Here is a 110,233-nt window from a genome sequence, read left to right on the forward strand (position 1 = left end):
TGCAGGTAGCCGACGATCCGGCGTCCCTCGTCCACCACCGGGAAGCGCGAGAACCCGGACTCGGCGGCCAGCCGTTCCAGCTCCTCCGGCGTGACGCCCACGTGCGCGTAGACGACCCGTTCCAGCGGCAGGACGACGTCCCGCACGGGCCGGCGGCCGAGCTCCAGGGCGTCGTGCAGCCGCTCCTGGGCGCGGTCGTCGAGGAGACCGGCCTCACCGGCGTCCTTGACGATCTGCGCCAGCTCCGCGTCCGAGAAGGTGGCCGAGACCTCGTCCTTGGTCTCGATCCGCAACAGCTTCAGCAGGGCGTTCGCGAAGGCGTTGATGGCGAAGATCACCGGGCGCAGCGCGCGGGCGAGCGCGACCAGCGGCGGGCCGAGCAGCAGCGCGCTGCGCACCGGCTCGGCGAGCGCGATGTTCTTCGGCACCATCTCGCCCAGCAGCATGTGCAGGTACGTCGCCAGGGTCAGCGCGATCACGAAGGAGACCGCGTGGCCCGCGCCCTCGGGCACGCCGATCGCGTGGAACACCGGCTCCAGCAGGTGCGCGATCGCCGGTTCGGCGACCACGCCGAGGACCAGGGTGCACAGCGTGATGCCGAGCTGGGCGGCCGCCATCAGCGCGGACACGTGCTCCAGACCCCACACCACGCTCTTGGCGCGCCGGTCGCCCTGTTCGGCGTACGGCTCGATCTGGGAACGGCGTACGGAGATCAGCGCGAACTCCGCGCCGACGAAGAAGGCGTTGACGACCAGGGTCGCCAGGCCGATCAGCAGCTGGACGGCGGTCACTTGCCGACCTCCTGTTCCGACGGGTCGTCGAGGGGCGCGTGCAGCAGCACGCGGGCGGCCCTGCGGCCGGAGGCGTCCACCACGTCCATGCGCCAGCCGACGGCCTCGACCCTGTCCCCGATGACCGGGATGCGGCCCAGCTCGGTGGCGACCAGGCCGGCGAGGGTCTCGTACGGCCCCTCCGGGACCGTCAGGCCCACGCGCGCGAGCTGGTCGACGCGGGCGGCGCCGTCGGCCGAGTACAGGAGGCGGCCGTCGTCGTCCGTGCCGGCGGGGGCCAGGTCGGGCGTCTCGTGCGGGTCGTGCTCGTCACGGACCTCGCCGACCACCTCCTCGACGATGTCCTCCAGGGTCACCACGCCGGCCGTGCCGCCGTACTCGTCGATGACCACGGCCATGGTCCGCTTCCCGGAGAGCCGGTCCAGGAGACGGTCCACGGTCAGGGACTCGGGCACCAGCAGCGGCTCGCGCATGATCTCGGCGAGGGTCACGCGGGTGCGGCGCTCGGCCGGGATCGCCAGGACGTCCTTGACGTGCGCGGTGCCGACCACCGTGTCCAGGTTGCCGCGGAAGACGGGGAAGCGGGACAGGCCCGTCGCCCGGGTCGCGTTCGCCACGTCCTCGCAGGTCGCCTGCGCCTCCAGGGCGATGACCTGGACGCGCGGGGTCATCACGTTTTCCGCGGTCAGGTCGGCCAGGTTCAGCGTGCGCACGAACAGTTCGGCGGTGTCGGCCTCCAGGGCGCCCTGCCGGGCGGAGTGCCGGGCCAGCGCCGCCAGCTCCTGGGGGCTGCGGGCGGAGGCCAGCTCCTCGGCCGGCTCCAGGCCGAACCGGCGCACGACGTGGTTCGCGGTGTTGTTCAGGTGGGTGATGAAGGGGCGGAAGGCGGCGCTGAACCAGCGCTGGCCGTTGCCCACCCGCTTGGCGACGGCCAGCGGGGAGGAGATCGCCCAGTTCTTCGGGACGAGTTCGCCGACGACCATCAGGAACACGGTCGACAGGGCCGTGCCCAGCACCAGCGCGACCGAGGAGGCGGTGCCGGCCGACAGGCCGGCCGACTCCAGCGGTCCGGAGATCAGCTTGGCGATCGACGGCTCGGCGAGCATGCCGACCACCAGGTTGGTGACGGTGATGCCGAGCTGGGCGCCGGAGAGCTGGAAGGTGAGGTTGCGGACGGCCTTGAGGGCGCCGGACGCGCCGGTCTCGCCGCGCTCCGCGGCCCGCTCCAGTTCGCCGCGCTCCACGGTCGTCAGCGAGAACTCGGCCGCGACGAAGGCGCCGCACGCGAGCGACAGGAGGATCGCCACCAGCAGCAGCAGGACTTCCGTCATCGTGTCACCTCCGTCCCATCCTCGGGCAGGGCGGGGAGGATCGCGCGATGTCGCGCACTGGGAGGCTCGCCCATGGGCGGACGCTCACACACCTTTCGTGGACCGGTGGAGGGACCGCGCTGCGGGCGCGGTCCCCCAATGGTAAAGGATCGGCAAAGCGGTCGTGCGGGGCGGGCCGGCTCAGCCGGTCAGCGGCTTCACCCAGCGCAGCCACTGCTCCTGAGGCGTGTACCCCGCCGCGCGCCAGGCATGATGCGCGGTCTCGTTGCGCGTCAGCACCATCGCGTCCCCGCGCCGCCCGCCCAGCCGCGCGAACCGCTCCTCCGCGGCGGCCAGCAGCGCGGAGCCGATGCCCTGCCGGCGGCGCTCCGGGTGCACGGCGAGCCGGTACAGATGACAGCGCCACCCGTCGAATCCCGCGATCACCGTGCCGACCAGCTCGCCGTCCTTCCCCGCTTCCCGGCCGCGCTCGAGCGGGCGGACCGCCACGGCCAGGATCAGCGCCTCGGGATCGCGGGCCAGCAGCCGCTCCACCCCGTCCCGGTCGTCGCTGATGCTCGTGCCCTCGGCGGCGCTCCTCCAGAAGGCCAGCACGGTGTCGAGGTCGTCGGGCGTCGCGGCCCGCATGCGCAGATCAGACATGGAGGGATCCCAGCACGGGCGCCGCGCCCGGACGCGGAATTCCAGCATCCGGACGACCGGCGCCCGGCCGGGCCGGCCACCGCCCCCACGCCGCCGGCCCCGGCACGCGGGGGCCCGGGCCCGCACGGCGGCTCCCTCACTCGTGCGCGATGGCCGCCAGAACGTTCAGGCGGGACGCACGCGACGCCGGGAGGAGGGCCGCGACGACGCCGACCACCGCCGAGCCGACGACGACCGCGACGACCGTGCCCCACGGGACCGCCAGCGCCTTCATGCCCTGCAGGGCCAGCACCTGCTGCGTGCACACACCCCACACGAGCCCCAGCGCCAGCCCCAGGACCGCGCCGAACACGGCGATCACCACCGACTCCAGCCGGATCATCCGGCGCAGCTGCCGTCGCGCCAGCCCGACGGCCCGCAGCAGTCCGATCTCCCGGGTCCGCTCCACCACCGACAGCGCCAGGGTGTTGACCACGCCGAGCACCGCGATGACGATCGCCAGCCCGAGCAGCGCGTACACCAGGTACAGCAGCACGGCGATCTGGTCGTGGACCAGGTCCTTGTAGTCGGTCTGGTCACGCACCTGCACCCGCGGATACGGCTCCAGCGTCCGTTCCAGCCGGGAACGCAGGTCGCCGGCGTCCGTGCCGGGGGCGGCGTTGACGTACAGCACCGCGTCCTGGCCGCCCGGAACGTACTTCTCGACGGTTCCCATGCCGAGGAACAGCCCGCCCCGCATGCCGAAGCCCTCGACGGCGTCCTGGTCGGTGAGGGCGCCCACCGTCAGCGAGGCGGTCAGGCCGCCGGGGAACTCGGCCGGGAGCACGCTGCCGACGCGCACGCCGTGGTCCTCGGCGAAGTCCACGTCCATGCCGATCGCGCCGTCGGCCAGCGCGGCCGCCGCGTCGCCCCGGGCGTACGTCACGTGCGCGACGTCGTCGACGCGGTCGTCGTACCCGCCGGCCGTCGTCTCGACGCGGTCGCCGTCCGGCAGCCGTACGGCGACCGGCGCGAACCTCTGCCGCACGACGACGCCGACGCCGTCGGTGGCGCGGACCCGGTCGGTGACCTCCTGCGAGAACGGCGTGAAGTCCGCGCTCTGGACGACGAAGTCCGCGCCGAGCGTCCGGTCGATCTGCCGGTCGAAGGACTCCGACATCGAGGTGCTCGCCACGGACAGGCCGCCCACCAGGGCGAGGCCCACCATGAGGGCGGCGGCGGTGGCGCCGGTGCGGCGCGGGTTGCGCAGGGCGTTGCGCAGGCTCATCCGGCCGATCGGGCCGAACAGGGCCGGGAAGGCGGCGCCGAGCACCCGGATCACCGGACGCACCAGCAGCGGACCCGCGATCACGGTGGCGACGAGGGTGAGGAGGACGCCCAGGCCCAGCAGGGACGCCGCGGACGCCGTCTCCGACGAGGCCGCACAGCCCGCGAGGGCGGCGATCCCGAGGGCGCCGGCGACCGCACCGGCCACCGCGCGCGCCTTCAGCGGCCGTCCCGCGCCCGCCACGTCGGTGTCCGCCAGGGCCGCCATGGGCGACACGGCCGCGGCGCGCCGGGCCGGGAGGAAGGCGGCCACGAAGGTGACGCCGACGCCGACGACGTACGCCGACACCGGGGCCGTCCAGCCGACGGCCATCTCGGTGGTCTTCAGGTTCATGCCGATCGTGCCCATCAGCCGGATCAGTCCGGCCGCCAGCCCGACGCCGGCCGCGAGGCCCAGCGTCGAGCCGACCAGGCCCAGCAGCACCGCCTCGGTCTGCACCGAGCGCCGCACCTGGCGGCGGTCCGCGCCCAGGGCGCGCAGCAGCCCCAGCTCGCGGGTGCGCTGGGCGATCAGCATCGAGAAGGTGTTGACGATCAGGAAGACGCCCACCAGGACGGCGACGCCGGCGAAGCCCAGCATCACGTACTTGATCACGTCGAGGAACCCGCCGAGTTCCTCCGCCGCCGACTTCGCCCGCTCGCCGGCCGTCTTCACGTCGTAGGGGCCGGAGCCGACCGCGGCGGTGACGCGGCGCTCGAGCTCGGCGTGGGTCACGCCCGGCGCCGCGTCGACGGAGATGCCGGTCGCCCGGTCCGCCGAGCCCAGGAGCTCCCGGGCGGCGACCGAGGGGTCGAGGAAGACCCGGGCCGCGCCCGGGTTGGTGGTCCTGAAGGTGGCGATGCCCACGACCCCGACCTCGAACGACCCCGGCCGGGCCAGCACCGTCAGGGTGTCGCCGATCTCCACGCCGTTCTTGCGGGCGGTGTCGGCGTCGAGCAGCGCCTCGCCCGCGCCGCGCGGTGCGCGGCCGGAGGTCAGCTCCACCGGGCTGCGTCCGGTGACGTGCCAGTCGGCGGCGATCGTGGGCGCGCCGGCGGCCGGCGCCACGGGCTCGTGGTCGCCGTCGACGACGGTGACGTTCGCCGCGCGCACGTCGGCGTGGGCCGCGGCCACCCCGTCGACGGCGGCCACCCGGTCGACGAGCGCGGCGGGCAGGGTCCGCACCGCGCCGGTGGGGGCGGGGGAGTTCAGGTCGTCCTTCGGCTCGACCGTCACGTCGGCCGACGTCGACGCGAAGAGCCGGTCGAAGGCGCGGGCCACGGTGTCGGAGAAGATCAGGCTGCCCGAGACGAACGCCACCGACAGCACCACCGCCAGGGCGGACAGCAGCAGGCGTCCTTTGTGCGCGAGGAAACTCCGCAGCGTGGCCTTGAGCAACGGCTCACTCCTCCGAGGGAGCAGGGCCGGCCGGGGCGCGGATCACGTCGAACCGCTTCATCCGTTCGAGGACGGCATGCGCCGTCGGCCGCTCCATCTCGTCCACGATCCGCCCGTCCGCGAGGAAGAGCACCAGGTCCGAGTGGGCGGCGGCGCCCGGGTCGTGGGTGACCATGACGACAGTCTGCCCCAACCCGTCCACGGCCTCACGCAGGAAGGAGAGGACCTCCAGGCCGGCCCGGGAGTCCAGGTTGCCGGTCGGCTCGTCCGCGAAGATCAGTTCCGGCCGGGAGGCGAGCGCCCGGGCGCAGGCCACCCGCTGCTGCTGGCCGCCGGAGAGCTGCGACGGCCGGTGCTTCAGGCGGTCGCGCAGTCCGAGCGTGTCGATCACCCGGTCGAGCCACTGCTGATCGGGCTTGCGGCCCGCGATGTCCATCGGCAGGGTGATGTTCTCGGCCGCGTTCAGCGTCGGGATCAGATTGAACGACTGGAACATGAACCCGATCCGGTCGCGCCGCAGCCGGGTCAGCTCCCGCTCCCTCAGCCCCGTGATCTCGGTGTCGCCCAGCCACACCTGCCCGGCGGAGACGGTGTCGAGCCCGGCCAGGCAGTGCATCAGCGTGGACTTCCCGGAACCCGACGGGCCCATGACCGCGGTGAAGCGCCCGCGCACGATGTCGACGTCCACCGCGTCCAGGGCGAGCACGGTGGTCTCGCCGGAGCCGTACGCCTTGGTCAGCCCGCGGGCGCGGGCCGCCAGGTCGTCGGCCGGGGCCAGGCCGGGGGAGTGCTGCGCAGCAGGTGTGGACAAGACTGCCTCCTCGCTCGCGGGGACGTGCCGGCGTGCCTGTCCGGCCGAGCGTAATGTGACCGGGCGCACACCCGGTATCCCTTTCCCGGTACGGGGCCGCCCTTGCCGGCGGCCGGCGGGGTCAGGGTCCCCCCCGGCCGAGCGGAGGACGCCGGAAGACCACCGTGGGGCGCCGGTGCACGGCATCGCGCGGGAGCTGCGCCGGCGGGGCCGGTGAGGCTCAGTCCCCGTCGTCGGCCGGCCGCCAGGCGGTCCCCAGCACGCAGTACGACACCGGCAGCCGCGGTCCCCGCTCCGGGATCACCAGCCGCCGGCAGGGGCCCAGTACGAACCCGGCGTCACGCAGCGCGCCGACCGGGTCACGGGACAGGTGGCAGCCGCCGGCGAGGGCCGGCCACACCGTCCGGTCCAGCGCGCGCTGGGTGAAGGTCATCGCGGGACCGCCGCCCGCGCCGTGCTCCAGGAACCGCACCGCGCCCCCGGGCCGCAGCACCCGCCGCAGCTCGGCCAGCGACCGCGGCACGTCCCGCACGCTGCACAGCACCAGCGAGAGCACGGCCGCGTCGAAGGCCTCGCTCTTGACCGGCAGCGCCTCGGCCGCGCCGGGGACGACGTCGACCGGGACGTCGGCGCGCAGGGCCGCCTCCCGCGCCGACGCGCGCAGCCGGCGTTCCGGTTCGATCGCGACGACCTCGCTGACCGCGCCCGGGTAGTGCGCGAAGTTCAGGCCGTTGCCCGCGCCGATCTCGACGACGCGGCCGGAGAGCCCGGCGAGCAGCCGGCCGCGCAGCCCGGCCAGCCCGGCGCGGGTCTCCGCGGCCACGCTGAGCCGGGCGTAGCAACGGGCGAACAGGGGATGGTGGACGGGATCGCCGGACACCCTGCCGGAGCCGGGCGGGCTGATCCGCGGGACACGACCTCTCGGCATGGCGACCTCCAGGACCGGACGGGCCTGCCGGGATTCTCCCCCGCGCGGGCCCGTCGCACCCCTGCCGGCGCTCACCGGACGAAGACGCGCACCCGCTCGTGGGTTCCGCGGTCGTCGCCGGAGGGCTCGTGCACGCGGCGTTCCCGTCGCGTCGGCTGCCTCCGCCCCCTGCGGCCGGACGCTTCCCCCGCTCGCCCGTGCCACAGCGGGGCGGGAGCGCCCCCGTCGCCCCCGCCCGCCGACGGGGCTCCGCCGCTTTCCCGTGACGTGACGTGACGCGACGCGACGGGCCGGGCCGGACCGGCCCTACGGCGCCGTCCCCGCCCGGAACGCCTCCGCCGACCACGACCCGTCCAACCGCGGGGCCAGCCATCCCGGCGCCCGGACACGGAAGTCGGCGGGCGGCAGCGATCCGGCTCCCTCGGGCAGCGCCCCCAGCAGCGGCGCGCCGGCGACGTCCGGCAGGTCGGTGACGTTGCACCGCATCGCCAGGTCGGGGGAGCCGGGCCAGCTCCCGATGACCACGCCCAGCAACTCCACGCCCCGGGAGCGCAGTTCACGAGCCGTCAGCTCCGTGGTGTTGAGCGTGCCCAGGCCCGGCGAGGCCACCACCAGCACGGGCGCGCGCAGCAGCTCCGTCGCGTCGGCCAGCGTCCCGCCCGTCTCGTCGAGGCGGACGAGCAGCCCGCCCGCACCCTCGACGAGCACCAGGTCGTGCTCGGTGGCCAGCTTGGCGGCCGCCTCGGCGACCTCCCGCGGGCGCACCGGTTCCCGGCCGGCCCGCCGGGCCGCCGTAGCCGGGGCCAACGGGTCCGGATAACGGGCGAGTTCGGCCGTCGTCACGGCGCCCGCCAGCCGCGCGACCTCGTCGGCGTCCCCGCGCTCGTGCGGCCGTACGCCGGTCTGCGCGGCCTTCAGGACCGCGACCGAGCGGCCGACCGCCAGCGCCGACGCGGCGACGGCCGCGGTCGTGACGGTCTTGCCGACCTCCGTGCCCGTCCCCGTGATCACCAGGATCGGCATGCTCATCCCTCCCGCGCCGCCGCGCACACCGCGCGCGCGATCCGTGCCACGTCCGCGTCGTCGGTGACGTACGGCGGCATCGTGTAGACCAGGTCCCGGAACGGCCGCAGCCACACGCCCTCGCGCACGGCGGCGTCCGTGGCGGCCCTCATGTCCACGGCGTGGTCCAGCTGGACGACCCCGATGGCCCCGAGGACCCGTACGTCCCGCACACCCGGCAGCTCACGGGCGGGAGCCAGGCCCTCCCGCAGACCCGCCTCGATCCGCTTGACCTCCGCGAGCCAGTCCTGTCCGAGCAGCAGCTCGATCGAGGCGCACGCGACGGCCGCGGCCAGCGGGTTGCCCATGAAGGTGGGGCCGTGCGCGAGCACCGGCACCTCGCCCCGCGAGATGCCGTCGGCCACCCGCGCCGTGCACAGCGTCGCCGCCATGGTCAGATAGCCGCCGGTCAGCGCCTTGCCCACGCACATCACATCCGGCGTCACCGCCGCGTGCTCCGCCGCGAACAGGGCGCCCGTACGCCCGAACCCGGTCGCGATCTCGTCGAACACCAGCAGCACGTCGTGCGCGTCGCACGCCTCGCGCAGCACCCGCAGATACGCGGGGGAGTGGAACCGCATCCCGCCCGCGCCCTGCACCACCGGTTCGACGATCACCGCGGCCAGCTCGTCGGCGTGCCGCTCGACCGCCGCGCGCAGCTCCTCCGCGTACGACTCCTCGTAGGCGGCGGGCGGCGGCCCGGCGAACACCTGGCGGGGCAGCACGCCCGTCCACAGGTCGTGCATCCCGCCCTCCGGGTCGCACACCGACATCGGCTGCCAGGTGTCGCCGTGGTAGCCGCCGCGCCAGGTCAGCAGCCGCCGCTTGGCGGGACGGCCCAGCGAACGCCAGTACTGGAGGCACATCTTGACCGCGACCTCGACCGACACCGACCCCGAGTCGGCGAGGAAGACGTGCTCCAGCCCGTCGGGCGACATGTCGACAAGGTGCTTCGCCAGCCGTACGGCGGGCTCGTGGGTGAGCCCGCCGAACATCACGTGGCTCATCCGCCCGAGCTGCTCGCGCGCGGCCTCGTTCAGCACCGGGTGGTTGTAGCCGTGGATCGCCGACCACCAGGACGACATGCCGTCGACCAGGTCGCCGGAGCCGTCCGCGAGCCGCAGCCGGACCCCGCTCGCCGACTCCACGACGAGCGGCTCGGCCCGGCCCGGCATCGGACCGTACGGGTGCCACACGTGCCGCCGGTCGAGGTCCAGCAGCTCGCGCACGTCCGGCTCAGGCATTGGGCGCGAGGTCCGTACCGGCGCCCCGGCGGCGCACGGCGACCAGGTCCGTACGCGGCTCGCCCGCCGGTGCGGACGCCGCGGCGGAACCGCAGACCCCGCCGCCCTCGTGCGACCCGCAGCCGCCGCCCTCGTGCGACCCGCACCCCCCGCCGGTGGCGGCCCGGTGCCGCGGCAGGGTCACCTGGTCCGCGCCCTCCACCTCGAAGCCGGCGTCCGCGATCATCTCCAGGTCGGCCCTGCCGGCCTGCCCCTCGCTGGTGAGGTAGTCGCCGAGGAAGATCGAGTTGGCCAGGTGCAGGGCGAGCGGCTGCATCGTGCGCAGGTGGACCTCGCGGCCGCCCGCGATGCGCACCTCGACGTCCGGGCACACGAACCGCACCATCGCCAGGATCCGCAGGCACCGCTGCGGGGTGAGGTTCCACTCCCCGCCCAGCGGAGTGCCCTCGAACGGGATGAGGAAGTTGACCGGAACCGAGTCCGGGTCCAGCTCGCGCAGCGAGAAGACCACGTCCACGAGGTCCTCGTCGCTCTCGCCCATGCCGGCGATCAGGCCGGAGCAGGCCGACAGCCCCGCCGCGTGCGCCTTCCGCACGGTGTCGACGCGGTCGGCGTAGGTGTGGGTGGTCGTGATGTCCGCGTACGTCCCCTCGGACGTGTTGAGGTTGTGGTTGTAGGCGTCGGCGCCCGCCTCGCGCAGCCGCTCGGCCTGGCCGTCGGAGAGCAGGCCGAGGCAGGCGCACACCTCGACGTCCTCGCTCTGGTCCTTGATGGCCCTGATGGTCTCGGAGACCCGGTCCACGTCCCGGTCGGTCGGGCCGCGCCCGCTCGCCACCAGACACACCCGCTTGGCCCCGCCGGCCAGCCCCGCGGCCGCCGCCCGGGACGCCTCGTCGGGCTTGAGCCAGGTGTACTTGAGGATGCCGGCCGTGGAGCCGAGCCGCTGGGAGCAGTAGGAGCAGTCCTCGGGGCACAGCCCCGACTTGAGATTGACGAGATAGTTGAGTTTCACCCGTCGTCCGAACCAGTGCCGGCGCACCTTTCCGGCCGCCGCCACCACGTCGAGCAGGTCGTCGTCGGCCGTCGCGAGGACGGCCAGTGCTTCCTCGCGGGTCGGCAGCTCGCGCCGAAGCCCCTTGTCCACCAGCGTGTTCAGCAGGTCCATGAGAGCCGATCCTGTCCTACCGACCCGCTCCGGGCCAAGGCGTGGACCCCCCGACTCACCCACTTCGACGTGTGGGTATGGCCACACCCTGGGTGGCCGGTCGTCCCGCTAGTGTCTGTCCGCTACCTACAAAAGCCCCGGAGGACCCATGGCGTTCGGCTGGATCGACGAGCAGGCGGAGCTGCGCCGCCGCGCCGGACTCGTACGGACGCTGCGGCCCCGGCCGGCCGACTCGCCGCTCCTCGACCTGGCGAGCAACGACTACCTGGGCCTGGCCCGCCACCCCGAGGTCACCGAGGGCGCGGCCCGGGCCGCGCGGACCTGGGGCGGCGGCGCGACCGGCTCCCGGCTCGTCACCGGCACCACCGAGCTGCACACCGCGCTGGAACGCGAACTGGCCGCGTTCTGCGGCTTCGAAGCGGCCCTGGTCTTCTCCTCCGGCTACGCCGCGAACCTCGCCGCCGTCACCGCGCTGGCCCCGCACGGCACCCTGATCGTCTCCGACGCGGGCAACCACGCCTCGCTCATCGACGGCTGCCGGCTGGCCCGCGGCACCACACAGGTCGTCGCGCACGCCGACCCGGACGCCGTGCGCAAGGCGCTCGGCACGCACGGGGGCCCGGCGGTGGCGGTCTCCGACACGGTCTTCTCGGTCGACGGCGACGCGGCCCCGCTGGCCGCCCTCGCGACGGCGTGCCGGGAGCACGGCGCCGGGCTGGTCGTCGACGACGCCCACGGGCTCGGCGTCCTCGGCGACGGCGGCCGGGGCGCCCCGTACGCGGCGGGGCTGGCGGGCGCCGACGACGTCGTCGTCACGCTCACGCTGTCCAAGTCGCTCGGCAGCCAGGGCGGAGCCGTGCTCGGCCCCGCGCGCGTGATCGACCATCTGGTCAACGCGGCCCGGACCTTCATCTTCGACACCGGCCTCGCCCCGGCGGCGGCGGGCGCGGCCCTGGCCGCCCTGCGGCTGCTGCGCCGCGAGCCGCAGCGGGCGGCACGCGCGCGTGCGGTGGCGAGCGAGCTGCACGCGCGGCTGACGGCCGCGGGCCTGGACGCGGTGCGTCCGGACGCCGCGGTCGTCTCCGTGCGCGCGCCGTCCCCGGAGCGGGCCGTGCGCTGGGCGGCGGACTGCCGGGCGGCGGGCCTGGCCGTGGGCTGCTTCCGTCCTCCTTCCGTGCCCGACGGCGTGTCACGCCTGCGGCTCACCGCCCGCGCGGACCTCTCCGGGGCGCAGATCGAACGCGCTGTCCTGGTGATCGACGGGGCACGACCGTGAGCCGGCGCGACACGGCCGTACGCCGGGACGGCGGAGCGCGGGGGTGAACGGGGCGAACGCGGTGCGGGGGGTCAGCGGAACGCGGCCGTGAAGCCCGTCCAGCTCTCGGGGGAGAAGAGCAGGGCGGGGCCGGCCGGGTCCTTGGAGTCGCGTACGGCGAGCAGACCGGCCCACGGGCCGGCGGCCGGGCGGGCCGTCTCGACGCAGTTGTTGGCTCCCGTGCTGTAGCTGCTGCGCAGCCACCGCAGACCCTGCGGATGGCGACGGTCGTGCAGGTCGGTGCTGGAAGGTACGTTCCGAGGCAGTGCGGTCATGGTGCCTCCTTACGCGCCGTCAGCTGTCGCGGCGAGGTAATCCAGGGTGTCTTCGGGGGAGAGGGCGTGCGCCCGAAGGGCGTCGAAGGCCTCCGTGTAGGCCCGGAGGTCTTCTTTCCGTTCGAGATGGAGGCTACTCGTCAAGTGGTCGAGAACCACCACGTCCAGATCAGAAGTGCTCGAAAATGAGAAGATGACGAAAGGGCCGGTGACGCCGACATGCGCTCCGGCGCTGAACGGCAGTACCTGGAGCCTCACCTGGGGCAGCCGTGCCGCCTCCACGAGCCGTTCCAACTGCCGCGCCATGACGTCGGGCCCGCCCACCTCCCGCCGCAGGACCGCCTCGTCCAGCACCGCGTGGAGCTCCAGCGGAGGCCGGCCGCGCAGCACGTCCTGCCGGGCCAGCCGCACCTCCACCAGGGTGTCCAACCGGCCCTCGTCGGCGCCCTCGACGGCGGCCCGGGTCACCGCCCGCGCGTACGCGGGCGTCTGCAGCAGTCCCGGGACCACGGTCGTCTCCAGCGTCCGCATCGCGGTGGCCTGCGACTCCAGGCTGATGAAGTCCCGGTAGGCGGGCGGCAGTACGCCACGGTAGGCGTGCACCCAGTGATCCCGCCCGCCGCTCTCCACGGAGTCCGCCAACGCCAGTATCAGCTCGCGCAGTTGCTGATCGGTCACGCCGTAGGCGTCGAGCAGTGACCGCACATCGGCCGGTTTCGTACCGCTGGTGCCGGTCTCGATCCGGCTCACCTTCGACTGGTGCCAGCCCACGAGCCGGGCCGCCTCCCCGCTGGTGAGGCCCACGCGGACGCGCAACGCCCGCAGCTCGGCGCCCAGTTTCCGGCGGCGTACCGCGGGACCGTGCTGCATGGGCCTCTCTCCTGCTCCCGAGGAGCCGTCCGCATACGCTCCGCCGTGGCAGAGTTCACCGCATCGGGCGACAGATATATGCGCTTCTCGGTGGATCGCCCCCCGTGACCGGCGCACTGATGGCACTCTGGCGAAACGAACCACCGGTCCGGGACCGTATCGAACCATCCGCGCTGTGTCGGACTCCGGTCCCGTGGGAAAGGGACGACGTCGCCATGGCAGACCATCTGGCAGCATCCGTCACTCTGCCGAGCGATCCCGCTTCGGTGTCCACGGCCCGCGCGTTCGCGCTGAGCACGCTGGGCGAGTGGGGTCTGGCCGCGGAGTCGGAAAGGGCCGACACCATCCGTCTCATCGTCTCCGAACTCGCCACCAACGCCGTGCAGCACACCTTCGGGCAGTCACCCACCTTCACGGTGGACCTCGTGCTCGACCGTGACGAGCGGCTGCGCATCGGGGTGACCGACAGCCACCCGCGCTTCCCCCGACGGCTGCCGGCCGCCGTCCAGCAGGACAACGGCCGGGGCATGGTGATCATCCGCTGGCTGACCGCGGAGTGCGGCGGCGGGCTCCGGGTCCGCCCCACCCGGGAGGGCGGCAAGACCGTCCTGATCGAGCTGCCGTGGACGGCCCCGGTGGAACCGGTGGCGACAGCGGTCCAGCAGGAGCCCTGAGGCTCCCTCCGGCCGCGCGGCGGCCCCATGGGGACCCCGCGGGCCTCCCCGGGCCGCCGCGCGCGGCCCTGGGGGCCTTTCCGGGGGAGCCGGGCCCCGGGGCGGCGGCGGCGCGTCAGGACGCCGTCACCGCCCCAGGAGCTCACTTGACGCGGCCGTACCAGACGCTCTTGGTCCAGATCTTCTGCAGCCGCACCACGTCCCCGGTCTTCGGCGAGTGCCAGATCTTGCCCTTACCGGCGTAGATGCCGACGTGGTAGACGTTCGACCCCGAGTGGAAGAACACGAGGTCACCGGCCTTGCGGTGGCTCGCCGAGATGTGGCGGGTCTTGTTGTACTGCTGGGCCGCCGTACGGGGGAGCTTCTTGCCCGCCTTCTTGTACGAGTACAGGGTGAGGCCGGAGCAGTCGAACCTGCTCGGACCCGTGGCGCCGTACCTGTAAGGGGAACCCTTCTTGGAGGCCGCTACCTGCAGCGCCTTTGTCGCGGCGGTGGCGGCCGCCGCCTCGGAGGCGACACCCGGGACCACGATCGAGCCGCCCACGGCAGCGATGGCGAAGGCCGAGGCCGTACCGGCCCGGGCCATGAGCGACGGGACACGATTGAGCGCAGTCATGCGCAACCCTTCGTCAGCCGCCTGTGAAGGATGACCTGTCGGATTCGGGCTGGCGAAGTTGCCCGGCCGCTGCTGCGGCTTCACCCCAAGGGCTGCTCGGTCCGGCGCCTCCTCGCGGAGCCGACCGTCCCGGCGACCCGTCGTGCTTGGGTCCTCCACTCCTGCCGATGCACTTCTGTCGACCGGTCATCCGGGCGGCGGCAGGACTCGGCGTCCGCCCGGACCGCCCCGCCGCTTGTGGCGGGGGCTTGTCGTCAGACAGGGATCTTGGCGCACCGATGTCCGAAAATCCCAACGCAACCGGGGATTTGTGGGGTTACTCACCACTCACCCGTTCGGGTGGACACCCTGATGGGCGGTCAGGTGTCAAGCCGACGAAATGCCCCCGGACCAGCACAGGAACACTTCGTTCCGGCCGGGGTGCCCTCGATCGCGCAACCGCTGTGGTCTGGAAAAAGCAGCCGCGGGTACGCCGAACAGGGGTACGTCGTTCGGGGCGTTTCGACTCCGGCCCGGACGTCACGCTCTCGGCGAACAACGTCCGGGCCGGACACGTCTGCGTCAACTGTCGGGGAGCGGCGGCAGCGTGACGCGCGCCGTGCGGCGCTCCCCGTCCAGGACGCGCAGCGCCCGCGCGAACGTCGGCGCGTGCAGTTCGCTCTCGCCCCGCTGGTGCATCAGCGTCAGGGCGTCCCGCAGCGCGGTCGCCCGGCCGACCAGGGCCTGGGCGGCACGCAGTCCGCCGTAGGTGTCGCCGTGACGGGCGGGGTTGATCCGGCCGAGCAGGTCGACCACCTCCAGGTAACGGTCGATCACCTCGGCCTCGGCGCGGGTCAGCGCCGGCAGCGGCGGCAGCTCGGGAGGCAGCATCGCCGGCTCACCCCACGCCCGGCGCGGCGCCCGCGGCCCCGCGGTTCGGCACGATCCGGTCCGCCAGCCCGTACGCGACGGCCTGCCGCGCGTCGAGCACGCGGCCCCGTTCCAGGTCGGCGCTCACCTGCTCCGGGCTGCGCCCGGTGTGCCGCACGAGCATCCGCTCCAGGCGGGCACGGGTGCGGGTCAACTCCTCGGCCTGGACCTCGAGGTCACCGGCCCGGCCCTCGACCGGCTCGGGAAGCGCCGGCTGGCGGACGACGACGCGCGCGCCCGGCAGCACGTACCTCTTGCCCGGTGTGCCCGCGGCCAGCAGGACGGCGGCGGCCGGGCCGGCCCGGCCCAGGCAGACGGTCTCCACGTCGCAGGTGACGTACCGGAGCGTGTCGTAGACGGCCGACATCGCGCTGAACGAGCCGCCGGGGGAGTTGAGGTACAGCGAGACGTCCCGGTCCGGGTCCCGGTGCTCCAGGTACATGACCTGCGCCGTCACGTCGTTCGCGGCGGTGTCGTCGACCGGTGTCCCGAGGAGGACGATCCGCTCCTCCAGGAGCTTGGAGTACGGATCCAGGGTCCGGTGCCCGGAGCCCGTGCGTTCGGTGAACTCGGGCAGGGCGTGGCGTGCGGACGGTCGGGTCATGGGAACCCCTCCTTCTGCGTCTGTAAAAAATGTACAGGACGTACGTGACGTTAGAATGGGGGCATGGCCTACGAGATTCCGGTGACGCAAGCCAGGGCTGAACTCGCCGACCTGATCAACCGGGTGGTGTACGGCGGTGAGCGCGTCGTCGTGACGCGGCACGGCAAGCCCCTCGTCGCCCTCGTCTCCGCCTCCGACCTGGAGCGGCTCGACGCGCTCGACGCCCCGGCCGACGAGCAGGTGATCAGCTCGGTCTCCGGGGTGCGCGAGGTCGCGTCCGCTCCCCGGGAACGGCAGCGGTTCGGCATCGCGGCGGAGCACCGGGGACCGAACCCCTCCTGAGACGCGGAGAGGTGGGGGGGGGGGGGGGGCGCGGGGGGGGGGGGGCCCGCCCCCCCCCCCACCTCTCCGCGCGGGCCGGCCGGTGATCAGCCCGCGAGCGCGGGCTCCCGTTCGACGGAGGGCCCGGCGCTCTTCCCGCGTTCCTTCCGCACGTCGCCCAGCAGCACCGCACCGAGACCCAGCGCCGCCCACCAGGTGAGGGTCAGGGCGGGACCGGTCGCGGCGGCGCCGTCGAAGAACGAGACCGAGCGCAGCAGCGTCGTCCCGGCGCCCGGCGGCAGCCACTGGCCGATGACGCCGGCCGGCTCGGGCAGCATCTGCGGGGCCGAGGTCGCGCCCGAGAACGGATTGCCCAGGAACATCACGGTGAAGGCCGCCAGGCCTATCCCCGACGGGCCGATCAGCGCGGCGCACCCGGCCACGGCGGCGCCCACCGCCAGCGTCGACAGGCCGAGGACCGCGGCCTCCGCCCACCAGTCGCCGGTGAGCACCCCCAGCCAGGTGTGCGCGAGCGTCGCCGCGACCACGCCCACCAGGGCGGCGGCGCCGGCCAGCGTCAGCGCCGCGCGGATCCCGCGCAGACCGAGCAGGGTCACCAGCGCGCCCGCGGCGATGCCGGCCAGGGCCAGCGGCAGCACGCTCGCGCCCAGGGCCGCCCCGCGCGGGTCCTCCGCCGGGGCGGCGACGACGTCCACCGTCCGCACCTCGGCGCCCCCGGCGGCGGCCTGACGGGCCACCGTCTGCTGGAGCAGCTGCGCGACGACCGGGCTCGCGGCCGAGGCGGTCAGCAGTTCGGGCCCCTGGGCGGTGACGACCACGGCGCCGTACACGGTCCGGTCCTCGATCGCGGCACGGGCGGTGGCCTCGTCGTCGTAGCGGTGGATCTCGAAGGCGCCCTCGTGCTGCCGGAGCGCCTCCTCCACCTGTGCGGTCGCGGCGGCCGGGCCGGCCACGCCGAGCGGCAGGTCGCGGGGCGCGGTGCGGGCGGCGGGCCAGGCGAAGGCCCACAGGGCGAGGGCCGCGAGCAGCGGCACCAGGACGACGGCCGCGATCGCTCGCCGGGCGGGGCCCTTGCCGGTGAGGGGGTGAGCGGTGGACATGGGGTTCTCCTCCGGGCTCCGGGCCGGCGGGCCGGGGGCCGATAAAAAGAAGGATCGTTCGTTTTTGTTGACTCCACCGTGCGCCGGGAGGCGGTTCCTTGTCAAGAAGGAACGTTCGTTTTAGGTTGAGGTCATGGCACGCGTATCCCAGGCCCACCTCGACGCCCGTCGTCGCCAGATCCTCGACGCCGCCGCGCTCTGCTTCGCCCGCAACGGCTTCCACGCCACGTCCATGCAGGACGTGCTGAAGGAGGCCGACCTCTCGGCCGGGGCGGTGTACCGCTACTTCCGGGGCAAGGACGAGCTGATCGCCGCGATCGTCTCGGAGGTGCTGGACGAGGTCCGCGCGGCCTTCGAGGCGGCGGCCGGGCAGAGCCCGCCCCCGTCGCCCGACGTCCTCGTGGCCGCCGTCCTCGGCCGGACCCTCGCCCTGCGCGAGTCCCTCACCCTCGACGACGGCGTCCCCGCCTTCCCGCGCCTGGTCGTCCAGGTGTGGTCGGAGATCCCGCGCAACGACGAGCTGGGGGCCGTCCTGCGCGAGGGGTACGGCCAGGTCCGGGCCGCGTGGGGGCGGATCGTCGAGGCCTACCAGGACGCCGGGGCGATGCGCCGGGACGTCCCGCCGGACCACGTGGCCCGCACGATGATCGCGGCCGTCCTCGGCTTCATCGCCCAGCAGTCCCTCTTCGGGCCCGCCCCGGTCGACGTCCTCCGGGACGGTCTGCGCGGGTTGATGAGCATGGCGGGCGGCGTGCCCGGGAGCTGAGGGTCACAGCTTGGTTAACGCGCTCGAAACGCGCTCCCACTAGCCTGCCCCTCCACGCCACCAGGGACTTTGCCCCGTGGCCGCGGCGACCGGGCCCCGCACGGTCCGGAGCGAGGATGTGAGGTGGGACGTGCAACTGACCCCGCACGAGCAGGAGAGGCTGCTGATCCACGTGGCGGCCGACGTCGCCGAGAAGCGCCGGGCCCGCGGGCTGAAGCTCAACCACCCCGAGGCCGTCGCGCTCATCACCTCGCACCTCCTCGAGGGCGCGCGTGACGGCCGTACCGTCGCCGAGCTCATGTCCTCCGGGCGCAAGCTGCTCACGCGCGACGACGTGATGGAGGGCGTGCCCGAGATGATCCACGACGTCCAGGTCGAGGCGACCTTCCCGGACGGCACCAAGCTCGTCACCGTCCACGACCCGATCGTCTGACAGGAGCCCCGATGATTCCCGGAGAGATCCTGTTCGCCCCGGGCCCGATCGTCTGCAACGAGGGTCGCGAGGTCACCCGGATCACCGTCCTCAACGCCGCCGACCGGCCCGTCCAGGTCGGCTCCCACTACCACTTCGCCGAGGCCAACCCCGGCCTGGAGTTCGACCGTGCCGCGGCGCGCGGCAAGCGGCTGAACGTCGCCGCCGGCACCGCCGTGCGCTTCGAGCCCGGGATCCCCGTCGGCGTCGAGCTCGTCCCCCTCGCCGGCGCCCGCGTGGTGCCCGGTCTGCGCGGGGAGACCGGAGGTGCCCTCGATGCCTGAGATCTCGCGTGCCGCCTACGTCGACCTGTTCGGGCCGACCACGGGCGACCGCATCCGGCTCGCCGACACCGACCTGGTCGTCGAGATCGAGGAGGATCGTTCCGGCGGCCCCGGACTGGCCGGCGACGAGGCGGTGTTCGGCGGCGGGAAGGTCATCCGCGAGTCCATGGGGCAGTCGCGTGCCACGCGCGCGGAGGGCACGCCCGACACGGTCGTCACCGGCGCCGTGATCATCGACCACTGGGGGATCGTCAAGGCCGACGTCGGCATCCGCGACGGCCGGATCACCGGCATCGGCAAGGCGGGCAACCCGGACACCATGGACGGGGTGGACCCGGACCTGGTGATCGGCCCGGAGACCGAGGTCATCGCCGGCAACGGCCGGATCCTCACCGCCGGCGCCATCGACGCGCACGTCCACTTCATCTGCCCGCAGATCGCCGACGAGGCGCTGTCGGCGGGCGTCACCACGCTGGTCGGCGGCGGCACCGGACCGGCCGAGGGCTCCAAGGCGACGACCGTGACGCCGGGCCCCTGGCACCTCGCCCGCATGCTGGAGGCGATGGAGCAGTACCCGCTCAACATCGGGTTCCTCGGCAAGGGCAACACCGTCTCGCACGAGGCGATGCTCTCCCAGATCCGGGGCGGCGCGCTGGGGCTGAAACTGCACGAGGACTGGGGGTCCACGCCGGCCGTCATCGACGCCTCGCTGACCGTCGCCGACCGGACCGGCATCCAGGTCGCCATCCACACGGACACCCTGAACGAGGCCGGGTTCGTGGGCGACACGCTCGCCGCGATCGCCGGGCGCGGCATCCACGCCTACCACACCGAGGGCGCGGGCGGCGGGCACGCGCCGGACATCATGACCGTCGTCTCCGAGCCGCACGTGCTGCCCAGCTCGACCAACCCGACGCGGCCGTACACGGTGAACACCGCCGAGGAACACCTCGACATGCTCATGGTGTGCCACCACCTCAACCCGGCGGTGCCCGAGGACCTCGCCTTCGCCGAGTCCCGGATCCGTCCCTCGACGATCGGCGCGGAGGACGTCCTGCACGACCTCGGCGCCATCTCGATCATCTCCTCCGACGCGCAGGCCATGGGACGGGTCGGCGAGGTGATCCTGCGGACGTGGCAGACCGCGCACGTGATGAAGCGGCGGCGCGGGCCGCTGCCCGGGGACGGGCGGGCGGACAACCGGCGGGTGCGGCGCTACGTCGCCAAGTACACGATCAACCCGGCGCTCGCGCAGGGCCTGGCCGGACAGGTGGGGTCCGTCGAGACGGGCAAGCTCGCCGACCTCGTGCTGTGGGAGCCGGCGTTCTTCGGCGTCAAACCGCACCTCGTCATCAAGGGCGGGCAGATCGCGTACGCGCAGATGGGCGACGCGAACGCCTCCATCCCCACCCCGCAGCCGATCCTGCCGCGCCCGATGTACGGCGCGATCGGCCGGGCCCCCGCGGCCAACTCGTTCAACTTCGTGGCGCCGCTCGCCCTCGAGGACGGGCTGCCCGAACGGCTCCGGCTGGGCAAGAGGTTCGTCGCCATCGAGTCGACGCGTGGCGTGACCAAGGCGGACATGCGGGAGAACGACGCCCGGCCGCGGGTGGAGGTCGATCCCGACAGCTTCGCCGTGCGGATCGACGGGGAACTCGTCGAGGCGACGCCCGCGGCCGAACTGCCCATGGCACAGCGCTACTTCCTGTTCTGAGGACGCCGACATGACACGGGCAGCACTTCTCGTCCTCGCCGACGGCCGCTTCCCCGCCGGAGGGCACGCGCACTCCGGCGGGGCGGAGGAGGCCGTCAAGGCCGGCCGGATCACCGGTGCGGCGAGCCTGGAGGACTTCTGCCGGGGGCGGCTGCACACGGCGGGGCTGGTGGCGGGGGCGCTGGCCGCCGCGGCCGCGGCCGGAGCCGCTCCGGCGGAGCTCGACGCGGCGGCCGACGCGCGGACGCCGTCCCCCGCGTTGCGCGCTGCCGCGCGGAAACTGGGGCGGCAGCTGACGCGGGCGGCTCGGGCGACCTGGCCGAGCGGCGAACTGGACGCCGTGGCGAGGCGGTTCCCCAAGGGCGCGCATCAGCCGGTGGTGCTGGGGCTGGCGGCCCGCGCGGCCGGGCTCGGGCCGCGGGACGCGGCGTACTGTGCGGCCCACGAGAGCGTGAGCGGGCCGGGGACGGCGGTGGTGCGGCTGTTGGGCCTGGATCCGTTCGAGGCCACGGCGGTGCTGGCGCGGTTGGCGCCGGAGGTGGACCGGGTCGTCGACCGGGCGGTGTCGGCGGGGGTGGCCGTCCTGGCCGACGGCGTCGACGCGCTGCCGGCGGCTTCGGCGCCGTTGCTGGAGGTCGGGGCGGAGGTGCACGCGGGGTGGCCGGTGCGGCTGTTCGCCTCATAGGGAGTGTCGCCCCCGCCGCCCTCACCCTTCCCGCCCCAGGGGCTCCGCCCCTTCGACCCCGCCGGGGGCTCCGCCCCCCGCAGCCCCGATCGGCCCTGAACGGGCCTCGTCCTCGAACTCCCCCGGAGGGGGTGCCCCCAGACGGGCTGGACCGTCCTGGCCGGCGCGTCCTGGCCGGTGGTCGTCAACCGTTGCCGGGCCGGGCGGATCGTCCTGCCGGTGTTCGTCAGTCAGTACCGGGTCTGAAGGAGCCGTACATGCATCTTGACCACTCCCACGACGGAGCCGTCGCCGTCGGTGCCGACGCGCGGCGGCCCGACGGGTCCCGGCGGGCCCTGCGGATCGGGCTCGGCGGACCCGTCGGGTCGGGGAAGACTGCCACCGTGGCGGCGCTCTGCCGGGCGCTGCGGGACGAGGTGTCCCTGGCCGTGGTGACCAACGACATCTACACGCGGGAGGACGCGGAGTTCCTGCTGCGGGAGGCCGTGCTGCCGCCGGAGCGGATCACGGCCGTCGAGACCGGGGCCTGTCCGCACACGGCGATCCGGGACGACATCTCGGCCAACCTCGAAGCGGTGGAGGACCTCGAGGACGAGGCGGGACCGCTCGACCTGATCCTCGTCGAGTCCGGTGGGGACAACCTCACCGCCACCTTCTCCAGGGGACTCGTGGACGCGCAGATCTTCGTGATCGACGTGGCCGGAGGGGACGACATCCCCCGCAAGGGCGGCCCCGGCGTCACCACCGCCGACCTGCTCGTCGTCAACAAGACCGACCTCGCGCCCCACGTGGGCTCCGACCTCGCCCGGATGGCCGCCGACGCCGAGGCGCAGCGCGCCGGACTGCCGGTCGTCTTCCAGTCGCTGCGGGGCGAGAGCGGTGTGACGGACGTCGCCGCCTGGGTGCGGGACCGGCTCGCCGTGTGGGCGGCGTGAGATGAGCGGGGTGCACGCCACCGCGCGGATCCGGGCGCGGGCGGACGGGCGCGGGGGGACCTCGCTGCCCGTGCTCGACAGCGACGGGCCCCTCGCGCTGCGGCGGACCCGCGGCGGCGACGGCGGTGAGGCGCGGGTCGTGCTCGTCGGCGCGATGAGCGGACCCCTCGGCGGCGACCGCTTCGCCGTCGAGGCGGCCGTCGAGAGCGGCGCCCGGCTGCGCCTGACGTCGGCCGCCGCCACCCTCGCCCTGCCCGGACAGCTCAAGGACGAGGCCCGCTACGACGTGCGGATCGACGTCGCCGACGGCGGTGAACTGCACTGGCTGCCCGAACCGTTGATCTCGGCGCAGGGCAGCGACCTGTCCGTCACCACCCGCGTCGGCCTCGGCCCCGGGGCGCGCCTCGTGCTGCGCGAGGAGCAGGTGCTGGGGCGGGCGGGGGAGGAGCCCGGTCGGCTCGGCAGCCGGCTCGTCGTGCGGGTCGGCGAACGCCTGGTGCTGGACCAGGAACTGGCCTGCGGGCCCGGCGCTCCCGGCGGCTGGGACGGGCCCGCCGTCCTCGCGGGACATCGCGCCGTCGGCCAACTGGTGGTCGTACGACCGGAGTTCCGGGACCGTCCGGTGACCCCCCGGGTCCTCGGCGAGACCGCCACGCTCGTGCCGCTCGCCGGGCCCGCCGCCCTGGTGACCGCCCTCGCCCCGGACGGACTGCGGCTGCGACGGCTGTTGGACGAGGCGCTCGCGTCCCTGGCCTGAACCAGCCGCTCATCCGTTCAGCGGTACGGATCTCTCCGGTTATCGGATTGGCAAAGAAGGTCAACGAGCACTGTTCTCAGGGACCTCACAGCAGCAAGGATCCCCGTACCTGTCGTCAACGAGGTACGGGGAGAGCCCACTTGAGGGACATACGACCGAACAGGCGAACGGCGCTCGGCACGGCCGGCGTGCTCGTCACCGCGACGCTGATGGCCGGGGCGGTCGCCGCCCCCACGGCGAGCGCGACCAGCAGCGGACCGGCGCAGGACCGGGAGATGCGGGGCGCCGCGATCGCCGCGGAACGCGCCGCGAAGGCCGGGATCGACTGGCAGGACTGTCCCGCCGACTGGGGCCTGGAGAAGCCGATCCAGTGCGGCTGGGTCACCGTGCCGCTCGACTACGCCAGGCCCGACGGCAAGCAGATCAAGATCGCCGTCGACCGCGTCGGCAACACCGGGACGAAGGGGGAGCGCCAGGGCGCGCTCGTCTACAACCCCGGCGGCCCCGGCGGCTCCGGCCTGCGCTTCCCGCGCCGCGTGACCACCAAGGCCGCCATCTGGGCCGATGTCGCCAAGGCGTACGACTTCGTCGGGTTCGACCCGCGCGGTGTCGGCAAGTCGGCGCCCATCTCCTGCGTCGACCCGCAGGAGTTCGTCAAGGCGCCCAAGGCCGACCCGGTCCCGGGCTCCGAGGCCGACAAGCTGGCGCAGATCAAACTGGCCCGTGAGTACGCCGAGGGCTGCGACGAGCGCAGCGGCGAGATGCTGCCGTACATGACCACGCCGAACACCGTGCGGGACCTGGACGTCATCCGGGCCGCCCTCGGCGAGAAGAAGCTCAACTACCTCGGTGTCTCCTACGGCACCTACATCGGGGCGGTCTACGGCACGCTGTTCCCGGGCCACGTCCGCCGGATGATCGTGGACAGCGTCGTCAACCCGTCCCGCGAGAAGATCTGGTACCAGGCCAACCTCGACCAGGACGTCGCCTTCGAGGGCCGCTGGAAGGACTGGCAGGACTGGGTCGCCGCCAACGACGCCACCTACCACCTCGGCACCACCCGCGACGCCGTCCAGGCCAAGTGGCTGCAGCTGCGCGCCGCCGCCGCGAAGAGCCCCCTCGGCGGGGTCGTCGGCCCGGCCGAGCTGATCTCCTTCTTCCAGAGCGCGCCGTACTACGACTCCGCGTGGGCGTCGACCGCCACCGTCTTCAGCAAGTACGTCGCCGGTGACACCCAGGCGCTGATCGACGCGGCCGCCCCCGACCTGACGGACACCGTCGGCAACGCCGCCTCCGAGAACAGCAACGCCGTCTACACGGCCGTCGAGTGCGCCGACGCCAAGTGGCCCACCAGCTGGCGGACCTGGAACCGGGACAACACCCGGCTGCACCAGGACCACCCGTTCATGACCTGGGCCAACGCCTGGATGAACCTGCCCTGCGCGTTCTGGCCGGCGAAGCAGCAGACCCCGGTGGACGTCAAGAGCCACAAGAACCTGCCGCCGGTGCTGATCGTGCAGTCCGAGCGGGACGCGGCCACCCCCTACGAGGGCGCCGTCGAACTGCACCGGCGTTTCCAGGGCTCCCGCCTGATCACCGAGAAGGACGCCGGCTCCCACGGTGTGACGAACCTGGTCAACTCCTGCGTCAACACGCGGGTGGACTCCTACCTCCTCACCGGTCGGCTCGACGGCGCGGACGTGACCTGCGCCCCGCACGCCACGCCCAAGCCGTAGGCACCGGTACGACGACGAGGGGCGGCCGGATCGCACCGGCCGCCCCTCGGCGCTGTCCGGGGGAACTCAGCTCAGCGGCAGCCGGGGGAACTTGCGCGCCCCCTCCCTGGCCGCCTCCTCCTCCGCCTTGACCACGGCCGCGTACCGGTCGACGTACTCCTGCTCCGACAGCGCCAGGATCGCGTACATGATCTCGTCGGTGACCGCGCGCAGCACCGTCTTCTCGTCCTCCATGCCGGCGTAGCGGGAGAAGTCCAGGGGTTCGCCGAAGCGGATGACGACGGGACGGATGCGGGGGACCACCTTGCCGGGCGGCTGCGCCTCGAAGGTGCCGATCATCGCGCAGGGCACCACCGGCACACCCGCCTTCAGGGCCATCACGGCGACACCGACCTTGCCCTTGTACAGGCGGCCGTCGTGCGAGCGGGTGCCCTCCGGGTAGATGCCCAGCAACTCGTCCTTGCCCAGGACGCCGAGGCCCTCGCGGATCGCGGCCCGGCCGGCCTCCTTGCCGGACCGGTCGACCGGGATCTGCCCGGCACTGCGGAAGAAGGCCGCGGTCAGCCGGCCCTTGATGCCCGGGCCGCTGAAGTACTCCGCCTTGGCCAGGAAGGTGATCCGCCGCTTGAGGACCGCCGGCATCAGGAAGTGGTCCGAGAACGACAGGTGGTTGCCCGCGATGATCGCCGCACCCGACGCCGGCACGTGCTCGAGTCCCTCTATCCGGGGCCGGAACAGCAGTCTCAACAGCGGTCCCAGCACCACGTATTTCAGGAGGTAGTAGAACAAGGGGTCGCTCCTCAGTCCGGAGGATCGGCGGGGCCGCCGTGTTCCGGCAGGTCAACCGGCATGGTGTGGGGTGACAGTGTAGGCGGGGGCGGGTGCGCCCGGAACCCGTCGTGCTGACGGTGCGTCACCCCGCCGGGCGGGCCCCTCACAGCCGCACGACGACGAGCGCGGTGTCGTCGGTCGCGCCCCCGGGCGGCAGCAGCTCCAGCAGGACGGCGTCGGCGAGGGCCTCGGGGTCGGCGTGCCGGTGCCGGACGAGGGAGTCGGCGAGCCGCTCCAGCCCGGTGTCGATGTCCTCGTACCGCCGCTCCACCAGGCCGTCCGTGTACAGCGTGAGGGTGGCCCCGGCGCCGAAGGCGGTGACCGCCTGCGGCCGGGCCCTCGGATCGGGGCGGGCGTCGAGCGGGGGATCGGTGGCCCGGTCCAGGCACTCCACGCGGCCGTCCGCGTGCACCAGCATCGGCGGGGGATGGCCGGCGCTGCTGTAGGTGACGGTGTGGTGGTCGAAGTCGATGAACGTCGTGACCGCCGTGGCCGACTCGGCTCCGTCCACCACGTGGGCGTACCGGCCGAGGACGTCCAGGGCCTGCCCCGGCCCCGCGGCGACCCGGGAGGCGGCGCTCAGCGCGCTGCGCAGCTGGCCCATCACCCCGGCGGCCGCCAGGCCGTGCCCGACGACGTCGCCGACCGACACGCCGATCCGGTGGCCGCCGACGAGGTCCACCAGGTCGTACCAGTCCCCGCAGACGTTGAGCGCGCCGACCGCCGGCCGGTAGCGCACGGCCGCGCTGCGGTGGCGGACCTGCCGGCGAGGAGGCAGCATCGCCTCCTGGAGGGCGAGGGCCACCTCGCGTTCACGGGCGTGGGCCAGGCGCAGACGCTCGTTGAGCTCCTGGAGTTCCCGCGCGCGGGTGTACAGCTCGGCCTCCAGCACCCGGGGCCGGCCTCCCGGCGGGTCCTCCGGCCGGCCGCCCCCGCGGCCGTGGCGGGCCCGGATCAGCTCGGTGACCTCCTCGACGCGGTGCACCAGCAGCACCACCGAGCCGTCCGGCCCGAGCACCGGCGCGTTGACCGGGCTCCAGTAGCGCTCCTCCCACTGTCCGGGCCGCTCGGACAACTCGACGTCGTAGTGCTGGAGGGCCATGACGTCGCGCTCTCCGGTGGCCAGCACCCGCCGGAGGGAGGCCTCCAGGTTGCGCACGCCGCCGGCGGAGGGGTTGTCCGGGTTGTCGGGGAAGACGTCGAAGAGGTGGCGTCCGATCACCTGCTCGCGGGTGCGGCCGGCCACGTGCAGGAAATCCTCGTTGGCGTCCGCGTAGACCAGGTCGGGGGTCAGGAGGGCGACCATGCCGGGGAGGGTCCGGAACACCGCCGCGTAGTCGATCGCCGTGTCGTTCATGACCCTTGCACCGCCCGACCCTCGCCCCGTCCGACCCGTTCCCGGTGGCCCGGAACGCGGGTGGCCCGGAACCGCGCGGTGTCGGCGCCCCGACGGCACGACGCCCCGGCGCGCCGGCACCGATGTCCCGGCATATCGATAAACCCATGTGTCGATATTGAGGCATTTTCTCATGGAATGTGACCGGGGGAGGGGGCCGTGTCACACTCCGGAGCCCGTGCGCGGCCGCCCGGCCCGGACGATCTCCCCTCCGGCGGGCGGCGGGCGGCGGGCGGCGGGCGCCCCGCCGCGGCCCCGGACGGTGAACCGCGACGCGGACGGGCGGGCGGGCCGCGACAGGGGGCTACGACAGGACGCCCTCCAGGACCCCGAGCGCCGAGCGGAGCTCCTCCGCGGTGATCGTCAGCGGCGGGGCCAGGCGGATCGTCGAGCCGTGGGTGTCCTTGACCAGGACGCCTTCCCGCATGAGGCGCTCGCTCACCTCGCGGCCGGTGCCGAGGGCCGGGTCGACGTCGACGCCGGCCCACAGGCCCCGCGAGCGGAAGCCGACGACGCCCCTGCCGACCAGGGCGGTCAGGCCGTCGCGCAGGACGACGCCCAGCTCGGCCGCCCGCTGCTGGAACTCGCCCGTCTCCAGGAGCTCCACCACCGCCGTGCCGACCGCCGCCGCCAGCGGGTTCCCGCCGAACGTCGACCCGTGCTCCCCGGGCCGCAGCACCGACAGCACCTCCCGCCGGGCGACGACCGCCGACACCGGCACGATGCCGCCGCCCAGCGCCTTCCCCAGCAGCAGCACGTCGGGCACGACCCCCTCGTGCTCCACGGCCAGCGTGCGGCCCGTGCGGCCGAGCCCCGACTGGATCTCGTCCGCGACGAAGAGGCAGCCGGCCCGGCGGGTCAGCTCGCGCACGCCCGCCAGGTAGCCGTCGTCGGGGATGAGGACACCCGCCTCGCCCTGGATCGGCTCGATCAGCACCGCGGCCGTCGTCTCGTCGACCGCCGCCTCGAGCGCCGCGAGGTCGTTGTACGGCACGATCCGGAAGCCCGGCGTGAACGGGCCGAAGCCCTGCCGCGCCGTCTCGTCCGTCGAGAAGCTCACGATCGTCGTCGTACGGCCGTGGAAGTTGTCCGCCGCCACCACGACGGTCGCCCGGTCGGCCGGGACGCCCTTCACCTCGTACGCCCACTTGCGGGCCACCTTGATGCCGCTCTCGACCGCCTCCGCGCCCGTGTTCATCGGCAGCACCATGTCCAGCCCCGTCAACTCCGCGAGCCGCTCGGCGAATCCGGCGAGGCGGTCGTTGTGGAAGGCGCGGGAGGTCAGGGTGAGGCGGTCCAGCTGGGCGTGGGCCGCCTCGATCAGCGCGGGGTGGCGGTGGCCGAAGTTGAGGGCCGAGTAGCCGGCCAGCATGTCGAGGTAGCGACGGCCCTCGACGTCCTCCACCCAGGCGCCCTCGGCGCGGGCGACGACCACGGGCAGCGGGTGGTAGTTGTGCGCGAGCACGGGCTCCTCGGCCCGGATCAGATCGGCGGAGGCACGCGTACGGGCGGGTGCGGTCATGGACGGATCTCCTGGGTGCAGCACTTGATGCCACCGCCGGCCTTCTGGAACTCGGACAGGTCGACGGGGACGGGGACATAGCCGCGCTCGGCCAGACGGGCGGCGAGCGCCTCCGCCCGGGGCGCGATGAAGACGTGACGGCCGTCGGAGACGGAGTTGAGGCCGAACGCCATCGCGTCCTCGCGGGTCGCGACCACCGCGTCCGGGTACAGGCGCGCCAGCACCGCCCGGCTGCCCGGCGAGAAGGCCTCCGGGTAGTAGGCGATGTTCTCGTCGTCCAGGACGAACAGCGCCGTGTCCAGGTGGTAGAAGCGCGAGTCCACCAGCGTCAGGCTGATCACCGGGTGGCCGAAGAACTCCTGCACCTCGCGGTGCGCCTCCCGCGTCGTGCGGAACCCGGTGCCGGCCAGCATGTACCGGCCCGTCCACACCAGGTCGCCCTCGCCCTCGCAGACGGAGTCGGGCCGGTGGACGTCGTAGCCCGCCGTCGTGAACCAGGTGTCGTAGTGCACGGACTCGGGGCGCCGCTCGGGCGCGTGGAAGAGGGAGCCGAAGACGCGGCCGTCCACGACGACCGCGGAGTTCGCGGCGAAGACCATGTCGGGCAGGCCCGGAGCCGGCTCCACGGCGTCCACGGCGTGGCCGTGGGCGCGGTACGCGCGGATCAGCGACTGCCACTGCTCGTGCGCGAGGTCGACGTCGACGGGGGTGTCGGGGTGCATCCAGGGATTGATGGCGTACTGCACGGCGAAGTGTCTGGGTTCACAGACCAGGAAGCGCCGGGAGCGCGGCACACGACTGAAGGACACAGAGGGGTTCCTCCGCTTTTCCTGCGGTGTCGACTTGGGGTTGACACCACGGTAGGAAGCGACGGTACGCCCGACAAGCAATCATCGCTGCGCGTCCACGCAGGATCACTGCGTGATGCACCCGCTCAGCGCACGTCTGCTGCGTCGTCCGGAGCCACCTGGGTGGCGCCGGCCTCCGGGCTCTCCGGCAGCAGGTGCGACAGCACCATCACGCTGATCGTCTTCCGGATGAACGGCTCGACGCGGATCCGCTCCAGCACCTCCTCGAAGTGCTCCACGTCCCGCGCCCGCACGTGCAGCAGCGCGTCCGCGCCCCCCGTCACCGTCATCGCCGCGGTGATTTCCGGATGGTTGCGCACGACCTCCGCGAGCCGCCGCGGCGGCGCCGCGCCCTCGCAGTACACCTCCACGTACGCCTCCGTGCGCCAGCCCAGCGCCGACGGCTTCACCGTGGCCGTGAACCCGGTGATCACCCCGCTGTCCCGCAGCCGGTCCACCCGGCGCTTGACCGCCGTCGCCGACAGCCCGACCGCCGCACCGATCTCGGCGAAGCTCGTGCGGGCGTTCGTCATCAGCGCGGTGAGGATCTTGCGGTCGAGTTCGTCGAACGGCGGCGGTGTGCTGTTCATGGGCGGCACTGTATCCAGCGGATACGTCCACCCCCGGCACGTGCCCAGCCGTCCGGATCGCCCCTACACTCCACGTTCATGCTGCGCGCCCTCGCCGTCGACGACGAACGCCCCTCCCTGGAGGAGCTGCTGTACCTGCTCACCGCGGATCCCCGGATCGGGAGCGTGGAGGGCGCCGGTGACGCGACCGAGGCCCTGCGCCGGATCAACCGCGCCCTGGCGTCCGGCCCCGACGGCCCGGACGCCGTCGACGTCGTCTTCCTCGACATCCAGATGCCCGGCCTCGACGGCCTCGACCTGGCCCGGCTGCTCACCGGCTTCGCCCGCCCGCCGCTGGTCGTCTTCGTCACCGCCCACGAGGACTTCGCCGTCCAGGCCTTCGACCTGAAGGCCGTCGACTACGTCCTCAAACCCGTCCGCAAGGAACGCCTCGCCGAGGCCGTCCGCCGCGCCGCCGAGCTGCGCGGGGCCGCCCCGCGCATCCCCGTGCACGAGCCCGACCCCGACCACATACCCGTCGAACTCGGCGGGGTGACCCGGTTCGTCGCCGTCGACGACATCACCCACGTCGAGGCCCGGGGCGACTACGCCCGGCTGCACACCGACCGCGGCAGCCACCTCGTGCGGATCCCGCTGTCCACCCTGGAGGACCGCTGGCGCGCCCGCGGCTTCGTCCGCATCCACCGCCGCCACCTCGTCGCCCTGCGCCACATAGGCGAACTCCGCCTGGACGCGGGCACGGTCAGCGTGCTGGTCGGCGGCGAGGAGCTCCAGGTCAGCCGCCGCCACGCCCGTGAACTGCGGGACCTGCTGATGAGGAGGCCGTAGCCGTGCCGCAGGATCCCGCCGAGCGGCGCGTGGTCGTCACCGCCCCGCCCCGCCGCACCCTCCCCCACGCCCGGCTCCGCTCGCGCGGGCGGTACCCCCACGCCCCGGACCACCACCGCCCGCGCACCGAGATCGACGAGCAGACCACTCTCGGCCACACCTACGTCCGCTCCCTGATGCGGACCCAGCTGCGCGCCGCGCTCACCGTCTTCGCGGTCCTCGCCCTCCTGATCGGACCGTTGCCCCTGCTGTTCACGGCGCTGCCCGGCGCCCGCCGCCTGGAGTGGGCGGTCCTCGGCTTCGGCCTCTACGTCCCGCTGGTCCTGCTCGCCCGCTGGTACGTCCGCCGCGCCGAACGCAACGAACGCGACCTGGTGCGCCTGGTCGAGGACCGATGAACTCCGCGTACGCCGTCCCCGCCGTCGCCCTCGTGGTCGTGGCGACCGTCCTCGTCGGCGCCTTCGGCCTGCGCATCTCCCGCACGACGTCCGACTTCTACGTCGCCTCCCGCACCGTCGGCCCCCGCCTCAACGCGGCCGCCATCAGCGGCGAGTACCTCTCCGCCGCCTCCTTCCTCGGCATCGCCGGCCTGGTCCTCGTCCAGGGCCCCGACATGCTCTGGTACCCGGTCGGCTACACCGCCGGATACCTGGTGCTGCTGCTGTTCGTCGCCGCCCCGCTGCGCCGCTCCGGCGCCTACACCCTCCCCGACTTCGCCGAGGCCCGCCTCGCCTCCCCGGCGGTGCGGCGGCTCGCGGGCGCCTTCGTCGTCGGCGTCGGCTGGCTCTACCTGCTGCCCCAGCTGCAGGGCGCGGGACTGACGCTGACGGTCCTCACCGGCGCGCCCGAGACCCTCGGCGGACTGATCGTCGCCGTCGTCGTCACCGCGACCGTCGCCGCGGGCGGCATGCGCAGCATCACCTTCGTGCAGGCCTTCCAGTACTGGCTCAAACTCACCGCGCTCCTCGTCCCCGCCCTCTTCCTGGCCCTCGCCTGGCAGGGCGACGGCGCCCCCCGGCAGGCCTTCGAGGAACCGCCCGCCTTCCGCGAGCAGCGCTCCGTACGGGTCGACGACACCCTCGACCTCGGACTGGACCGGCCCCTGACCGTCACCGTGAGCGGCACGGTCGACGGCCGTGCGCACGACGGCGCGCGGCTGCGCCTCACCGCCGGCACCCACCGCATCGCGCAGGGCACCCGGCTGACCTTCCCGCAGGGCACCGCCGTCCCCGTCGCCGAGCGCGGCGGCAACAGCGGCATGTCCACCTCCCTCGCCGCCGGCCGCGAGGAACGCCCGCTGTACGCCACCTACGGGCTGATCCTCGCCACCTTCCTCGGCACCATGGGCCTGCCGCACGTCGTCGTCCGCTTCTACACCAGCCCGCACGGCGTCGCCGCCCGCCGCACCACCGTCGTCGTCCTCGCCCTGATCGGCGGCTTCTACCTGCTCCCGCCCCTCTACGGCGCCCTCGGCCGCCTCTACGCCCCCGAACTCGCCCTCACCGGCGACGCCGACGCCGCCGTCCTGCTCCTGCCCGACCGGATGATCGGCGGCCTCGGCGGAGACCTGCTCGGCGCGCTGGTCGCCGGGGGCGCCTTCGCCGCGTTCCTGTCCACGGCGTCGGGGCTGACGATGGCCGTGGCGGGCGTGCTCACCCAGGACGTGCTGCCCTCCCGGGGCGTACGCCACTTCCGGCTGGGCACCGGCCTGGCCATGACCGTGCCGCTTGCGGCGAGCGTGCTGGTGGGCGGGCTGCCGGTGGCCGACGCCGTCGGCCTCGCCTTCGCCGTCTCCGCGTCGTCGTTCTGCCCGCTGCTCGTCCTCGGCATCTGGTGGCGGCGGCTCACCCCGCCCGGGGCCGCGGCCGGGATGCTCGTGGGCGGCGGCTCGGCGTTCGCCGCGGTCGCCGCGACCATGGCCGGCCTCCCCGTGACGGGCACACCGCACGCCCTGCTCGCCTGGCCCGCCCTGTGGTCGGTGCCGCTGGGCTTCCTCACCATGGTCCTGGTGTCCCTGGCGACCCCGGGCCGGGTCCCGGCCGGGACGGCGGCGATCCTGGCCCGCTTCCACCTCCCCGAGGAGCTGAGGACGGCGGAGGTGAAGGCATGAGCGGCTTCCTGGCGGGCCTGTGCATCGCGATCCTCCCCTTCCTCGCCCTCGGCTTCTGGCTGGGCCGGCGCACCGCCCGCCCCGAGACCCTCGGCGGCCTCGGCACCCCCGTCGAGCACGCCACCTTCCAGACCCTGCACACCGCCACCCTCGCCGCGCCCCCGCTGCGGGCCGGCCTCACCGAGGAGACGGCCCGCAAGTCGGCCCGCCGGCTGCGCACCCTCCTCGGCACCGACGCCCTGTGCCTGACCGACCACCAGCGGGTCCTCGTCTGGGACGGGGTGGGCGCGCACCACCGCACCGAGATCATGGCCCGGCTCTCCGGCCCGCTGGACACCGGCCGCGGCGAGGCCTTCCCGCTCACCTGCGACGCCCCCGACTGCCCCGTCCGCTGGGCCGTGGTCGCGCCGCTCACCGTCGACGACCGGGTGCACGGCGTCCTCGTCGCCTGCGCGCCCCGGGAGTCCGCCGTCCTCGTCCGGGCGGCCGGGGAGGTGGCCCGCTGGGTCAGCGTCCAGCTGGAGCTGGCCGACCTCGACCGGTCCCGCACCCGTCTGATCGAGGCCGAGATCAAGGCCCTGCGCGCCCAGATCTCCCCGCACTTCATCTTCAACTCGCTCGCGGTGATCGCGTCGTTCGTCCGCACCGACCCCGAACGGGCCCGCGAGCTGCTCCTGGAGTTCGCCGACTTCACCCGCTACTCGTTCCGCCGGCACGGCGACTTCACCACCCTCGCCGACGAACTCCACGCCATCGACCACTACCTGGCGCTCGTCCGGGCCCGCTTCGGCGACCGGCTCTCCGTGACCCTCCAGATCGCCCCGGAGGTCCTCCCGGTCACCCTGCCGTTCCTCTGCCTGCAGCCCCTCGTCGAGAACGCCGTCAAGCACGGGCTGGAGGGCAAGGCCGACAAGTGCCACATCCGGATCACCGCCCAGGACACGGGCGCCGAGGCGCTCGTCGTCATCGAGGACGACGGCGCCGGCATGGATCCGGAGCTGCTGCGCCGCATCCTGGCGGGCGAGGTCAGCCCGTCGGGCGGCATCGGCCTGTCCAACGTCGACGACCGGCTCCGCCAGGTGTACGGCGACGACTACGGCCTCGTCATCGAGACCGCCCCGGGCGCGGGCATGAAGATCACCGCCCGGCTGCCGAAGTACCAGCCGGGAGTCCACTCGGGAGCCCTCCTCGCGCCCGAGTAGGCCTCGCGCCCGAGGAGGCCTCGCGCCCGAGGAGGCCTCGCGCCCGAGTAGGCCTCGCGCCCGAGTAGGCCTCGGGCGCGGCGAGCCCTCCGGGCGCGCGGGGCCTCAGGTCGTGCGCATCATGACCATCGCGAGCGTGATCAGCCCGAGCACGACCCAGCCGAACCACAGCCAGCCGTTGCTGCCGAGCGCCACCGTGTAGGCCGTCACCGCCACGAGCCCGCCGAGGGTGAGCACCCCCATGGTCTTCGTGGAACCGTCCGTGGAACCGGGCATCGCGACACCCTCCTCCGGCACACCCTCCTCAGGATGCGTCCCCCACCATGGTGCCCCCATTCCGCCTCCGTACCGCGCGGACGGCGTAACGGGTTGCGGACTTCCGGGCTCCGCCGCCGGTCCGGCGGCGGGACTTTGGCCCGGGCCCCGCCCGGGTCGTCGACGTCGGCGGAGGCGGAGGCGGACCGCGGCAGCCCGCGGGGCGCGGACACGACGCAGACGCCGGGGGAAGGCCCCCGGCGTCTGCGTCAGCCCTGGCGTGCGTTCAGCGAGGCCAGATAGGCGTTGTACGCCTCGAGCTCCTTGTCGCCGTCCCGGTCGGCGGCCCGGTCCTTGCGCCTGGCCTGCCGCTTCTCGGAGCCGTACCACTGGAACAGCAGCGCTATCAGCACCAGCACCGACGGGATCTCACTGAAGGCCCAGGCGATGCCGCCGGCCGCGTTCTGGTCGGAGAGCGCGTCGATGCCCAGGGAGGCGGGCGGGTTCCGGAACGACTCCACCATCGGCGTCGACGCCATCATCAGCGCGATGCCGAAGAACGCGTGGAAGGGCATGCCCGCGAACAGCTCCAGCATCCGCATCAGGTGGCCGGGCCGGTGCGGCCCCGGGTCCACCCCGATGATCGGCCAGAAGAACACCACGCCGACGGCGAGGAAGTGCACCATCATCGCGACGTGCCCCGTCCTGGAGCCCATCAGGAAGTCGAACAGCGGGGTGAAGTACAGCGCGTACAGGCTCGCGATGAACAGCGGGATGGTGAACACGGGGTGGGTGATGACGCGCATGTACCGGCTGTGCAGCAGCATCAGCAGCAGCTCGCGCGGGCCCCTGCGGCCCCTGCCCGCCGTCGGCAGCGCCCGCAGGGCCAGCGTGACCGGGGCGCCGAGCAGGATCAGGATCGGCGACAGCATGCTGATCACCATGTGCTGCACCATGTGCACGCTGAACATGACCATCCCGTAGTCGTTCAGCCTGGTGCACATCATCAGCGCCACGGTCAGCACGCCGGCCGCGTACGACACGGTCCGCGCCACCGGCCAGTCGTCCCCGCGCCGCCGCAGCCGCACGACGGCCCACCCGTACAGGGCCAGCCCCACCAGACAGGCGACGAGGAAGAACGGGTCCGCCGACCACTGAAGACCTCGCCCCAGCGTGAACGGCGGCAGATCCATGGTCGTGCCGTGCCCGCTGTGATCCATTCCGCCCGCTCCTGATTCGTGGGGGGTTGTGCGTTTTACCGCCCCCAGACTAGAGCGGCCCCCGGCGATCTTCGTCACCGGGGGCCGTGGGGGCAGGACCGCTTCGCTACAGGACGGTCTCCGCCTCCGCGTAGCGCTCCTCGGGCACGGTCTTCAGCGTCTCGACGGCCTCGGCCAGGGGCACCGTCACGATGTCCGTGCCCCGCAGGGCCGTCATCCTGCCGAACTCGCCCCGGTGCACGGCCTCCACGGCGTGCCACCCGAAGCGGGTCGCCAGCACCCGGTCGTACGCGGTCGGCGTACCGCCCCGCTGCACGTGCCCGAGGATGACCGGACGGGCTTCCTTCCCGAGCCGCGACTCCAGCTCCAGGGACAGCTGGCGGGCGATGCCGGCGAACCGCTCGTGCCCGTAGACGTCCTTGCCGCCCTCGTCGAAGGCCATGGTGCCGGGCGCCGGCTTGGCACCCTCCGCCGCGACGACGATGGCGAACCGCTTGCCCGCCTCGAACCGCTCACCGACCCGCCGCGCCAGCTCCTCGATGTCGAAGGGCCGCTCGGGGACGACGATGGCGTGGGCGCCGGCCGCCATGCCGGAGTGCAGCGCTATCCAGCCGGTGTGGCGGCCCATGACCTCCACGACGAGGACCCGCTGGTGGGACTCGGCGGTGGTCTTGAGCCGGTCGAGGGCCTCCGTCGCGACACCGACGGCCGTGTCGAAGCCGAAGGTGACGTCCGTGACGGCGATGTCGTTGTCGATGGTCTTCGGCACGCCCACCACGGGCAGGCCGCTGTCCGACATCAGCCGGGCCGCCTTGAGCGTGCCCTCACCGCCGATCGGGATGATCGCGTCGAGGCCGAGTTCCTCGACGTGGCCCTTGGCCCGCTCCACACCGTCCCGCAGGTGCGAGGGCTGGACGCGGGAGGAGCCGAGGATCGTGCCGCCGCGGGCGAGGATGCCGCCCACCGCGTCGAGGTCGAGCTTGAGGTAGTCGCACTCCAGGAGGCCCTTCCAGCCGTCCCGGAAGCCGATGACCTCGTCGCCGTGGTCGACGACGGCACGGTGCACGACGGACCGGATGACGGCGTTCAGGCCGGGGCAGTCGCCGCCGGACGTGAGGACACCAATGCGCATAGCCCGAAACAACCTTCTTGACGTGGGCCGGGTCCGGACCGCGTTGTCCGGCTCGATCCCCGCCACCCTAGCGGCAGGAGGGGGCGGGGCCGAAGCACACGTCCGCCTGCTGGACGTGCCTGCTCACCTGTGCGGACGCACCGTCAGACGGGCCGCTGACGGCACTCCGGCGATCGGGTGAACATCCGGGTCACCCGGCTGCCGCGGTCCGGTGGTCAGGCGGGCTGCTGCGCGGCCGCGATCCGCTCGTTGCGCAGCGCCTCGTACCAGCGGTCGTCGGTCGGCGGGAGAGCGTTCACGTCGAGCGCCAGCTTCAGCAGCAGGTCCGCGATGAGCGGGTTGCGGGCGAGCACCGGGCCGTGCATGTAGGTGCCGAACACGGTGTCGTTGTACGCGCCCTCGGTGCCGTCGCCGGTGCCGTTGCCCTTGCCGATCTGGACGCGGGCGAGGGGGCGGGCGGTCGGGCCGAGCTGGGTGACGCCCTGGTGGTTCTCGAAACCGGTCAGCGGCGGCAGGCCCAGGCGCGGGTCGATGTCGGCGAGGACGTCGCCGACGCACCGCTCGCCCTGGCCGCGCACCGTGGTGACGTCGAGCAGGCCGAGGCCCGGCTCGCGCTGCCCGAGGTCGTTGACGAACTCGTGGCCCAGGATCTGGTAGCCGGCGCACACCGCGAACACGATCGCGCCGTTCTGCACCGCCTGGTACAGGTGCCCGTCGCGGCGCAGCCGCTCGGCCGCGAGGCGCTGCGGCCGGTCCTCGCCGCCGCCGATGAGGTAGATGTCGCCGGAGGTCGGGATCGGCTGGTCGCTGCGCACGTCCAGGCGGGCCACGTCGAGGCCGCGCTGCCGCGCGCGGCGCTCCACGACCAGGACGTTGCCCTGGTCGCCGTAGGTGCTGAGCAGGTCCGGGTAGACCCAGACGACCCGCAGTTGGTTGTCGCTCATCACGTGATGGTTCCTCGGGGTCAGTTGCCGACGCGGCGGCGCAGGTCCTGGAAGGCGGTGTAGTTCGCGATGACCTCGATCCGGCCGGGCGGCGCCATCTGCACGGCCTGGTCGACGTTCTCGCACACCTGGAAGTGCTGGTTGGCGACCTCCAGACGCACCGCGAGGTCCAGCTTGCGGTCGCCGACGACGAAGATCGGGTGACCGGTCAGCCGGGTGTAGTCGACGTCCCACAGCCAGGAGGTGTCGGTGCCGTCGGCGCCGCGCGCGTTCACCGAGAGGATGACCGGGGTGGGCGGCGGGTCGATCAGGCTGAACGTCTCGAGCCAGCCCGCCGGGTTCTTCGCGAGCAGCAGTCGCAGGTCGCGCTGCATGAACTGGACGACGTCGTACCGTCCGGCGACGGCCTGCACCTGGTACATGCGCTCCAGCGCCACCTGCGGCGGCACGCCGAAGACGGCGGCCACGGCGGCGGACGAGGCGGCGTTGGCCTTGTTCGCGCGCCCGGGCAGCTGGAGGTGGATCGGCCAGGCGGAGCCGTGCGGGTCGAGCACGTGGTCGCCGGAGAGCACCCAGCTCGGCGTCGGCCGGCGGAAACCGCACTCGCCGCAGAACCAGTCGTCGCCCGGGCGCTGCATCACACCGCCGCAGGACGGGCAGGACCAGGCGTCGTCCTTCCACATCTGCCCGGCGGCCACCCAGACCACGTTGGGCGAGGAGGACGCGGCCCACACCACCAGCGGGTCGTCGGCGTTGGCGACGACGACGGCCTTGGAACCGGCCAGCCCCTCGCGCCAGTTCTCCGCGAGCATGCGGGTCTCGGCGGCGCGGTCGAGCTGGTCGCGGGAGAGGTTGAGCAGCGCGATGCACTTGGGGGAGGTGTCCCGGGCCACACCCGCGAGGTACTTCTCGTCGACCTCGATCACGCCGTACCTGGCCTCCGAACCGCCCGCCAGCGCCGAGGTGATGCCGGCCGGCATGTTGGCGCCGAGCGCGTTCGACACGACCGGTCCGGCGGCGCGCAGCGCCTCCGCGATCAGCCGGGTGGTCGTGGTCTTGCCGTTGGTCGCCGAGACGAGGACCACGTCCAGGTTCTGGGCGAGCCGGGCGAGGAGGTCGGGGTCGAGTTTCAGCGCCACCCGGCCGCCGATCACCGAACCGCTGCCCCGTCCCGCGGCGCGCGATGCCGCAGCGACCGCCTTGCCCGCGGTCACGGCGAGCTTGGCCCGCGGCGTGAGCGGGTCCGAGTTGCCTGCCATCAGTTCTCGATCCTCCTTGCGTACGCGCCGCGCTGAAGCCTGTCGGCAACGTGGTAGGTGGTCAGCCTATCGAGATCCATTCACACTCCCGAATCGCGGGACCGTTCCACGCCGCGTGCGGCATGCGCGTGTCAGGAAGGACCGTACCCTTGCCGCCATGCGACACGGCTCCATCCCCGGCGCCCGAGGGCGGGTCCGGGCTCTCACCCTGCTCGGCGACCCCGTCCTGCGGGAACCCTGCCGCGAGGTCACCGACTTCGGTCCCGGCCTCGCCCGCCTCGTCGAGGACATGTTCGCCACGATGTACGCGGCCCGGGGCGTGGGCCTCGCCGCCAACCAGGTCGGCGAGCCCCTGCGCGTCTTCGTCTACGACTGTCCCGACGACGAGGAGGTCCGCCACCTGGGCCACGTCGTGAACCCGCGCCTGGTGGAGGCGGACGGGATCGTCCTGCGGGGCCCGGAGGGCTGCCTGTCCCTGCCGGGCCTGGAGGCGGGGACGGAGCGCTACGACCACGCCGTGGTCGAGGGCGTCACGGTGACGGGGGAGCCGGTGCGGGTGCACGGCACGGGTTTCTTCGCGCGGTGCCTGCAGCACGAGTGCGACCACCTGGAGGGCACGGTGTACGCGGACCGGGTGACCGGCCTGCGGCGCCGGCGCCTGATGCGCCGGGTGGCGCGGGCCTCCTGGAGCCGGGCGGGATCGCCGGATTAGGGGCGCGGGGCCGTGCCGGTGCGCGGCCGCGCGGCGCGGGCCCGCCCGACGGCCCGCGGCCGTACCCGGCGCACGGCCGTCAGAACCCCGGACCGCCCGTCCTGTCACCCGCCGCCGCGAGGCGGCCCCACAGCAGGTCGGCGAGACCGCGCACCAGCTCGGCCCGGGAGCACGGCCGCTCCCCGAGCCACCAGTCGCCCGCGGCGTGCATCATCCCGACGATCCCGTGCCCCCACACCCGGGAGAGCTGCTGGCTTCCGGGCCCGAGGTCCAGCCGGTCCTCGACGACCTGGGCCAGCTCCTCACCCATGCGGCGCAGCAGCGGAGCGGAGTGTTTGCCGACGTCGAACCCCTGGTCCCCGCCCTGGCCGCCCTCGGAGGGGTGCATCAGGAACCGGTACACCTGGGGGCGGGCCTCGATGGCGGCGAGGTAGGTGTCCAGCGTGGCCTCGACCCGCTCCCGGCGCTCGGCGGGAGCGTCCAGCGCCGCCCGCAGCGAGTCCAGCAGCGCGTCCGTGTGCCGCTTGGCGAGGGCGGCGTACAGGCCGCCCTTGTCACCGAAGTGGCGGTAGAGGATCGGCTTGGTGATGCCGGCCTCGGCGGCGATGGCGTTCATCGACGCCTGCGGGCCGTCCCGGAGCACCACGCGGTCCGCGGCCTCCAGCAGCTCGCGCCGTCGGCGGTCGGCGGACCGCTGCTGCTCGGTCCGCTGCGTGGTGTCCATGTGCTCTCCCCACCCGTGCTGATTCGGTGACGCCTGCGCAAACTAACACCTGACGGCCGTCCGACATCGAACGGGCTGCCGGGGCCCATCAGGAGTTGACTTTTCCTACCGACCGGTAACAGACTCGCGTTACCGTTAGTAACGTGCGCGTCGCCGCTGGAGGGGACATGGCCGAGTTCACCATGGAGCTCAACGACGAACAGAAGGAGGTCCGCGACTGGCTGCACGGTTTCGCCGCCGACGTCATCCGCCCCGCGGCCGCCGAATGGGACGAGCGTGAGGAGACTCCCTGGCCGGTCATCCAGGAGGCCGCCAAGGTCGGCATCTACTCCCTGGACTTCTACGCCCAGCAGTACTTCGACCCCACCGGCCTCGGCATCCCGATGGCCATGGAGGAGCTGTTCTGGGGCGACGCCGGCATCGCCCTGTCCATCGTCGGCACCGGCCTCGCCGCCGTGGGCGTCCTCGCCAACGGCACCGAGGAGCAGATCGGCACCTGGATCCCCCAGATGTACGGCGACGCCAACGATGTCAAGGTGGCCGCCTTCTGCTCCTCCGAGCCCGACGCCGGCTCGGACGTCGGCTCCATGCGCACGCGTGCCGTGTACGACGAGGCCAAGGACGAGTGGGTGATCAACGGCACGAAGACCTGGGCGACCAACGGCGGCATCGCCAACGTCCACGTGGTCGTCGCGGTCGTCGACCCCGAGCTGGGCTCCAAGGGCCACGCGTCCTTCATCGTCCCGCCCGGCACGCCCGGCCTCGCCCAGGGCCAGAAGTTCAAGAAGCACGGCATCCGCGCCTCGCACACCGCCGAGGTGATCCTCGACGACGTGCGCGTCCCCGGCTCCTGCCTGCTCGGCGGCAAGGAGAAGCTGGACGAGCGGCTGGCGCGGGCCCGCGAGCGGGCCAGGACGGGCGGCGAGCGGGTGAAGAACGCGGCGATGGCCACGTTCGAGGCCTCCCGCCCGGCGGTCGGCGCGATGGCCGTCGGCACGGCCCGCGCCGCGTACGAGGTCGCCCTCGACTACGCGAAGACCCGCGAGCAGTTCGGCCGCCCGATCATCGACAACCAGGGCGTCGCCTTCCAGCTCGCGGACATGCGGACGTCCGTCGACGCGGCGCGGCTGCTGGTGTGGCGGGCGTCCTGGATGGCGATCAACGGCAAGCCGTTCACCGCGGCCGAGGGCTCGATGTCCAAGCTGTTCGCGAGTGAGACGGCCAAGAAGGTCACGGCCCAGGCCGTCCAGATCCTCGGCGGCAACGGCTACACCCGTGAGTACCCGGTGGAGCGGATGCACCGCGACAGCGCGATCTACACCATCTTCGAGGGGACGAGCGAGATCCAGCGGCTCGTCATCGCCCGGACGCTGTCCGGGATGCCGATCCGGTAGCGCCGCGGGGCGACCGTGCGATGCGGCCCGCGGCCCGTCGACGGCTGGTCGCGCAGTTCCCCGCGCCCCTCGGTCGGCTGTCCTGCCGTGCCCCTTTCCGGTGCCGATGACGGCAGCCCCCGAGGGGCGCGGGGCTGTGCCGGTGTGGGGCTCCGTCGCATGGGCGCGACCGGCCACGACGCACCCGCGCCCCCTACGGAGTGCTCCCGCTGCTGTGGGCGATGCACGCCACGTCGATCCGGTCGGCCAGCTTGGCCAGCTCGATGGTCAGGGCCGCCACGGTGTCCTCGTCCAGGTCCTCCGCCCCCGCCTCGACGAGATGCAGCCACCGACCGCCCAGTGTGCGCAGCAGCTTGCTCACGTCGGCCGCGGCCACCTGCAAGTGCCCGCGGTCGTCGACGATCAGAGGCAGAGTCACTTCGCGGTTCACAGACGGGATCGTAGCCGCGGAAGCGTCACGCACCGTGCCAAACCGTGGTGATGTTGCAGAACTCCCGGATTCCGTGCCCGGACAGCTCACGCCCGTAGCCCGACCGCTTGACCCCGCCGAACGGGAGCGCCGGGTGGGAGGCCGTCATGCCGTTGACGTAGACGCCGCCCGCCTCCAGGTCCCGCACGAAGCGGTCGACGTCGGCCTCGTCCCGCGTCCAGACGTTCGAACTCAGGCCGAACGGGGTGTCGTTGGCGATGAGGACCGCCTCGTCCAGGTCGGCGGCCCGGTACAGCGTGGCGACCGGTCCGAAGGCCTCCTCGCGGTGGATGCGCATCTCCCGGGTGACGCCGGCCAGGACGGTCGGCGGGTAGTACCAGCCGGGCCCGTCCGGCCGTTCGCCCCCGCACAGCACCGTCGCCCCGCTGCGCTTGGCGTCGTCCACCAGCTCCTCCAGGTCGTCGCGCCCCCGCTCGCTGGCCAGCGGACCGACCTCGGTGTCCTCCTCCAGCGGGTCGCCGATCCGCAGCGCCCGCATCCCCTCGGTGAAGCGTTCGGCGAACCGGTCGTACACGTCCGTGTGGACGATGAACCGCTTGGCGGCGATGCACGACTGCCCGTTGTTCTGCACGCGCGCGGTCACCGCGACCTCGGCGGCCCGGTCCACGTCCGCCGACGGCATGACCACGTACGGGTCGCTGCCGCCCAGCTCCAGCACCGTCTTCTTGATCATCTGGCTGGCGGTGGAGCCGACCGCCCGCCCGGCGGGCTCGCTGCCGGTGAGGGTGGCCGCCTTGATCCGTTCGTCGCGCAGGATGTCGTCGACCGCGGCGGAACCGATCAGCAGGGTCTGGAAGCAGCCCTCCGGGAAGCCCGCCCGGTGGAACAGGTCCTCCAGGTAGAGGGCCGTCTGCGGGACGTTCGAGGCGTGCTTGAGCAGGCCGACGTTGCCCGCCATCAGCGCGGGCGCGGCGAAGCGCACCACCTGCCACAGCGGGAAGTTCCACGGCATCACCGCGAGCACCGGGCCCATCGGCCGGTAGCGGACCAGGGCGCGCGAGGCGCCGGAGTCCTTCACGTCCGCCTCGGCCGGCTCCTCGTCGGCGAGCAGCGCCTCGGCGCGCTCGGCGTACCAGCGCATCGCCTTGGCGCACTTCGCGGCCTCCGCGCGCGCCTGCTTCACCGGCTTGCCCATCTCGGTGGTCATCACGCGCGCGATCTCGGCCCGGTCCTCGTCGAGGAGGCCGGCGGCCCGGTCGAGCAGCCGGGCGCGCTCGGCGAACGCCGTCGTGCGGTACGTGCGGAACGTGGCCTCGGCGAGCTGGAGCCGGCGTTCGAGCTCCTCCTCGCCCATCGCCTCGTACGCCTTGAGCGTCTCGCCGTTCGCCGGGTTCACCGTCGCGATGGGCATGACCGACCTCCTGGTTACTGGCTGTGCTTCGACCTTCGCGCGCCGCGCCGAGCCCCGCAACGCGTACGCGCCCGCTCGGCCCGAGTGCTCCGCCAGCCGGTCCAGAAACGCGGCCTGGGCCCTCACGACCAGCTCCCGCGCCCGGTCCAGGCCGTACCAGGCGACCCGGTCGAGCTCGGGGAACTCCCGCGTCCGCCCGGACCGCGGCGGCCACTCCATGACGAACGTGCCCGGCTCGATCGCCGCCGGGTCGAGGTCCGCCTCGACCGCCCAGACCGTGACGGTCTTGCCGTTCGCCTGCCGGACCTCCCCGAGCCGGATCGCCTCGCCGTCGGGCGGCGCGATCCCCAGCTCCTCCCGGAACTCGCGGCGGGCGGCCTCCCACGCGGACTCGTCGGGGTCGTGCTCGCCCTTGGGCACGGTCCACGCCCCGGCGTCCTTCTTCGCGAAGAACGGGCCGCCCATGTGCCCCAGCAGCACCTGCGGTCCCTCGTCGGTGCGGCGGAACAGCAGCAGGCCCGCGCTGCGCTTCGCCGTCACGGCCGCACCTGCGGGTGCGCGGCGAGCACGGTCTCCACCGTGTCGGCCTCCTCGGGGCGCTTGTCCTCGCGGTAGCGGACCACCCGGGCGAAGCGGAGGGTGACGCCGGCCGGGTAACGGGTGGAGCGCTGCAGGCCGTCGTAGGCGATCTCGACGACGAGGCGGGGGCGCACGGTCACCACCGAGCCGTCGTCCTCGACGGCCAGCTCCCGCAGGCGCTCGGTCTGCCAGGTGAGCAGCGCGTCGGTCAGACCCTTGAAGGTCTTGCCGAGCATGGCGAAGCCGCCGTCCGCGGTGCGGGCCCCGAGATGGAGGTTGGAGAGCTTGCCGGTGCGCCGCCCGTGGCCCCACTCGGCGCCCAGGACCACCAGGTCGAGGGTGTGCACGGGCTTCACCTTCAGCCAGGACGCGCCGCGCCGGCCCGCGCTGTACGACGCGTCGAGGGCCTTCACCACCACCCCCTCGTGGCCGCGCCGCAGCGTCTCCTCGAGGAAGTCCTCGGCTGCCGGGAGGTTCCCGGGGCCGGACACCACCGTGCGCCGCACCCGCATCGGCTCGGGCACCAGCCGGGCCAGCTCCGCGTGGCGCCCGGCGAACGGCAGGTCGAGCAGATCGCGGTCGTCCACGGACAGCGCGTCGAAGAAGACGGGGGAGACGGGGACGGCCCGGGCGGCCGCCGCCACGTCCACGCGGGAACCGACCCGGCCCGCGATCTCCTGGAAGGAACGGGGCCGGCCCGCGCCGTCGAAGGCGATGACCTCGCCGTCCAGGACGAACCGCTCGCCCGTCAGCCCCAGGGCGGCCGACGTCAGTTCGGGCAGGCGGTCGGTGATGTCGTCGAGGGTGCGCGTGTAGATCCGCACGCTGTCGCCGTCCCGGTGGACCTGGACGCGGATGCCGTCCAGCTTCTCCTCGACCGCGCAGGCGCCCAGCTTGCCGACGGCCTCGGCCACCGAGGACGCGGTGTGCGCCAGCATCGGCAGGACCGGGCGGCCGACGGTGAGCCGGAACCGGTCCAGGGCCGCCGGGCCGTCCGCCAGCAGCGCCCGGGCGACCGACTCGAGCGAGCCGGCCAGCATCACCGCCCGCCGGACGTCCGCCGCGGGCGCCCCGGTCGCCTGCGCCAGCCCCTCCAGCGCGACCGCGTCCAGCGCGCCCTGCCGCACCTCGCCGGTGATCAGACCGAGCAGGAAGCGCTGCTCCTGCTCGGTGGCCGCGCCCATCAACTCGCCCACCACACGGGCCCGTTCGGCCTGCGATCCGGGGCCCGCCACCTTGCCGAGCTCGGTGAGCCGGGCGTCCACCTCGCGTACCGTCAGGGACGGTTCGCCGGCCGGGGCGACCGGGCGGCCCAGCACCTTCCAGCCGACGCCGAGCCGGCCCTGCGGGAGCCGTCCGGCCAGGTAGGGGATGACGAGCGGCACCTCGTCCGCCTCCGCGTCGCGGAAGAGCTCGGCGAGCAGAGCGATCTTGCGGGAGCGCGCCGAAGCGGCGGCGACCTCCCTGGACACGTCGGCGAGCCGGGTCAGCAGCATGCAGTCAGGGTGCACCGGCGACGCCCGCTCTACACCTGCGCCCGAGCGACGGCCGCGTCCAGGTCCGCCATGAGCAGCTCTCCGTTGATCGCGGCCCCGGCCCGGTAGCCGCGGCTCGCCGCGTTGACCACCTGCTCGGCGAAGCCGGAGGCGTTGCCCACCGCCCACAGTCCCGGGACGGTCGTGAGCCCCCTGCCGTCGACGACGGGGTAGACGCCGAACGGCGTCTCCTCCGTCTCGGCGCCCAGCCGGCGCAGCAGGCCGGTCCGCGGCACCGGCCGGGGCGCGACGAAGAGGACCTCGCGGGCATGGAGGGCGCCTCCCCCCGACGGCGTGCCCGCGGCGAGCCGGACGCCCGTGAGCCGGTCCTCCTCGACCACCAGCCCGGCCACCTCGCCCGGCACCACGCGCACGCCGGCCGCCGCCAGCCGGCGCAGGTCCTGCTCGGACAGCTCCTCCTCGGCGACCGTGTGCAGGAAGAACGTCACGTCCTTCGACCACTGGGTGACCATCAGCGCCTGGTGCACGCTCAGCGGGCTCGTCGCGAGCACCCCGAACGCCCGGTCGCGCACCTCCCAGCCGTGGCAGTACGGACAGTGCAGCACGTCCCGGCCGAAGCGCCCGGCGAGGCCCTCGATCCCGGGCAGCTCGTCGCGGAGCCCGGTGGCGACGACGAGCTGCCGGGCACGGACGGTCCGGCCTCCTCCGGAGGGGGCGCCCCCGGCGAGCCGCACGGCGAAGTCCCCGTCCCGCGTGGCGTCCACCACCCGGTCCCGGACCAGCTCCACGCCGTACCGGGCGATCTCCGCACGGCCGGCCGCGAGGAACTCGGCGGGCGGCATCCCGTCCCGCGACAGGTAGCCCTGCAGGTGGGCGGCGGGCGCGTTGCGCGGCTCGCCCGCGTCGACCACCAGGGTGCGGCGCCGGGCCCGGCCCAGGACCAGGGCGGCGGACAGGCCCGCCGCCCCGCCGCCGATCACGATCACTTCGTAGGCCGCGGTGTTCCCCGGGCCGCCGGCGGTGTTCCTGGTGTGCTCGGTGTTCTCGGTCATGAGTGACCACCTCCACGGACACGGTCGCCCCGCCCCTGCCGCATTGACAAACGTGTTTGCCGAAACTGCAATGGGGTCCATGAGTGACGACGACATGGACGAGGTGCTGGCGGAGGTCGGCCCGCGGCTGCGGCGGATCCGCAAGGAGCGGGGTGCGACGCTGGCCGGGCTGTCCGAGGCGACCGGCATCTCGGTGAGCACGCTCTCCCGGCTGGAGTCGGGCCTGCGCAGGCCCAGCCTGGAGCTGCTGCTGCCGATCGCCCGGGCCCACGAGGTGGCACTCGACGAACTGGTGGGCACGCCCTCGGTGCGCGATCCGCGGGTGCGGGCCAAGCCGCTGGTCCGGCACGGGCGCACCTTCTGGCCGCTGACCCGGCAGCCCGGCGGGCTCCAGGCGTTCAAGGTGCTGGTGCCGCAGGCCACGGAGGAGCCGGACCTGCGCACCCACGAGGGCTACGAGTGGCTGTACGTGCTGTCCGGACGGCTGCGGATGGTGCTCGGGGAGCACGACGTGGTGCTGACGGCGGGGGAGGCCGTGGAGTTCGACACGCGCGTGCCGCACTGGTTCGGGTCGACGGGGGAGGGGCCGGTGGAGTTCCTCAGCCTGTTCGGACCGCAGGGGGAGCGCATGCACGTGCGGGCGCGCCCCACGCGGCGGTGAGCTGCGTCACGGGGTTCCCCGACGGGCAAGCGACCGCTTAGTATGCGATCGACCCCGGTCAGACGACCCAGTCCCGTGGAGGCTCCGCATGCAGGCATGGCAGGTGCACGAGAACGGCGAGCCGAGCGAGGTGATGCGGCTGCGGGAAGTGGAGCGGCCCACACCCGGCGACGGCCAGGTCCTGCTGAAGGTGCGCGCCGCGAACATCAACTTCCCGGACGTGCTCATGTGCCGGGGCCACTACCAGGTGCGGCCGCCGCTGCCGTTCACCCCGGGCGTGGAGATCTGCGGCGAGACCGGGGACGGCCGCCGGGTGCTCGCCACCCCGGCACTGCCGTACGGCGGTTTCGCCGAGTACGTCGTCGCGGACGAGGCGGCCCTGCTGCCCGCGCCGGACCCGCTGGACGACGCCGAGGCCGCCGCGCTGCACATCGGCTACCAGACGGGCTGGTTCGGTCTGCACCGCCGGGCCGGGCTGGAGGCCGGCGAGACGCTGCTCGTCCACGCCGCCGCGGGAGGGGTGGGCAGCGCGGCCGTGCAGCTCGGCAAGGCGGCCGGCGCGACCGTCATCGGCGTCGTGGGCGGCGCCGACAAGGCCGCCGTCGCCCGGGAGCTGGGCTGCGACGTGGTCGTCGACCGGCGCACCGAGGACGTCGTCGCCGCCGTGAAGGAGGCCACCGGCGGCCGGGGCGCGGACGTGGTCTACGACCCCGTCGGCGGCGACGCCTACACCTGGTCCACGAAGGTCGTCGCCTTCGAGGGCCGGATCGTGGTCGTCGGCTTCGCGAGCGGGACGATCCCCAGCCCCGGCCTGAACCACGCCCTCGTGAAGAACTACTCGATCCTCGGCCTCCACTGGGGCCTGTACAACACCAGGGACCCGAAGCTGGTCCGGCACTGCCACGAGCAGCTCACCGAGCTCGCCGCCCGCGGCGCGGTCAAGCCGCTGGTGAGCGAGCGCGTGCCGCTGAGCGAGGCGGCGGCAGCGGTCCAGCGGGTCGGCGACGGGACCACGACCGGACGGGTCGCCGTCGTGCCCTCCCTGGAGAACGGAGCCGCCGCATGACCGACGCAGCCGAACTCAAGCGCCGCACCGCCGACCTGCTGGCCGCGCACCCGCCCGCCACCACCGCCCGCCTCGACTTCCTCAAGGCCCGCTTCGACGCGGGACTGGCCTGGGTGCACTACCCGGAGGGTCTCGGCGGCCTCGGCGCGCCGCGGTCCCTGCAGGCCGTCGTGGACGCCGAACTGGAGGCGGCCGGCGCCCCCGACAACGACGCGCGCCGCAACGGCATCGGGCTCGGCATGGCCGCCCCGACGATCCTCAAGTACGGCACCGAGGAGCAGAAGCAGCGCTTCCTGCGGCCGCTGTGGACCGGCGAGGAGGTCTGGTGCCAGCTGTTCAGCGAGCCCGGTGCCGGCTCCGACCTCGCCGCGCTCGGCACCCGGGCCGTCCGCGAGAGCGGGGGAGAGTGGGTGGTCAACGGGCAGAAGGTGTGGACGTCCGGCGCGCACAACGCGCGCTGGGCCATCCTCATCGCCCGCACCGACCCGGACGTGCCCAAGCACGCCGGCATCACCTACTTCCTCTGCGACATGACCGACCCCGGCGTCGACGTCCGTCCGCTGCGGCAGATCACGGGCGAGGCCGAGTTCAACGAGGTCTTCCTCACCGACGTCCGCATCCCCGACTCCCACCGCCTCGGCGCGATCGGCGACGGCTGGCGGGTCGCGCAGACCACGCTCAACAACGAGCGCGTCGCCATCGGCGGCATGCGGCTGCCCCGCGAGGGCGGCATGATCGGCCCGGTCGCGAAGACCTGGCGCGAGCGTCCCGAGCTGCGCACCCACGACCTCCACCAGCGCCTGCTGAAGCTGTGGGTGGAGTCCGAGGTCGCCCGCCTCACCGCCGAGCGGCTGCGCCAGCAGCTCGTCGCCGGGCAGCCCGGCCCGGAGGGCGCCGGCATGAAGCTCGCCTTCGCCCGCCTCAACCAGGAGATCAGCGGCCTGGAGGTCGAACTCCGCGGCGCGGAAGGCCTGCTGTACGACGACTGGACCATGCGCCGCCCGGAGCTGGTGGACTTCACCGGGCGCGACGCCGGATACCGCTACCTGCGCTCCAAGGGCAACAGCATCGAGGGCGGGACCAGCGAGGTCCTGCTGAACATCGTCGCCGAGCGCGTGCTGGGCCTGCCCGCCGAGCCGCGCACCGACAAGGACGTCGCGTGGAAGGACCTGTCCCGATGAAGCCGCAGCCGACGCAGCCCGACCTGCTGTACTCGGAGGAGGAAGAGGCGCTCAGGGCGGCCGTGCGGGACCTGCTGGCCGACCACTGCGACGCCCCGGGCGTGATCGCCCGCACCGAGTCGGACACCCCGTACGACCCGGCGGCCTGGAAGGCGCTCGCCGAGGGCATGGGCCTCGCGGGCCTGCTGATCCCGGAGGCCCACGGCGGTCAGGGGGCCACGCACCGCGAAGTCGCCGTCGTCCTGGAGGAACTGGGCCGCGCGGTCGCGCCCGTGCCCTATCTGACCAGTGCCGTGGTCGCCACGGAGGCGCTGCTCGCCTGCGGTGACGGGGAACTGCTCGGCAGGCTGGCGTCCGGCCGGACCGTGGGCGCGCTGGCGGTCGGGCTGCACACCGCTCCCGGCGCCGCCCCCACGGCCGTGCGCGTCGAAGGGGGCGCTCTGCACGGGGAGGTGACCGGCGTCGCGGACGCGGCGGCCGCCGACGTGCTGCTGGTGCCCGCCGAGGACGGCGGCCTGTACGCGGTCTCCGCGGCGGACACGGACACGGTGACCGTCACCCCGCAGGTCTCCTTCGACCTCACCCGCCCGCTGGCCGCCGTCACCCTCACCGGCGCCCCCGGCCGCCGCCTCGGCGACGCCGGACCCGCCGTGCGCCGGGCCCTGCGCGCCGGCGCCGGACTGCTCGCCTCCGAGCAACTGGGACTCGCCGACTGGCTGTTGACCGAGACCGTGCGCTACCTCAAGGAGCGCAAGCAGTTCAACCGGCCGGTCGGCGGCTTCCAGGCGCTCAAGCACCGGCTCGCCCAGCTGTGGCTGGAGGTCGTCAACCTCCGTGCCGCCGCCCGGGGCGCGGCCGACGCGCTGGCGAGCGGGGAGGACGCCGACCTCGCGGTGGCCGTCGCGCAGGCCTACGCGGCCGGTGTCGCCGTCCACGCCGCCGAGGAGGCGCTGCAACTGCACGCCGGCATCGGCATGACGTGGGAGCACCCGATCCACCTGTACCTCAAGCGGGCCAAGGCCGACTCGATCGCCTACGGCACGGCCGGCGCCCACCGGTCGGCCGTGGCCGAACTGGTCGATCTGCGAGCCCCCTGACGGCCACCGCCGTTCACCGGACGAAGCCCGCCCCACCTGGGGCGGGCTTTCCCGTGCCGCCCGGCGGACCGGGTGAACGGACGACGGCGGTCCGGCCAACTCCTGTCACGTACAGGCACTTTGACTGACGCACGGCCCCATACTCCCTGTGGCTCGCACCCGCCCCGCAGGGAGGATCACCATGGCCCACGTCACCCGCCGCAGAGTGCTCACCGGTCTCGCCGCGACCTCCGCCGCCGTCCTCGCGTCGCCCGCGGGCAGCGCGTTCGCCGACGGACAGCGGCCCGGCCCCCGCCCGCTGTGGCGCGCCCACGCCCACAACGACTACGAGCACCCCCGCCCCCTCCTCGACGCCCTCGACCACCGCTTCGGCAGCGTCGAGGCCGACATCTTCCTCGTCGACGGCGAACTCCTCATCGCCCACTCGGCGGACCAGCTCGACCCCGCCCGCACCCTGGAGTCCCTCTACCTCGCTCCGCTCGCCGCCCGCGTCGAGGCCCACCACGGCAGCGTGTACCGGGGTCACCGGCAGTCGCTGCAACTCCTCGTCGACATCAAGACCGAGGGCTCGTCCACCTACCTCGCCCTGGACGAACTGCTGAAGCGCTACCGGCACCTCTTCACCACGTACGCCCACGGCCGGATCCACCGCGGCCCGGTCACCGCCGTCGTCTCCGGCGACCGCGCGGCCCGCGCCCCCATGGAGGCGCAGACCGCGCGCCGGGCCTTCTACGACGGCCGCCTCACGGATCTCGGCGCCTCGCAGGCCTCCTTCGCCGCGCTGATCAGCGACAACTGGACGCTGAACTTCACCTGGCAGGGCGTCGGGGCCTTCCCCGACGCGGAGCGCGCAAAGCTGCGCGGGATCGTCGGCGCGGCGCACGCGCGCGGCCAGAGGGTACGGTTCTGGGCCACCCCGGACGTGCCGGGCCCCGCCCGGGACGCGCTGTGGGGCGAACTCCTCGCCGCCGGCGTCGACCACCTCAACACCGACGACCTCGCCGGCCTGGAGGCCTTCCTCGACGTCCACCGGCCGGCCTAGACGACCGTGGACACCACTCGTTCGGCGGACAGGTCAGCCGCACGGACGAACCCTCCGCTACGCCACACTTGCGGCCGAATGCCGCGAAAGCGGACGTGGCGGAGGAGGCTGTCGTGGTCGTTTCCCTTTCCGTGGTGGTGCTGCTGCTGATCCTGGCGGTGATCTTCCTGCGCAACGGCGGACTGAAGGTCTCGCACGCCCTGGTCTGTCTGCTGCTCGGGTTCCTCCTGGCCGGCACCAGCATGGCCCCCACCATCCACAGCGGCCTCACGGCGACGGCCGACCTCGTCGGCGGCCTGCGGCCGTGAGGCCGTCCGGGGATCACTGCGTGAAGACGCCGATCCCGTTCGGCACCGGACGTTCCGTGCCGTCGGAGGGGTGGTTGCGGACCGTGACCCCCGACGCGCCCGACGCCCGGGCGACGAGCGTCGACGATCCGCCGCCGTCCAGGCTGAAGCCCTCGGTGGCTCCGAGGCTTTTCAGCGCCTGGGCGACCTCGGCGATCGTCAGGCCCTTGCGGTAGGCGGCCGCGCCGTCCACCGCGAACAGCAGCACGCGCTGTCCCCCGTTCGCGAGGCCCACCGCCGTCCGCACGGCCGAGGTCCGGGTGTCCAGCCCGGTCAGGGCCTTGCCGCCGGAGAGCACCGGGTAGCCGCCGAGGGCGAAGCGGTACGCCCGCCGCGACGCGGCCGTCAGCGTGTGCCGCACGGTCGCCCGCTGCCCCTTGACGAGCCCCCGCAGCCGCTGCGCGCCCGCCTCACGGCCGACGAGCACGGTGGTGCCCGGGGCGATGGCGCCGCTGCCCGGAGTGGCCGAGGCCGACACCACCACCCCCTTCCGCACGGTCACCTCGTAGGTGTTCGTGCTGCACGGCGCGGCCCGCTCGGTGTCCGTGCCGCAGGTGGCCCGCAGCCGGGAGACGCTGCCCCAGTCGGACGTGTACGCGCCGATGGAGTCCTCCGCCAGCGCGTACTGGTTCAGCCCGCCCAGCGGGAAGAGACGGCCGGGGGCGCTGACGGACCCCTCGAGCGTCAGGCTGTCGAGCCGGGCCCGTCCGTCGGTGCTCACGCCGACGACGTCCTTCGTCGTGGCCCCCGGCGGCAGTTCGGGACCGAACCGCTGACCGTCCGGGACGGCGCCCTTGAGCGCCTTCCCGTCGCCGATCGCCGGGCCCACGGCGGCGCCGGTCGCGGTGACGCCCGGGTGCTGGACCTCGGAGATGTTGAAGAAGTCGCCGTTGACGCCGGCGACGGCCTTCTGCGCCGTGGCCATCCGGGAGACGGGCGCCCGGGCGGCGACCTTCCCCGGGTGGAGCAGGCCGAGGCGGACGTGGGTGTTCGTCAGGTCGACGCTCAGCACGTGGACATGGGTGGTGCCGGCCGCGGCCGGCAGGTTGTACTGACGGTAGGCCACGCCCGCCGCGATGGTGGTCCAGGTGGCGGCGCCGGCCGGTGCGGCCCCCACCAGCATGCCGCCGGCCAGGACGCCGAGAGCGGTCGTCACGGTGAGCGTCCTCGTGCGCGCCCCGGACCGTTGTTGATGCCGTGTCACGGACCCCCCTGTGCAGTTCGAGCCGCAACTCTCTCACGACCTGCGAGGAGTGCGGCCGGGGGGCCGGTTCCCGCCACGAGAACGAGTGAGGGAGGGCGTGACGTCGACCGCCCCGCCCACGCGGTGGGGCGATGTGCGCGTGCGTCGGCCACGGGCCGCGCGGGCACGGTCCGTCAAGTCCCCTGGGACGGCGGTCGGTCGACGGGACGGCCGCAGCTCCGGGGCCCGGCCGGGATCATCCGGCCGGGGCGGGGTCCGCGTACGGCGTGAAGTGGGCCGGGGCGTGGTCGACGGGCAGGTCCGGACGCCAGGCGGTGAGGGCCTGGGCGCTGCACACGAACAGGGACGGCGGCAGCCGGTCCAGGGGGTACCAGCGCCAGTCGCCGACGCGTTCGCCGGGCTGGTCGGCCGGCTCGCCCCGCCAGTCGGTGACGACGGCGCCGACCGTGACGCGGACGACTCCGCCGGCGTCGTCGAGGAGCGTGCCCAGCAGCCGGACGTCCGAGGGGCGCGCCCGCAGCCCGGTCTCCTCCCGCAGCTCCCGCACGACCGTCTCCCGGAGCGACTCGCCGGGCTCCACCGTGCCGCCGGGCAGCTCCCAGGTGCCCCGCCGGTGGCGGCCCAGGAGCAGCCCGCGCGGGCCGTGCAGGATGGCGCCGACGCCCAGGGCCGCGTGCGCCACGGGCGGCCGGGCCGTGCGCGGGCGGGAGGAGACCCGCACGGGCCGGCGGGCCCGGAGGACGCGGTAGGAGGCGAGGCCGGCGGGGTCCGGCGACGGTACCTCCACCACCTCCTCGACGCGCAGACCGTGCTCGGCGAGCAGCTCCTGCCACACCTCGGGGGCGAGCACCCACCTGCGGACCGTCGTCCGCCCGCCACCCGCGAACACCAGGGGCTCGGGCCGGGCCACGACCCCGGCCGACGGTCCCTCGCCGTGCCCGTCGGTGTGCGGCACCGAGAAGCACAGCGTCCCGCCGGGCGTCAGCGCCGTCGCCAGCGCGGGCAGCAGACGGCGCGGATCGACGTACGGCACGGCGCCGACCGAGTAGACGACGTCGTACGGCCGCGCGGTGCGCAGGTGGTCCACGGCGTCCGCGTGGACGAGGCGCAGACCGGGGAGCGAGCCGTAGCGGGCCCGGGCCCGCTCGACCTGGCCCCGCGCGGAGTCGACCGCGTCCACCTCGGCGCCGTACGCGCGCACCAGGCGGGCGGCGTGCCGGCCGATGCCGCAGCCGAGGTCCAGGACGCGCCGCCCCCGCAGATCCCCGAGGAAGGAGTCGTCCGGTCCCGCGCCCGGGAACCCCCAGTCGATCCGCTCCGCCTCCGGCACGACCGTGCCGCGCCGCAGGTGGTGTTCCGCGTAGGCCTGCCAGGCCTCGGCGTTGACGGCCTCCGGGCCGTCCGGGACGAAGGGGTGCGGCACGGTCGGCCTCCTGGGTGCTGAGCGGCTGGCCCGGGGATCCTTACCGGCGGCCGGGGCGGACAATCCCCGGTTCCGCCCGCGGCGCGCGAGGCCGGGGGAACGGGGTACTCGCCCGGGGCAAGCGGTTCGGACGGTGGAGGTGACGTCGTGGTGAAACGGCCCGATCGCATCGAGAACCCCTGGGGGGAGCGCACCCCCTACGGTCCCGGCACCCCCTGGCCGGCCCGCACCGACCTCCACCTGGCCGACGGGCTCACCGAGGACGACGTGGAGCGGTGGGTGCCCACCGCCTCGCTGCTGCACTCCAACGGCGACGCCATGGACATCGCCGTACGGGACGGACGGATCGTCGGGGTGCGCGGCAGGGCCGGCGACCGCGTCAACCGGGGCCGGCTGGGACCCAAGGACCTGTACGGCTGGCAGGCCAACCACTCCCCGGACCGGCTCACCCGGCCGCTGGTGCGCGAGGGCGGACGGCTCGTGGAGTGCGACTGGGACACCGCCCTGGACCGGGTCGTGTCCCGCAGCCGGGAGCTGCTGGACGAGCAGGGACCCGGCGCCCTCGGCTTCTACACCACCGGCCAGCTCTTCCTGGAGGAGTACTACACGCTCTCCGTGCTCGCCCACGCCGGCATCGGCACCAGCCACCTGGACGGCAACACCCGCCTGTGCACCGCCACGGCCGGCGAGGCGCTGAAGGAGTCGTTCGGCTGCGACGGGCAGCCCGGCTCCTACGAGGACATCGACCACGCCGACACCATCGCCCTGTTCGGACACAACATGGCCGAGACGCAGACGGTGCTGTGGGCCCGCATCCTGGACCGGCTCGCCGGCCCCGAGCCGCCCACGCTGCTGTGCGTCGACCCGCGCGGCACGCACGTGGCCCGCCACGCCCATCTGCACCTCGCGCCCCGCCCCGGCACCAACGTCGCCCTCCTCAACGCCCTGCTGCACGAGCTGATCCGCACCGACCGGATCGACCGGACCTACATCGAGCGGCACACCGTCGGCTTCGAGGAACTCGTCGCCGCGACCGCGCGGTGCACCCCGAAGTGGGCGGCCGGCATCTGCGACGTCCCGGCCGCCGCCGTCGAACGGGCGGCGGAGATCCTCGGCGGCGCCGAACGGCTGCTGTCGACGGTCCTTCAGGGCGTCTACCAGTCCCACCAGGCCACCGCGGCCGCCGTCCAGGTCAACAACCTGCACCTGATCCGGGGCATGCTGGGCCGCCCCGGCTGCGGCCTGCTCCAGATGAACGGGCAGCCCACCGCGGAGAACACCCGCGAGTGCGGCGCCGACGGCGATCTGCCCGGCTTCCGCAACTGGGAGAACGACGCCCACGTCGCCGACCTGGCCCGGATCTGGAACGTGGAGCCCGAGCGCATCCCGCACCACGGGCCGCCCACTCACGCGATGCAGATCTTCCGCTACGCCGAACAGGGCTCGATCCGCATGCTGTGGATCACGGGCACCAACCCGGCGGTGTCCCTGCCGGAGCTGTCGCGCATCCGCTCGATCCTCGCCCAGGAGCGGCTGTTCGTCGTCGTCCAGGACATCTTCCTCACCGAGACCGCGCAGTTCGCGGACGTCGTCCTGCCCGCCGCGACCTGGGGCGAGAAGACCGGCGCCTTCACCAACGCCGACCGCACCGTCCACCTCTCGGAGAAGGCCGTCGACCCGCCCGGCGAGGCCCGCCCCGACCTCGACATCTTCCTGGCCTACGCCGCCCGCATGGACTTCCGGGACAAGGACGGCGGCCCGCTGATCCCCTGGCACGACCCCGAGTCGGCGTTCCGGGCCTGGCAGCGGTGCAGCGCGGGCCGCCCCTGCGACTACACCGGCCTGACCTACGACCGCCTGCGCGAGGGCGGCGTCCAGTGGCCCTGCACCGCCGAGAGCCCCGACGGCACCCCGCGCCTCTACACCGACGGCGTCGCCTTCGCCCACCCCGACACCTGCGAGAGCTACGGCAAGGACCTCGTCACCGGGGCGGCGGTGGACGCCGTCGAGTACCGCTCCCTCAACCCGGACGGCAAGGCCGTCATCAAGGCCGCGGAGTACCTGCCCCCGCACGAGGACGCGTCGCCCGACTTCCCCCTCCAGCTGATCACGGGACGGACCGTGTACCACTTCCACACCCGCACGAAGACCGGCCGCGCGCCCGAACTCGACGCCGCCGCCCCCGACGTGTGGGCGGAGCTGTCCCCCGCCGAGGCCTCCCGGCAGGGCCTGGCCGACGGCGACCTCGTGCAGATCACCACCCCGCGCGGCCGGGTGCGGGCCCGGTTGCGGACCACCGTCATGCGCGACGGCACGGTCTTCCTGCCGTTCCACTACGGCTACTGGGACACGCCCGAGGGGCACCGCCCGCCCGACGACGGCGCCGGGCGGGCCGCCAACGAGACGACGGTCACCGACTGGGACCCGGTGTCCAAGCAGCCCCTGTTCAAGACCGCGGCGGCCGCCGTCACGCTGGTCGCCCGCCGGGACGCCGGAAACGCCGGCAACGCGGAAGGGGACCGGACATGACGACCGCGGGACTGACCACGACCCTGCGCGTCCTGCACGACGGCGAGCGCGCCCTGGAGCGGGACCTGCTGGCCGCGGCGGAGCGCCACCGCGCCGAGCACGAGGTCCACCACGTCGCGACGGACCTCGCCCGCTGGTCCCGCGAGCACACCGCCCGGCTGGCCGAAGCGGGCCGCGGCCACGGCCTCGACCTGTCCGGGCCGCCGGACGACCCGGCCCCCGGCGCGCTCGCCGCCCTGCGCGAGAAGACCGCCGAAGCGCTCGGCCGGCGGCCGGAGCCGGGCCTGCTCCTCCTGCACGACCTGCGCGACCTCCACCTGGCGGCCGCCCGCAACTCGCTGCACTGGGAGATGCTCGGTCAGGCGGCCCAGGCGATGCGCGACCGGGACCTCCTGGATCTGGTCAGCTCGTGCCATCCGCAGACGCTGCGCCAGATGCGGTGGACGAACACCCTGATCAAGGTGCAGGCGCCCCAGGTGCTGACGGCGGTCTAGCCGTCGCCGGCCGGCCGCTCGGCCAGGCGCGGGCGCACGGGGTGCTTGCTCAGGACGGACACCCGGTTGAAGGCGTTGATGGTGACCGCCACCCAGATCAGCGCCGAGATCTGGTCCTCGGTGAGGACCTCGAGGGCCTCGGCGTACGCGGTCTCCTGCGCGGCGGCGTCGGACGGGACGGTGGTCGCCTCCGCGAGCGCCAGCGCCGCGCGCTCCAGCGGGCTGAACAGGTCGGTGTCCCGCCAGGCCGCGAGCACCCCCAGCCGCCGGGTCGTCTCGCCCTCGCGCAGGGCGGCCCTCGTGTGCACGTCGAGGCAGTACGCGCAGCCGTTGAGCTGCGAGACGCGCAGGTTGACCAGCTCCACGACGGTACGCTCCAGGCCCGCGTCGGCGGCGGTCGCGCGCACGGCCTCGGACGTCTGGACCAGCGCGTGGTAGGCCTTGGGGCTCTGCTTGTCGATGAAGATACGCCGAGTCATAGTTGAATATCTAACATTCTTGGGAGAGGGCAGGGGCCGGGATGGAACCGACGAGAGGTGGCCCGCAGTGAGCAAGGCCGAGGTACTCACCCCGCGGGACGTGCCGCTCGGCGGCCCACGGGCGATGACCGTGCGGCGGACGCTGCCGCAGCGTACCCGCTCCCTGATCGGCGCCTGGTGCTTCGCCGACCACTACGGCCCCGACGACGTCGCCGACACCGGCGGCATGGACGTCGCCCCGCACCCGCACACCGGCCTGCAGACGGTGAGCTGGCTCTTCAGCGGCGAGATCGAGCACCGCGACAGCCTGGGCAGCCACGCCTTCGTCCGCCCCGGCGAGCTCAACCTCATGACCGGCGGACACGGCATCAGCCACTCCGAGGTCTCCACCCCGGGCACCACGGTCCTGCACGGCGTGCAGCTCTGGGTGGCCCTGCCCGACGAACATCGCGCCACCGCACGGGACTTCCAGCACCACGTGCCCGAGCCGGTGCGGCCGGACGGCGCCGAGATCAGGGTCTTCCTCGGCACCCTCGCCGGTGTCACCTCCCCGGTGCGGACGTTCACCCCGCTCCTCGGCGCCGAGATCGTCCTGCGGCCGGGCGCGGAGATCACCCTGCCCGTCGACCCCGCGTTCGAGCACGGGCTGCTCGTCGACACGGGTGAGGTCCGCTTCGCCGAGACCCGCCTGCGCCCGGCGGAACTGGGCTTCCTGGAGGCCGGGGCCGCCCGCCTGACCCTCGCGAACGACTCCGACGGCCCGGCCAGGACCGTCCTGCTCGGCGGGACCCCGTTCGAGGAGGAGATCGTCATGTGGTGGAACTTCATCGGACGCTCGCACGACGACGTCGTCCGCGCCCGGGAGGACTGGATGGCGCGGCTGGGCGGCCCCCGCTTCGGCGAGGTGGAGGGCTACGACGGCGACCCCCTGCCCGCGCCGGAACTGCCGAACACGCCGCTGAAGCCGCGCGGAAGAGGACGCTGACCCGGGGAACGGCCGGACCCGTGCCCGGCGGTGCGGCCGCCGGCCGGTTCCTCCGGGCCGGGCGCCCGGATGACGTGCGCCCGCCTGCCCTGGCGGGCCTCTTCCGCCCGTCCCGGCCGGCGGACCACGGCCGGGGCGCGCACGGCCGCCCCCGGGAACCGGCACGGGTGAGGCGGCACCGCTCGTGACGTGGCGGATCCGCCGCAGCGCGGCCGGGGCGTCGGAACGGTCGTGGCGGCGGAGCGGTCGTGGTGGCGGCCCCGTGGACGACGGCGGCCGCGGGAGCGGGTGCGGCGGCCGCTACCAGGTGCGGGCGGCCCGCCGCAGGGTGTCGCGGACCCGGACCACGTGGGGGTTGGCCTCGGCGCCGGGGCGCTGGACGAGGAACAGGGTGTTCAGCGGCGGCTCCTCCGGGGCGTGGAGGAGGGCGAGGCGGCCGGAGTCGAGGTGCTCCTGGCACAGCGACCGGGGCAGCACGCTGAAGCCGGCGCCGGCGTTGACCGCGGAGAGGACCGCGTACAGGTTGGGCACGGTGACGGCGGCGCGGGCGGTGAGCTGCCTGCCGAAGACGGTCCGCCAGTAGCGCCGCACGATGGGCAGGTCCTCGGCGTAGGTGATCAGGGGGACCGCGCGCAGGGCGGTGCACAGCTCGTCGGCCTCCGCGGGCGTGGCGGTGAGGCGTCCGGCCCAGGAGGGACTCGCGACCAGCAGGTACTCCTCGTCGGCGAGCGGCGCCGACTCCAGGCCGCGGCCACGGGGCCGCCGGGTGGCGATGACCAGGTCGTGGCGGCCGGCCCGCATCTCCTCCAGCAGCGGCTCGGGCAGTCCTTGGGTGACGCGCAGCTGCACGCCGTCGGCGACGAGGGGGACCAGGGCGGGCAGGACGCGCACGCACAGCAGTTCCGACGGGCCGGCGAGGTGCACGGGGGTCGTCTGCCCGGCCAGCGGGCCACCGCCCCCGAGCGCGGCGAGCGCGTCGAGCGGGCCCGCGATGCGGGCGGCGAGTTCGTGGGCGAGCGGGGTGGGTTCCGCTCCGCGCGGCAGCCGGGTGAACAGCTCGCGGCCCGTCTGCTGCTCCAGGGTGCGGATCTGCGCGGTCACGGTGGGCTGGGACAACCCGAGCGCCGGAGCGGCGGCGGTGAAGGTGCCGGCGCGGTACACGGCCAGGAAGGTGCGCAGCAGATTCAGGTCGGCGTGCGCGGGCAGGTGCCTGGCGGCGCCGGCCGCGGTCTCGGAGGCGTCGGGCGTCCGGTTCTTCATGACGGCCAGCGTAACCAGCATCCGCATCGGAGTTCCGATGGCGGGGATCGGCTCTCCTATTGGCCCTCCGATGGAGTGCGGGCCTAGCGTCGTGGAGGTCGCCGCAAGCGCCCGGTGGCGGCCCCCGGCACGCGGGGCGACCCTGCGGCCGACCGCGGCCGGAGGACGCCGGGCCGCCCGCCGGCCGGACCCGCCTCCCGCACCCGAGCACAACCCCCGAAAGGCACCCCCCATGACCACCCAGAACGCCATCGACTGGCCCGAGAAGTACCTGCCCGGCACCGGCGACAACTTCGTCTCCAACGAGGTCGTCGTCCGGGGCGTCACCGCCGCCCGGGTGTGGCGCCACCTGACCGACACCTCCACCTGGGAGTCGTACTACGACAACGTCGCCGACATCTCCTTCCCCCGGGGCGGCGGACCCGAGCTGACGGCGGACGTCGACTTCGCCTTCGGCACGTTCGGCTTCCCGCCCCTGGACGCGCACGTCGTGGAGTTCCAGGCCCCCGCCGAGGGCGTCCCGGGCCGGCTGTCGTGGACGGCGAAGCAGGACGGCGCGCCCGAGGAACGGCTCGACGTGCTGCACGCCTGGCTGGTCGAGGACCTGCCCGGCGGCCGGGTGCGCGTCCTGACGCAGGAGACCCAGATCGGCCGGCCGGCCGCGGAGCTGGCGAAGCAGCTGCCGAACCCGATGCTCAACGGTCACCAGGCCTGGCTGGACGGGCTGGTCCGCGCCGCTTCCGGCAGACTCGGTGACTGACCGCCACCGAGCCGCGGGCGCGGCCGTGCCGACGAGGACACGGCCGCGCCCTTCGCCGGGTCCGACGCCCGTGCCCACGCCCGACCGTCCGAGGAGGATCCCCATGTCCAAGCCGCCGCTGCCGCCCGAGGCCGTCGACCTGCTGCGCCGCCCGAACCCGGCCGTGATGGCCACCCTGCGCTCCGACGGCACACCGGTCTCCACCCCCACCTGGTACCTGTGGGAGGACGGCCGGGTGCTGATCAGCCTGGACGAGGGCCGCGTCCGGCTGAAGCACATCCGGCGCGACCCGCGCGTCACCCTGACCGTCCTGGACGGCGACGACTGGTACACCCACGTCACGCTCGTGGGCCGGGTCGTCGCGACGCGCGAGGACGAGGGCCTCGCCGACATCGACCGCCTCGCCGGCCACTACACCGGCGGGTCCTACCCGGACCGGGTGCGCGCCCGGGTCAGCGCCTGGATCGAGGTCGAGCGGTGGCACGGCTGGGGCGCGATGAAGGACAGCGACCAGGCGTCCACGTGAGCGCCGGCCCGGACGGTCCCGGACGCGTGCCGGGCGCGGCCGGGACGCCGCTCGTCGGCCGCGCCCCCGTAGGAGCCCCCGGACGGCGGGCACGGCGGACCGGCGGGCCCGGTCGCGGAGGGTGGGAAGGCCCCGGCGGCCCTCCGCCGTCACCCGCCCGGCCAGGGCCGGTCCGGCATGATCCGCCGGACCGGCCCTAGTGGCCGCGCCGGGCGTTCCACCAGGGCAGTTGCTCGAAGAGGTCGACGGCCTCCGGGCGCCAGTGGGCACGCCACGACGCGGCCTCGGCGGCGGCGGCCTCGGCATGGCGCTCGATCGTCGCCCGCACCCGGGCGTCCACGCCGTGCCGGAGGGCGATGTCGCGGACGCGGTCGATCGTCTCCGGCGCGCAGTGCGGGTCGCCGAGCGCGGCCCGGACCGCGGCGTGGTCCGGGCCGTCGGTGGCGTCCAGCAGGGCGCGGACCACATAGGTGTGGCGTCCCGCCCGGACGTCGCCGCCGCGGGGCTTGCCGGTGGCCTCCGGGTCCCCGAAGAGGTCGAGGTAGTCGTCGCGCATCTGGCCGCCGAGGCCGGCCTGCGTGGCGTAGCGCCGCAGGCTCGGCTCGTGCGCGGTCAGGTCCTCCCCGGCCGCCAGCAGTCCCAGCCGCAGGGGCGCGAGGAGGGAGTAGCGGGTGGTCTTGTACTCGCAGACGGTGTCGAGCAGCGCCTCGTCGGGCGACGGGGTGACGTCGCGCTCCAGGTCCAGCACCTGACCCAGCACGGTGTCCGTGGTCACGCCGAACTGCACGTCCAGCAGGGCGTGCCTGCGCTCCGCGGGCATGTCGGCCTCGTGCAGGACGCGCAGCGCCAGGAACCCGGCGAGGTCCCCGGCCATCATGGCCAGTCCCAGGGCGGTGCGCGGACGGTCGGGCAGGTCCTGGCGGAAGGCGTAGTACGTCGAGGGCTCACCGCGGCGCACCGGCGCGTCGTCGATGATGTCGTCCAGGACGAGCGCGTGGGTCTGCAGCAGCTCCAGGCTCAGCGCGGCCTCCGTGAGCCCGGGCACCTCGTCCTCGGTGACCAGGCGGGCCGCCTCGTACAGCAGGATCACCCGGACCCGCTTGCCGCCGCGCAGCGACAACCGGGCGAGCAGTTCCAGGCAGCGGGGCCCGAAGCGGCTCAGCGGCGGACCGCCGAGACGGTCCGCCAGTTCGGCGAAGTACTTCTCGAAGGCCGCGTCGAAGCGCTGCCGGTGCCCGGCGGCGCGTTCCAGAGCGGTCGGGACACTGCTGTTCATGGGCTTCCGGGCCGGCCTTCCCTCGGGGTCTCGCAGGCAAGCATGCCAACAGCGGCGCCGGACGCGCTCGTCGTGGGCCCTCGCGGAAGGGCGGTGGGCCACCCGTTCGGAGGAGCGGTGAAACGATCCGTTAGGTGAACCGGGCGGCGAGCGATCCGCCGCGGGGCCAGGACACGGCGATCCTGGGTCCGGCAATCCGAACGATCAGGGGTCCGGGCGTTCCCGGGCCCGATCCCCCCACCGGCAAGGAGTTCCGCTTTGCGTGTTCGTCGTATGGTGACCAGCGCCCTCGGTTCCGCCGCCCTGGTGCTCACCTCGCTGGGCGCCGTCACCGCCGCCGCGGGCCCGGCGGCCGCCGACCCGTGCGGTTTCTACGAGACCGGCTCCGACGCGTACTACCACCACTGCACCTCCGACGGCTCCCGGGTGGTCGTCGAGGTCGAGGTCGCCCTGGCGCCCGACTACGAGCGCTGCGTCGGACCGGGCAGGACCTGGCTGGGCTCCGCCGACCGGATCCAGGGCGCCCACTACGTCGGCCGGACCTGCTGACGACGGGCCCGAGGCGCGGTACGGCCCCGCGCACCGGGGTCCGTACCGCGTCGGCCGCCGTGTCGGCCGCCGCGTCGACCGCCGCGGAGGTCACCCGGCCGGCTCGCCCGGCCCTAGAAACCCCCGCCGAAGCCGCCCCCGAAACCCCCGCCGAACCCGCCGCTGTGACCGCCCCCGAGGTCCCCGCCGCCGAAACCGCCCCCGAGGTCCCCGCCGCTCCCGTAGTCGCTGCCCGGGGGACCGTGCCGGTGCGGTGAGCCCGTGGAACCGGGCGAGCGGGAGGGCCGCGGCCCCGGCGCCGGGATCCGTTCGGACGACTCCCAGCGGCGCCGGGTGACGGCCGCCCACCACTCCTCGAAGGCCGCCGGCTCCTCGGGCGTCGAGTTCTCCGCGACGACGGCCCTGCGGGCGGCCCGGTCCCAGACGACGTCACGAACGCCCTCCGGCTGGAGCCGCAGCAGCGCGTTCTCCAGCCTCCTCGCGGTCAGGGCCGTTCCCGACCGCCGCGGACCCGCCGGCAGCGGCCGGGCGCGCGGCACGTCGTGCCGGTACACGAACACCGAGGTGCCGTGCCCGTGCAGGACCCAGCCCCACACCGCGCGCTCCCCGGCCACCCGGTACCGCTCCCGGCGGGCCTGCCTGAGCCGCTCGCGCTGCTCCTTCTCCCGCCGCTCGGCCTCCCTGCGGCGGGCCCGTTCCTCCCGGGCGCGGCGCTCCTCCTCGGCGTGCGCGGCGAGCCGGCGCTCGATCTCCTCCCGCACCGGCAGGTACGCCTCCTCGGCCGCGGCCAGCTCGGCGCGGAACCGTTCCTTCGCGCGCTGTGCGCGCCGTCGCGCCCCGGGCAGCCTGCGGGCCACCCGGTGGCGCGTCACCGCCCGGTACGCCGTCTCCGCTTCCCGGACCCGGTCGCGGAACCGCTCGGCCGCCGCGTCCCACCGCGCCCGCTCGTCCGCGGTGCCGCGGACCGCCGTCCGGCCCAGCACGCCGCGGTCGCGGCCGACCGGGTGGTAGGAGCACGGCTCACCGTCCAGCGGCTCCGGGTGGAACGTCAGCTTCGCCACGTGGATCACCAGGCGCCGCCCGGACCCGTCCGTCATGCCGGCGCTCACCTCCGGTCGGTCGGCTCACAGGCCCGTTCCCAGCGACTGGGTCGCGTAGGCGCACTCCGTGTAGAGGTAACCGGACCGGAGCGCGGCCGTGTCGGAGGCGGGCGAGGAGAGGCTGTCGTTCTGCGGCTTGTGCAGGAAGTAGGTGGTGCCGGGCGGCAGGCTGATGGTGCGCCGCGGGTAGTTCTTGCTGCTGTCGCTGCACGGGTCGAACCCCGACAGCACGGTGCTGGCCCAGGAGTACGTCGTGCAGCCGCGGCAGGCCTTCAGGGTGAAGCTGCCGGTGACCGGACCCGTGTAGAGGACCGTGATGTCGTCGGGGCTGTCGTTCATCACCGTCACCGAGATGCTGCCCCCGGAACGGGTCGTGGGCAGGCGCTTGCCGGCGGCGGGCACCGTCTGCGCGATCTCCGCCGCGATCGCGATCTTCTGCGCCAGGGTCCGGTTCTTGTGGTTCCTGTTCGCCTTGGCGAACTCGTTCATGGTCGTCCGCGCGGCCTCGAAGTCGCCGTCCTCGTACTGGTCCACACCGCACGTGTACGTGCCCGAGGAGGCGTTGGCGGCGGCCCGCCGGGAGTCCTGGGCGAGGGCGTCGCCGACGCCCGCCTCCTCGCCGGGCAGGCCGTCGATCGCGGAGCCGAGGCTGCGCAGCCGTTCGACCGCCGTGCAGGGCTCGCCGCCGCGCAGGTCCTTCGACGCCCGGGTGACGGCGGCGGCGACGGCCGGTTCGACCTTCGCGGCCTGGTCCGAGTCGGGGAAGGTGGTCAGCAGGTCGCCGAAGCGCTCGGTCCAGCCGGACCCGCCGCCCGCGAGGTCCCGCGAGGCGCACTCGTACAGCGAGGTGGCCAGGCGGTCGTCGGGCCAGTCCTCCAGCTCCCCGAGGTCCGTGGCGGGCATCTTCTCCGGGACCGTGCGCAGATAGGTCAGCGGCTCGATCGCCCCGCAGTGGTCGCCCTCGGCGTAGGCCCCGCCGACCGTCGAGTAGAAGGTCCTCATCCGCTGGGGCACCCGGTCGGCCGCGCGGGAGCCGGGGTGGTCGGCGCTGAGGTCCTCGTAGAGGGAGAGCGCCTCGCCGTAGCCGTCCTTGCCGACGCCGAACGCCTGGGTGCCGGCCTTCTCCACCAGCTCGTCGGCGCGCTCCAGCCGGTCCAGCAGCATCTGCTGGACGGCTTCGTCGCGTGCGTCGTCGTACAGCACGACCCCGCCGGCCGGCACGGCGAGCAGGACCAGCCCCAGTCCGAGCGCGAGCGGCGCCTGTCCGAGCCCGGCCAGGGGGGTGCGCAGGCCCACGCGCGCGCCGTGCGCCGCCACGACGGCGAGGAAGACGGCGTACACGACGAGGGCGAACACCGGGACGCCGTCCGGGTCGGCCGGCAGCGCCACGAACAGCAGGGCGGCGGTGGCGATCCAGCACAGCACCGTCAGGCCCCAGCGCCGCACGAGCGCGTATCCCAGGCCCAGCCCGCTGAGGTTGAGCACCGCCACCGCGACGGCCCGCGCGCCGTCCGCCGGGGCCGGTGGCGGGGCCGGCGGCATCGGTGGGACCGGTGGCATCGAGAACTGGTGATCGTGCATGCCGTAGCCGTCGCCGGACATGGCTGGCCCCCCCGTCAACTGCGCCCGTACGTCAGTGATTTGTCAGTGTACGGGCGCGGAGTGACACGCGAACAGGGCAGTGGCGGGCAGGAGTCGGCCGTTTCGGCCGTGCGGCGGCGGCCGGAGGTGTGACGGGGTCCGCCGGGTGTGGCCGTGGGGGCGACACGGGGCTGGTAAATGAAAATGATTATCGATAGCGTGTGGTGTGCGCGGCCCGGCCCCTCCCGCACGAGGGCGCTCCGGGCTGCCCTGGCAATCCCCACTCATGTCGGAAAAAGGGAAGTCGTGGCTCATCTGTTGATGGTCGAGAGCTGGGTCGGATCGATGAGCGGGCTGCTGCCCCGGGCGATCCGGGAGGGCGGACACACGTTCACGTTCCTCACCCGCGACCTGCACCACTACCTGCGGTCGGCGCCCGAGCGGGGGACGCATCCGCTGCTCGGCGCCCGCCACGTGATCACGGCCGACACCAACGACGCCGAGACCCTGATCGCCGAGGCCGAGCGGCTGCACGCGGCGCTCGGCTTCGACGGCGTCCTCACCTCCTGCGACTACTACCTGCCGACGGCGGCGCGCATCGCCGGCGCCCTCGGCCTGCCGGGACCCGATCCCGAAGCGGTCCACCACGCCTGCCGCAAGGACGCCACCCGCCGGCTCCTCGCCGGCGCCGGACTGCCCGGCCCCCGCTTCGCCGTGCACGAGGAGTGGAGCGACCTGGCGCGCGCCGCGCGGGAGATCGGCTATCCCCTGGTCGTCAAGCCCGTCGACCTGTGCGCGGGCATGTACGTGCGCCGGGTGGACGACGAGGCGCAGCTCGCCGGGGCGGTGAACGCGCTGGCGGGCTTCCCGGTCAACGCCCGGGGACAGCGGCGCGAGCCGGCCGTCCTCCTCGAGGAACTGCTGGACGGCCCCGAGGTCAGCGTCGAGACCGTGTCGCACGCGGGCGCGGTCCACGTGGTCGGCGTGACCGACAAGAGCGTCGGCGGGGCGCCCGCCTTCGTCGAGACCGGCCACATGTTCCCCGCCGCCCTGACACCGGCCGACACCGAGGCCGCCGGGCGGACCGCGCTGGACGCGCTCGAGGCGCTGGGCCTCACCGACGGCGTCGTGGCGCACACGGAGGTCAAGCTGACCTCCGCCGGACCGCGGGTCGTCGAGGTCAACCCCCGGCCCGCCGGCAACCGCATCACCGAACTCGTCCGCCACGTCACCGGCATCGACCTCGCCGCCGCCTTCGTCGACGTCTGTCTGGGCCGCGTCCCCGACCTGCGGCCCACGGACACCGGGCTGCGCAGCGCCGCCATCGGCTTCCTCGTCCCGGACCGCGCGGGCACCCTCGAAGCGTTCGACGGCCGTTCGCCGGCCGAGGAGCCGGGCGTGCTGGAGGTGCGGCTCGCCGGACCCGGCACGGCCGTGACGGCGGCGGGCAGCAACAACGACTACCTGGGCCACGTCATGGCCGGCGACCCGGACGGACCCGGCGCCCGCGACCGCGTCGAGGACCTGCTGGCCGGGCTGCGCGCGGGGCTGGTGATCCGGTGACCGTCACCGACGCACGACCCTGCCGGACGTACGACGACCTGGTCGCCCGCGTCCGCGCGGGCGCCCTCGGCCCCGACCCGCGGACCCGGCGCGTCGCCGCCGCCTTCACCACCCGGCAGGCCGTACGGCACGACGGGCGCGGCACCGGCTACCGCAACGAGGTCCTCAGCCTCCGCCTCGCCGAAGCCGTCGGCTCCTGCGCCGTCGAACCCGGCGAGCTGCCCGACAGCGCGCTCGACGACTGCGTCGGCGCCGACGTGGCCCGGCTCCTCGGCCATCCGCTGCCGGCGGTGCGGGTGGCCGCCCTCGACGCCTACCTGATGCACGTCACCCCGCACACACCGGACCACGGGGCGCGGCCCGTCGCCCTGCCCGCCGGGTCGTCGCTGGAGAAGTCCAGGGCCAGGGCGCGGGCCGTGGTGGAGCTGCTGGACCTGCCGGCCGGGGCGGCCGTGCTGGTGGTCGGCGTCGTCAACTCCCTGCTGGAGGCGCTGCGTTCACGGGAACTGCGCTACCTGCCGTGTGATCTCAAGGGCGGGGTGACGGAGTGGGGCGAGCCGGTCGTCGCCGACGCGCTCGCCGCCGCCGCGGACTGCGACGCGCTGCTGGTGTCCGGGATGACCCTGGGCAACGGCACCTTCGAGCCGCTGCGCGAGCACGCCCTGCGGCACGGCAAGCAGCTGGTGACGTTCGCGCAGACCGGCAGCGCGGTCCTGCCCCGCTTCCTGGGACACGGGGTGAGCGCGGTGTGCGCGGAGCCGTACCCGTTCTTCTGGCTCGACGGCGGCCCCGGGGTCGTCCACCGGTACCGGAGCCGCGGGGGTGGGCGATGACCGTCACCGCCGTACGCCCCACCGCGCGCCGGGAGCTGCTCGCCCTGCTCGGCCGCACCCCCGTCGTCCGTGTCACGACCGGCCTGCCCCACGCCCACCCCGGGTTCTGGGCCAAGCTCGAAGGGCTCGCGGCGGGCGGCATGAAGGCGCGGGCCGCCGTGTCGATGCTGCTGGGCGCGCGGGAGCGCGGCGAGCTCCTCCCCGGCGCGCCGGTGGTGGAGTCCACCTCCGGCACGCTCGGCATCGGGCTCGCCTTCGCCGGGCAGGCGCTCGGCCACCCCGTCGTCCTGGTCGGCGACAGCGAACTGGAACCGTCCATGCGGCAGTTGCTGCACGCGCACGGCGTCCGCCTGGAGCTCGTCGACCGTCCCGCACCGCAGGGCGGCTGGCAGGCCGCCCGACTCGGCCGGCTGCGCGAACTGCTCGCCGAACTGCCCGCCGCCTACTGGCCCGACCAGTACAACAACCCCGACAACACGGCCGGTTACGCCTCCCTGGCCGCCGAACTCGGCGCCCAGCTCGACCACGTGGACATCCTGGTGTGCAGCGTCGGCACCGGAGGCCACAGCGCCGGTGTGATCGGCCCGCTGCGCCGGCGCTGGCCCGCGCTCCGGCTCGTCGGCGTCGACGCCACCGGCTCCACGATCTTCGGCCAGCCCGCCCGGCCCCGCCTGATGCGCGGCCTCGGCAGCAGCATCCACCCGCGCAACGTCGCCTACGACGCCTTCGACGAGGTCCACTGGATCGGCCCCGCCGAAGCCGTGGACGGCTGCCGCAGGCTCGCCCGGGGCAGCTTCGTCAGCGGCGGCTGGAGCACGGGCGCGGTCGCCCGGGTCGCCGCCTGGGCGGCCCGCGTGCACCCGGGCGCCGTCGTCGCCACCGTCTTCCCCGACGGACCGCACCGCTACCTCGGCACCGTCTACGACGACGACTTCCTCGCCGCCCACGGCGTCGACCCCGCCGGCGCCGCCACCCGGCCCGTGGAGATACCGCACCCCCGCGCCGCCGAGGCGAGCGGCTGGGCGCGCTGCACCCGGGTGACCGACCCGCTCTCTCCCGGAGGGACCCGATGAAGGCCCGCCTGCGCACCGTACGTCTCGAACTGGCCGAGCCGCTGCGCATCTCCCGCTCCACCACGACCGCCCGCGACGCCGTGTGGCTGGCCGTCGAGCACGACGGCGTCACCGGTTACGGCGAGGCCGTCAGCAGCGCCTACTACGGGCTGGACGCCGCCACGCTCGTACGGCTGATCTCGGCGTTCGACCCGGCACGGTTCGCCGGCCCCGAGAGCGCCCTGGAGGCCCTGCCCGCCGTCGACGCCCCGCCCGCCGTCGTCGCCGCCGTCGAGTCCGCGCTGCTGGACCTCGTCGGCAAGCGGGACGGCGTGCCCCTGCACCGCCTGCTGGGGACCGGGGCGCCGTCCCGCGTCGCCACCGCACGCACCATCGGCATCACCTCCCTCGCGCACGCGGCCGCCGAGGCCCGGCGCCTCGCCGCGAGCGGATTCGAGGTCGTCAAGGTGAAGGCGGGCTCGTCCGATCCCGAGGACGACGTCGAGCGCGTGCGGGTCGTCCGTGACGCCGCCCCGCGCGTACGGCTGCTGCTGGACCCGAACGGGGCCTGGACCGCGGCCGAGGCCGAACGTCTGCTGCCCCGGTTCGCCGCACTCGGGGTCGAGGCCGTCGAACAGCCCCTGCCGCCCGGTGACCCCGACGCCCTCGCAGCCCTCGCCGAGAGGTCGCCGCTGCCCGTCGTCGCCGACGAGGACGCCGTGTCGCTCGACGACGTACGGCGGCTGGCCGGACGTGTCCACGGCGTCAACGTCAAGCTCGCCAAGTGCGGGGGAGTCCGGGCCGCCCTGCGCATCGCGGAGTCCGTCGAGGGCAGCGGCACGGAGCTGATGCTCGGCTGTCTCACCGCGAGCAGCCTCGGCATCGCGCCCGCCGTCCACCTCGCCGGCCGCGCCCGCTGGACCGACCTCGACGGACACCTGCTGCTCGCCCATGACCCGTGGCGGGGGATCGGCGGCGACGACGGCTTCGTGGGCCCGAGCGCCCGCCCGGGACTGGGCGTCGAGGAGGTGGCGGCCCGTGCGGACGTGGCGTGAGGTGCGCGGCTTCCCGTTCGCCGTGCGGCTCCTGCTCGTCAACCAGTTCGGCGTCAACACCGGCTTCTACCTGCTCGTCCCGTACCTCGCCACCCACCTGGGCGAGAACCTCGGCATGTCGGCGGCGGTCGTCGGCATCGTCCTCGGCGTGCGCAGCCTCAGCCAGCAGGGACTGTTCATCATCGGCGGCTCGGCAGCGGACCGGCTCGGGGCGCGCGGCGTCATCATCGCCGGGTGCGCCCTGCGGACCGTCGGGTTCGCGCTGTTCGCGCTGGGCGACGGGCTGCCGGTGCTGCTCGCGGCGTCCGTGCTCAGCGGGCTCGCCGGGGCGCTGTTCAACCCGGCCGTGCGGGCATATCTCGCGCACGAGGCGGGGGAGCGCAAGGCGGAGGCGTTCGCGCTGTTCAACGTGTTCGCCACGACCGGCGCGCTCGTCGGGCCGCTGCTGGGCGGCGCCCTGCTCCTCGTCGACTTCCGCACCTCCGCGCTGACCGCCGCCGGGATCTTCGCGGTGCTCACGGTGGCGCAGGCCCTCGTCCTGCCCGCACGTGAGGTCGAGCGGAGCGGCGGCGGCGTCCTCGAGGACTGGCGCGAGGTGCTCGGCAACCGGGCGTTCACGGCCTTCTCCCTCGCCACGGTCGGCATGTTCACCCTGGAGAGCCAGCTCTACCTGCTGCTGCCCGACGGGGCCCGCGAGGCCACCGGCTGGGACGGCGCGGCGGGCCTCGTCCTCCTCGTCGGCACGGTCGCCCACCTGGCGCTCCAGCTGAGGATCACGGCGAGCCTCACGTCCCGGGGACCCGGGGAGCGCTGGACAGCGGTCGGGCTCGCGGTGATGGGGCTGGCCTTCCTGCCGGCGGCCCTCACGGCGGGTGCCGTACCCGTTCTCGCGGGCGCGCTGCTGCTCCACGTCGGCCTCATGATCGCCTCGCCGTTCGTGATGGAGCTGATACCCCGCTTCGGGCGCCCCGAGCTGACCGGCACGTACTTCGGCGTCTTCTACGTCGTCTCGGGCGTCGCCGCGGCCCTGGGCAACGCGGTCGTCGGCTGGGCCATGGACGCGGGGGAGGCCGCGGGACGCGCGTGGCTGCCGTGGGCGTGCTGCGCGCTGTTCGGGCTGGCCTCGGCGGGCGGGGTCGCGTGGCTGCGTCGCCGGGGGGCGCTGCCGGCGCCCGGGGAGCCGGTGCGCGAGGGGGCCGGCGCATGACCGGCGGCAACCTCCTCACCGACCACCCCGCCCTCTACGAGGCCCGCTTCCCCGACCCCGAGCGCCTCGCCGGCCGCTGGGCCGAGGACCGCCTGCGCCGCCACGGCGCCGGGCCACGCGTCCTGGACATGGGCTGCGGCACCGGCCGCGACGCCGCCCACCTGCACTCCGCCGGCCGCACGGTCACCGGCGCCGACCGCTCCGAGGCCATGCTGGCCCACGCCCGCGTCCACCACCCGGGCCCGGCGTACGTCCGGGCCGACCTGCACGGCTTCGGCCGGCCCGAGCTGGGCGGGAGCGCCTTCGACGCCGTCCTCTGCCTGGACAGCGCCCTGCTGTACTGCCACACCAACGACCAGCTCGACGGCTTCCTCACCTCCTGCCGCCGGGTCCTCGCGCCGGGCGGGCTGCTGGTCGCGGAGATGCGCAACGGCGCGTACTTCCTGGGCCGCACGGACCTCCTGGACACCCCGACGGTCACCGCCTTCACCTGGCAGGGCACCACCCACCGGTCCACCACCACCCTCACGGTCGACCGCACCGCCCAACTGCTGCGCCGCACCCGCCTCTGGACGGCCGACGACGGGTCGCCGCCCGTCGAGCAGCGCTCCGCCTGGCGGCTGCTGTTCCCGCAGGAACTGCGGTACTTCCTCGCCGCCCATGGCTTCGAGGTGCTCGAACTCCACGACGGCCCCGGGCCGCGCACCGAACCACCCTGGCGGCCCGGCGAGCCGCCCGGGTCCACCGCGGACCGGGACCGGCTGCACGCCGTCGCGCGCCTGCACACCCCCTGACACGAAGGACCAGTCATGCACGACGAACGTTTCCCCGGCCTGCGCCGACGCGGCTTCCTCGCCGCCTCCGGCGCCGCCGCCCTCGCCCTGGCCGGCTGCGCCGGCGGCACGGACGACAAGGCGGCCGGCGGCTCCACCACTCCCAAGCGCGGCGGCCGTCTGCGCGCCGCGTTCGCCGGGGGCGGCGCGAGCGAGACCCTCGACCCGCACCGGGCCAACCTCTTCGCCGACGTCGCCCGCGCCAAGGCCCTCTTCGACAAGCTCGCCGACCACGGCGCCGACCTCTCCGCCCGGCCCCGCCTCGCCGAGCGGTGGGAGCCCGACAAGACGCTGAGCCGCTGGCAGGTGACGCTGCGTCAGGCCACCTTCCACGACGGCAAGCCCGTCACGGCCGAGGACGTCCTCTACAGCTACCGCCGTATCGCCGACCCCGAGCAGGCGTTCCGCGCCAAGGCCTCCCTGGAGCCCATCGACCTCGACGCCAGCCGCGCCACCGGTGAGCGGTCGATCGAGTTCGTCCTCAAGCGGCCCACCGCCGAATTCCCCAACGTCCTCGCCGCGTTCGGGGCGTACATCGTCCCCGAGAACGCCACCGGGTTCGACGAGAGGCCCATCGGCTCCGGTCCCTTCCGGTTCGTCTCCTTCGTCCCCGGCCGCTCCGCCGTCTTCCGCCGCTACGACGACCACTGGGACGGCGCCGCGCTCCTCGACGAGATCGAGTTCGTCGTCGCCGACGAGGAGTCCGCCCGCGCCAACGCCCTCCTCGGCGGCCAGGTCGAGTACGCGCACGAACTCAACCCGACCACCGCCCGCGCCCACGAGGGAAAGGGCCGGATCGAGATCGTGCGGCTGCGCAACAGCGCCATGCAGGCCTTCTGCATGAAGACCGACCGGGCGCCCTTCGACGACAAGCGGGTCCGCGAGGCCTTCTTCCTGATCGCCGACCGGCAGGAACTCGTCGACGGCGCGCTGTCCGGCGCGGGCGAGATCGGCAACGACCTGTTCGGCAAGGGCTACGAGTACTACGCCGCCGACCTGCCCCAGCGCGCGCAGGACCTGGACAGGGCCCGCGCCCTGCTCAAGCAGGCGGGCGCCGAGAAGCTCAAGGTCACCCTGGACACCTCGGCCGTCGCCGCGGGGTTCACCGAGGCCGCCGGCATCTTCCGCGACCAGGCCGCGAAGGCGGGCGTCACCATCGACGTGAAGACGGGCAGCAAGGACTCCTACTGGAGCGACATCCTCGACGGCGGCACCCTGTGCTGCTACCGCTCCGGCGCCATGCCCATCGAAGCCCACTTCTCCCAGCGCCTGCTCACCGACTCCACCACCAACGCCACCAAGTGGCGGCACAAGGACTTCGACGCCCTCTACCGGCAGGCCCAGTCCCTGCGCGACAAGGCCGGACGGGCCGCCGTCTACGAGCGCATGCAGCGTCGCCTGTACGCCGAGGGCGGCTTCCTCGTCTGGGGCTTCGCCGACTGGATCATCGGAACCGCCCGCACGGTGAAGGGGGTCGAGACCCAGGCGCCCGCCAACACCCTCGACTGGGCCCGCTTCGACAAGGTGTGGCTCGCGTGAGCGGACTTCGCTCTTTCGTCGCCCGGCGGCTGCTCCTCGGCGCCCTGCAGGCCATGGCCGTCGTGCTGCTGGTCTTCGCCCTCACCGAGGCGCTCCCGGGCGACGCGGCCGTGGCCCTCGCCGGTGACCAGCCCGACCCCGCGCGCATCGCGGCGATCCGCGAGGCCATGGAGCTGGACCGGCCGGCGCACGAGCGGCTGGCCGGCTGGGCGGCGGGCCTGCTCCACGGCGACCTCGGCACCTCCCTCACCTCCGGCCGGCCCGTCACCCGGTACCTCGCCGACGGCTTCGGCCCGACGCTGCTGCTGGCCGCGCTCACCCTCGCGCTGCTCGTGCCGCTCGGCTTCGGACTCGGCGTGCTCGCCGCCCGCCACGAGGGCCGGCTCGTCGACCGGCTGGTCAGCTCGGTGACGCTGGCCGTCTACGCGGTCCCCGAGTTCGCCCTCGGGGTGCTGCTGGTGACGGTCCTCGCCCTCGAGCTGGCCTGGCTGCCGCCGACGGCCGTCGGCCACGGCACCGGCCTGCTCGCCGATCCGGCGGTGCTGGTGCTGCCGGTGCTGGTCCTGCTGTCCCGCCCGGTGTGCTCCCTGTCCCGCCTGGTGCGGGCCGGCATGGTCGACGCGCTCGCCTCCCCCTACGCCGCCCACGCCCGCCGCTGCGGCGTCCCCGGCGCACGCGTCCGCCGCGCCCACGCCCTGCCGAACGCCCTCGCCCCGGCCGTGCAGCAACTCGCCCGCACCGCCGACTGGTTGCTGTGCGGGGTGATCGTGGTGGAGGCCCTGTTCGTGATCCCGGGCCTGGGCACGGTCCTCCTCGACGCCGTCGCCGAGCGGGACGTGCCGGTGGTGCAGGGGCTGGCCGTGGTGTTCGGGGTGCTGACGGTCGTGCTCAACCTCGGGGCCGACCTGGTGGCCCACCGGTTCACTCCCCGCACGGAGGTGGCCGCGTGAGGACGTACCGCCGCTTCGTGCCGGGCGGCGCGGTCGTCGCCGTCCCCCTCGCGCTCGCCCTCCTCGGACCGCTGTTCGTGGGCGACCCGGGGCCCAGGGCCGTCTCCTTCACGCTCGGCGGCGGCCACTGGCTCGGCACCGACTTCGTCGGCCGTGACGTCCGGGACCAGGTCCTGCTGGGCGGCCGTACGGTCGTGGTCACCGCGCTGGCCGCGACCGCCCTGGCTTACCTCGTCGCCGTCCCGGTCGGCCTGCTCGGCGCGCTGACCCGGGCGCGCCCGCTGGAGGACGCGCTGATGCGGCCGCTGGACGTGCTGCTCGCCGTGCCGTCCCTGCTGCTGATCCTGCTCGTGGCCTCCGTGCTGTCACCGGGGCCGGTGGGGCTCGCGCTGCTCGTGGCGCTGGTCAACGTGCCCGACGCGGCCCGGACCGTGCGGGCCGCCGCCGGGGAGGCGGCCGCCCGCCCCGCCGTCGAGGCGCTGCGCGTGCAGGGCGAGAGCCGGTGGCGGATCGCCGTCGGCTACGTCGGCCGTTCGGCGCTGCGCACCCTCGCCGCCGACGCCGGCATCCGGCTGACGGGTGTGCTGTACCTGGTGTCGACCGCCGCGTTCCTCGGCGTCGGTGTCGCACCGGACGCCGCCGACTGGGCCGTCATGGTCGACCGCAACCGCACCGGCCTGCTGGTGCAGCCCTGGGCCGTGGTGGTGCCCGCGCTGCTGATCGTGGCGCTGACGACGGGCACCAACCTGCTCTTCGACGCGGCGCTGGAGAAGAAGAGGAAGGGGCGACGCCCGTGAGCCGGGAGACGGACGCCGTCGTCGAGGTCCGCGGTCTGCGCGTCGAGATCGACGGCCGGGCGATCGTCGACGGAGTCGATCTGAGGGCGCTGCCGGGAAGGGTGACCGCCCTGGTCGGCGCCTCCGGCAGCGGGAAGACGACGACCGGCCTCGCCCTGCTGGGCGAGCACCCGCCCGGTGCCCGCGTCACGGGCGAGGTGCGGCGGACCGGCGACGGCCCGGTGGGCTACGTGCCTCAGCACCCCGCCGCCGTGCTCAACCCGGTCCGCCGTGTCGGCGCGCTGCTGTACGACATCGCCCGGCTCCAGGTCCGCCGTCTGCCCCGCGCCGAGCGCCGGACGGCGGCCCGCGAGCGGGTCCTGCGAGCGCTGTCCGACGCCCAACTGCCGGATGCCGAGGCGCTCTTGAGGCGCTACCCGCACCAGCTCTCCGGCGGACAGCAGCAGCGCGTCGTCCTCGCCCAGGCCCTGCTGCTCGGCGCCCGCGTCATCGTCGCCGACGAACCCACCACGGGCCAGGACGCGTTGACCAAGAGCCGTGTCGTCGAGCAGCTGGCGGCGGTGGCGGCCCGCGGTGTCGCGCTCGTCCTGCTCAGCCACGACCTGGACGTGGTGCGCGCCCTCGCCGACGAGGTCCTCGTCCTGCGCGCGGGCCGGGTCGTCGAGTCGGGGCCGGTGGAACGGCTGCGCACGGCGCCGCGGCACCCGTGGACGCGCCGGCTGTTCGACGAGCGGCGCGCGGCCCCCGAGGAGCCGGCGGCCGCCGGGCCGGCCGTGCTGGAGGTACGGGGCCTGACCGCCGTGCACGGCCGGCGGACCGTCGTCCTGCGCGCCCCGCACCTCGCCCTCCGCCCCGGCGAGTGCCTGGCCGTGGTCGGCCGCTCCGGCAGCGGCAAGACGACGCTCGCCCGCTGCCTCGCGGGCCTGCACCGCGATCACGACGGGGAGATCCTGCTCGACGGCACACGGCTCGCGCGCAGTCTGCGCGACCGCAGCCGCGCCCAGCTCGCCGCCGTGCAGTACGTCTTCCAGGACGCCCGCGCCGCCTTCGACGAGCACCGGCCCGTCCTGCACCAGGTGGCCCGTACGGCGGTGCGGCTGCGCGGCATCGGCGACCGGGCGGCGGCGGACGAGGCGACGGCCGCCCTGGACCGCCTCGGCCTGCCGGCGGACCTGGCCCGCCGCCGTCCCGGCGCGCTCTCCGGCGGCGAACTGCAGCGCGCGGCCCTCGCCCGCGCCCTGCTCGCCCGGCCGCGGGTCCTGATCTGCGACGAGATCACCTCCGGCCTCGACCCGGTCACCCGGCGCGGCATCCTCCGTCTCCTCGCCGGTCTGCTGCGCGAGCGCGACGGCCTGTCCCTCGTCCTCGTCACCCACGACCTGGACACCGCCCGCCTGGCCGGCCGCATAGCCGTGCTGGACGCGGGCGAACTCGTCGAGCAGGGACCGGCCCACCGCGTGCTGACCGAGCCCCGCCACCCCTTCACGGTCTCGCTCACGCGGACGGGGGCGCGGTCGGGGTCCGTAGGGCACCCGCCGCCGTGAGGAGGGCACGGCGGTGTCCGCCGGCCGGGGGAACCCGCCGTCGTGCCGGGCCGCCCGGGGCCGTGTTCCGGGGTGTACTGCCCGGACGGATCCGGGTCGGAGGTGGTGGGTGGCCAGCCGAGCGTGGACCGCGGCCGCCGCGGTCGTCCTCACCGGCACCGTCGGCGCCTGCGGCACGGTGCAGGAACGACGCGCCGACGTGCGGTCCGCCGCGGCCGCGTTCGAGGAGGCGCTCGACGAGGGCGCGTACGACCGGATGTGCGGGGCCCTCGCGCCGGGGACCCTGGAGGAAGTGGAGCAGTCGGCCGGCGTCCCGTGCGCGCGGGCGCTCCGGGAGGAGTCCCTTCCCGCGGGCGGCGCCGTGCGGGGCACGGACGTCTACGGCAACCAGGCGCGGGCGGTGCTCGTCCGGGACACCCTGTTCCTCTCCCGTTTCGGCGACGGCTGGAAGATCGTCGCGGCAGGCTGCCGGCCGCGGCCGGAACGGCCCTACCAGTGCCTGGTCAAGGGCGGGTGAGCGATGAGGACGATGTTCGTCATGGTCCTGCTGGTCGTCGGATGCGGCCTCGCCTACCTCGCCGCCGTGGGACTGATGCGCCGGTGAACGGGGACGCGACCCGTGACCGGGCGTCCCGGCCCGGGGGCCTGCGGGGCTTCGTCCGGGACAACGCGCTGGGACTGACCTTCATGGCCGCGTTCCTGCTGACGCTGGTGGGGCAGGCGATCGCGGGCCGGGCCGACCTCAACGACCAGCTGGTCGCCGACCGGTTCCGGCCGGTCGGCTTCGGCGAGTACCTCACCTCGTCCGACTTCGCGGTCGACGTGGCGGAGAACTGGCAGTCCGAGTACCTCCAGTTCTCCCTGTACATCGGCGCGACCGTCTGGCTCCTGCAGCGCGGTTCCCCGGAGTCCAAGGAACCGGGCAGGTCCGGCACCGAGTCGGACGAGGACCAGAGGGTCGGCGAGCACGCCCGGGAGAACTCGCCCCGGTGGGCGTCGGCCACCGGATGGCGGCGCACGCTGTACTCCAACTCCCTGCTGCTCGTCATGGGGACGATCTTCCTGCTGTCCTGGCTGGTGCAGTCGATCACCGGCGTCGTCGCCCACGACGAGGAACGGCTGCGGCGGCTCGAGGCCCCGGTCGGCTGGACGCAGTACCTGGGCTCGGCGGACTTCTGGAACCGCACCCTGCAGAACTGGCAGTCCGAACTGCTCGCCGTCGCCTCCATGGCGGTGCTCTCGATCTACCTGCGGCAGCGGGGCTCCCCGGAGTCCAAGCCGGTCGGCTCCGCGCACAGCGCCACCGGCGTCGAGGGCTGACGCCGGGCCCGGCCGGGCTCAGCGCGCGGCGACGGCGCCCGCGGCGCGTCCGTACCCGTTCCACGCCTCGGCGCGCAGACCGGCGTCGTACAGGACGTCCACCGCGGTGCACGCCAGCGCCTTCGTGGCGGCGGACAGGACGCGCCGGGCCCGTTCGGAGACCGCCGCGGCGGCGAACTCGGGCGTGTGGTCGGAGCCGTCCTCGTCCATGATCGCCACGAACGGGTGGATGGCCGGCACCCGGGAACTGACGTTGCCGATGTCCGACGAACCCAGGTACACCCCCGGCGCGGGCGGGGTGAGGGCGATCCCGGAGCGCCCCAGGTGCGCGGCGAAGCGCCGGGAGAGCGCCTCGCTGTCACGGAAGTGCTCGTAGCGGACCCCCACCCGTTCGACGGCGCACCGGGTGCCGGTGGCCTGCGCCACCCCCGCGGCGGCGGACCGCAGCCGCCCGGCGAGGTCGTCGAGGGCGTCCGTGGTGGCCGCGCGCAGGCCGAACAGGCCCTCCGCGTACTCGGGGACGATGTTCGTGGCCTCGCCCCCGTGCGTGATGATGCCCTGGACGTGGGAGGCCTCCGGCAGGCGCCGGCCGAGCGCGGCCAGCACGTTGAACAGTTCGACGAGGGCCGCGAGCGCGTCGATGCCCTCCGTGGGGTTCCCGGTCGGGTGGGCGGCCCGGCCGTGGAAGCCGACCCGGTACTGTTCCTGCGCCGTCAGCGGGGCCCGGGCCCAGTCGTACACGCCCGGATGGAACATGAGCGCGGCGTCGACGTCGTCGAAGACGCCCGCCTCCACCTCCAGGACCTTGCCGCCGCCGCCCTCCTCGGCCGGGCTGCCGACGGCCAGCACCGACCCGGCGCCCGGCTCCAGCACGGCGCGGACGGCGAGCGCCGCCCCCAGCCCGGCGGCGGCGATCAGGTTGTGCCCGCAGGCGTGCCCCAGGCCGGGCAGGGCGTCGTACTCCAGCAGCAGCGCCACCGTGGGCCGCCCCTCGCCGAAGCGGGCGGTGAAGGCGGTCGGCATGCCGGCCACGTCCTGCCGCACGTCGAACCCGGCCCGGCGCAGCTCACCCGTCAGGAGCGCGGCGGCCCGCCGCTCGGCGAAGGCGTACTCGGGGTCGGCGTGCAGCGCCGACGCGACCTGCCACAGCGCGTCGGCCCGCTCCTCGGCCTGCTCGTGGACACGGCGGTACAGGGCTTCGGCGGTCTGGGGCACACGGGTCTCCCGGGTGTCGGCGCGGCTTCCTTCCACGACACCGGGTTCCACCCGGCGCCGCGCCGACACCCCGCGGGCGCGCCGGGGATCAGCCGTCGGCCGGGACCGGGGGCGTGGCCGGCGCCGCCGTCAGGGCGGCCAGCTCCTCCGGGCTGCGCGGGCCGGGCTCCGTCTCGCGCAGCAGCCCCTGCGCCCGCAGGAGCCCGGCGGCGGCGACGCCCCAGGGCAGCCGGAGTCCCGCCTGTCCGAGGAGGTCCGTGCGGGCGAGGGTGGTGGCCGCGGGGCCGGTGTGGGCGCTGGAAGGGGTGAGGAGCGCCGCGTCGTCGGCCCAGCGCAGGGCGAGGTCGACGTCGTGGGTGGCCATCACGACCGTGGTGCCGGACGCGCGCAGGGCGTCGAGGGTGGCGAGGAGGCGCTCCTGCCCGTCGGGGTCGAGCCCGGCGGTCGGTTCGTCGAGGATCAGCACGCGCGGCCGCATCGCGACGGCGCCCGCGATCGCGGTCCGCTTGCGCTGCCCGTAGGAGAGCAGGTGGGTGGGCCGGTCGGCGAGGCCGGTGATGTCCAGGGCGGCGAGCGCTTCGGCCACCCGGGCCCGCACCTCGGCGTCGGGCAGCCCGAGGTTCAGCGGACCGAACGACACGTCCTGCGCGACGGACGCGGCGAACAGCTGGTCGTCCGGGTCCTGCACCACCAGCTGGACGGTGGTCCGCAGCCGCGTCAGCCCCTTGCGGTCGTACGCCACCGGCTCTCCCTCGACCGTCAGCCGGCCCCGGTGCGGGCGCAGTCCGCCGCTGAGCAGCCGCATCAGGGTCGTCTTGCCGGTGCCGTTGCGGCCGAGGAGGGCGAGCGCGCGGCCTTCGCGGACGACGAAGTCGAGGCCGTCGAGCACGGCCGGGCCGTCCTCGTACGCGAAGGAGACGCCCCGCAGGGCGACCAGCTCGCTCATCACAGGGACCTTTCCAGTACGAACGTGAGGGCGGCCAGGGCCGCCAGGAGCCCGGCGCCGGCCGCCGTGAAACGGACGGAGACACGGGCCTCGGGCACCAGGACGCGCAGGGTGCCGTCGTAGCCGCGTCCGGCGAGACCGGCCTGGAGCCGCGCCGCCCGGTCGAAGGCCCGCACGAAGGCGGTGGCGCCGAGCCCGGCCAGGGAACGCCACTCGGCGGCCCGGGAGGTGTGCCCGAGCCGGGCCGCCTGGGCCTCCCGGATCCGGCGCACGGAGTCCAGCAGCAGGAAGCTCATGCGGTACGTCACCAGGGCGACGTCGACGACCGGTGCGGGCACACCGGCCTTCACCAGGCGGGGCAGCAGGTCGGACATGGGGGTGGTGAACGCGAACAGCAGCACGCCGAGGGAGGCGGCCGAGGTGCGCAGCATCAGCTCCCCGGCGCGCACGGCCCCGCCGTCGGCCAGGCTCACGAACCCGCCGGGTCCGCCCACCTGGACGAGCAGGGTGACCGCGCCGGTCGCGCAGAACCCCAGCGGCACCCGGTAGGCGCGCCACAGCCGGCGGGCCGGCACACCCGCCGGGCCGAGCAGCAGGACCAGCGCCGTCACCAGCACCAGGACCGCGCCCGGCCAGGGCGGCAGGGAGATCGCGAGCACGGTGAGGCCGAACCCGAGCACGGCCTTGTCCACGGGGTGGCGGCGGCGCCAGCGGCTGCTGTGCGCCGCCGCGTCGATCGGCAGCACGACCGCTCAGACCCGTCCCGGCGCGGACGCCCCGGCGTCGGATCCGCTCTCCGGCCCCCCGGCGCCCCCGGGGCTTCGCGCAGTCGTGGGCGCGGTGGTCCCCTCCGCGGTGTCCCGGGTCTCCGCCAGCCGTGCGGCGGCCCGCAGTTCGCCCTGGCGCCGCCCCCGGCGCAGGCCGAAGTAGTAGGCGAGGACGCCCGCTCCGAGGGCCGCCTGGAGGGAGAACAGCGCCGACTCGATCTCCCCGGACGGCGGCTCGTACAGGGGCGAGAACCACGGCTCGTAGTCCGGCTCGATCTCGGTGATCGCCGTCTCCGCCTCGCCGTCGGAGCCCGCGAACGGCTCCTCCTTGTGGTCGCCGAGGCCGAGGGCGAGCGGCAGCACGGCGAGCGCGACCACCACGGCCAGCAGCAGGATGTTGATCTTCGTGTTCCGGTTCACCGGGCCACCGCCTCCGTGTCGGCCGGTTCCTGCCGCTTCGTCACCAGTACGCCGAGGCGGGTCAGTTCGCCCTTGCTGGACTGCGCCAGGAGCCGCATGACCAGCACCGTGAGGAGGCCCTCGCTCACCGCCAGCGGGATCTGCGTGACGGCGAAGATGGAGCCGAACTTGCCGAGCGCGCCCAGGAAGCCGCTGCTCGGGTCGGGGAACGCGAGCGCCAGCTGCACGCTGGTGACGCAGTAGGTGGACAGGTCGGCGACGAACGCGCCGGCGAACACGGTGACCATCAGCGGCACGTCGTACCGCCGCAGCAGCCGGTACGTCCCGTAACCGGCCCACGGACCGACGATCGCCATGGAGAACACGTTGGCGCCCAGGGTGGTCAGGCCGCCGTGGGCGAGCAGCAGCGCCTGGAAGAGCAGCGTGATGGTGCCGAGCACCGCCATGATCGGCGGCCGGAACAGGATGGCGCCCAGCCCGGTGCCGGTGGGGTGCGAGCAGCTCCCGGTCACCGACGGCAGTTTGAGAGCGGACAGGACGAAGGTGAAGGCCCCGGAGGCGCCGAGGAGCAGGGTGCTCTCGGGATGCTCGCGCACTTCACGGTTCAGGGCGCGGACTCCGTGGACGACGAACGGCGCCGACGCGACGCCCCAGGCGACCGCGTGCGCCGGAGGAAGGAAACCCTCGGCTATGTGCATGGCTCAGCAGACCCTCTCCAGCACCTCGTGGATGGTTGACGCGCCTTGGCCGGTCTCCTGGCTGACGGGTACCACCGCCCGTGCTCCGCCTTCCCGGGTCCGAGGACCCAGTGGCTGCCCGTGAGGGCCGGAGCCGGACTTCCCGATCACAGTGGCGAGGGCCGCACCGGCATCACACCGGATTTCCCGTTCACCAAGGCGTGGTGACAGTAGTGCCAGGACAGGGGCAGTGACAAGCCGCGACGGGGGCGCGCGGACGGCGGACGAGGGCTCACACCCCGGCGCACGGGTGCGTTCCGCCGACGTGGTACGCGCTTGCTGAACACGGCGGGGATCCGTGCCGTACCTGGTGCCGCGGGCCCCGGGACCCCGGGGCGCAGGCACCGGTGAACCCGACGGCAGGAGCACCCGCCGTGACCGAGCCGGTCTGCACCGTGTCCGCCATGAGCTGCGGCCGCCGCGCGGCCGGCGTCGCCGAGAAGGGGGTGGAGGTGGCCGGCGTCACCGAGGTGGACGTCGACGTGCGGGCGGGGCGGGTGACGGTGCGCGGCGGGAGGGTCGACGGCGACGCCGTGCGGGCGGCGATCGACGAGGCCGGCCACCTGGCCGTCGAAGCCGTGCGCGCCGCGGCCTGAGCCGCCGGCGGCTCCGCGCCGGCGCCCTGCCGGGAACGCGCGTCCGGGTCAGCGGCCGCGCCAGTCCAGGCACAGCACCAGGGCGTCGTCGTCCGGGACGCGCCGGCCGCGGTGACGCGTCAGCTCCCGCAGGACGGCGTGCGGGACCTCGGCCGCGGGCAGCAGGCGGGTGGACAGGACCGCGCGGGCCAGGACGGCCTCGCCGTAGGCCTCCCCGGCGGGCGAGACGGCCGCGTGGACGCCGTCGCTGACGAAGAGGAGCCGGTCGCCGGGCTCGAGGCGGAACTCCTGGGCCGCGTAGTCCGTCTCCTCGAACATGCCCAGCGGCAACTGGGGGTCGAGGCGCACGTGTTCCACGATGCCGTTCCGCAGGCGCAGCATCCGGGGGGAGCCGGCGTCCACCACCCGGGCGTGCCCGGTGGCCAGTTCGACCTCGAGCAGCAGGGCCGGCAGGTGGCGGCGGCCCCGGTGCTGGGCGTGGACGGCCTGGTCGGCCAGGGCCGCCTGGTCGGCGAGGGGAAGGCCGGCCCGCCGCGCGTTGCGCAGCGCGGTGACGGCCAGGCCGGTCAGCAGGGACGCCTCCGTGCCCTCGCCCATGCCGTCGGTGACGTACAGCGTCAGGTGGTCGGCCGTCACCGACCAGTCGTAGGAGTCGCCGAAGACGTCGTAGGCGGGCTCCAGCTGGGCGCCCAGATCGAACTCGGGGCAGCTGCGCGAGCGGCCCGGGAGCAGCTGCCACTGCATCTCCGCGGCCAGGGTGAGCCGGTCTCTGCGTCTCGCCCGGAGGTACAGGTCGGTGTCCCGCTCGGTCAGGACCAGCTCGTGCGCCAGCACCTGCGCGATCCCGGCCACCTCGGCCAGGACGGCCTCCCCCTGCTCGGGCAGGGTCACCGACAGCACGCCGAGCCGGTCGCCGCGCACGGTGACGGGCAGATGGGCGCGCACCCGTCCCTCGCCGGCGGGCTCCACGAACGGTTCCTGCGCGCCGAAGGCCCGGCCCGCCGGGCTGCCGTGGGCCGGTACCGGTTCCGGGGCGTGCGGCGACGTGGACACCGGTTGCAGCACCGTCAGGCCGTAGTCGGCCAGGAACAGCTCGACACGGTCCGCGCCGTACTGTTCGGCCAGCACGCCGCGGACCGTGTCGAGCAACTCGTGGGGCGCCGCCGTCCGCAGGGCGCGCTCGGCGGTCGTCCATCCGTCCACGGTCGTCACTGCACCGGTCCTCTCGTCGAAATGTACGGATCATGTGCTCTTCTGCTTTTCGCGGCCCGCCTCACCGGACGAGCCCTAGTACGCTGGCGGTCGTCCCAGTGCCTGCGAGAGGCTGACCGTGACTGCCTTCCGTCACCGCCCGGAGCCCGACGAGGTCGCCCGGGTGACCGCGACGGCGGCGGAGCTGCTGGAAGTGCTGTGGGGCAGGGCGTCGACCGCGCCCGCGTCCGCGTCGCAGCTGCGCGTGCTGTTGATCCTCGAGCACCACGAGGACATCAACATGCGCACCCTCGCCGACTCCCTCGCCTCCACGCCGCCGTCGACCAGCCGGCTGTGCGACCGGCTCCAGGCCGCCGGCTTCGTCGAGCGCGCGGTGAGCCCGGCCGACCGGCGCGAGGTGCGGCTGCGCCTCAGCGGCCGGGGGCGGGCCTTCCTCGCGGACCTGCGCGCGCGCAGGGAGCGGCAGCTGCGGGCGGTGCTGGACGTGATGCCCACCGCCAAGCGGGTGGCCCTGCTGGAGGGGCTGGAGGCGTTCTGCGACGCGGCGGCGACACGCATCCACGACGACGCCGGGGATTCCGGCAACCGGATCGCCTGACCATGCCCCGCCCTCCTGTCCTCCGGGTGCTCGTTCCCGCGGCGCGGCCGCCCTCGCGGTGCGGTCGCCCCTCGGGACCCTGATACCCCGAACCCGCCCCGACCTGCGCGGGCCGTGACCGAGGTCCGCGAGGGGGCCGCCCGGCGGCGGAGCGCGGGGCGACGCATGAGCCGGGCCGGGAGGGTTACTCCGGTGATATGGCACGGACATCGAAATCCCGGACGCACCCGGGGCCCGACGAGCAGGTGGAGCGGCGCGCTCCGGACGAACCCACCGAGCTGCCGAAACGGTCCTGGGGGGCGGTGCTGAAGGGCACGGTGAAGGAGTTCAAGGACGACGAGCTCACCGACCGCGCCGCGGCGCTGACGTACTACGGCGTGTTGTCGCTGTTCCCCGCCCTGCTCGTCCTGGTGTCCATCCTGGGCATCGCCGGCCGATCCGCCACGGACGAGGTCCTGGACAACCTGCGCAGGCTCGCCCCCGGCTCGGCCCGGGACATCATCAGCGACGCGGTGCAGCAGCTGCAGGGACGCGGCGGGATCGGCTCGCTCATGGCCGTCGTCGGCGTCGTCCTCGCGGTGTGGTCGGCCTCCGGCTACGTCGCCGCCTTCATCCGCAGCGCCAACGCCGTGTACGACATGCCGGAGGGGCGCCCGGTGTGGAAGGTGCTGCCGGTGCGGATCGGCATGACGGTGGCGCTGCTCGTGCTGGCGGTGCTCAGCGCGCTGATCGTGGTGTTCACCGGCGAGCTGGCCCGGCGGGCCGGGACGGCGCTGGGCATCGGGGACACCGCCCTGACGGTGTGGTCGATCGCGAAGTGGCCGGTGCTCGTCGTCCTGGTCACGATCATGATCGCGCTGCTGTTCTGGGCGGCGCCGAACGTGAAGGGGCGCGGCTTCCGCTGGATCACGCCGGGCAGCGTGCTCGCCCTGCTGATCTGGATGATCGCCTCCGCCGGTTTCGCGTTCTACGTGGCGAACTTCGCCTCCTACAACAAGACCTACGGCACGCTGGCCGGCGTGATCGTGTTCCTGGTGTGGCTGTGGATCAGCAACATCGCGATCCTGCTCGGCCTGGAGTTCGACGCGGAGCTGGCCCGCCAGCGCGCCGTCGCGGGCGGACTGCCGGACGACGAGGAACCGTACGTGCCGCCCCGCGACACCCGGGCGTGGAGCGAGGAGGACCAGCGCCGCATGGAGTGAGCGGACGGACCCGGCACCCCGGCCCGGCCCCCGTGAGCACGGCTGCTCACGGGGGCCGGGCCCGTCCCGCGCGGGCCGGCCGCACCGGACGGCGGGACCGCCGCACCGGACGGCCGGTCCCACCGTCCGGTGCGGCCGTGCGGTGCGGCGGTCCGTCCCGGCGCCGCCCCGGGCCGGGCCGACGGCGGCCCCGCTCACCGGCTGCTCCGCGGAGGGGGCCGTCCGCGACGGCGGGCCCGGTGACCGGCGCGCCCGGATTCCCGGCCGGTCGTGCGGCGGCCGCTTCCCGCCGTCCACCGGGGCCGTACCGTCGCGGCACCCGGCCGGCCCGTGCCGGACGGCGAGGGGGGCCGGTCCGGCGCCGCGGCTCTCGCCCCGCGGCCGGCGCGCCGGCGCCTGCGGGTGGACGGACGGCGCGCGGACGGCCCGGCGGGACGGTCCCGGCGCGCGGCCTACGCGGCGAGCGTGCGGTGCGGCGGGCGTCCGTACGCCTCGCGGTACAGGGCGGCGAAGCGGCCCGGGTGGAAGAAGCCCCAGCGGGCCGCGACGTCGGTGACCGTGAGGCCGTCCAGCGGGCTCGCCGCGAGGAGCTCGGCGTGGGCGTGGGACAGGCGCACCTGGCGCAGACGGGCCAGCGGGGTGGTGTCCAGATGCCGTCGGAAGGCGTACTGGAGGGCCCGGACGGTGACATGGGCGGCGGCGGCGATGTCGGCGACGGTGACGGGCTCGTGGGCGTGGTCGTCGATGTAGGCCAGCGCGCGCCGCAGCGTGGCGGGACCGGAGTCGTTGCGGTCGGTCGCGGTGGGGTCGGCGAGCGCCGTGTTGGGGAAGGCGGCCAGCACGCCCGCGGCCAGGTGCTGGGCGGCCGTCGAGGCGACCAGCGGCAGGTCGGCGACGTCGGGGTCGGACAGGACGTGGTCGCGCAGGTAGCCGATCGAGCGGCTGAGGTGCCGCGCCGCGGCGGGGGAGTGGGGGCGGTGACCGGTCAGCCGGACCGGTTCGGTCCTGCGCCCCGGCGCGGCGGCGGCGACCTGGTCGAGCAGGGCGGGATCCAGCATCGTGATGTTGTAGCGGGCGCGGCAGACCCGGCCCGCGTACGGCAGTTCCGGCGGGGCGAAGGACACCACGTCACCGGGGCCGAAGGCGTCCTGGACGCCGTCGAAGACGTGGTCCTCGATGGTGCCGTCGTGGACGAGGCACAGACAGATCCGGCCCAGGGGCGTCACCGAGTAGCTCATCTCGAAGTCCAGGTCGAGCTCGTCCACGCTCACCGACGGCATGGCCGTCCGGGTGATCCGCGCCCGGCTCGCCTGCGGGGTGTCGCTGCCGATGTGCATGCGCGCGTAGGCCCGGCTGAGGAAGTCCTCGGTCAGGTCCAGGTCGTCACTGTCGAAGAACAGCGTGTCCATCACGGCCTCGTCCGGTCTCGGGCGGCCCTGCACGGTGCAGGACGGGACTTCCGGCGGTCGGGCCGCCCCGCCCGCGGCGGGACGCGGACCGCCGGTCGCCCGCCACCTCACCTGCCCCGCATCCCGGACGGCATTCGTTTTCCGGATTGACGGCGGCGATGTTCTTCGTCGTGCGTGCGGCCGTCACCGCCCGCGGCGGGCAGGCTGGGAGGGACCGGACTGTGATCGTCGTGGACATCGGCCACGGGGATCCCGCACGAGGAAAGAGGGACGGCGCGCCATGACCGCGGAGGAGGATCTCAACGAACGCATCGGTGTCCTCCAGGAGGAGATCGAACAGCTGCGGAACGCCGTCGTCTCGCACGCCGTGGTCGACCAGGCCATCGGCGTGGTCATCGCCGCCGGACACCTCCGTCCCGAGCAGGGCTGGGAGGTCCTCAAGGACATCTCCCAGCACACCAACACCAAGCTGCGGGAGGTCGCGGAGTACGTGGTGCAGGGAGCCCACTGCCGCTGGCTGCCCGACGAGATCCACGCGGCGTTCGTGAGCGCCCTCAGGCGCGCGAAGGAGGGCTGAGCCTCCCGGCTCCCCGCGGAGGTGTCGCCGTCAGGCGGCGTGCAGCTGGTACACGTTGAACGCCCGCTTGATCACCGGCTGCGCCACGTTCCGCACCCGGACGCCGCCGGCGGTCATGCCGTGCTCGGTGCCCATGTGGGCGTGCCCGTGGACGGACAGGTCGGCGCCCGCCGTGTCGATGGCCTCGGCCAGCAGATAGCTGCCGAGGAACGGGTAGATCTCCAGCGGCTCACCGGCGAGGGTGTCGGCTACGGGGGAGAAGTGGGTGAGGGCGATCCGCGCGTCGCAGCCCTCCCGGCCCAGCTCCTCCAGCGCGGTGCGCAGACCGTCGGCGCTGCGGCGGGTGGAGCGGACGAACTCCTTCATCAGCGGCTCGCCGAACTCCCCCGCGCTGCGTCCCACGAACCCGCCGCCGAAGCCCTTCGTGCCGGCGACCCCGATCCGTGCCCCCCCGCCGCACTCGACGACGGTGCCCTCGCCCTCCAGGACCGTGACGTCCGCCTCCCGAAGGATGGCGGTGACCTTCTCGGGCTGTTCGTCGTGGTGGTCGTGGTTGCCCAGCACCGCCACCACCGGCACCGGCAGCCCCCGGACCTCCTGCGCCACCACCCGCGCCTCCTCGGGCGTGCCGTGCCGGGTGAGGTCGCCCGCCAGGAGCAGCAGGTCGGCGCACTCGGGCAGGGTCTCGAAGGCGGGCCGCAGCAGTCCCTGGCTGTCCGGCCCCATGTGGATGTCACCCACGGCTGCGACGCGGATCATGGCAGGTCCTCCGCATGGTCGGGGGAGGCGGTCTCCGCCACCACGATGTCGGTGTGCACGGCGAGCCCGGCCAGTTCCTCCCGGACGGTCCGCAGCACCGTCTCCCGGCACCGGGCGGACGGCACCGTGCCGGTCACCACGACCGACCCGGCCCGCACCTCGGCGCGTACGCCCAGCTCACCGAGCTCCTCCGCGGCGAGCCGGTCGTGCAGGTGGGCGACGCGGTATTCGACGTTCTCGGAATTCTCGGGGGCAGGGCCGGTGCCGTCGGCTCCGCCCGCGTGGGGCCTCATCGCTGTGCCTCCTTCGGCCTCGACGGGATGACCTCCAGCCGTTCCAGGAAGTAGAAGAACGCGTCGGGCATCGGCTGGTCCCCGCAGGCGCGGCGCACCGCGTCCCAGTCGACCCTCTCCCGCAGGGTGCGGGCGATCGGCAGCACCGCGCCGAAGTCGCAGTGGTGCTCGGAGAAGGCGGCCACCAGACTGTGCACCAGGTCGGTCGGAGACAGCACCGGCATGAACACCGAGTCGACCGAGAGCTCCTGGGACCGTTCCAGCAGTTCCGTGGTGACCGGCTGGTGCGCCAGCTCGAAGATGAGGTCGACCTGCTGGCCGAGGCAGCTCGCCTTCAGCAGCCAGTCCTCCGGCGGCGCGTACACCGGCAGCCCGGCTTCCCGCAGGGTCCGGGCCACGGCCTCCGCGTCCTCGGGCCGGAAGCAGAAGTCGACGTCGTGCTGGAGGTTCTGGGTGCCGCCGTGGGCGTACACCGCGACACTGCCCGCGAGGGCGAACCTGTGCCCGTTGCGCTTCAGGATCGAGCCGACCTGCTTCGCGGCCTGGAGGATCGCCTGGTTGCGGTCGAGGGGGAGATCCTCCGCGAGCGCGCCGTTCTGCGGGCCGAGGCCCGTGTCACCCGTGGCCAGACGCAGCTCCGCGACACCCGCGTGCTGGTCGAGAGCGTCGTCGTCGGCGTGCCGCGTCATCACTGCCCCCTGTGTCTCTCCTGGTCGGCCCGTCGCCTCTTCCTGGTCGGCCCCGTCGTCCGGCCCGCGTCCGGCGGGCCGTCTCCTGTGGACCGGGACGGCGAGACGTCCGGGTACCCGGACGCGCGGCTTCGACACCGACGGGCCCGGACGAGCCGGGGAAGCGCCCGGACCCCGCCCCTCCCGCCCCGGGCGACTCCCGCTCCGGCCGCGGACACCCCCTGCCGAGGCACCCCGGCGACGGCGGACGCCCCACCGCTCGGCCCGGACGTCTCCCCTCCCGCTTCAGGGGCACTCGGCCCCCATGAACAGCGAGGACAAGCAGCAGCCGGTCCCGTCCGAGGACCGTCCGACCGTCGAGCGGCTCGTCGCGGCCTGGCTGGAGGAGACCGAACGGCACGACAGGGCCGCCGCCCACGAGGCCCGCACCGGATGGGAGCGGGGCGCGCTGCCGCCCGCGTCCGCCCAGGACCTGGCCCACTGGGTGACCGCGCGGGTCACCGACACCGCCTTCAACGAGGACGAGGGCCCGCACGTCGAGGGGGAGGTCCGGATCACGCCCGCCGACAAGGAGACGGTCCACCGATGGCTGGCGGAACAGGGCCACCGGATCTGACCCGCCCCCGCCGACAGGACCCGCCCTCCCGCCAGGGGACGGGCGCGCCGCCTTGTCGGCCGTGCGTCGGTGCGTCGGTGCGCGGACCGTGCGGCGCGACGGCCGCCGTGCGACGCACCGGGCGTGGGCGCCGGCCGGCGCACCGTCCCCAGCCGGTGCCCGCGGGGACCCGCACTCCCCGAGACGGGGCGGCCGGCCCGCGCCGAGGTACGGCCGCTCGGTGCTGAGGCACGGCCGCGCCGTGCTGGGGCATGGCGCCTTGCGCTGAAGCACGACCGCCCGGTGCTGAGGCACGGCCGTCCGGTGGTGAGGCACGGCCGCGCCGTGCTGGGGCATGGCGCCTTGCGCTCAAGCACGACCGCCCGGTGCTGAGGCACGGCCGTCCGGTGCCGAGGCACGGCCGCGCCGTGCTGGGGCACGGTGCCTTGCGCTGAGGCACGGCCTCCCGAGGCGGCAGCGGCCGCCCCGGACGCCGCCCCCGCGGGGGCGAGGGCCGACCGGCCCGGGCCGCGGAGCCGCGGCCCGGCCCGCCGCGCTCGTGCCGCCCGCCGTCTCAGCAGATGCGCGGCAGTTGCTCCCCCAGCGGGAGGTCGACGACCCGGGTCCCGCCGAGGCCGGTCCGGGCCACGACCATCCCGGGGTGCTCGGCCACGCAGCGGCCGATCACGGCCGCGCCCGCGCCCTGCGGATGGGCGTGCATCGCGGCGAGGACGGCCTCGGCGTGCTCGGGCGGCACGAAGGCCACCAGCCGCCCCTCGTTGGCCACGTACAGCGGGTCCAGGCCGAGGAAACCGCAGGCGGCGGCCACGGAGTCCGGCACGGGGACGGCGCTCTCGGTCAGGACGACACCGGTGCCGGAGGCGGCGGCGATCTCGCACAGCGACGTGGCGAGCCCGCCCCGGGTGGGGTCGCGCAGGACGTGCAGGTCGGGGGTGGCCCCCAGCATCGCGGCCACCAGCCCGCCGAGCGGCGCGGTGTCGCTGACCACGTCGGAGCCGAACTCCAGCCCCTCGCGCACGCTCAGCACCGCGACCCCGTGCGCCCCGACCGGTCCGCTGACGATCACGACGTCCCCCGGGGCGGCCCGCCGGGGGCGGATGTCCACGCCCGGCGGGATCAGGCCGATGCCGGAGGTGTTGACGTACACCCCGTCGCCGTGGCCCGCCTCCACCACCTTGGTGTCCCCGGTCGCCACCGTCACCCCGGCGGCGGAGGCGGCCGCGCCCACCGCCTGGGCGACCCGGCCCACCACGTCCAGCGCGACGCCCTCCTCCAGGATGAAGGCCGTCGACAGGTAGGCCGCCCGGGCGCCGCTCATCGCCAGGTCGTTGACCGTGCCGTTCACCGCCAGGTCGCCGATGCTGCCGCCGGGGAAGAACAGCGGCCGCACGACGTACGAGTCGGTGGAGAACGCCAGCCGGGCCCCGCCCAGCTCGACGGCGGCGGAGTCGGTGAGCGCGGCGAGCGTCTCGTTGCCGTAGGCCGCGGCGAACAGGTGCTCCGTCAGCTCGCCGGAGAGCGCGCCGCCGCCACCGTGCCCCATCACGACCACCGGATGGTCGCGCAGGGGAAGGGGGCAGCTCCAGTTCGCGGGGTCCACGACCGCCCCGGCCACGTCCGTGTCAGCCAACGGGGGCCACCTCCAGCCGCCGGTACAGGTAGTACGCCGCGCAGGCGCCCTCGCTGGAGACCATCGTCGCGCCCAGCGGGGTGCGCGGGGTGCAGGCCGTGCCGAACGCGGGGCACTCGTGGGGCTTGATCAGGCCCTGCAGGACCTCGCCGCTGCGGCACTCGGCGGACTCCGCGGTCCGCACGTCACCGACGTCGAAGCGGTGCTCGGCGTCGTACGCGCGGAAGGCGTCGGACAGCCGCCAGCCGCTGTCCGCAATGGTCCCGATGCCCCGCCAGGCGCGGTCGGTGACCTCGAAGACCTCCTCGATCACGCGCAGCGCGACCGGGTTGCCCGCCTCGCGCACCGCGCGCGGGTAGGCGTTCTCCACCCGGTGCTCCCCGCGCTCCAGCTGACCGACCGCGCGGCGGACGCCCTCCAGGATGTCCAGCGGTTCGAAACCGGTCACCACGATCGGCACGCGATGGCGCTCGGCCTGCTCGGGGTACTCGGCCGTGCCCATGACGCTGCACACGTGGCCGGCGGCCAGGAACGCCTGGACCCGGCACCCGGGCGCCCGCATGATCGCGTCGATCGCGGGCGGGACGCGTACGTGCGACACCAGCAGGCTGAAGTTGCCGATGCCCCGGCGGCGGGCCTCGCGCACGGTCATCGCGTTGGCCGGCGCCGTGGTCTCGAAGCCGATGCCGAAGAACACGACCTGCTTGTCCGGCTCCCGGCGGGCGATGTCCAGGGCGTCCAGCGGCGAGTACACCACCCGTACGTCACCGCCCTCGCCCCGCACCCGGAACAGGTCGCGGTCGGTCCCGGGCACGCGCAGCATGTCGCCGAAGGAGCAGAAGACGACGTTCGGGCGGGACGCGATCGCCAGCGCCTTGTCGATCATCTCCAGCGGGGTCACGCACACCGGACAGCCGGGTCCGTGGATCAACTCCACCTCTTCAGGCAGCAGCTGGTCGATGCCGTGGCGGATGATGGAGTGGGTCTGCCCGCCGCAGACCTCCATCAGCGCCCAGGGCCGGGTGACCGTCGCGTGGATCTCGTCCAGCAGCCGGCGGGCCAGCGCCGGGTCGTTGAACTCCTCGATGTACCTCATCGTGTGCCCTCCTGTTCCGTGACCGCCGCCTCGGCCTCGGCCCGCGCCCACGCGTCGCCGAACTCCTCTTCCAGCAGGCCGAGTTGCTCGAACAGGTCCAGCGAGGCGCGGGCCGACTCCTCGTCCAGCCGCTGGAGCGCGAAACCGACGTGGACGATGACGTACTCACCCACCTCGGCATCCGGGACGTAGGCCAGGCACACGTCCTTGACCACACCGCCGAAGTCGACCCGCGCCATGCGGGTGCCGTCCCGGTCCTCGATCCCGACCACCCGGCCGGGTACCGCAAGGCACATCAGCGCCCTCCTTGTCGTTGCGCGCGGCCCCGGTGGGCCGCCACTACCAGCTGGCCGAGCGCGAGCCCGCCGTCGCCCGGCGGCACCCGCCGGTGCCGGAGCACCGTGAAGCCGTCCGCCGCCAGCAGCGCGGCGCACTCGGTGTCGAGCAGCACGTTGGCGAACACCCCGCCCGACAGCGCGGCCACGCCCGCCCCGGTCTCCCGGCGGGCCGACCGGCAGACCTCCAGCACCGCCCGCGCGACCCCGCGGTGGAAGCGGGCGGCGATCACCGGCACGGGCGCCCCGTGCCGCAGGTCGGCCACGATCGCGGCCAGCACCGGCCCCGGGTCCAGACCGCCGGCGAAGGCGTACGCCCCGGTCCGCTCCGGCCACGCGGCCAGGGCCGCCGCCTCCAGCTCGATCGCGGCCTGGGCCTCGTAGCGGGTCCGGTGGCAGACCCCGGTCAGGGACGAGACCGCGTCGAAGAGCCGGCCCATGGACGACGTCGGCACGCACGCCGTCCCGCGCGCCAGCTGCCGTCCCAGCAGCCGCAGTTCCTCGTCCGTGCAGGCGGCGACGCAGGGCAGCCCGGGCTCCCAGGGCAGGCCCGCCGCGGTCAGCCGCGCCAGCGCGCCCCGGCACGGATTGGCCACGCCCGCGTCGCCGCCGGGCAGGTGCGCGTACGGCAGGTGCGCGAAGCGGCGGTAGCCGCCGTAGTCCGCGATCAGCACCTCGCCGCCCCAGATCGCGCCGTCGTCGCCGTACCCGGTGCCGTCGAAGGCGACGCCGACGACGGGGGCGGAGCCGTCCAGCCCGTGCTCGGCCATCAGGGACGCGAGGTGGGCGTGGTGGTGCTGCACCGGACGCAGCTCGAGACCGTCCGACCGCGCGGCCCGCCGCGCCCACCGCGCCGAGTGGTACCCCGGGTGCCGGTCGGCCGCCAGCAGCTCGTGGTCGATGCCGGTCAGCGCGCGCAGCCGCCCGGCGGCCCGCTCGAAGGCCCGTACGGTCGCCAGGTCGCCCATGTCGCCGACGTGCGGCGAGAACCAGGCGCCGTCCTCCGCCCCGAGGCACAGGGCGTTCTTGAGGTCACCGCCCACGGCGAGGGCCGGGGCGACGGGGACGGGCAGCGCGACCGGCTCGGGGACGTGTCCGCGCGACCGGCGCAGGACGACCTCGCCCCCTCCGTCCGGGCGGACGCGGACCACGGAGTCGTCGCAGGGCGCCTCGACGACCCGGTCGTGCCGGAGCCAGGCGTCCGCGATCCCGGCGAGCCGCTCCAGCGCCTCGGCGTCGTCGGTGACGATCGGCTCCCCGGAACGGTTGCCGCTGGTCATCACCAGGACCCGCGGCCCCGGCGGATCGCCCGGCAGACCGAACAGCAGCCGGTGCAGCGGGGTGTACGGCAGCATCACGCCGACGTCCGGGCTGCCCGGGCACACCGACGCGGCGAGCCCCGCCGCGGCCGTGCGGCGCAGCAGCACGATGGGCCGCCGCCGGCCCGTCAGGACCTCCCGCTCCCCGGCGCTCACGTGCGCCAGCCGCTCGGCGTCCGCCAGGTCGGCGCACATGACGGCGAAGGGTTTGCCGCCGCGCTCCTTGCGCCGGCGCAGGGCGGCGACGGCCCGCTCGTCGCCGGCGTCGCAGGCCAGGTGGTAACCGCCGAGCCCCTTGACGGCCAGCACGGCGCCCCGCGCCAGCAGCCGCCGCGCCCCCGCCAGGGCCGCCTCGCCCTCCCGGGGGCGTCCGCCGGGCACGGTGAGCCGCAGCCGGGGCCCGCAGGCGTGGCACGCCACCGGCTGGGCGTGGAAGCGGCGGTCGGCGGGGTCGGCGTACTCGGCGGCGCACTCCGGGCACAGCGGGAAGGCGGCCATCGTGGTCGTCGCCCGGTCGTAGGGCAGGCCGGTGGAGAGGGTGAAGCGCGGGCCGCAGTGCGTGCACGCGATGAAGGGGTGCCGGTGGCGGCGGTCCGCCGGGTCCGCCAGCTCCCGCAGACAGTCCTCGCACGGCGCGGTGTCCGGCGGGATGAGCGTCCGGCGGGCGCCGTCGCCCTCGTCCTCGGAGGCGCGGATGACGAAACCGGGCACGCCGACGGCCGCCACCGTCTCGTACGCCACCTCCCGCACGTCCGCCAGGGGCGGGGGCCGCTCGGCCAGGGCCCGGCAGAACTCCGCCACGGCCTCCGGGACGCCCTCCACCTCGGCGACCACGCCGGCCGCGCCGTTGCGCACGTGGCCCGCGAGGCCCAGCTCCGTCGCGAGGCGGTGCACGAAGGGCCGGAACCCGACGCCCTGCACGGTCCCGCGGACGATCACACGCCGGCGTACCGCGGCCGGACCGGCCGGGCCGCGGGCCGTCGTCGCGGAGGTCACGCGGTGGTGGCCCGGGGCGCGTGCCCGTGGTGGCCGCCGTGGTCGTGGTCCGCGCCCTCGGCGGGGCCGTGGTGGTGGCCGTGGTCGCGCAGGTGGTCCGCCGCGAGCAGCGGGGCGTGCGGCGGCACGCCGTCGGCGACGGTGAGGATCCGGTCGAGCAGGGTGTCGAGGCCCTGCCCGGTACGGGCCGACGTCCGCAGGATCTCCACCCCGGGATTGACGCGCTCCACGGCCGTCGCGAACGCGGCGTCGTCGAAGGCGGCGGCCTCGGCGAGGTCCGCCTTGGTCAGCACCACGAGGTGGGCGGCGCCGAAGGCGGTCGGGTACTTCAGCGGTTTGTCCTCGCCCTCCGTCACCGACATCAGCGTCACGCGCAGGGTCTCGCCCAGGTCGTAGGAGGCGGGACAGACCAGGTTCCCGACGTTCTCCACGAACAGCACGCGGGTCGCGGGCGGGAGCCAGCCGTCGATGAGCCCGCGCACCTGCGCGGACTCCAGATGGCACAGGCCGCCGGTCAGCACCTGCTTCACCGGCGCCCCGGAACGGGCGAGGCGGCGGGCGTCGTTCTCGGTGGCCAGGTCGGCCGTGAGGGCGGCGACCGGCACGTCCCGGCTGAGCGCCCGGCGCAGCACCAGTTCGAGCAGCGCGGTCTTGCCGCTTCCGGGGCTGGAGAGCAGGTTGACGGCCGTCACCCGCCGTTTCGCCAGGTCGGCGCGGAGCTCGGCCGCCAGGCCGTCGTTCTTGGCCAGTACGGCCGTCCGTACGTCGATGCTGCGGCACATCACGGGCTCCCTGCCATTCGTACCTCCGCCAGTTCCAGTTCCCGCCCGGTCAGCAGCTCGGCCGCCGCGGTGTCGCAGTGCGGGCACCACAGCGTGGGCGGCGAGCCGACCGCGAACCGCGCGCCGCAGCCGCCGCAGCGGGCCCGGGCCGGCACCTCTTCGATGACCAGCTCCGCGCCGTCCAGCGCGGTGCCCTCGGCGACCAGCGAGAAGGAGAAGCGCAGTGCGTCCGGGACCACTCCCGCCAGCTCGCCGACGCGCAGGGTCACGCCCGCCACCGCGTCCGCCCCGTGGGCGCGGGCGACGCCCTCGGCGTTCTCCACGACGGCGGCGGCGATCGACAGCTCGTGCATGGTCCGCCACGGTAGGCACGACCACGGCCCGGCCCGGGCACGCGGGAGCGGACGGCGGGTGTTTTCCCCCGGGCGGCGCAAGCGCGGGACGCCGGGGGGCGTGGCTCCGGGGCCCGGCGCGGACGGCCGGGGAACATCGCCGCGTGATGCGGATCCTGCTTCTCGCCGACGCGTTCAACAGCCTCACCCAGCGGGTCTTCGCGGAGCTGCGCGACCTCGGGCACCCCGTCGCCGTCGAACTGGCCCTCCGGGACGACGGGCGGCTGACCGCCGCGGTGCGCCGGCACGCGCCCGACCTGGTGATCTGCCCCATGCTGACGACCGCCGTCCCCGAGGAGGTGTGGTCGGCGCACCCCTGTCTGATCGTCCATCCGGGACCGCCCGGCGACCGGGGCCCGTCCTCGCTGGACCGGGCGGTGCAGGAGGGGCGGGACCGCTGGGGCGTGACCGTCCTGCAGGCGGTCGCCGAGATGGACGCCGGCCCGGTCTGGGCGTCGGCGGACTTCGCCGTCCCCCCGGACGTCGGCAAGAGCGACCTGTACCGCGGCGAACTGGCGGACGCCGCCTCGCGGGCGGTCCTGCTCGCCGTCGAACGCTTCGCCTCCGGCGCGTACGTCCCGGTCGTCCCGCCGGTCCACACCTGGCGGCCGTACCTGCGCCAGGAGGAGCGGCGCATCGACTGGGCGCACGACACCACCGTGACCGTCCTGCGCAAGCTGCGCGCCGCCGACTCGCAGCCCGGAGTGCTGGACACCTTCCTGGGAGCGCAGTGGTACCTGCACGGAGGCCACCCGGAACCCCACCTCACCGGCTTCCCGGGCGAGTTCCTGGCCACCCGCCACGGCGCGGTCTGCCGGGCGACGACGGACGGCGCGGTCTGGATCCCAGAGCTGCGGCCCCGCCGCGAGCCGGGCGGCCCGGCGACCTTCAAGCTGCCGGCGGCCACGGCGCTGGGCCCCTCGCTGCCCGAAGCGGCGGACGGCCGCCCACGGACGGGCGGGAGCCACGCGGACATCACCTACGAGGAGCAGGGGAGCGTCGGTCACCTGCGCTTCCGTTTCCCCGGCGGGGCCATGAGCACCGACCGGTGCCGTCGCCTCCTCGACGCCTACCGCCACGCCCGCACCCGCCCGACCGACGTCATCGTCCTCGGCGGCCACCGGGACTTCTTCTCCAACGGGATCCACCTCAACGTCATCGAGGCCGCCCCCGACCCCGCCGCCGAGTCGCTCGCCAACATCGAGGCCATCGACGACCTGGTCGAGGAGATCCTGACCACCACCGACCGCCTCGTGGTCGCGGCGCCGGCCGGCAACGCGGCCGCCGGCGGCGCCATGCTGGCCCTCGCGGCGGACGAGGTGTGGTGCCGCCGCGGCGCGGTGCTCAACCCGCACTACCGGCTGATGGGCCTGTACGGCTCCGAGTACTGGACCTACACCCTGCCTCGCCGGGTCGGTCCGGCGGCCGCCGCGCGCCTGATGGAGGACGCCCTGCCGTTGACCGCCGACGCGGCCCACGCCCTCGGGCTGGTCGACCGCGTCGTCGCGTGCGCGCCGGGGGAGTTCTCGGCCGAGGTCACCCGGATGGCCGAGCGGCTGGCCCGTTCGGCGGGACTGCGGGCCCGGCTGGGCGGCAAGAAGACCGCACGCGAGCGCGACGAGGCCGTACGTCCGCTCGGCGCCCACCGCGCCGCCGAACTCGAGCGGATGCGTGCCGTCTTCGACGATCCGGCCGCTCCGTACCACGCGCTGCGCTCCGCCTTCGTGCGCAAGCGACGGCCGGACGGGACACCCGGACACCTCCGAACAGAGCGCCCGAATGGTCGCTGATTGTCGGATATGTCAGCCTGCTGCGGGGGACGCCGCCAGGAAGGGAATCCATGAGCACCGACACCGAGGCCCCCGCGGCCGTGGAAGAGGTTCACATCCTGTGGACCTCCGAGGGCATGAGCTGCGACGGCGACACCGTCTCCGTCACGGCCGCGTCGCTGCCCAGTCTGGAGGACGTGGTCCTCGGCGCCATCCCGGGACTGCCCAAGGTGGTCCTGCACAACAAGGTGCTGTCCTACGAGAGCGCCGACGACTTCACCCGCCCCTTCCACGAGGCCGCCGACGGCGTGCTGGGCGCCCCGTACGTCCTGGTCGTGGAGGGCTCGATCCCCAACGAGCGCATCAACGGCGACGGTTACTGGACGTCGATGGGCAACGACCCGCGCACGGGCGAGCCCATCACCTTCAACACCTGGATCGACCGGCTCGCCCCCGGAGCCTTCGCCGTCGTCGCGATCGGCACCTGCGCCACGTACGGCGGAATCCACGCCATGGCGGGCAACCCCACCGGCTGCATGGGCCTCGCCGACTACCTGGGCTGGGACTTCCGCTCGGCCGGGGGGCTGCCCATCGTCAACGTGCCCGGCTGCCCCGTCCAGCCCGACAACTTCATGGAGACCGTGACCTGGCTCCTCTACCAGGCCGCCGGCATGGCGCCGCCGATCCCGCTCGACGACCAGCTGCGCCCCACCTGGCTGTTCGGCAAGACGGTGCACGAGGGCTGCGACCGCGCCGCGTACTACGAGCAGGGTGACTTCGCCAAGGACTACAACTCGCCCAAGTGCCAGGTGAAGATCGGCTGCTGGGGTCCGGTCGTCAACTGCAACGTCCCCAAGCGGGGCTGGATGGACGGCATCGGCGGCTGCCCCAACGTCGGCGGCATCTGCATCGCCTGCACCATGCCGGGGTTCCCCGACAAGTTCATGCCGTTCATGGACGAGCCGCCCGGCGGCAGCATCTCCTCCGGCCTGCTGGCCTCCACCTACGGACCGCTGGTGCGCACCTTGCGCGCCATCACCAACCGCTCGGTCAACAAAGAGCCCAAGTGGCGGCACAACCGCCCCGAGCTCACCTCCGGCTTCGCGCCGCGCTGGCCCGGCAAGTGACCCCCGAACCCCACGCCTGCCCCTTGTCCCGAAAGGAATCCGTCGAGTGACGACGAGCCAGGCCGCCCCCGCGGAGCAGCGCACCCTCACCGACGTCGCGTTCGATCCGATCACCCGGATCGTCGGCAACCTCGGCATCTACACGAAGATCGACTTCAACGCGCGCGAGGTCGTGGAGTGCAAGAGCACCTCCTCGGTCTTCCGCGGCTACAGCGTCTTCATGAAGGGCAAGGACCCCCGCGACGCCCACTTCATCACCAGCCGCATCTGCGGCATCTGCGGGGACAACCACGCCACCTGCTCGGTGTACGCCCAGAACATGGCGTACGGGGTGAAGACGCCGCCGGTCGGCGAGTGGATCATCAACCTCGGCGAGGCCGCCGAGTACATGTTCGACCACACGATCTTCCAGGACAACATGGTCTTCGTCGACTACTGCGAACGCATGGTCAAGGAGACCAACCCGGGCGTGTGGGAGCGGGCCGAGCGCACCCCCGCCCCGCGCGGCGACCAGCACGGCTGCCGCACGATCGGCGACATCATGCGCTCGTACAACCCCTTCGAGGGCGACACCTACAAAGAGGCGCTCGTCATGAGCCGGATCACGCGCGAGATGATCTGCCTCATGGAGGGCCGCCACGTGCACCCCTCCACCCTCTACCCGGGCGGCGTCGGCACGATGGCCACCCCCCAGGTCTTCACCGACTACCTGGTGCGGCTCACCCGCTGCCTGGACTTCATCAAGCGCGCCGTCGCCATGAACGACGACGTCTTCGACTTCTTCTACGAGGCCCTCCCCGGCTACGAGGAGGTCGGCCGGCGCCGCACCCTGCTCGGCTGCTGGGGCGCCTTCCAGGACCCCGAGATCGTCGACTACAGCTACCGGAAGATGAACGAGTGGGGCAACCGCATGTTCGTCACCCCGGGCATCGTGGTCGACAACCAGCTCGTCACCACCGACCTCGTCGACATCAACCTCGGCATGCGCATCCTGCTCGGCAGCTCCTACTACGAGGACTGGACCGGCGAGGAGACCTTCGTCGACAAGGACCCGCTCGGCAATCCGGTCGACAAGCGGCACCCGTGGAACCAGACCACCCTGCCCGCCCCGCAGAAGCGCGACCTGAACGGCGGCAACTACAGCTGGGTGATGAGCCCCCGCTGGTTCGACAAGCGCACCGACGACTTCCTCGCCCTGGACACCGGCGGCGGCCCCATCGCCCGCCTCTGGGCCACCGCCCTCGCCGGGAAGGTCAGCACCCCGTACGTGCGCTCCACCGGCCACAGCGTGCAGATCGACCTGCCCAAGACCCCGTCGTCGCCCGAGCGGCGGCTGGAGTGGACGCCGCCCCCGTTCCCCAACACCATCGAGCGCAACCGCGCCCGCATGTACTTCGTCGCCTACGCGGCGGGCATGGCGCTGCACTTCGTCGACCAGGCACTGAAGGAGGTCCGCTCCGGCGTCACCAAGACGTTCCAGGACTTCAAGGTGCCCAAGGAGGCCATCGGCGTCGGCTTCCACGAGGCCGTGCGCGGAGTGCTCAGCCACCACCTGGTCATCCGCGACGGCAAGATCGCCAACTACCACCCGTACCCGCCGACCCCGTGGAACGCCAGCCCGCGCGACTTCTACGGCACCCCCGGCCCCTACGAGGACGCCGTGCAGGGCTGTCCGATCTTCGAGGAGAACGGGCCGGAGAACTTCAAGGGCATCGACATCATGCGCACCGTCCGCAGCTTCGACCCCTGCCTGCCGTGCGGCGTCCACATGTACCTCGGCGGCGGCCGCACCCTCACCCAGTCCCACTCGCCGACCTTCGGCGCCCTGGCCGGTTAGGCGGACCGCCCATGCCCTTCGAACCCTGGGACGACGCCTACGCCCGCACCCAGGTCGCGCTGGCCGAGGAGCGGCTGTCCGGCCTGGACGCCCTGCCCGACGGCCTCGCCGCCGCCCGGGCCGGGCAGACCGTCGAGACGCTCGTCGGGCTGTACGGACAGTGCCTGGGCCGGATCGTCGCCCAGCTCGCCGACCAGCCCGGACTGCTCGGCCGGCTGGCCGCCGACGAGCTGGTCGGGCATCTGCTGCTGGTCCACGACCTGCACCCGGACCCGGTCGAGACCCGGGTGCGCCAGGCCCTCGCGGACCTGCCCGGCCCCCCGGAGCTGGCCGAGCTGTCCGGCGGCACCGCGCGGATCACGGTCCGGGGCGGCGGCTGCGGGACGGCCGGGACCGAGCGGGCCGTGCGGGAGGCGGTGGCCGCGCGGGCCCCGGAGGTCGAGGACGTACGGGTCGAGACCGGCCCGGCGGAGGAGACGCTGATCCCCGTCGACGCGCTGTTCCGCGCCCCCGCCTCCGTCCCCGCACCGGCCGGCGGAGGTTCCTGCGGATGAACGGGCTGCGACGCGTGGCCCGGCGGGCCGCCCGGGCCGACGGCCGGCACGACCGGCCGCAGAGCTGCGACCTGTGCGCCGAACCGCTGCCGCCCGGGCCCGCGCACCGCCATGTGCTCCAGCTCGCCACCGGCGGCGTCTCCTGCGCCTGCCGCGCCTGCGCCGTGCTCTTCGACCACGGCGCCGCCTCGGCGGGCGGCTACCGGCTGCTGCCGCGGGAGCGGCGACGGCTCGACGGCTGCCGCATCGACGACGCCGTGTGGGCGGGCCTCGGCGTCCCCGTCTCCCTCGCCTTCTTCACCCGTTCGGAGGAGACCGGCGAGGTCACCGCCGCGTACCCGAGCCCGCTCGGCGCGCTGCGGGCCACCGTCCCCGCGGACAGCTGGCAGGAGGTCGAGCGGTGCCACCCCGACCTGCCGGATTCCGTCACCGACGTCCGGGCGCTGCTGGTGCGCCGCGCCCGCGGGGCGGGCGAGCACTGGCTCGTCCCGCTCGACGACTGCTTCCGCCTCGTCGCCGTCGTCCGCGCACACTGGAAGGGACTGGACGGCGGCCCCGAGGTGCGGCAGCGGGTCGAGGACTTCTTCGGCGCTCTCGCCGAACCGACCGAACCCACCCCCTTCACCACCGAGGAGGCGTCATGGGCATCACCGTAGGAAAACCCGACGTCGAGCCCGACAGGCCGGCGCACGTCGCCGGCGTACGGCGCGGCAACCACCGGGGCCTGATCAAGCACCAGCCGGGACACCGCCGCGACGACCGCACGACGGCCCGCAGCTACACCGGCATCAACGCCAGGCTCCGCAACCCGGTCGACCGGGACATGCCGAACCTGCCCACTCCATGACGGCGCCGCCCAAGCCCTCCGCCGCGGTGGCGCCGGACCTCGCGTTCGCCGTCACCGCGGCGCAGGAGGAGCGCTTCGCCGCACTGCCCACCCTCCGCTTCCGGCTGGAGATCGTCCGCAACGGCGGCAGCCCCGTCGGCTCGATCGCCCTGAACACCGTCGTCCGCATCGACGTCGCCCGCCGCCGCTACGGGCCGCGGGCCCGGGCGGCGCTGACCGAGCTGTTCGGGGCGCCGGAGCAGTGGGCGAACGGCATGCGGCCGCTCACCTGGGCGCGGAGCACCGTCCACGTGCCGGCCTTCGACGACCGCACGACGGTGGAGATCCCCGTCGAGTGCCCGTACGACACCGAGCTGGCCGTCGTGAAGTACCTGCGCGCGGTGGGCGGCGACGGCGACGTGCCGCTGGACTTCCTGTTCAGCGGCACCGTCTTCCACCGGCTCCCGGGCACCCCGGGCCTCGCCGCCTCCCGCATCCCCTGGTCCGACGGCGACGTCCGCTTCGGCATGCCCGCCGCCCTCTGGCACTCCCTGACCGACCGCTACCACGCGGGCAGCCCCTGGCTGCGGCTGTCCCGCGAGACCTACGACCGGCTCGACGCCTACCGCGCCCGGCACGTCTTCGGCACTCCCGACGACGCCGTGCGCGCCCTGCTCGACGGCGTCGCCCACCACCACTCGGGGACCCCATGACCCTCACCGACCTCTCGGACGTCGAGAAGATCACCCGGACCTGCCTGTACGAGGGCTACCTGCTGTGGCCCTACCGCCGGTCCGCGCTGAAGAACGCCAAACGCTGGACCTTCGGCGGCGTCTTCCCCGCCGCCTGCGCCGACGCGCTGGGCGAGCCGGCCACCATGACCACCCGGGTGCTCCACGAGGGACCCGCCGACGACCTCACCGTGCGGGTGCGCTTCCTCCAGGTGGTGGACCGCACGGCGACGCGGGACGGCCGGCCCGTCGACGAGCTCACCGTGGCGGGGGAGCGCCACGTCAGCTGGCAGGAGGTGACCGAGCGCGAGGTCGTGCTGACCGGCGCTCCCGCCGCCGCCGCGGTCGACGTCCCCGGGGGCACCGCGACCGAGGAGCTCGAGCCGGGCGGGAGCGCCTGCCTGGTCCGTGACTGGCGCCGGCTCACCGGGACCGTCGAGGTGACGGCCGAGCCGGTCGCGGACGGCGTGCGCCGGCTGACCGTGCGGATCGCCAACGACACCGCGTGCCCGGTGCCGCGGCCCGGCGCCCGGCACGCCCGGGAGGAGGCCGCTCGGTACGCCTTCGTCTCCACGCACACCGTCCTGCACAGCGGCAGCGGCCGGTTCGTGTCCCTCCTCGACCCGCCCGCCGCGCTGCGCGACCAGGCCGCCGCCTGCCGCAACCAGGGCACCTGGCCGGTCCTGGTCGGCACCGACGAGGGCGACGGCCGGGCGCGCACGGTGCTGTCCTCGCCGGTCACCCTGTACGACTTCCCGCGGGTCGCGCCCGAGAGCCCGGGCGACCTGTTCGACGGGACCGAGATCGACCAACTGCTCGTGCTGAGCGTGCTGAGCCTGACCGAGGAGGAGCGCGCCGAGGCGCGGGCGAGCGACCCGCGGGCGCGCGAGATCCTCGACCGCTGCGCCGGACTCGGCACCGAGGACCTGATGAACCTGCACGGCACCGTCCGCGAGTTCCGCACGGCCGCCGGGGAGGCACGGTGACCGCGGTCTCCCCGCGCCCCGGCACCCGGGTGCGGCTGCGGCCCTCACGGCGGGCGGACATCATGGACCTCGCCCTGACGGGGCGGATCGCCGAGGTCGCCGCCGTCGAGGAGGACTACGAGGGGCAGGTGCACGTCGCCGTCGTCCTGGAGGGCGATCCGGGCCGCGACCTCGGAGCGGCGAGCCAGATCGGCCACCGCTTCTTCTTCGCGCCCGACGAACTCGAACCGCTCGCCGGGCCCGGCGGCGGCCCGCCCGCCCACCGGGTGCTCGTCGCCGGCGTCGGCAACATCTTCATGGCGGACGACGGCTTCGGTCCCGAGGCCGCCGCCGCCCTCGCCAGCCGCCCGCAGCCCGACGGCGTCCACGTCGCCGACTTCGGCATCCGCGGCATGGACCTCGCCTACCGCATGCTGGACGGCTACGACACGGTCGTCCTGCTGGACGCCACCCCGCACGGACAGCCGCCCGGCACGCTGAGCGTCATCGAGCCCGATCTCGCCGCGCTGCCCGCGGGCGGTGCCCCCGAGGCCCACGCCATGGACCCGGTGAGGGTCCTCGCCCTCGCCCGTTCACTGGGCGACGGCGACCTGCCCCGCGTCCTCGTCGTCGGCTGCGAGCCCGAGGTCCGGATGAACGGCGACGAGGTGGACGTCGTCGTCGGCCTCAGCGCACCGGTCCGCGAGGCCGTCGAGCGGTCCGTGCCGTTCGTCGAGTCCCTGCTGGCCGACCTGTCGGCCGATGCCCCCGAGAGGAGGTGACCTGTCATGAGGAACGGCATCTTCGTCCCCGCCCACGTCGTGAGGGCCGTCGTCGGCGCCGTCGGCGCCGCCGCGGTCGTCATCGCCCTGGCCGAACTCCCGGGGATGCGACGGTACGTGAAGCTGAGGAGCATGTGACCGCACCGGGCGCCCGGCGGGCATCCGCCCGGCCGGGCGCCCTCCGCCCGCTCAGGGCCAGACACCGGAGAAGTCGAGGGTCTCGGCCCACTCCGGGTGGTCTATCAGCGGATTGCGGTTCCCCTGTATCTCGGCGACGGCGGCGTTGCGGTGGAGTTCGTGCTCGTCGACGGGCTCGTTCCGGTGCCAGTTCAGCAGGACGGGCAGCCGTTCCTCGGGGAACTCCCTCGCCTCGTCGCCGACGGTCCCGGGATAGCGCAGCAGGAAGTACAGGGTGGCCCGGGCGACGGCACCCCTGCTGTGCCCCGGCTCGAACCCGGTCCGCTCGCGCATCCCGCAGTCGTCCCGTACGACCTCGTCGAAGTCGGGGAAGTCCATGTACGGGATGTTGCCGCGGAAGCTGTTGCACCCCGTCTCGCACGCGAACAGATGGTGCAGGTCACCGCGCATGGGCTCGCGCTTGGCGAACCAGGACTGCGGGACGACGTGCTCGCAGTTGAAGGGCAGCGACGCCTCCAGGGCGTCCAGCTCCGCGGCGAGTTCGGCCGGGCCAGCGGCGCTCTCCCGCAGCAGGAACTCCTGCATGCCCTTGAGCCGGGCCGCCTCGGCGGCGACGTCGGCGCGGACGAACTCCTCCGCGGTGAAGGTCCTGCCGGAGTAGACGCTGCGCAGCAGCCGGTCGGGGTGCAGGTCGACCCACGGGTAGAGCAGCCGCGAGGGCTGGTAGGAGGGGCGGCGCTCGTGGGTCTTCTCCAGCAGGGCGGTGAGCGCCCGGCGCAGCGCGTCGCCGTCCGCGCCGTCGATGCCGGCGTAGTAGGCGTCCCGGGCCTCCCGGTCGGCCTCCCGGTCGTAGTAGACGCGCTCCCTGCCCAGTTCGAGGTTGCGCAGGGCCGCGTGCAGATCCCGTTCGGCGGCCTCGTCGGCGGCGCCGGCCCGGCCGTCCAGCCGTGCCGCCGAAGGGAGCGGCGGGGCGGGGGCGGCGGCCGTCCCGGACGGGGGCGCGGCGGTGGAGCGGCCGGGGTCGGCCTGCCGGAGGGCCGGCGGACCGACGTCGACGCTGAGCCGCAGCGGCACGGTGAGGCCCGCGGTGCCGGCCGGCGCCGACTGCGCCGAACCGTCCGGCGGCAGCCCGTCGGCCGCCGGCTCCGCCGTGACGCCCGCCGTCGTCCGCGGTGCGGCCTCGCCCGGCAGCGACGTGCCCGCCGGCTTGAACAGCTCGTCGCGCAGCCGGGCCGCGGTCCCGGTCAGCGTGAGCCGGCTCAGCGCCTGGAGGACGCGGCTGACGCGCACCCCTTCGTTGGCCTTCCAGGCCAGCCGGTGCTCGCCCATGCCCGGCTGCCACACCGTTCCGTCGACGGCCAGCGGGCGGCCCTCGCTGTCGGTCTTCGGCACCGCCGAGTGGTGCAGGGCGACGACCTCCCACTGGTCGTTGAAGACCGGGGAGCCCGAGGAGCCGGGCGCCGTGTCGGTCACGTAGTGCACGAAGTCGTCCAGCAGATCGACGATCTGGTTCTCGCGGAGCGCGAGTTGTTTGGGTTCGCCGTTGGGGTGCTGGATGATGTTGACGAATTCACCGAGGATGGCCTTTCCCTGCGCCCCGTCCAGGGGCAGCCAGTGGAAATCGGCGAGTTGCGCGCCCCGCTCGCCGCGCTCGGCCACGGCGACCACGCTGAAGTCCAGGTCCCGGTCGGTCGCGAAGAACCTCTGGGGTTCCAGCGCGAAGACCACCGGGACGAGCGGGAGCCCGTCGAGTCCGGTCTGGAAGTCGAACGCGATGACGCCGCGGCCCGCCTCCTCGGAACTGCGCAGCACGTGGTTGTTGGTCATCAGGAGGGAGGGGGAGATCATGAACCCCGTGCCGTGGTGCCCGCCCACCGGCGATCTGACGGTGATCCGTCCGATCGGCCGCGAGGCCAGGTGTCCTCCCTCCAGGAACGCCACGCCGGTGAGGTCGTTGCGCCCCATCAGGCGTTCCAGGCCGAGCACATCGGCGCCGAAGGCCTCCGGCGCCAGCGGCAGCGTGCTCCCCGTCGCCGCCGGGGGCTCCGTCGGCATCCGCTCGATCGACCGGGCCAGCGACCAGTCGGCGTTCAGCCGCGCCAGCCGCTTGTTGACCCGGTCGGGCTCGTCGGCGTAGAGCACGCCGCGGCGCTCGATGGTCCGGCGGGTCTCCTCGCGCCGTGCGGTACGGCTCTCGAACCGCCGACCGGCCCGCTCGAGTTGGGCCAGGTAGTCGGTCTCCGCCTCGGAAACGTGTTCTGCGGTGATCATGAACGCCTCCGTGGTTCTCGGGCTCCCCCCTCATTCCATTGTGAGCACCGTCCTCCATGATTTTCCTTCGGGGATTCCGCCGGGCGGCGTCCGTCCCTCTCGGCGTTCCCGGCATGGTGGTCGCCGATTCAAATGTCACCTGGTCAATGAATTCGTCCCCCCTGTGCGGCAGTTCCTTCGCGCAGCCGAAGGGTCGGGGCGGAAGGGGTTCAGTGCTCGCAGAGGGAGAATTCCCGTTCGTAGAGCTGCTCGTTGTGTTCGTCGACGAAGAACTTGCGTTCCCGCATGAGTTGTTCGCGGTAGTCCTTGGCCTGTTCGAGGGTCATGGTCGAGGTGTCGGACCAGGGTTGCTGCGGTGGCACGTCGGATGTCGAGACGATCTTCTCCGACGGGTCGACCAGGAAGAACGCGAGGATTTTCCGGTGTCCCGGGCGGGTGGGATCCACGAGGCCGAACGATCCGACGCGGTGTTGCAGGATGTTCGGGAACGCCAGGCAGCGGCCCGCCGGGGTCGACGCCGATCCCAGCACCTGGTTCAGTGGGCCCTCGTCCTCCAGGCCGTAGACCTCGCGCAGGCCGTCGTCGTCGTCCTGTTCGTAGTGCGGGTCGTCGAGTGCCGCCCGGAAACTCAGCCGGCTCTCGGTGATGTTCTCGCTGTCCCAGTAGTAGATGCCGGTCGAGACGATCCGCTCGTTCATCATCCCCTCGACATGCCAGGAACCGCCGGGGTACTCGGGCTTGTCCGGGGTGAGATGAATGGTGGCGAGCTTGACGATGACCTGGAGGCGGCGGCCGCGCAGGTCGACCCGGGCGGATGCGTCGGGCGACTCGGGCGGGGTGAAGGCCGGGGCGTCCGGGACGACCGGGCGGCGGTTCTCCCACCAGTCGTCCTGGGCCTCCTCCCACGCACGGAGGGCTTCTGCGTAGGCCTCGTCGTCACCGTAAGAGGATCTGTCCGGGTACTCCGGCTCCGAGTCGTACCAACCGTAAGGATCGGCCTCGATCCGCGGGGGCCGCGGATGGCGCAGATCGGTGAGCACGTTCTCCAGCAGCGGGCGGAAGCGCGCGAACACGTCCGGCAGGACGCGGGCCAGGTCGCGGTGGGTCTCGGGGTGGACGTTGTTGACGTACGAACGGAAGGCGACATCGCCGTCGTCGCTGACGTCGACGTCCGTGGGCAGCCACTGGAACTTCTCCGAGAACTCGTACCGCGAGTAGCGGTCCGTCGGGTTCCGCCAAGCCCGCTCGGGCGCACCGCTCACCCCTCTCACCAGGCAGAACAGTGAGGGATGAACCAGATCCAGTACCTGGCCGTCGGATCCGGGATGCCAGTCCCGCTCCGCTTCGGGGACCTGTTCCACCACCCTGACCGCCTCGCGCAGCCGGGATCCGAGCTCGTCGTCGATCAGCGTGTCCGACTGCCACACCCCGTCGACGGCGGACACCTCGACGCCGGTCCGTCCGTCCCGCAGCGCGGCGTAATGGCGGAGTTCGGCCAGCACGTAACGAACCTGCGCTTCGGTGAGGCCCTGGGCGACCGCTTCTCGCGTCCACCTGGCGACGACGTCGGCATCGTTCATCTTGTCGAACCACCCCGGCTTCGCCCGGATGTGCGAGCTGCACTGCATCATCTGCAGTTCTCGCAGCGTTCGGGGCGCCGCGATCGCCAGGGAGCGGGAGGCGTGGAAGGGCAGCGGAAAAGCGGGCAGGTCGGTCAATTCCCTTGG

General features: G+C 74.2%; 111 protein-coding genes, 1 pseudogene and 2 riboswitches (1 of these 114 only partly in view). Of the genes and pseudogenes, 56 read left to right on the forward strand and 56 right to left on the reverse strand.

Features of this window, described 5'->3' with window-relative positions; translation table 11 throughout:
• From ACH4F6_RS27300 to bioB, 9 genes are all read right to left on the reverse strand, one after another.
• Positions 1–791, reverse strand: partial view of a hemolysin family protein gene (locus ACH4F6_RS27300; protein ID WP_397962982.1) — the 5' portion only. It extends 223 nt beyond the left edge of the window; the window shows 791 of its 1,014 coding nt (coding positions 1–791); its start codon is at positions 789–791; the stop codon falls past the left edge of the window.
• Positions 788–2,122: a hemolysin family protein gene (locus ACH4F6_RS27305; RefSeq protein ID WP_397962983.1), complete on the reverse strand. Its 1,335-nt coding sequence runs from the start codon at positions 2,120–2,122 to the stop codon at positions 788–790. The genes ACH4F6_RS27300 and ACH4F6_RS27305 overlap by 4 nt, the downstream gene beginning before the upstream one ends.
• Before the next feature lie 180 nt (positions 2,123–2,302).
• Complete coding sequence (locus ACH4F6_RS27310; RefSeq protein ID WP_397962984.1) at positions 2,303–2,764, reverse strand: GNAT family N-acetyltransferase; 462 nt, start codon at positions 2,762–2,764, stop codon at positions 2,303–2,305.
• A gap of 136 nt (positions 2,765–2,900) precedes the next feature.
• Complete coding sequence (locus tag ACH4F6_RS27315) at positions 2,901–5,468, reverse strand: ABC transporter permease (protein ID WP_397962985.1); 2,568 nt, start codon at positions 5,466–5,468, stop codon at positions 2,901–2,903.
• A 4-nt stretch (positions 5,469–5,472) separates the two neighbouring features.
• Positions 5,473–6,279, reverse strand: a complete 807-nt coding sequence (locus ACH4F6_RS27320) for an ABC transporter ATP-binding protein (protein ID WP_397962986.1) — start codon at positions 6,277–6,279, stop codon at positions 5,473–5,475.
• A 220-nt stretch (positions 6,280–6,499) separates the two neighbouring features.
• Complete coding sequence (locus tag ACH4F6_RS27325; protein WP_397962987.1) at positions 6,500–7,207, reverse strand: class I SAM-dependent methyltransferase; 708 nt, start codon at positions 7,205–7,207, stop codon at positions 6,500–6,502.
• A 306-nt stretch (positions 7,208–7,513) separates the two neighbouring features.
• Positions 7,514–8,230, reverse strand: coding sequence for a dethiobiotin synthase (gene bioD / locus ACH4F6_RS27330; protein ID WP_397963124.1), 717 nt, complete (start codon positions 8,228–8,230; stop codon positions 7,514–7,516).
• 2 nt (positions 8,231–8,232) lie between these two features.
• Positions 8,233–9,513, reverse strand: a complete 1,281-nt coding sequence (locus ACH4F6_RS27335) for an adenosylmethionine--8-amino-7-oxononanoate transaminase (RefSeq protein ID WP_397962988.1) — start codon at positions 9,511–9,513, stop codon at positions 8,233–8,235.
• Positions 9,506–10,678, reverse strand: a complete 1,173-nt coding sequence (gene bioB, locus ACH4F6_RS27340) for a biotin synthase BioB (protein WP_397962989.1) — start codon at positions 10,676–10,678, stop codon at positions 9,506–9,508. The genes ACH4F6_RS27335 and bioB overlap by 8 nt, the downstream gene beginning before the upstream one ends.
• 148 nt (positions 10,679–10,826) lie before the next feature.
• On the opposite strand from bioB, the gene ACH4F6_RS27345 reads away from it, so the two are divergent.
• On the forward strand, positions 10,827–11,954 hold the full coding sequence (locus ACH4F6_RS27345) for an 8-amino-7-oxononanoate synthase (protein ID WP_397962990.1): 1,128 nt from the start codon (positions 10,827–10,829) through the stop codon (positions 11,952–11,954).
• A 71-nt stretch (positions 11,955–12,025) separates the two neighbouring features.
• Here the strand turns inward: ACH4F6_RS27345 and ACH4F6_RS27350 are convergent, their stop codons facing one another.
• A complete protein-coding gene (locus ACH4F6_RS27350) occupies positions 12,026–12,268 on the reverse strand; it encodes a DUF397 domain-containing protein (protein ID WP_397962991.1) in 243 nt (80 codons plus the stop codon).
• A 9-nt stretch (positions 12,269–12,277) separates the two neighbouring features.
• Positions 12,278–13,138 carry a helix-turn-helix domain-containing protein gene (locus tag ACH4F6_RS27355; protein ID WP_397962992.1) on the reverse strand — a complete coding sequence of 287 codons (861 nt, stop codon included), beginning with the start codon at positions 13,136–13,138 and terminating at the stop codon, positions 12,278–12,280.
• Positions 13,139–13,353: 215 nt separating this feature from the next.
• On the opposite strand from ACH4F6_RS27355, the gene ACH4F6_RS27360 reads away from it, so the two are divergent.
• The gene (locus tag ACH4F6_RS27360; RefSeq protein ID WP_397962993.1) at positions 13,354–13,812 is read left to right on the forward strand and encodes an ATP-binding protein; all 459 of its coding nucleotides are present in this window, start codon (positions 13,354–13,356) and stop codon (positions 13,810–13,812) included.
• Between the two features lie 142 nt (positions 13,813–13,954).
• Here ACH4F6_RS27360 and ACH4F6_RS27365 read toward each other — a convergent pair whose 3' ends face one another.
• The 3 genes from ACH4F6_RS27365 to ACH4F6_RS27375 all read right to left on the reverse strand — a co-directional run bounded on the left by ACH4F6_RS27365 (position 13,955) and on the right by ACH4F6_RS27375 (position 15,941).
• The gene (locus ACH4F6_RS27365; RefSeq protein WP_397962994.1) at positions 13,955–14,428 is read right to left on the reverse strand and encodes a C40 family peptidase; all 474 of its coding nucleotides are present in this window, start codon (positions 14,426–14,428) and stop codon (positions 13,955–13,957) included.
• Between the two features lie 3 nt (positions 14,429–14,431).
• Positions 14,432–14,610, reverse strand: a riboswitch (cyclic di-AMP (ydaO/yuaA leader).
• Positions 14,611–14,989: 379 nt separating this feature from the next.
• Positions 14,990–15,298, reverse strand: coding sequence for a hypothetical protein (locus tag ACH4F6_RS27370; protein WP_397962995.1), 309 nt, complete (start codon positions 15,296–15,298; stop codon positions 14,990–14,992).
• Positions 15,299–15,305: 7 nt separating this feature from the next.
• Complete coding sequence (locus ACH4F6_RS27375) at positions 15,306–15,941, reverse strand: ATP-dependent Clp protease proteolytic subunit (RefSeq protein ID WP_397962996.1); 636 nt, start codon at positions 15,939–15,941, stop codon at positions 15,306–15,308.
• A gap of 63 nt (positions 15,942–16,004) precedes the next feature.
• Between ACH4F6_RS27375 and ACH4F6_RS27380 the strand changes: the two genes are divergently transcribed.
• On the forward strand, positions 16,005–16,283 hold the full coding sequence (locus tag ACH4F6_RS27380) for a type II toxin-antitoxin system Phd/YefM family antitoxin (RefSeq protein WP_397962997.1): 279 nt from the start codon (positions 16,005–16,007) through the stop codon (positions 16,281–16,283).
• Positions 16,284–16,369: 86 nt separating this feature from the next.
• Here ACH4F6_RS27380 and ACH4F6_RS27385 read toward each other — a convergent pair whose 3' ends face one another.
• Positions 16,370–17,383, reverse strand: a complete 1,014-nt coding sequence (locus tag ACH4F6_RS27385; protein WP_397962998.1) for an ABC transporter permease — start codon at positions 17,381–17,383, stop codon at positions 16,370–16,372.
• Positions 17,384–17,516: 133 nt separating this feature from the next.
• Here ACH4F6_RS27385 and ACH4F6_RS27390 point away from each other — a divergent pair, with 133 nt between their 5' ends.
• The 8 genes from ACH4F6_RS27390 to ACH4F6_RS27425 all read left to right on the forward strand — a co-directional run bounded on the left by ACH4F6_RS27390 (position 17,517) and on the right by ACH4F6_RS27425 (position 24,732).
• On the forward strand, positions 17,517–18,149 hold the full coding sequence (locus tag ACH4F6_RS27390; RefSeq protein WP_397962999.1) for a TetR/AcrR family transcriptional regulator: 633 nt from the start codon (positions 17,517–17,519) through the stop codon (positions 18,147–18,149).
• A gap of 130 nt (positions 18,150–18,279) precedes the next feature.
• Complete coding sequence (locus ACH4F6_RS27395) at positions 18,280–18,582, forward strand: urease subunit gamma (protein ID WP_397963000.1); 303 nt, start codon at positions 18,280–18,282, stop codon at positions 18,580–18,582.
• Between the two features lie 11 nt (positions 18,583–18,593).
• Entirely contained in the window at positions 18,594–18,905 is a 312-nt protein-coding gene (locus ACH4F6_RS27400; RefSeq protein ID WP_397963001.1) for an urease subunit beta, read from the forward strand.
• Positions 18,898–20,619 carry an urease subunit alpha gene (locus tag ACH4F6_RS27405; RefSeq protein ID WP_397963002.1) on the forward strand — a complete coding sequence of 574 codons (1,722 nt, stop codon included), beginning with the start codon at positions 18,898–18,900 and terminating at the stop codon, positions 20,617–20,619. Before ACH4F6_RS27400 ends, ACH4F6_RS27405 begins: the two co-directional genes overlap by 8 nt.
• A gap of 10 nt (positions 20,620–20,629) precedes the next feature.
• Complete coding sequence (locus ACH4F6_RS27410; RefSeq protein ID WP_397963003.1) at positions 20,630–21,304, forward strand: urease accessory protein UreF; 675 nt, start codon at positions 20,630–20,632, stop codon at positions 21,302–21,304.
• A 257-nt stretch (positions 21,305–21,561) separates the two neighbouring features.
• On the forward strand, positions 21,562–22,239 hold the full coding sequence (gene ureG, locus ACH4F6_RS27415) for an urease accessory protein UreG (protein ID WP_397963004.1): 678 nt from the start codon (positions 21,562–21,564) through the stop codon (positions 22,237–22,239).
• 1 nt (position 22,240) lies between these two features.
• Complete coding sequence (locus ACH4F6_RS27420) at positions 22,241–22,996, forward strand: urease accessory protein UreD (RefSeq protein ID WP_397963005.1); 756 nt, start codon at positions 22,241–22,243, stop codon at positions 22,994–22,996.
• Between the two features lie 209 nt (positions 22,997–23,205).
• A complete protein-coding gene (locus ACH4F6_RS27425) occupies positions 23,206–24,732 on the forward strand; it encodes an alpha/beta hydrolase (protein WP_397963125.1) in 1,527 nt (508 codons plus the stop codon).
• 66 nt (positions 24,733–24,798) lie between these two features.
• Here ACH4F6_RS27425 and ACH4F6_RS27430 read toward each other — a convergent pair whose 3' ends face one another.
• From ACH4F6_RS27430 to ACH4F6_RS27450, 5 genes are all read right to left on the reverse strand, one after another.
• Positions 24,799–25,521, reverse strand: coding sequence for a lysophospholipid acyltransferase family protein (locus ACH4F6_RS27430; RefSeq protein ID WP_397963006.1), 723 nt, complete (start codon positions 25,519–25,521; stop codon positions 24,799–24,801).
• A 145-nt stretch (positions 25,522–25,666) separates the two neighbouring features.
• Positions 25,667–26,920, reverse strand: a complete 1,254-nt coding sequence (locus ACH4F6_RS27435; RefSeq protein ID WP_397963007.1) for a PP2C family protein-serine/threonine phosphatase — start codon at positions 26,918–26,920, stop codon at positions 25,667–25,669.
• Between the two features lie 343 nt (positions 26,921–27,263).
• On the reverse strand, positions 27,264–28,481 hold the full coding sequence (gene rocD / locus ACH4F6_RS27440; protein ID WP_397963008.1) for an ornithine--oxo-acid transaminase: 1,218 nt from the start codon (positions 28,479–28,481) through the stop codon (positions 27,264–27,266).
• Complete coding sequence (gene ddaH / locus ACH4F6_RS27445) at positions 28,478–29,290, reverse strand: dimethylargininase (protein WP_397963009.1); 813 nt, start codon at positions 29,288–29,290, stop codon at positions 28,478–28,480. The genes rocD and ddaH overlap by 4 nt, the downstream gene beginning before the upstream one ends.
• Positions 29,291–29,415: 125 nt before the next feature.
• Complete coding sequence (locus ACH4F6_RS27450; protein WP_397963010.1) at positions 29,416–29,919, reverse strand: Lrp/AsnC family transcriptional regulator; 504 nt, start codon at positions 29,917–29,919, stop codon at positions 29,416–29,418.
• Positions 29,920–29,997: 78 nt separating this feature from the next.
• Here ACH4F6_RS27450 and ACH4F6_RS27455 point away from each other — a divergent pair, with 78 nt between their 5' ends.
• The 4 genes from ACH4F6_RS27455 to ACH4F6_RS27470 are packed head-to-tail and all read left to right on the forward strand — an operon-like array spanning position 29,998 to position 34,059.
• Positions 29,998–30,747 carry a LytR/AlgR family response regulator transcription factor gene (locus ACH4F6_RS27455; protein WP_397963011.1) on the forward strand — a complete coding sequence of 250 codons (750 nt, stop codon included), beginning with the start codon at positions 29,998–30,000 and terminating at the stop codon, positions 30,745–30,747.
• 2 nt (positions 30,748–30,749) lie between these two features.
• Positions 30,750–31,145, forward strand: coding sequence for a hypothetical protein (locus ACH4F6_RS27460; RefSeq protein ID WP_397963012.1), 396 nt, complete (start codon positions 30,750–30,752; stop codon positions 31,143–31,145).
• Positions 31,142–32,857 carry a cation acetate symporter gene (locus ACH4F6_RS27465; RefSeq protein WP_397963013.1) on the forward strand — a complete coding sequence of 572 codons (1,716 nt, stop codon included), beginning with the start codon at positions 31,142–31,144 and terminating at the stop codon, positions 32,855–32,857. Before ACH4F6_RS27460 ends, ACH4F6_RS27465 begins: the two co-directional genes overlap by 4 nt.
• Entirely contained in the window at positions 32,854–34,059 is a 1,206-nt protein-coding gene (locus ACH4F6_RS27470; RefSeq protein WP_397963014.1) for a sensor histidine kinase, read from the forward strand. Before ACH4F6_RS27465 ends, ACH4F6_RS27470 begins: the two co-directional genes overlap by 4 nt.
• A 105-nt stretch (positions 34,060–34,164) precedes the next feature.
• Here ACH4F6_RS27470 and ACH4F6_RS27475 read toward each other — a convergent pair whose 3' ends face one another.
• The 5 genes from ACH4F6_RS27475 to ACH4F6_RS27495 form a co-directional block, all read right to left on the reverse strand.
• On the reverse strand, positions 34,165–34,335 hold the full coding sequence (locus tag ACH4F6_RS27475) for a hypothetical protein (RefSeq protein WP_397963015.1): 171 nt from the start codon (positions 34,333–34,335) through the stop codon (positions 34,165–34,167).
• Positions 34,336–34,583: 248 nt separating this feature from the next.
• A complete protein-coding gene (locus ACH4F6_RS27480; protein WP_397963016.1) occupies positions 34,584–35,534 on the reverse strand; it encodes a cytochrome c oxidase assembly protein in 951 nt (316 codons plus the stop codon).
• Positions 35,535–35,640: 106 nt separating this feature from the next.
• The gene (locus tag ACH4F6_RS27485) at positions 35,641–36,666 is read right to left on the reverse strand and encodes a 6-phosphofructokinase (RefSeq protein WP_397963017.1); all 1,026 of its coding nucleotides are present in this window, start codon (positions 36,664–36,666) and stop codon (positions 35,641–35,643) included.
• Positions 36,667–36,881: 215 nt separating this feature from the next.
• Positions 36,882–37,610, reverse strand: coding sequence for a type 1 glutamine amidotransferase (locus tag ACH4F6_RS27490; RefSeq protein ID WP_397963018.1), 729 nt, complete (start codon positions 37,608–37,610; stop codon positions 36,882–36,884).
• A 20-nt stretch (positions 37,611–37,630) separates the two neighbouring features.
• A complete protein-coding gene (locus tag ACH4F6_RS27495) occupies positions 37,631–38,869 on the reverse strand; it encodes a MurT ligase domain-containing protein (RefSeq protein WP_397963019.1) in 1,239 nt (412 codons plus the stop codon).
• Between the two features lie 157 nt (positions 38,870–39,026).
• Here ACH4F6_RS27495 and def point away from each other — a divergent pair, with 157 nt between their 5' ends.
• Positions 39,027–39,581, forward strand: a complete 555-nt coding sequence (gene def / locus ACH4F6_RS27500; RefSeq protein ID WP_397963020.1) for a peptide deformylase — start codon at positions 39,027–39,029, stop codon at positions 39,579–39,581.
• 79 nt (positions 39,582–39,660) lie between these two features.
• Here the strand turns inward: def and ACH4F6_RS27505 are convergent, their stop codons facing one another.
• Positions 39,661–40,305 (reverse strand): TetR family transcriptional regulator, encoded by a 645-nt coding sequence (locus ACH4F6_RS27505; RefSeq protein WP_397963021.1) that lies wholly within the window; start codon positions 40,303–40,305, stop codon positions 39,661–39,663.
• 167 nt (positions 40,306–40,472) lie between these two features.
• Between ACH4F6_RS27505 and ACH4F6_RS27510 the strand changes: the two genes are divergently transcribed.
• A complete protein-coding gene (locus tag ACH4F6_RS27510; RefSeq protein WP_397963126.1) occupies positions 40,473–41,699 on the forward strand; it encodes an acyl-CoA dehydrogenase family protein in 1,227 nt (408 codons plus the stop codon).
• Between the two features lie 193 nt (positions 41,700–41,892).
• Here the strand turns inward: ACH4F6_RS27510 and ACH4F6_RS27515 are convergent, their stop codons facing one another.
• The 5 genes and pseudogenes from ACH4F6_RS27515 to ACH4F6_RS27535 form a co-directional block, all read right to left on the reverse strand.
• A complete protein-coding gene (locus tag ACH4F6_RS27515) occupies positions 41,893–42,129 on the reverse strand; it encodes a DUF6213 family protein (protein WP_397963022.1) in 237 nt (78 codons plus the stop codon).
• A gap of 25 nt (positions 42,130–42,154) precedes the next feature.
• Positions 42,155–43,540: an NADP-dependent succinic semialdehyde dehydrogenase gene (locus ACH4F6_RS27520; protein WP_397963127.1), complete on the reverse strand. Its 1,386-nt coding sequence runs from the start codon at positions 43,538–43,540 to the stop codon at positions 42,155–42,157.
• A gap of 114 nt (positions 43,541–43,654) precedes the next feature.
• Positions 43,655–44,080: pseudogene (locus ACH4F6_RS27525) on the reverse strand (NUDIX domain-containing protein); the annotation flags it as partial.
• Positions 44,077–45,615, reverse strand: a complete 1,539-nt coding sequence (locus tag ACH4F6_RS27530) for an ATP-dependent DNA ligase (protein ID WP_397963023.1) — start codon at positions 45,613–45,615, stop codon at positions 44,077–44,079. The gene ACH4F6_RS27530 and the pseudogene ACH4F6_RS27525, both read right to left, overlap by 4 nt.
• A gap of 29 nt (positions 45,616–45,644) precedes the next feature.
• Positions 45,645–46,667 carry an NAD(P)/FAD-dependent oxidoreductase gene (locus tag ACH4F6_RS27535; RefSeq protein WP_397963024.1) on the reverse strand — a complete coding sequence of 341 codons (1,023 nt, stop codon included), beginning with the start codon at positions 46,665–46,667 and terminating at the stop codon, positions 45,645–45,647.
• Between the two features lie 79 nt (positions 46,668–46,746).
• On the opposite strand from ACH4F6_RS27535, the gene ACH4F6_RS27540 reads away from it, so the two are divergent.
• The 6 genes from ACH4F6_RS27540 (at position 46,747) to ACH4F6_RS27565 (ending at position 52,022) form a co-directional block, all read left to right on the forward strand.
• A complete protein-coding gene (locus ACH4F6_RS27540; RefSeq protein ID WP_397963025.1) occupies positions 46,747–47,328 on the forward strand; it encodes a helix-turn-helix domain-containing protein in 582 nt (193 codons plus the stop codon).
• A gap of 88 nt (positions 47,329–47,416) precedes the next feature.
• Complete coding sequence (locus ACH4F6_RS27545) at positions 47,417–48,394, forward strand: NADPH:quinone oxidoreductase family protein (RefSeq protein WP_397963026.1); 978 nt, start codon at positions 47,417–47,419, stop codon at positions 48,392–48,394.
• Complete coding sequence (locus ACH4F6_RS27550; protein WP_397963027.1) at positions 48,391–49,575, forward strand: acyl-CoA dehydrogenase family protein; 1,185 nt, start codon at positions 48,391–48,393, stop codon at positions 49,573–49,575. Before ACH4F6_RS27545 ends, ACH4F6_RS27550 begins: the two co-directional genes overlap by 4 nt.
• The gene (locus ACH4F6_RS27555; protein WP_397963028.1) at positions 49,572–50,672 is read left to right on the forward strand and encodes an acyl-CoA dehydrogenase family protein; all 1,101 of its coding nucleotides are present in this window, start codon (positions 49,572–49,574) and stop codon (positions 50,670–50,672) included. Before ACH4F6_RS27550 ends, ACH4F6_RS27555 begins: the two co-directional genes overlap by 4 nt.
• Positions 50,673–50,853: 181 nt before the next feature.
• On the forward strand, positions 50,854–51,714 hold the full coding sequence (locus ACH4F6_RS27560) for a phosphatidylinositol-specific phospholipase C/glycerophosphodiester phosphodiesterase family protein (RefSeq protein ID WP_397963029.1): 861 nt from the start codon (positions 50,854–50,856) through the stop codon (positions 51,712–51,714).
• A 113-nt stretch (positions 51,715–51,827) separates the two neighbouring features.
• On the forward strand, positions 51,828–52,022 hold the full coding sequence (locus ACH4F6_RS27565) for a hypothetical protein (protein ID WP_397963030.1): 195 nt from the start codon (positions 51,828–51,830) through the stop codon (positions 52,020–52,022).
• A 13-nt stretch (positions 52,023–52,035) separates the two neighbouring features.
• Here ACH4F6_RS27565 and ACH4F6_RS27570 read toward each other — a convergent pair whose 3' ends face one another.
• Positions 52,036–53,265 carry a phosphodiester glycosidase family protein gene (locus tag ACH4F6_RS27570; RefSeq protein ID WP_397963031.1) on the reverse strand — a complete coding sequence of 410 codons (1,230 nt, stop codon included), beginning with the start codon at positions 53,263–53,265 and terminating at the stop codon, positions 52,036–52,038.
• A 235-nt stretch (positions 53,266–53,500) separates the two neighbouring features.
• Positions 53,501–54,688 carry a bifunctional class I SAM-dependent methyltransferase/NUDIX hydrolase gene (locus ACH4F6_RS27575; protein ID WP_397963032.1) on the reverse strand — a complete coding sequence of 396 codons (1,188 nt, stop codon included), beginning with the start codon at positions 54,686–54,688 and terminating at the stop codon, positions 53,501–53,503.
• Between the two features lie 147 nt (positions 54,689–54,835).
• Here ACH4F6_RS27575 and ACH4F6_RS27580 point away from each other — a divergent pair, with 147 nt between their 5' ends.
• Complete coding sequence (locus tag ACH4F6_RS27580) at positions 54,836–57,217, forward strand: molybdopterin oxidoreductase family protein (RefSeq protein ID WP_397963033.1); 2,382 nt, start codon at positions 54,836–54,838, stop codon at positions 57,215–57,217.
• Positions 57,214–57,711, forward strand: a complete 498-nt coding sequence (locus ACH4F6_RS27585) for a hypothetical protein (protein WP_397963034.1) — start codon at positions 57,214–57,216, stop codon at positions 57,709–57,711. The genes ACH4F6_RS27580 and ACH4F6_RS27585 overlap by 4 nt, the downstream gene beginning before the upstream one ends.
• On the opposite strand, the gene ACH4F6_RS27590 is transcribed toward ACH4F6_RS27585, so the two are convergent.
• Positions 57,708–58,190 (reverse strand): carboxymuconolactone decarboxylase family protein, encoded by a 483-nt coding sequence (locus ACH4F6_RS27590; RefSeq protein ID WP_397963035.1) that lies wholly within the window; start codon positions 58,188–58,190, stop codon positions 57,708–57,710. The two genes, ACH4F6_RS27585 and ACH4F6_RS27590, sit on opposite strands and share 4 nt — an antisense overlap.
• A 124-nt stretch (positions 58,191–58,314) precedes the next feature.
• Here ACH4F6_RS27590 and ACH4F6_RS27595 point away from each other — a divergent pair, with 124 nt between their 5' ends.
• Positions 58,315–59,175 (forward strand): pirin family protein, encoded by an 861-nt coding sequence (locus ACH4F6_RS27595; protein WP_397963128.1) that lies wholly within the window; start codon positions 58,315–58,317, stop codon positions 59,173–59,175.
• A gap of 300 nt (positions 59,176–59,475) precedes the next feature.
• On the opposite strand, the gene ACH4F6_RS27600 is transcribed toward ACH4F6_RS27595, so the two are convergent.
• Positions 59,476–60,435, reverse strand: coding sequence for a LysR family transcriptional regulator (locus tag ACH4F6_RS27600; protein WP_397963036.1), 960 nt, complete (start codon positions 60,433–60,435; stop codon positions 59,476–59,478).
• 232 nt (positions 60,436–60,667) lie between these two features.
• Here ACH4F6_RS27600 and ACH4F6_RS27605 point away from each other — a divergent pair, with 232 nt between their 5' ends.
• Positions 60,668–61,195 (forward strand): SRPBCC family protein, encoded by a 528-nt coding sequence (locus tag ACH4F6_RS27605; RefSeq protein ID WP_397963037.1) that lies wholly within the window; start codon positions 60,668–60,670, stop codon positions 61,193–61,195.
• Positions 61,196–61,298: 103 nt separating this feature from the next.
• On the forward strand, positions 61,299–61,721 hold the full coding sequence (locus tag ACH4F6_RS27610) for a PPOX class F420-dependent oxidoreductase (RefSeq protein WP_397963038.1): 423 nt from the start codon (positions 61,299–61,301) through the stop codon (positions 61,719–61,721).
• A 196-nt stretch (positions 61,722–61,917) separates the two neighbouring features.
• On the opposite strand, the gene ACH4F6_RS27615 is transcribed toward ACH4F6_RS27610, so the two are convergent.
• Positions 61,918–62,997 carry a polyprenyl synthetase family protein gene (locus tag ACH4F6_RS27615; RefSeq protein ID WP_397963039.1) on the reverse strand — a complete coding sequence of 360 codons (1,080 nt, stop codon included), beginning with the start codon at positions 62,995–62,997 and terminating at the stop codon, positions 61,918–61,920.
• Between the two features lie 276 nt (positions 62,998–63,273).
• Here ACH4F6_RS27615 and ACH4F6_RS27620 point away from each other — a divergent pair, with 276 nt between their 5' ends.
• On the forward strand, positions 63,274–63,546 hold the full coding sequence (locus tag ACH4F6_RS27620; protein ID WP_397963129.1) for a DUF6355 family natural product biosynthesis protein: 273 nt from the start codon (positions 63,274–63,276) through the stop codon (positions 63,544–63,546).
• 113 nt (positions 63,547–63,659) lie between these two features.
• Here ACH4F6_RS27620 and ACH4F6_RS27625 read toward each other — a convergent pair whose 3' ends face one another.
• Positions 63,660–64,643 (reverse strand): hypothetical protein, encoded by a 984-nt coding sequence (locus ACH4F6_RS27625; RefSeq protein WP_397963040.1) that lies wholly within the window; start codon positions 64,641–64,643, stop codon positions 63,660–63,662.
• A gap of 27 nt (positions 64,644–64,670) precedes the next feature.
• Positions 64,671–66,248 carry a hypothetical protein gene (locus ACH4F6_RS27630; RefSeq protein WP_397963041.1) on the reverse strand — a complete coding sequence of 526 codons (1,578 nt, stop codon included), beginning with the start codon at positions 66,246–66,248 and terminating at the stop codon, positions 64,671–64,673.
• Positions 66,249–66,533: 285 nt separating this feature from the next.
• Between ACH4F6_RS27630 and ACH4F6_RS27635 the strand changes: the two genes are divergently transcribed.
• From ACH4F6_RS27635 to ACH4F6_RS27690, 12 genes are all read left to right on the forward strand, one after another.
• Positions 66,534–67,790 (forward strand): ATP-grasp domain-containing protein, encoded by a 1,257-nt coding sequence (locus ACH4F6_RS27635; RefSeq protein ID WP_397963042.1) that lies wholly within the window; start codon positions 66,534–66,536, stop codon positions 67,788–67,790.
• Entirely contained in the window at positions 67,787–68,623 is an 837-nt protein-coding gene (locus tag ACH4F6_RS27640; protein ID WP_397963043.1) for a hypothetical protein, read from the forward strand. Before ACH4F6_RS27635 ends, ACH4F6_RS27640 begins: the two co-directional genes overlap by 4 nt.
• Positions 68,620–69,696 (forward strand): PLP-dependent cysteine synthase family protein, encoded by a 1,077-nt coding sequence (locus ACH4F6_RS27645; protein WP_397963044.1) that lies wholly within the window; start codon positions 68,620–68,622, stop codon positions 69,694–69,696. The genes ACH4F6_RS27640 and ACH4F6_RS27645 overlap by 4 nt, the downstream gene beginning before the upstream one ends.
• Positions 69,693–70,730 carry a dipeptide epimerase gene (locus tag ACH4F6_RS27650; RefSeq protein ID WP_397963045.1) on the forward strand — a complete coding sequence of 346 codons (1,038 nt, stop codon included), beginning with the start codon at positions 69,693–69,695 and terminating at the stop codon, positions 70,728–70,730. Before ACH4F6_RS27645 ends, ACH4F6_RS27650 begins: the two co-directional genes overlap by 4 nt.
• Complete coding sequence (locus ACH4F6_RS27655) at positions 70,714–71,937, forward strand: MFS transporter (protein WP_397963046.1); 1,224 nt, start codon at positions 70,714–70,716, stop codon at positions 71,935–71,937. The genes ACH4F6_RS27650 and ACH4F6_RS27655 overlap by 17 nt, the downstream gene beginning before the upstream one ends.
• Positions 71,934–72,731 (forward strand): class I SAM-dependent methyltransferase, encoded by a 798-nt coding sequence (locus ACH4F6_RS27660; protein ID WP_397963047.1) that lies wholly within the window; start codon positions 71,934–71,936, stop codon positions 72,729–72,731. Before ACH4F6_RS27655 ends, ACH4F6_RS27660 begins: the two co-directional genes overlap by 4 nt.
• 15 nt (positions 72,732–72,746) lie before the next feature.
• Positions 72,747–74,309: an ABC transporter substrate-binding protein gene (locus ACH4F6_RS27665; RefSeq protein WP_397963048.1), complete on the forward strand. Its 1,563-nt coding sequence runs from the start codon at positions 72,747–72,749 to the stop codon at positions 74,307–74,309.
• A complete protein-coding gene (locus ACH4F6_RS27670; protein WP_397963049.1) occupies positions 74,306–75,259 on the forward strand; it encodes an ABC transporter permease in 954 nt (317 codons plus the stop codon). The genes ACH4F6_RS27665 and ACH4F6_RS27670 overlap by 4 nt, the downstream gene beginning before the upstream one ends.
• Positions 75,256–76,056, forward strand: coding sequence for an ABC transporter permease (locus tag ACH4F6_RS27675; RefSeq protein ID WP_397963050.1), 801 nt, complete (start codon positions 75,256–75,258; stop codon positions 76,054–76,056). The genes ACH4F6_RS27670 and ACH4F6_RS27675 overlap by 4 nt, the downstream gene beginning before the upstream one ends.
• Positions 76,053–77,600, forward strand: a complete 1,548-nt coding sequence (locus tag ACH4F6_RS27680) for an ABC transporter ATP-binding protein (RefSeq protein WP_397963051.1) — start codon at positions 76,053–76,055, stop codon at positions 77,598–77,600. Before ACH4F6_RS27675 ends, ACH4F6_RS27680 begins: the two co-directional genes overlap by 4 nt.
• Positions 77,601–77,709: 109 nt before the next feature.
• Positions 77,710–78,117 (forward strand): hypothetical protein, encoded by a 408-nt coding sequence (locus tag ACH4F6_RS27685; RefSeq protein WP_397963052.1) that lies wholly within the window; start codon positions 77,710–77,712, stop codon positions 78,115–78,117.
• Positions 78,118–78,200: 83 nt separating this feature from the next.
• A complete protein-coding gene (locus tag ACH4F6_RS27690) occupies positions 78,201–78,920 on the forward strand; it encodes a DUF6766 family protein (RefSeq protein ID WP_397963053.1) in 720 nt (239 codons plus the stop codon).
• A gap of 18 nt (positions 78,921–78,938) precedes the next feature.
• Here the strand turns inward: ACH4F6_RS27690 and ACH4F6_RS27695 are convergent, their stop codons facing one another.
• The 5 genes from ACH4F6_RS27695 to ACH4F6_RS27715 form a co-directional block, all read right to left on the reverse strand.
• Positions 78,939–80,135 (reverse strand): amidohydrolase, encoded by a 1,197-nt coding sequence (locus ACH4F6_RS27695; protein ID WP_397963054.1) that lies wholly within the window; start codon positions 80,133–80,135, stop codon positions 78,939–78,941.
• An 88-nt stretch (positions 80,136–80,223) separates the two neighbouring features.
• The gene (locus ACH4F6_RS27700) at positions 80,224–81,081 is read right to left on the reverse strand and encodes an ATP-binding cassette domain-containing protein (RefSeq protein ID WP_397963055.1); all 858 of its coding nucleotides are present in this window, start codon (positions 81,079–81,081) and stop codon (positions 80,224–80,226) included.
• Complete coding sequence (cbiQ, locus tag ACH4F6_RS27705; protein ID WP_397963056.1) at positions 81,081–81,827, reverse strand: cobalt ECF transporter T component CbiQ; 747 nt, start codon at positions 81,825–81,827, stop codon at positions 81,081–81,083. Before cbiQ ends, ACH4F6_RS27700 begins: the two co-directional genes overlap by 1 nt.
• 6 nt (positions 81,828–81,833) lie before the next feature.
• Positions 81,834–82,268: an energy-coupling factor ABC transporter substrate-binding protein gene (locus tag ACH4F6_RS27710; RefSeq protein WP_397963057.1), complete on the reverse strand. Its 435-nt coding sequence runs from the start codon at positions 82,266–82,268 to the stop codon at positions 81,834–81,836.
• Positions 82,265–82,966 (reverse strand): energy-coupling factor ABC transporter permease, encoded by a 702-nt coding sequence (locus ACH4F6_RS27715; protein ID WP_397963058.1) that lies wholly within the window; start codon positions 82,964–82,966, stop codon positions 82,265–82,267. The genes ACH4F6_RS27710 and ACH4F6_RS27715 overlap by 4 nt, the downstream gene beginning before the upstream one ends.
• 29 nt (positions 82,967–82,995) lie before the next feature.
• Positions 82,996–83,201: riboswitch (cobalamin riboswitch) on the reverse strand.
• A 178-nt stretch (positions 83,202–83,379) separates the two neighbouring features.
• Between ACH4F6_RS27715 and ACH4F6_RS27720 the strand changes: the two genes are divergently transcribed.
• Positions 83,380–83,601: a heavy-metal-associated domain-containing protein gene (locus tag ACH4F6_RS27720; RefSeq protein WP_397963059.1), complete on the forward strand. Its 222-nt coding sequence runs from the start codon at positions 83,380–83,382 to the stop codon at positions 83,599–83,601.
• A gap of 48 nt (positions 83,602–83,649) precedes the next feature.
• Here the strand turns inward: ACH4F6_RS27720 and ACH4F6_RS27725 are convergent, their stop codons facing one another.
• Positions 83,650–84,813, reverse strand: coding sequence for a PP2C family protein-serine/threonine phosphatase (locus ACH4F6_RS27725; protein WP_397963060.1), 1,164 nt, complete (start codon positions 84,811–84,813; stop codon positions 83,650–83,652).
• Positions 84,814–84,925: 112 nt separating this feature from the next.
• Here ACH4F6_RS27725 and ACH4F6_RS27730 point away from each other — a divergent pair, with 112 nt between their 5' ends.
• Positions 84,926–85,411 (forward strand): MarR family transcriptional regulator, encoded by a 486-nt coding sequence (locus ACH4F6_RS27730; RefSeq protein WP_397963130.1) that lies wholly within the window; start codon positions 84,926–84,928, stop codon positions 85,409–85,411.
• A 197-nt stretch (positions 85,412–85,608) separates the two neighbouring features.
• On the forward strand, positions 85,609–86,613 hold the full coding sequence (locus ACH4F6_RS27735; protein ID WP_397963061.1) for a YihY/virulence factor BrkB family protein: 1,005 nt from the start codon (positions 85,609–85,611) through the stop codon (positions 86,611–86,613).
• 452 nt (positions 86,614–87,065) lie between these two features.
• On the opposite strand, the gene ACH4F6_RS27740 is transcribed toward ACH4F6_RS27735, so the two are convergent.
• Positions 87,066–88,022 (reverse strand): helix-turn-helix transcriptional regulator, encoded by a 957-nt coding sequence (locus ACH4F6_RS27740; protein ID WP_397963062.1) that lies wholly within the window; start codon positions 88,020–88,022, stop codon positions 87,066–87,068.
• Between the two features lie 280 nt (positions 88,023–88,302).
• Between ACH4F6_RS27740 and ACH4F6_RS27745 the strand changes: the two genes are divergently transcribed.
• On the forward strand, positions 88,303–88,599 hold the full coding sequence (locus ACH4F6_RS27745) for an ANTAR domain-containing protein (RefSeq protein WP_397963063.1): 297 nt from the start codon (positions 88,303–88,305) through the stop codon (positions 88,597–88,599).
• Positions 88,600–88,629: 30 nt separating this feature from the next.
• Here the strand turns inward: ACH4F6_RS27745 and ACH4F6_RS27750 are convergent, their stop codons facing one another.
• Genes ACH4F6_RS27750 through ACH4F6_RS27760 form a run of 3 tightly spaced genes read right to left on the reverse strand, consistent with a single transcriptional unit; the run spans position 88,630 to position 90,340 of the window.
• A complete protein-coding gene (locus tag ACH4F6_RS27750) occupies positions 88,630–89,358 on the reverse strand; it encodes a metallophosphoesterase (RefSeq protein ID WP_397963064.1) in 729 nt (242 codons plus the stop codon).
• Positions 89,355–89,651, reverse strand: coding sequence for a BON domain-containing protein (locus ACH4F6_RS27755; RefSeq protein ID WP_397963065.1), 297 nt, complete (start codon positions 89,649–89,651; stop codon positions 89,355–89,357). The genes ACH4F6_RS27750 and ACH4F6_RS27755 overlap by 4 nt, the downstream gene beginning before the upstream one ends.
• A complete protein-coding gene (locus ACH4F6_RS27760) occupies positions 89,648–90,340 on the reverse strand; it encodes a nucleotidyltransferase domain-containing protein (protein ID WP_397963066.1) in 693 nt (230 codons plus the stop codon). Before ACH4F6_RS27760 ends, ACH4F6_RS27755 begins: the two co-directional genes overlap by 4 nt.
• Positions 90,341–90,644: 304 nt before the next feature.
• Between ACH4F6_RS27760 and ACH4F6_RS27765 the strand changes: the two genes are divergently transcribed.
• A complete protein-coding gene (locus ACH4F6_RS27765) occupies positions 90,645–90,956 on the forward strand; it encodes a hypothetical protein (RefSeq protein WP_397963067.1) in 312 nt (103 codons plus the stop codon).
• A gap of 553 nt (positions 90,957–91,509) precedes the next feature.
• On the opposite strand, the gene hypE is transcribed toward ACH4F6_RS27765, so the two are convergent.
• From hypE to hypA, 6 genes are all read right to left on the reverse strand, one after another.
• Positions 91,510–92,499 (reverse strand): hydrogenase expression/formation protein HypE, encoded by a 990-nt coding sequence (hypE, locus tag ACH4F6_RS27770; RefSeq protein WP_397963131.1) that lies wholly within the window; start codon positions 92,497–92,499, stop codon positions 91,510–91,512.
• A 79-nt stretch (positions 92,500–92,578) separates the two neighbouring features.
• A complete protein-coding gene (hypD, locus tag ACH4F6_RS27775; RefSeq protein ID WP_397963068.1) occupies positions 92,579–93,682 on the reverse strand; it encodes a hydrogenase formation protein HypD in 1,104 nt (367 codons plus the stop codon).
• Positions 93,679–93,978: a HypC/HybG/HupF family hydrogenase formation chaperone gene (locus ACH4F6_RS27780; RefSeq protein ID WP_397963069.1), complete on the reverse strand. Its 300-nt coding sequence runs from the start codon at positions 93,976–93,978 to the stop codon at positions 93,679–93,681. Before ACH4F6_RS27780 ends, hypD begins: the two co-directional genes overlap by 4 nt.
• A complete protein-coding gene (gene hypF / locus ACH4F6_RS27785) occupies positions 93,978–96,275 on the reverse strand; it encodes a carbamoyltransferase HypF (protein ID WP_397963070.1) in 2,298 nt (765 codons plus the stop codon). The genes ACH4F6_RS27780 and hypF overlap by 1 nt, the downstream gene beginning before the upstream one ends.
• A 53-nt stretch (positions 96,276–96,328) precedes the next feature.
• Positions 96,329–97,114, reverse strand: a complete 786-nt coding sequence (gene hypB, locus ACH4F6_RS27790) for a hydrogenase nickel incorporation protein HypB (protein WP_397963071.1) — start codon at positions 97,112–97,114, stop codon at positions 96,329–96,331.
• A complete protein-coding gene (gene hypA, locus ACH4F6_RS27795; RefSeq protein ID WP_397963072.1) occupies positions 97,114–97,467 on the reverse strand; it encodes a hydrogenase maturation nickel metallochaperone HypA in 354 nt (117 codons plus the stop codon). The genes hypB and hypA overlap by 1 nt, the downstream gene beginning before the upstream one ends.
• 146 nt (positions 97,468–97,613) lie before the next feature.
• Between hypA and ACH4F6_RS27800 the strand changes: the two genes are divergently transcribed.
• The 10 genes from ACH4F6_RS27800 to ACH4F6_RS27845 are packed head-to-tail and all read left to right on the forward strand — an operon-like array spanning position 97,614 to position 106,235.
• Positions 97,614–99,296, forward strand: coding sequence for an enoyl-CoA hydratase-related protein (locus ACH4F6_RS27800; RefSeq protein WP_397963073.1), 1,683 nt, complete (start codon positions 97,614–97,616; stop codon positions 99,294–99,296).
• A 50-nt stretch (positions 99,297–99,346) separates the two neighbouring features.
• On the forward strand, positions 99,347–100,402 hold the full coding sequence (locus ACH4F6_RS27805) for a hydrogenase expression protein HypE (protein ID WP_397963074.1): 1,056 nt from the start codon (positions 99,347–99,349) through the stop codon (positions 100,400–100,402).
• 46 nt (positions 100,403–100,448) lie between these two features.
• Positions 100,449–102,239 (forward strand): nickel-dependent hydrogenase large subunit, encoded by a 1,791-nt coding sequence (locus tag ACH4F6_RS27810; RefSeq protein ID WP_397963075.1) that lies wholly within the window; start codon positions 100,449–100,451, stop codon positions 102,237–102,239.
• Between the two features lie 11 nt (positions 102,240–102,250).
• A complete protein-coding gene (locus tag ACH4F6_RS27815) occupies positions 102,251–102,793 on the forward strand; it encodes a NifU family protein (protein WP_397963076.1) in 543 nt (180 codons plus the stop codon).
• The gene (locus ACH4F6_RS27820; RefSeq protein WP_397963077.1) at positions 102,790–103,449 is read left to right on the forward strand and encodes a DUF5947 family protein; all 660 of its coding nucleotides are present in this window, start codon (positions 102,790–102,792) and stop codon (positions 103,447–103,449) included. Before ACH4F6_RS27815 ends, ACH4F6_RS27820 begins: the two co-directional genes overlap by 4 nt.
• Positions 103,434–103,640: a hypothetical protein gene (locus ACH4F6_RS27825; RefSeq protein WP_397963078.1), complete on the forward strand. Its 207-nt coding sequence runs from the start codon at positions 103,434–103,436 to the stop codon at positions 103,638–103,640. The genes ACH4F6_RS27820 and ACH4F6_RS27825 overlap by 16 nt, the downstream gene beginning before the upstream one ends.
• Complete coding sequence (locus tag ACH4F6_RS27830) at positions 103,637–104,332, forward strand: DUF6084 family protein (RefSeq protein WP_397963079.1); 696 nt, start codon at positions 103,637–103,639, stop codon at positions 104,330–104,332. The genes ACH4F6_RS27825 and ACH4F6_RS27830 overlap by 4 nt, the downstream gene beginning before the upstream one ends.
• On the forward strand, positions 104,329–105,336 hold the full coding sequence (locus tag ACH4F6_RS27835; protein ID WP_397963080.1) for a hypothetical protein: 1,008 nt from the start codon (positions 104,329–104,331) through the stop codon (positions 105,334–105,336). The genes ACH4F6_RS27830 and ACH4F6_RS27835 overlap by 4 nt, the downstream gene beginning before the upstream one ends.
• Entirely contained in the window at positions 105,333–106,097 is a 765-nt protein-coding gene (locus ACH4F6_RS27840; protein ID WP_397963081.1) for a hydrogenase maturation protease, read from the forward strand. The genes ACH4F6_RS27835 and ACH4F6_RS27840 overlap by 4 nt, the downstream gene beginning before the upstream one ends.
• 6 nt (positions 106,098–106,103) lie before the next feature.
• Positions 106,104–106,235, forward strand: a complete 132-nt coding sequence (locus tag ACH4F6_RS27845; RefSeq protein ID WP_397963082.1) for a DUF6893 family small protein — start codon at positions 106,104–106,106, stop codon at positions 106,233–106,235.
• Between the two features lie 51 nt (positions 106,236–106,286).
• Here ACH4F6_RS27845 and ACH4F6_RS27850 read toward each other — a convergent pair whose 3' ends face one another.
• Positions 106,287–108,506 carry an endonuclease gene (locus ACH4F6_RS27850; protein ID WP_397963083.1) on the reverse strand — a complete coding sequence of 740 codons (2,220 nt, stop codon included), beginning with the start codon at positions 108,504–108,506 and terminating at the stop codon, positions 106,287–106,289.
• Between the two features lie 209 nt (positions 108,507–108,715).
• The gene (locus ACH4F6_RS27855) at positions 108,716–110,224 is read right to left on the reverse strand and encodes a DUF4246 domain-containing protein (protein WP_397963084.1); all 1,509 of its coding nucleotides are present in this window, start codon (positions 110,222–110,224) and stop codon (positions 108,716–108,718) included.
• Positions 110,225–110,233: the final 9 nt, after the last annotated feature.

This window comes from Streptomyces sp. NPDC017936, assembly GCF_044328485.1.
Lineage (GTDB): Bacteria > Actinomycetota > Actinomycetes > Streptomycetales > Streptomycetaceae > Streptomyces.

Excerpts from the sequence above, each read along its gene's own strand:
- ACH4F6_RS27305 (WP_397962983.1), bottom strand. The coding sequence starts at position 2,122 with ATGACGGAAGTCCTGCTGCTGCTGGTGGCGATCCTCCTGTCGCTCGCG.
- ACH4F6_RS27310 (WP_397962984.1), bottom strand. The coding sequence starts at position 2,764 with ATGTCTGATCTGCGCATGCGGGCCGCGACGCCCGACGACCTCGACACC.
- ACH4F6_RS27325 (WP_397962987.1), bottom strand. The coding sequence starts at position 7,207 with ATGCCGAGAGGTCGTGTCCCGCGGATCAGCCCGCCCGGCTCCGGCAGG.
- bioD (WP_397963124.1), bottom strand. The coding sequence starts at position 8,230 with ATGCCGATCCTGGTGATCACGGGGACGGGCACGGAGGTCGGCAAGACC.
- ACH4F6_RS27335 (WP_397962988.1), bottom strand. The coding sequence starts at position 9,513 with ATGCCTGAGCCGGACGTGCGCGAGCTGCTGGACCTCGACCGGCGGCAC.
- bioB (WP_397962989.1), bottom strand. The coding sequence starts at position 10,678 with ATGGACCTGCTGAACACGCTGGTGGACAAGGGGCTTCGGCGCGAGCTG.
- ACH4F6_RS27345 (WP_397962990.1), top strand. The coding sequence starts at position 10,827 with ATGGCGTTCGGCTGGATCGACGAGCAGGCGGAGCTGCGCCGCCGCGCC.
- ACH4F6_RS27350 (WP_397962991.1), bottom strand. The coding sequence starts at position 12,268 with ATGACCGCACTGCCTCGGAACGTACCTTCCAGCACCGACCTGCACGAC.
- ACH4F6_RS27355 (WP_397962992.1), bottom strand. The coding sequence starts at position 13,138 with ATGCAGCACGGTCCCGCGGTACGCCGCCGGAAACTGGGCGCCGAGCTG.
- ACH4F6_RS27360 (WP_397962993.1), top strand. The coding sequence starts at position 13,354 with ATGGCAGACCATCTGGCAGCATCCGTCACTCTGCCGAGCGATCCCGCT.
- ACH4F6_RS27365 (WP_397962994.1), bottom strand. The coding sequence starts at position 14,428 with ATGACTGCGCTCAATCGTGTCCCGTCGCTCATGGCCCGGGCCGGTACG.
- ACH4F6_RS27370 (WP_397962995.1), bottom strand. The coding sequence starts at position 15,298 with ATGCTGCCTCCCGAGCTGCCGCCGCTGCCGGCGCTGACCCGCGCCGAG.
- ACH4F6_RS27375 (WP_397962996.1), bottom strand. The coding sequence starts at position 15,941 with ATGACCCGACCGTCCGCACGCCACGCCCTGCCCGAGTTCACCGAACGC.
- ACH4F6_RS27380 (WP_397962997.1), top strand. The coding sequence starts at position 16,005 with ATGGCCTACGAGATTCCGGTGACGCAAGCCAGGGCTGAACTCGCCGAC.
- ACH4F6_RS27385 (WP_397962998.1), bottom strand. The coding sequence starts at position 17,383 with ATGTCCACCGCTCACCCCCTCACCGGCAAGGGCCCCGCCCGGCGAGCG.
- ACH4F6_RS27390 (WP_397962999.1), top strand. The coding sequence starts at position 17,517 with ATGGCACGCGTATCCCAGGCCCACCTCGACGCCCGTCGTCGCCAGATC.
- ACH4F6_RS27400 (WP_397963001.1), top strand. The coding sequence starts at position 18,594 with ATGATTCCCGGAGAGATCCTGTTCGCCCCGGGCCCGATCGTCTGCAAC.
- ACH4F6_RS27405 (WP_397963002.1), top strand. The coding sequence starts at position 18,898 with ATGCCTGAGATCTCGCGTGCCGCCTACGTCGACCTGTTCGGGCCGACC.
- ACH4F6_RS27410 (WP_397963003.1), top strand. The coding sequence starts at position 20,630 with ATGACACGGGCAGCACTTCTCGTCCTCGCCGACGGCCGCTTCCCCGCC.
- ureG (WP_397963004.1), top strand. The coding sequence starts at position 21,562 with ATGCATCTTGACCACTCCCACGACGGAGCCGTCGCCGTCGGTGCCGAC.
- ACH4F6_RS27420 (WP_397963005.1), top strand. The coding sequence starts at position 22,241 with ATGAGCGGGGTGCACGCCACCGCGCGGATCCGGGCGCGGGCGGACGGG.
- ACH4F6_RS27425 (WP_397963125.1), top strand. The coding sequence starts at position 23,206 with ATGGCCGGGGCGGTCGCCGCCCCCACGGCGAGCGCGACCAGCAGCGGA.
- ACH4F6_RS27435 (WP_397963007.1), bottom strand. The coding sequence starts at position 26,920 with ATGAACGACACGGCGATCGACTACGCGGCGGTGTTCCGGACCCTCCCC.
- rocD (WP_397963008.1), bottom strand. The coding sequence starts at position 28,481 with ATGACCGCACCCGCCCGTACGCGTGCCTCCGCCGATCTGATCCGGGCC.
- ACH4F6_RS27450 (WP_397963010.1), bottom strand. The coding sequence starts at position 29,919 with ATGAACAGCACACCGCCGCCGTTCGACGAACTCGACCGCAAGATCCTC.
- ACH4F6_RS27455 (WP_397963011.1), top strand. The coding sequence starts at position 29,998 with ATGCTGCGCGCCCTCGCCGTCGACGACGAACGCCCCTCCCTGGAGGAG.
- ACH4F6_RS27465 (WP_397963013.1), top strand. The coding sequence starts at position 31,142 with ATGAACTCCGCGTACGCCGTCCCCGCCGTCGCCCTCGTGGTCGTGGCG.
- ACH4F6_RS27470 (WP_397963014.1), top strand. The coding sequence starts at position 32,854 with ATGAGCGGCTTCCTGGCGGGCCTGTGCATCGCGATCCTCCCCTTCCTC.
- ACH4F6_RS27475 (WP_397963015.1), bottom strand. The coding sequence starts at position 34,335 with ATGCCCGGTTCCACGGACGGTTCCACGAAGACCATGGGGGTGCTCACC.
- ACH4F6_RS27480 (WP_397963016.1), bottom strand. The coding sequence starts at position 35,534 with ATGGATCACAGCGGGCACGGCACGACCATGGATCTGCCGCCGTTCACG.
- ACH4F6_RS27485 (WP_397963017.1), bottom strand. The coding sequence starts at position 36,666 with ATGCGCATTGGTGTCCTCACGTCCGGCGGCGACTGCCCCGGCCTGAAC.
- ACH4F6_RS27490 (WP_397963018.1), bottom strand. The coding sequence starts at position 37,610 with ATGAGCGACAACCAACTGCGGGTCGTCTGGGTCTACCCGGACCTGCTC.
- ACH4F6_RS27495 (WP_397963019.1), bottom strand. The coding sequence starts at position 38,869 with ATGGCAGGCAACTCGGACCCGCTCACGCCGCGGGCCAAGCTCGCCGTG.
- def (WP_397963020.1), top strand. The coding sequence starts at position 39,027 with ATGCGACACGGCTCCATCCCCGGCGCCCGAGGGCGGGTCCGGGCTCTC.
- ACH4F6_RS27505 (WP_397963021.1), bottom strand. The coding sequence starts at position 40,305 with ATGGACACCACGCAGCGGACCGAGCAGCAGCGGTCCGCCGACCGCCGA.
- ACH4F6_RS27510 (WP_397963126.1), top strand. The coding sequence starts at position 40,473 with ATGGCCGAGTTCACCATGGAGCTCAACGACGAACAGAAGGAGGTCCGC.
- ACH4F6_RS27520 (WP_397963127.1), bottom strand. The coding sequence starts at position 43,540 with ATGCCCATCGCGACGGTGAACCCGGCGAACGGCGAGACGCTCAAGGCG.
- ACH4F6_RS27530 (WP_397963023.1), bottom strand. The coding sequence starts at position 45,615 with ATGCTGCTGACCCGGCTCGCCGACGTGTCCAGGGAGGTCGCCGCCGCT.
- ACH4F6_RS27535 (WP_397963024.1), bottom strand. The coding sequence starts at position 46,667 with ATGACCGAGAACACCGAGCACACCAGGAACACCGCCGGCGGCCCGGGG.
- ACH4F6_RS27540 (WP_397963025.1), top strand. The coding sequence starts at position 46,747 with ATGAGTGACGACGACATGGACGAGGTGCTGGCGGAGGTCGGCCCGCGG.
- ACH4F6_RS27545 (WP_397963026.1), top strand. The coding sequence starts at position 47,417 with ATGCAGGCATGGCAGGTGCACGAGAACGGCGAGCCGAGCGAGGTGATG.
- ACH4F6_RS27550 (WP_397963027.1), top strand. The coding sequence starts at position 48,391 with ATGACCGACGCAGCCGAACTCAAGCGCCGCACCGCCGACCTGCTGGCC.
- ACH4F6_RS27555 (WP_397963028.1), top strand. The coding sequence starts at position 49,572 with ATGAAGCCGCAGCCGACGCAGCCCGACCTGCTGTACTCGGAGGAGGAA.
- ACH4F6_RS27560 (WP_397963029.1), top strand. The coding sequence starts at position 50,854 with ATGGCCCACGTCACCCGCCGCAGAGTGCTCACCGGTCTCGCCGCGACC.
- ACH4F6_RS27585 (WP_397963034.1), top strand. The coding sequence starts at position 57,214 with ATGACGACCGCGGGACTGACCACGACCCTGCGCGTCCTGCACGACGGC.
- ACH4F6_RS27590 (WP_397963035.1), bottom strand. The coding sequence starts at position 58,190 with ATGACTCGGCGTATCTTCATCGACAAGCAGAGCCCCAAGGCCTACCAC.
- ACH4F6_RS27595 (WP_397963128.1), top strand. The coding sequence starts at position 58,315 with ATGACCGTGCGGCGGACGCTGCCGCAGCGTACCCGCTCCCTGATCGGC.
- ACH4F6_RS27600 (WP_397963036.1), bottom strand. The coding sequence starts at position 60,435 with ATGAAGAACCGGACGCCCGACGCCTCCGAGACCGCGGCCGGCGCCGCC.
- ACH4F6_RS27605 (WP_397963037.1), top strand. The coding sequence starts at position 60,668 with ATGACCACCCAGAACGCCATCGACTGGCCCGAGAAGTACCTGCCCGGC.
- ACH4F6_RS27610 (WP_397963038.1), top strand. The coding sequence starts at position 61,299 with ATGTCCAAGCCGCCGCTGCCGCCCGAGGCCGTCGACCTGCTGCGCCGC.
- ACH4F6_RS27615 (WP_397963039.1), bottom strand. The coding sequence starts at position 62,997 with ATGAACAGCAGTGTCCCGACCGCTCTGGAACGCGCCGCCGGGCACCGG.
- ACH4F6_RS27625 (WP_397963040.1), bottom strand. The coding sequence starts at position 64,643 with ATGACGGACGGGTCCGGGCGGCGCCTGGTGATCCACGTGGCGAAGCTG.
- ACH4F6_RS27630 (WP_397963041.1), bottom strand. The coding sequence starts at position 66,248 with ATGTCCGGCGACGGCTACGGCATGCACGATCACCAGTTCTCGATGCCA.
- ACH4F6_RS27645 (WP_397963044.1), top strand. The coding sequence starts at position 68,620 with ATGACCGTCACCGCCGTACGCCCCACCGCGCGCCGGGAGCTGCTCGCC.
- ACH4F6_RS27650 (WP_397963045.1), top strand. The coding sequence starts at position 69,693 with ATGAAGGCCCGCCTGCGCACCGTACGTCTCGAACTGGCCGAGCCGCTG.
- ACH4F6_RS27660 (WP_397963047.1), top strand. The coding sequence starts at position 71,934 with ATGACCGGCGGCAACCTCCTCACCGACCACCCCGCCCTCTACGAGGCC.
- ACH4F6_RS27665 (WP_397963048.1), top strand. The coding sequence starts at position 72,747 with ATGCACGACGAACGTTTCCCCGGCCTGCGCCGACGCGGCTTCCTCGCC.
- ACH4F6_RS27700 (WP_397963055.1), bottom strand. The coding sequence starts at position 81,081 with ATGAGCGAGCTGGTCGCCCTGCGGGGCGTCTCCTTCGCGTACGAGGAC.
- ACH4F6_RS27715 (WP_397963058.1), bottom strand. The coding sequence starts at position 82,966 with ATGCACATAGCCGAGGGTTTCCTTCCTCCGGCGCACGCGGTCGCCTGG.
- ACH4F6_RS27735 (WP_397963061.1), top strand. The coding sequence starts at position 85,609 with ATGGCACGGACATCGAAATCCCGGACGCACCCGGGGCCCGACGAGCAG.
- ACH4F6_RS27740 (WP_397963062.1), bottom strand. The coding sequence starts at position 88,022 with ATGGACACGCTGTTCTTCGACAGTGACGACCTGGACCTGACCGAGGAC.
- ACH4F6_RS27745 (WP_397963063.1), top strand. The coding sequence starts at position 88,303 with ATGACCGCGGAGGAGGATCTCAACGAACGCATCGGTGTCCTCCAGGAG.
- ACH4F6_RS27750 (WP_397963064.1), bottom strand. The coding sequence starts at position 89,358 with ATGATCCGCGTCGCAGCCGTGGGTGACATCCACATGGGGCCGGACAGC.
- ACH4F6_RS27755 (WP_397963065.1), bottom strand. The coding sequence starts at position 89,651 with ATGAGGCCCCACGCGGGCGGAGCCGACGGCACCGGCCCTGCCCCCGAG.
- ACH4F6_RS27760 (WP_397963066.1), bottom strand. The coding sequence starts at position 90,340 with ATGACGCGGCACGCCGACGACGACGCTCTCGACCAGCACGCGGGTGTC.
- ACH4F6_RS27765 (WP_397963067.1), top strand. The coding sequence starts at position 90,645 with ATGAACAGCGAGGACAAGCAGCAGCCGGTCCCGTCCGAGGACCGTCCG.
- hypE (WP_397963131.1), bottom strand. The coding sequence starts at position 92,499 with ATGGGGCACGGTGGCGGCGGCGCGCTCTCCGGCGAGCTGACGGAGCAC.
- hypD (WP_397963068.1), bottom strand. The coding sequence starts at position 93,682 with ATGAGGTACATCGAGGAGTTCAACGACCCGGCGCTGGCCCGCCGGCTG.
- ACH4F6_RS27780 (WP_397963069.1), bottom strand. The coding sequence starts at position 93,978 with ATGTGCCTTGCGGTACCCGGCCGGGTGGTCGGGATCGAGGACCGGGAC.
- hypB (WP_397963071.1), bottom strand. The coding sequence starts at position 97,114 with ATGTGCCGCAGCATCGACGTACGGACGGCCGTACTGGCCAAGAACGAC.
- hypA (WP_397963072.1), bottom strand. The coding sequence starts at position 97,467 with ATGCACGAGCTGTCGATCGCCGCCGCCGTCGTGGAGAACGCCGAGGGC.
- ACH4F6_RS27800 (WP_397963073.1), top strand. The coding sequence starts at position 97,614 with ATGCGGATCCTGCTTCTCGCCGACGCGTTCAACAGCCTCACCCAGCGG.
- ACH4F6_RS27805 (WP_397963074.1), top strand. The coding sequence starts at position 99,347 with ATGAGCACCGACACCGAGGCCCCCGCGGCCGTGGAAGAGGTTCACATC.
- ACH4F6_RS27815 (WP_397963076.1), top strand. The coding sequence starts at position 102,251 with ATGCCCTTCGAACCCTGGGACGACGCCTACGCCCGCACCCAGGTCGCG.
- ACH4F6_RS27820 (WP_397963077.1), top strand. The coding sequence starts at position 102,790 with ATGAACGGGCTGCGACGCGTGGCCCGGCGGGCCGCCCGGGCCGACGGC.
- ACH4F6_RS27825 (WP_397963078.1), top strand. The coding sequence starts at position 103,434 with ATGGGCATCACCGTAGGAAAACCCGACGTCGAGCCCGACAGGCCGGCG.
- ACH4F6_RS27830 (WP_397963079.1), top strand. The coding sequence starts at position 103,637 with ATGACGGCGCCGCCCAAGCCCTCCGCCGCGGTGGCGCCGGACCTCGCG.
- ACH4F6_RS27835 (WP_397963080.1), top strand. The coding sequence starts at position 104,329 with ATGACCCTCACCGACCTCTCGGACGTCGAGAAGATCACCCGGACCTGC.
- ACH4F6_RS27845 (WP_397963082.1), top strand. The coding sequence starts at position 106,104 with ATGAGGAACGGCATCTTCGTCCCCGCCCACGTCGTGAGGGCCGTCGTC.
- ACH4F6_RS27850 (WP_397963083.1), bottom strand. The coding sequence starts at position 108,506 with ATGATCACCGCAGAACACGTTTCCGAGGCGGAGACCGACTACCTGGCC.